108 protein-coding genes are annotated in these 114,613 nt (G+C 30.2%); 54 read left to right on the forward strand and 54 right to left on the reverse strand.

Going from position 1 to position 114,613, the window contains the following annotated elements; all coding sequences use genetic code 11:
• Positions 1 to 461: 461 nt before the first annotated feature.
• Positions 462 to 2,381 carry a right-handed parallel beta-helix repeat-containing protein gene (locus V8G69_RS10045; protein ID WP_394881747.1) on the forward strand — a complete coding sequence of 640 codons (1,920 nt, stop codon included), beginning with the start codon at positions 462 to 464 and terminating at the stop codon, positions 2,379 to 2,381.
• 101 nt (positions 2,382 to 2,482) lie between these two features.
• On the opposite strand, the gene V8G69_RS10050 is transcribed toward V8G69_RS10045, so the two are convergent.
• From V8G69_RS10050 to V8G69_RS10115, 14 genes are all read right to left on the reverse strand, one after another.
• Entirely contained in the window at positions 2,483 to 3,622 is a 1,140-nt protein-coding gene (locus V8G69_RS10050) for a glycosyltransferase family 4 protein (protein ID WP_394881748.1), read from the reverse strand.
• Between the two features lie 6 nt (positions 3,623 to 3,628).
• Positions 3,629 to 4,627, reverse strand: coding sequence for a polysaccharide deacetylase (locus tag V8G69_RS10055; protein ID WP_394881749.1), 999 nt, complete (start codon positions 4,625 to 4,627; stop codon positions 3,629 to 3,631).
• Positions 4,628 to 4,637: 10 nt separating this feature from the next.
• Positions 4,638 to 5,504, reverse strand: coding sequence for a glycosyltransferase family 2 protein (locus tag V8G69_RS10060; RefSeq protein WP_394881750.1), 867 nt, complete (start codon positions 5,502 to 5,504; stop codon positions 4,638 to 4,640).
• 50 nt (positions 5,505 to 5,554) lie between these two features.
• Positions 5,555 to 6,598 (reverse strand): EpsG family protein, encoded by a 1,044-nt coding sequence (locus tag V8G69_RS10065; RefSeq protein ID WP_394881751.1) that lies wholly within the window; start codon positions 6,596 to 6,598, stop codon positions 5,555 to 5,557.
• Between the two features lie 105 nt (positions 6,599 to 6,703).
• Complete coding sequence (locus tag V8G69_RS10070) at positions 6,704 to 7,813, reverse strand: glycosyltransferase (RefSeq protein ID WP_394881753.1); 1,110 nt, start codon at positions 7,811 to 7,813, stop codon at positions 6,704 to 6,706.
• Between the two features lie 9 nt (positions 7,814 to 7,822).
• Positions 7,823 to 8,806 (reverse strand): glycosyltransferase family 2 protein, encoded by a 984-nt coding sequence (locus tag V8G69_RS10075; protein ID WP_394881754.1) that lies wholly within the window; start codon positions 8,804 to 8,806, stop codon positions 7,823 to 7,825.
• Positions 8,807 to 10,030 carry a polysaccharide pyruvyl transferase family protein gene (locus tag V8G69_RS10080; RefSeq protein ID WP_394881756.1) on the reverse strand — a complete coding sequence of 408 codons (1,224 nt, stop codon included), beginning with the start codon at positions 10,028 to 10,030 and terminating at the stop codon, positions 8,807 to 8,809.
• Positions 10,027 to 11,217 (reverse strand): glycoside hydrolase family 88 protein, encoded by a 1,191-nt coding sequence (locus V8G69_RS10085; protein WP_394881758.1) that lies wholly within the window; start codon positions 11,215 to 11,217, stop codon positions 10,027 to 10,029. The genes V8G69_RS10080 and V8G69_RS10085 overlap by 4 nt, the downstream gene beginning before the upstream one ends.
• 31 nt (positions 11,218 to 11,248) lie before the next feature.
• Positions 11,249 to 12,013, reverse strand: a complete 765-nt coding sequence (locus V8G69_RS10090) for a formyl transferase (protein WP_394881759.1) — start codon at positions 12,011 to 12,013, stop codon at positions 11,249 to 11,251.
• Positions 12,014 to 12,033: 20 nt separating this feature from the next.
• Entirely contained in the window at positions 12,034 to 13,053 is a 1,020-nt protein-coding gene (locus V8G69_RS10095; RefSeq protein ID WP_394881760.1) for a glycosyltransferase family 2 protein, read from the reverse strand.
• A 33-nt stretch (positions 13,054 to 13,086) separates the two neighbouring features.
• Positions 13,087 to 14,613 (reverse strand): lipopolysaccharide biosynthesis protein, encoded by a 1,527-nt coding sequence (locus tag V8G69_RS10100; RefSeq protein WP_394881761.1) that lies wholly within the window; start codon positions 14,611 to 14,613, stop codon positions 13,087 to 13,089.
• Positions 14,610 to 15,890: a nucleotide sugar dehydrogenase gene (locus V8G69_RS10105; protein ID WP_394881763.1), complete on the reverse strand. Its 1,281-nt coding sequence runs from the start codon at positions 15,888 to 15,890 to the stop codon at positions 14,610 to 14,612. Before V8G69_RS10105 ends, V8G69_RS10100 begins: the two co-directional genes overlap by 4 nt.
• Positions 15,891 to 15,895: 5 nt before the next feature.
• A complete protein-coding gene (locus V8G69_RS10110) occupies positions 15,896 to 16,897 on the reverse strand; it encodes an SDR family oxidoreductase (RefSeq protein ID WP_394881764.1) in 1,002 nt (333 codons plus the stop codon).
• A 287-nt stretch (positions 16,898 to 17,184) separates the two neighbouring features.
• Entirely contained in the window at positions 17,185 to 18,213 is a 1,029-nt protein-coding gene (locus V8G69_RS10115) for an NAD-dependent epimerase (protein ID WP_394881765.1), read from the reverse strand.
• A 539-nt stretch (positions 18,214 to 18,752) separates the two neighbouring features.
• Here V8G69_RS10115 and V8G69_RS10120 point away from each other — a divergent pair.
• From V8G69_RS10120 to V8G69_RS10135, 4 genes are read left to right on the forward strand one after another with little or no spacing between them, the layout of a single operon-like run.
• The gene (locus V8G69_RS10120) at positions 18,753 to 19,883 is read left to right on the forward strand and encodes a DegT/DnrJ/EryC1/StrS family aminotransferase (RefSeq protein ID WP_394881766.1); all 1,131 of its coding nucleotides are present in this window, start codon (positions 18,753 to 18,755) and stop codon (positions 19,881 to 19,883) included.
• Positions 19,880 to 21,838, forward strand: coding sequence for a polysaccharide biosynthesis protein (locus tag V8G69_RS10125; protein WP_394881767.1), 1,959 nt, complete (start codon positions 19,880 to 19,882; stop codon positions 21,836 to 21,838). The genes V8G69_RS10120 and V8G69_RS10125 overlap by 4 nt, the downstream gene beginning before the upstream one ends.
• Positions 21,839 to 21,879: 41 nt before the next feature.
• Positions 21,880 to 22,659, forward strand: a complete 780-nt coding sequence (locus tag V8G69_RS10130; RefSeq protein ID WP_394881769.1) for a polysaccharide biosynthesis/export family protein — start codon at positions 21,880 to 21,882, stop codon at positions 22,657 to 22,659.
• A 12-nt stretch (positions 22,660 to 22,671) separates the two neighbouring features.
• Positions 22,672 to 25,062, forward strand: coding sequence for a GumC family protein (locus V8G69_RS10135; RefSeq protein ID WP_394881771.1), 2,391 nt, complete (start codon positions 22,672 to 22,674; stop codon positions 25,060 to 25,062).
• On the opposite strand, the gene V8G69_RS10140 is transcribed toward V8G69_RS10135, so the two are convergent.
• The 3 genes from V8G69_RS10140 to aroB form a co-directional block, all read right to left on the reverse strand.
• The gene (locus V8G69_RS10140) at positions 25,051 to 25,797 is read right to left on the reverse strand and encodes a tyrosine-protein phosphatase (protein WP_394881772.1); all 747 of its coding nucleotides are present in this window, start codon (positions 25,795 to 25,797) and stop codon (positions 25,051 to 25,053) included. The two genes, V8G69_RS10135 and V8G69_RS10140, sit on opposite strands and share 12 nt — an antisense overlap.
• A 104-nt stretch (positions 25,798 to 25,901) precedes the next feature.
• Positions 25,902 to 26,216, reverse strand: a complete 315-nt coding sequence (locus tag V8G69_RS10145) for a hypothetical protein (protein WP_394881773.1) — start codon at positions 26,214 to 26,216, stop codon at positions 25,902 to 25,904.
• A 166-nt stretch (positions 26,217 to 26,382) separates the two neighbouring features.
• Positions 26,383 to 27,456: a 3-dehydroquinate synthase gene (gene aroB, locus V8G69_RS10150; RefSeq protein WP_394881775.1), complete on the reverse strand. Its 1,074-nt coding sequence runs from the start codon at positions 27,454 to 27,456 to the stop codon at positions 26,383 to 26,385.
• A gap of 174 nt (positions 27,457 to 27,630) precedes the next feature.
• Here aroB and V8G69_RS10155 point away from each other — a divergent pair, with 174 nt between their 5' ends.
• Complete coding sequence (locus V8G69_RS10155) at positions 27,631 to 28,806, forward strand: proline dehydrogenase family protein (protein WP_394881776.1); 1,176 nt, start codon at positions 27,631 to 27,633, stop codon at positions 28,804 to 28,806.
• 4 nt (positions 28,807 to 28,810) lie between these two features.
• Here the strand turns inward: V8G69_RS10155 and V8G69_RS10160 are convergent, their stop codons facing one another.
• From V8G69_RS10160 to V8G69_RS10175, 4 genes are all read right to left on the reverse strand, one after another.
• Positions 28,811 to 29,884 (reverse strand): polysaccharide biosynthesis protein, encoded by a 1,074-nt coding sequence (locus V8G69_RS10160; RefSeq protein ID WP_394881777.1) that lies wholly within the window; start codon positions 29,882 to 29,884, stop codon positions 28,811 to 28,813.
• A gap of 105 nt (positions 29,885 to 29,989) precedes the next feature.
• Positions 29,990 to 30,583: a sugar transferase gene (locus V8G69_RS10165; RefSeq protein ID WP_394881778.1), complete on the reverse strand. Its 594-nt coding sequence runs from the start codon at positions 30,581 to 30,583 to the stop codon at positions 29,990 to 29,992.
• Positions 30,580 to 30,960, reverse strand: coding sequence for a hypothetical protein (locus tag V8G69_RS10170; protein ID WP_394881779.1), 381 nt, complete (start codon positions 30,958 to 30,960; stop codon positions 30,580 to 30,582). Before V8G69_RS10170 ends, V8G69_RS10165 begins: the two co-directional genes overlap by 4 nt.
• Before the next feature lie 21 nt (positions 30,961 to 30,981).
• On the reverse strand, positions 30,982 to 32,181 hold the full coding sequence (locus V8G69_RS10175) for an alanine dehydrogenase (protein WP_394881780.1): 1,200 nt from the start codon (positions 32,179 to 32,181) through the stop codon (positions 30,982 to 30,984).
• Positions 32,182 to 32,371: 190 nt separating this feature from the next.
• Between V8G69_RS10175 and V8G69_RS10180 the strand changes: the two genes are divergently transcribed.
• Positions 32,372 to 34,795 carry a TonB-dependent receptor domain-containing protein gene (locus V8G69_RS10180; protein ID WP_394881781.1) on the forward strand — a complete coding sequence of 808 codons (2,424 nt, stop codon included), beginning with the start codon at positions 32,372 to 32,374 and terminating at the stop codon, positions 34,793 to 34,795.
• A gap of 3 nt (positions 34,796 to 34,798) precedes the next feature.
• On the opposite strand, the gene V8G69_RS10185 is transcribed toward V8G69_RS10180, so the two are convergent.
• From V8G69_RS10185 to V8G69_RS10200, 4 genes are all read right to left on the reverse strand, one after another.
• Positions 34,799 to 35,266, reverse strand: coding sequence for a hypothetical protein (locus V8G69_RS10185; RefSeq protein ID WP_394881782.1), 468 nt, complete (start codon positions 35,264 to 35,266; stop codon positions 34,799 to 34,801).
• 13 nt (positions 35,267 to 35,279) lie between these two features.
• Entirely contained in the window at positions 35,280 to 35,423 is a 144-nt protein-coding gene (locus tag V8G69_RS10190) for a hypothetical protein (RefSeq protein ID WP_394881783.1), read from the reverse strand.
• Between the two features lie 171 nt (positions 35,424 to 35,594).
• Positions 35,595 to 36,023, reverse strand: coding sequence for a tRNA (adenosine(37)-N6)-threonylcarbamoyltransferase complex ATPase subunit type 1 TsaE (gene tsaE, locus V8G69_RS10195; protein WP_394881785.1), 429 nt, complete (start codon positions 36,021 to 36,023; stop codon positions 35,595 to 35,597).
• A gap of 95 nt (positions 36,024 to 36,118) precedes the next feature.
• On the reverse strand, positions 36,119 to 37,672 hold the full coding sequence (locus V8G69_RS10200) for a response regulator (RefSeq protein WP_394881786.1): 1,554 nt from the start codon (positions 37,670 to 37,672) through the stop codon (positions 36,119 to 36,121).
• 114 nt (positions 37,673 to 37,786) lie between these two features.
• Between V8G69_RS10200 and V8G69_RS10205 the strand changes: the two genes are divergently transcribed.
• From V8G69_RS10205 to V8G69_RS10250, 10 genes are all read left to right on the forward strand, one after another.
• A complete protein-coding gene (locus V8G69_RS10205; protein WP_394881787.1) occupies positions 37,787 to 39,007 on the forward strand; it encodes an HD domain-containing protein in 1,221 nt (406 codons plus the stop codon).
• 52 nt (positions 39,008 to 39,059) lie between these two features.
• Positions 39,060 to 40,088: a UDP-3-O-(3-hydroxymyristoyl)glucosamine N-acyltransferase gene (lpxD, locus tag V8G69_RS10210; protein ID WP_394881788.1), complete on the forward strand. Its 1,029-nt coding sequence runs from the start codon at positions 39,060 to 39,062 to the stop codon at positions 40,086 to 40,088.
• Entirely contained in the window at positions 40,075 to 41,481 is a 1,407-nt protein-coding gene (locus V8G69_RS10215) for a bifunctional UDP-3-O-[3-hydroxymyristoyl] N-acetylglucosamine deacetylase/3-hydroxyacyl-ACP dehydratase (RefSeq protein WP_394881789.1), read from the forward strand. The genes lpxD and V8G69_RS10215 overlap by 14 nt, the downstream gene beginning before the upstream one ends.
• Positions 41,482 to 41,484: 3 nt before the next feature.
• Positions 41,485 to 42,270, forward strand: a complete 786-nt coding sequence (gene lpxA, locus V8G69_RS10220; RefSeq protein WP_394881790.1) for an acyl-ACP--UDP-N-acetylglucosamine O-acyltransferase — start codon at positions 41,485 to 41,487, stop codon at positions 42,268 to 42,270.
• 34 nt (positions 42,271 to 42,304) lie between these two features.
• Entirely contained in the window at positions 42,305 to 42,871 is a 567-nt protein-coding gene (gene efp, locus V8G69_RS10225; protein WP_394881791.1) for an elongation factor P, read from the forward strand.
• A gap of 5 nt (positions 42,872 to 42,876) precedes the next feature.
• Positions 42,877 to 43,815, forward strand: coding sequence for a UDP-3-O-(3-hydroxymyristoyl)glucosamine N-acyltransferase (locus V8G69_RS10230; RefSeq protein ID WP_394881792.1), 939 nt, complete (start codon positions 42,877 to 42,879; stop codon positions 43,813 to 43,815).
• Positions 43,816 to 43,881: 66 nt separating this feature from the next.
• Positions 43,882 to 44,760, forward strand: a complete 879-nt coding sequence (gene sucD / locus V8G69_RS10235; protein WP_394881793.1) for a succinate--CoA ligase subunit alpha — start codon at positions 43,882 to 43,884, stop codon at positions 44,758 to 44,760.
• A 109-nt stretch (positions 44,761 to 44,869) separates the two neighbouring features.
• Positions 44,870 to 45,616: a 3-oxoacyl-[acyl-carrier-protein] reductase gene (fabG, locus tag V8G69_RS10240; RefSeq protein WP_394881795.1), complete on the forward strand. Its 747-nt coding sequence runs from the start codon at positions 44,870 to 44,872 to the stop codon at positions 45,614 to 45,616.
• 3 nt (positions 45,617 to 45,619) lie between these two features.
• Positions 45,620 to 47,653, forward strand: coding sequence for a VWA domain-containing protein (locus V8G69_RS10245; RefSeq protein WP_394881796.1), 2,034 nt, complete (start codon positions 45,620 to 45,622; stop codon positions 47,651 to 47,653).
• A gap of 12 nt (positions 47,654 to 47,665) precedes the next feature.
• Positions 47,666 to 48,481, forward strand: coding sequence for a prohibitin family protein (locus V8G69_RS10250; protein ID WP_394881797.1), 816 nt, complete (start codon positions 47,666 to 47,668; stop codon positions 48,479 to 48,481).
• 61 nt (positions 48,482 to 48,542) lie between these two features.
• On the opposite strand, the gene V8G69_RS10255 is transcribed toward V8G69_RS10250, so the two are convergent.
• Entirely contained in the window at positions 48,543 to 49,019 is a 477-nt protein-coding gene (locus V8G69_RS10255; RefSeq protein ID WP_394881799.1) for a thioredoxin family protein, read from the reverse strand.
• Positions 49,020 to 49,368: 349 nt separating this feature from the next.
• Here V8G69_RS10255 and hisG point away from each other — a divergent pair, with 349 nt between their 5' ends.
• From hisG to hisIE, 8 genes are read left to right on the forward strand one after another with little or no spacing between them, the layout of a single operon-like run.
• Positions 49,369 to 50,226 (forward strand): ATP phosphoribosyltransferase, encoded by an 858-nt coding sequence (hisG, locus tag V8G69_RS10260; RefSeq protein ID WP_394881800.1) that lies wholly within the window; start codon positions 49,369 to 49,371, stop codon positions 50,224 to 50,226.
• 9 nt (positions 50,227 to 50,235) lie between these two features.
• The gene (hisD, locus tag V8G69_RS10265; protein WP_394881801.1) at positions 50,236 to 51,522 is read left to right on the forward strand and encodes a histidinol dehydrogenase; all 1,287 of its coding nucleotides are present in this window, start codon (positions 50,236 to 50,238) and stop codon (positions 51,520 to 51,522) included.
• Entirely contained in the window at positions 51,519 to 52,559 is a 1,041-nt protein-coding gene (gene hisC, locus V8G69_RS10270) for a histidinol-phosphate transaminase (protein WP_394881803.1), read from the forward strand. The genes hisD and hisC overlap by 4 nt, the downstream gene beginning before the upstream one ends.
• A gap of 3 nt (positions 52,560 to 52,562) precedes the next feature.
• Positions 52,563 to 53,696 carry a bifunctional histidinol-phosphatase/imidazoleglycerol-phosphate dehydratase HisB gene (gene hisB, locus V8G69_RS10275; RefSeq protein ID WP_394881805.1) on the forward strand — a complete coding sequence of 378 codons (1,134 nt, stop codon included), beginning with the start codon at positions 52,563 to 52,565 and terminating at the stop codon, positions 53,694 to 53,696.
• Positions 53,696 to 54,277 (forward strand): imidazole glycerol phosphate synthase subunit HisH, encoded by a 582-nt coding sequence (gene hisH / locus V8G69_RS10280; RefSeq protein WP_394881806.1) that lies wholly within the window; start codon positions 53,696 to 53,698, stop codon positions 54,275 to 54,277. The genes hisB and hisH overlap by 1 nt, the downstream gene beginning before the upstream one ends.
• A 2-nt stretch (positions 54,278 to 54,279) precedes the next feature.
• Complete coding sequence (gene hisA / locus V8G69_RS10285) at positions 54,280 to 55,014, forward strand: 1-(5-phosphoribosyl)-5-[(5-phosphoribosylamino)methylideneamino]imidazole-4-carboxamide isomerase (protein WP_394881808.1); 735 nt, start codon at positions 54,280 to 54,282, stop codon at positions 55,012 to 55,014.
• A gap of 14 nt (positions 55,015 to 55,028) precedes the next feature.
• Positions 55,029 to 55,784 (forward strand): imidazole glycerol phosphate synthase subunit HisF, encoded by a 756-nt coding sequence (gene hisF, locus V8G69_RS10290; protein WP_394881810.1) that lies wholly within the window; start codon positions 55,029 to 55,031, stop codon positions 55,782 to 55,784.
• On the forward strand, positions 55,781 to 56,374 hold the full coding sequence (gene hisIE / locus V8G69_RS10295) for a bifunctional phosphoribosyl-AMP cyclohydrolase/phosphoribosyl-ATP diphosphatase HisIE (RefSeq protein WP_394881811.1): 594 nt from the start codon (positions 55,781 to 55,783) through the stop codon (positions 56,372 to 56,374). The genes hisF and hisIE overlap by 4 nt, the downstream gene beginning before the upstream one ends.
• Positions 56,375 to 56,530: 156 nt before the next feature.
• Here hisIE and V8G69_RS10300 read toward each other — a convergent pair whose 3' ends face one another.
• Positions 56,531 to 57,601 carry a DUF3667 domain-containing protein gene (locus V8G69_RS10300; RefSeq protein WP_394881813.1) on the reverse strand — a complete coding sequence of 357 codons (1,071 nt, stop codon included), beginning with the start codon at positions 57,599 to 57,601 and terminating at the stop codon, positions 56,531 to 56,533.
• A 237-nt stretch (positions 57,602 to 57,838) separates the two neighbouring features.
• Between V8G69_RS10300 and V8G69_RS10305 the strand changes: the two genes are divergently transcribed.
• The 3 genes from V8G69_RS10305 to V8G69_RS10315 all read left to right on the forward strand — a co-directional run bounded on the left by V8G69_RS10305 (position 57,839) and on the right by V8G69_RS10315 (position 60,086).
• Positions 57,839 to 58,615, forward strand: coding sequence for a tRNA pseudouridine synthase A (locus V8G69_RS10305; RefSeq protein ID WP_394881815.1), 777 nt, complete (start codon positions 57,839 to 57,841; stop codon positions 58,613 to 58,615).
• A gap of 162 nt (positions 58,616 to 58,777) precedes the next feature.
• Complete coding sequence (locus V8G69_RS10310) at positions 58,778 to 59,326, forward strand: hypothetical protein (protein ID WP_394881816.1); 549 nt, start codon at positions 58,778 to 58,780, stop codon at positions 59,324 to 59,326.
• 82 nt (positions 59,327 to 59,408) lie between these two features.
• The gene (locus V8G69_RS10315) at positions 59,409 to 60,086 is read left to right on the forward strand and encodes a DUF2461 domain-containing protein (RefSeq protein WP_394881817.1); all 678 of its coding nucleotides are present in this window, start codon (positions 59,409 to 59,411) and stop codon (positions 60,084 to 60,086) included.
• On the opposite strand, the gene V8G69_RS10320 is transcribed toward V8G69_RS10315, so the two are convergent.
• Complete coding sequence (locus V8G69_RS10320; protein WP_394881818.1) at positions 60,083 to 60,499, reverse strand: glyoxalase; 417 nt, start codon at positions 60,497 to 60,499, stop codon at positions 60,083 to 60,085. The two genes, V8G69_RS10315 and V8G69_RS10320, sit on opposite strands and share 4 nt — an antisense overlap.
• A gap of 139 nt (positions 60,500 to 60,638) precedes the next feature.
• On the opposite strand from V8G69_RS10320, the gene V8G69_RS10325 reads away from it, so the two are divergent.
• The 6 genes from V8G69_RS10325 to leuB all read left to right on the forward strand — a co-directional run bounded on the left by V8G69_RS10325 (position 60,639) and on the right by leuB (position 66,764).
• Complete coding sequence (locus V8G69_RS10325; protein ID WP_394881819.1) at positions 60,639 to 61,529, forward strand: DUF72 domain-containing protein; 891 nt, start codon at positions 60,639 to 60,641, stop codon at positions 61,527 to 61,529.
• Positions 61,530 to 61,542: 13 nt separating this feature from the next.
• Positions 61,543 to 61,929, forward strand: a complete 387-nt coding sequence (locus V8G69_RS10330) for an acyl-CoA thioesterase (protein WP_394881820.1) — start codon at positions 61,543 to 61,545, stop codon at positions 61,927 to 61,929.
• Between the two features lie 231 nt (positions 61,930 to 62,160).
• Positions 62,161 to 63,555 (forward strand): 3-isopropylmalate dehydratase large subunit, encoded by a 1,395-nt coding sequence (leuC, locus tag V8G69_RS10335; protein ID WP_394881821.1) that lies wholly within the window; start codon positions 62,161 to 62,163, stop codon positions 63,553 to 63,555.
• 11 nt (positions 63,556 to 63,566) lie between these two features.
• Positions 63,567 to 64,163 carry a 3-isopropylmalate dehydratase small subunit gene (gene leuD / locus V8G69_RS10340; protein ID WP_394881823.1) on the forward strand — a complete coding sequence of 199 codons (597 nt, stop codon included), beginning with the start codon at positions 63,567 to 63,569 and terminating at the stop codon, positions 64,161 to 64,163.
• Between the two features lie 4 nt (positions 64,164 to 64,167).
• A complete protein-coding gene (locus V8G69_RS10345) occupies positions 64,168 to 65,688 on the forward strand; it encodes an alpha-isopropylmalate synthase regulatory domain-containing protein (protein WP_394881825.1) in 1,521 nt (506 codons plus the stop codon).
• Between the two features lie 17 nt (positions 65,689 to 65,705).
• The gene (leuB, locus tag V8G69_RS10350; protein ID WP_394881826.1) at positions 65,706 to 66,764 is read left to right on the forward strand and encodes a 3-isopropylmalate dehydrogenase; all 1,059 of its coding nucleotides are present in this window, start codon (positions 65,706 to 65,708) and stop codon (positions 66,762 to 66,764) included.
• Between the two features lie 49 nt (positions 66,765 to 66,813).
• Here the strand turns inward: leuB and V8G69_RS10355 are convergent, their stop codons facing one another.
• The 3 genes from V8G69_RS10355 to V8G69_RS10365 form a co-directional block, all read right to left on the reverse strand.
• A complete protein-coding gene (locus V8G69_RS10355; RefSeq protein ID WP_394881827.1) occupies positions 66,814 to 68,061 on the reverse strand; it encodes a mechanosensitive ion channel family protein in 1,248 nt (415 codons plus the stop codon).
• Position 68,062: 1 nt separating this feature from the next.
• Positions 68,063 to 68,350: a DUF3817 domain-containing protein gene (locus V8G69_RS10360; RefSeq protein ID WP_394881829.1), complete on the reverse strand. Its 288-nt coding sequence runs from the start codon at positions 68,348 to 68,350 to the stop codon at positions 68,063 to 68,065.
• A 62-nt stretch (positions 68,351 to 68,412) separates the two neighbouring features.
• Positions 68,413 to 69,030 carry a YqaA family protein gene (locus V8G69_RS10365; RefSeq protein WP_394881831.1) on the reverse strand — a complete coding sequence of 206 codons (618 nt, stop codon included), beginning with the start codon at positions 69,028 to 69,030 and terminating at the stop codon, positions 68,413 to 68,415.
• A 219-nt stretch (positions 69,031 to 69,249) separates the two neighbouring features.
• On the opposite strand from V8G69_RS10365, the gene V8G69_RS10370 reads away from it, so the two are divergent.
• The 3 genes from V8G69_RS10370 (at position 69,250) to V8G69_RS10380 (ending at position 72,233) form a co-directional block, all read left to right on the forward strand.
• Positions 69,250 to 71,352, forward strand: a complete 2,103-nt coding sequence (locus V8G69_RS10370; protein ID WP_394881833.1) for an elongation factor G — start codon at positions 69,250 to 69,252, stop codon at positions 71,350 to 71,352.
• Positions 71,353 to 71,372: 20 nt separating this feature from the next.
• Positions 71,373 to 71,753, forward strand: coding sequence for a hypothetical protein (locus V8G69_RS10375; RefSeq protein ID WP_394881835.1), 381 nt, complete (start codon positions 71,373 to 71,375; stop codon positions 71,751 to 71,753).
• A gap of 300 nt (positions 71,754 to 72,053) precedes the next feature.
• Positions 72,054 to 72,233, forward strand: a complete 180-nt coding sequence (locus V8G69_RS10380) for a hypothetical protein (protein ID WP_394881837.1) — start codon at positions 72,054 to 72,056, stop codon at positions 72,231 to 72,233.
• Positions 72,234 to 72,305: 72 nt separating this feature from the next.
• Here V8G69_RS10380 and V8G69_RS10385 read toward each other — a convergent pair whose 3' ends face one another.
• From V8G69_RS10385 to V8G69_RS10425, 9 genes are all read right to left on the reverse strand, one after another.
• On the reverse strand, positions 72,306 to 73,412 hold the full coding sequence (locus tag V8G69_RS10385) for a response regulator transcription factor (protein WP_394881839.1): 1,107 nt from the start codon (positions 73,410 to 73,412) through the stop codon (positions 72,306 to 72,308).
• Entirely contained in the window at positions 73,409 to 73,861 is a 453-nt protein-coding gene (locus tag V8G69_RS10390) for a hypothetical protein (RefSeq protein ID WP_394881840.1), read from the reverse strand. The genes V8G69_RS10385 and V8G69_RS10390 overlap by 4 nt, the downstream gene beginning before the upstream one ends.
• Positions 73,854 to 77,297 carry a hypothetical protein gene (locus tag V8G69_RS10395; protein WP_394881843.1) on the reverse strand — a complete coding sequence of 1,148 codons (3,444 nt, stop codon included), beginning with the start codon at positions 77,295 to 77,297 and terminating at the stop codon, positions 73,854 to 73,856. Before V8G69_RS10395 ends, V8G69_RS10390 begins: the two co-directional genes overlap by 8 nt.
• Positions 77,298 to 77,725: 428 nt before the next feature.
• Positions 77,726 to 78,115 carry a RidA family protein gene (locus V8G69_RS10400; RefSeq protein ID WP_394881844.1) on the reverse strand — a complete coding sequence of 130 codons (390 nt, stop codon included), beginning with the start codon at positions 78,113 to 78,115 and terminating at the stop codon, positions 77,726 to 77,728.
• A gap of 23 nt (positions 78,116 to 78,138) precedes the next feature.
• On the reverse strand, positions 78,139 to 78,882 hold the full coding sequence (locus V8G69_RS10405) for a hypothetical protein (protein ID WP_394881846.1): 744 nt from the start codon (positions 78,880 to 78,882) through the stop codon (positions 78,139 to 78,141).
• On the reverse strand, positions 78,879 to 79,370 hold the full coding sequence (locus V8G69_RS10410) for a MarR family winged helix-turn-helix transcriptional regulator (protein WP_394881847.1): 492 nt from the start codon (positions 79,368 to 79,370) through the stop codon (positions 78,879 to 78,881). Before V8G69_RS10410 ends, V8G69_RS10405 begins: the two co-directional genes overlap by 4 nt.
• 56 nt (positions 79,371 to 79,426) lie before the next feature.
• On the reverse strand, positions 79,427 to 79,558 hold the full coding sequence (locus tag V8G69_RS10415) for a hypothetical protein (protein ID WP_394881848.1): 132 nt from the start codon (positions 79,556 to 79,558) through the stop codon (positions 79,427 to 79,429).
• Positions 79,559 to 79,685: 127 nt separating this feature from the next.
• A complete protein-coding gene (locus tag V8G69_RS10420; RefSeq protein ID WP_394881849.1) occupies positions 79,686 to 80,234 on the reverse strand; it encodes a 2'-5' RNA ligase family protein in 549 nt (182 codons plus the stop codon).
• A gap of 106 nt (positions 80,235 to 80,340) precedes the next feature.
• Positions 80,341 to 80,961: a hypothetical protein gene (locus V8G69_RS10425; protein WP_394881850.1), complete on the reverse strand. Its 621-nt coding sequence runs from the start codon at positions 80,959 to 80,961 to the stop codon at positions 80,341 to 80,343.
• A 276-nt stretch (positions 80,962 to 81,237) separates the two neighbouring features.
• Between V8G69_RS10425 and V8G69_RS10430 the strand changes: the two genes are divergently transcribed.
• The 9 genes from V8G69_RS10430 (at position 81,238) to V8G69_RS10470 (ending at position 90,203) form a co-directional block, all read left to right on the forward strand.
• Positions 81,238 to 81,840, forward strand: coding sequence for a TetR/AcrR family transcriptional regulator (locus tag V8G69_RS10430; RefSeq protein WP_394881851.1), 603 nt, complete (start codon positions 81,238 to 81,240; stop codon positions 81,838 to 81,840).
• Positions 81,841 to 81,844: 4 nt separating this feature from the next.
• Positions 81,845 to 83,095 carry a TolC family protein gene (locus tag V8G69_RS10435; protein WP_394881852.1) on the forward strand — a complete coding sequence of 417 codons (1,251 nt, stop codon included), beginning with the start codon at positions 81,845 to 81,847 and terminating at the stop codon, positions 83,093 to 83,095.
• A 2-nt stretch (positions 83,096 to 83,097) separates the two neighbouring features.
• Positions 83,098 to 83,991, forward strand: a complete 894-nt coding sequence (locus V8G69_RS10440) for an HlyD family secretion protein (protein ID WP_394881853.1) — start codon at positions 83,098 to 83,100, stop codon at positions 83,989 to 83,991.
• A 29-nt stretch (positions 83,992 to 84,020) separates the two neighbouring features.
• Complete coding sequence (locus V8G69_RS10445; RefSeq protein WP_394881854.1) at positions 84,021 to 84,479, forward strand: OsmC family protein; 459 nt, start codon at positions 84,021 to 84,023, stop codon at positions 84,477 to 84,479.
• 6 nt (positions 84,480 to 84,485) lie between these two features.
• On the forward strand, positions 84,486 to 85,388 hold the full coding sequence (locus V8G69_RS10450) for an ABC transporter ATP-binding protein (protein WP_394881856.1): 903 nt from the start codon (positions 84,486 to 84,488) through the stop codon (positions 85,386 to 85,388).
• 3 nt (positions 85,389 to 85,391) lie between these two features.
• Positions 85,392 to 86,114, forward strand: coding sequence for an ABC transporter ATP-binding protein (locus tag V8G69_RS10455; RefSeq protein WP_394881858.1), 723 nt, complete (start codon positions 85,392 to 85,394; stop codon positions 86,112 to 86,114).
• A 3-nt stretch (positions 86,115 to 86,117) separates the two neighbouring features.
• Positions 86,118 to 87,224, forward strand: a complete 1,107-nt coding sequence (locus V8G69_RS10460; RefSeq protein ID WP_394881859.1) for an ABC transporter permease — start codon at positions 86,118 to 86,120, stop codon at positions 87,222 to 87,224.
• Entirely contained in the window at positions 87,224 to 88,345 is a 1,122-nt protein-coding gene (locus V8G69_RS10465) for an ABC transporter permease (protein ID WP_394881860.1), read from the forward strand. The genes V8G69_RS10460 and V8G69_RS10465 overlap by 1 nt, the downstream gene beginning before the upstream one ends.
• A gap of 127 nt (positions 88,346 to 88,472) precedes the next feature.
• Positions 88,473 to 90,203 (forward strand): APC family permease, encoded by a 1,731-nt coding sequence (locus tag V8G69_RS10470; RefSeq protein WP_394881861.1) that lies wholly within the window; start codon positions 88,473 to 88,475, stop codon positions 90,201 to 90,203.
• Here the strand turns inward: V8G69_RS10470 and V8G69_RS10475 are convergent.
• The 9 genes from V8G69_RS10475 to V8G69_RS10515 all read right to left on the reverse strand — a co-directional run bounded on the left by V8G69_RS10475 (position 90,196) and on the right by V8G69_RS10515 (position 99,327).
• Positions 90,196 to 91,011 (reverse strand): DMT family transporter, encoded by an 816-nt coding sequence (locus V8G69_RS10475; protein WP_394881890.1) that lies wholly within the window; start codon positions 91,009 to 91,011, stop codon positions 90,196 to 90,198. The two genes, V8G69_RS10470 and V8G69_RS10475, sit on opposite strands and share 8 nt — an antisense overlap.
• 26 nt (positions 91,012 to 91,037) lie before the next feature.
• Entirely contained in the window at positions 91,038 to 92,066 is a 1,029-nt protein-coding gene (locus V8G69_RS10480) for an agmatine/peptidylarginine deiminase (protein ID WP_394881863.1), read from the reverse strand.
• The gene (locus tag V8G69_RS10485) at positions 92,066 to 92,953 is read right to left on the reverse strand and encodes a carbon-nitrogen hydrolase (protein WP_394881865.1); all 888 of its coding nucleotides are present in this window, start codon (positions 92,951 to 92,953) and stop codon (positions 92,066 to 92,068) included. Before V8G69_RS10485 ends, V8G69_RS10480 begins: the two co-directional genes overlap by 1 nt.
• Before the next feature lie 72 nt (positions 92,954 to 93,025).
• On the reverse strand, positions 93,026 to 94,573 hold the full coding sequence (locus V8G69_RS10490) for an SDR family NAD(P)-dependent oxidoreductase (protein ID WP_394881866.1): 1,548 nt from the start codon (positions 94,571 to 94,573) through the stop codon (positions 93,026 to 93,028).
• A gap of 60 nt (positions 94,574 to 94,633) precedes the next feature.
• Complete coding sequence (locus V8G69_RS10495) at positions 94,634 to 95,539, reverse strand: EamA family transporter (protein ID WP_394881867.1); 906 nt, start codon at positions 95,537 to 95,539, stop codon at positions 94,634 to 94,636.
• Positions 95,540 to 95,559: 20 nt separating this feature from the next.
• Entirely contained in the window at positions 95,560 to 96,306 is a 747-nt protein-coding gene (ppk2, locus tag V8G69_RS10500; protein ID WP_394881868.1) for a polyphosphate kinase 2, read from the reverse strand.
• 50 nt (positions 96,307 to 96,356) lie between these two features.
• The gene (locus V8G69_RS10505; protein WP_394881869.1) at positions 96,357 to 96,809 is read right to left on the reverse strand and encodes a cold-shock protein; all 453 of its coding nucleotides are present in this window, start codon (positions 96,807 to 96,809) and stop codon (positions 96,357 to 96,359) included.
• A gap of 191 nt (positions 96,810 to 97,000) precedes the next feature.
• Entirely contained in the window at positions 97,001 to 98,551 is a 1,551-nt protein-coding gene (locus V8G69_RS10510) for a DEAD/DEAH box helicase (protein WP_394881870.1), read from the reverse strand.
• 107 nt (positions 98,552 to 98,658) lie between these two features.
• A complete protein-coding gene (locus tag V8G69_RS10515; protein ID WP_394881872.1) occupies positions 98,659 to 99,327 on the reverse strand; it encodes a hypothetical protein in 669 nt (222 codons plus the stop codon).
• Between the two features lie 541 nt (positions 99,328 to 99,868).
• Between V8G69_RS10515 and V8G69_RS10520 the strand changes: the two genes are divergently transcribed.
• A complete protein-coding gene (locus V8G69_RS10520; RefSeq protein ID WP_394881873.1) occupies positions 99,869 to 100,003 on the forward strand; it encodes a hypothetical protein in 135 nt (44 codons plus the stop codon).
• Here the strand turns inward: V8G69_RS10520 and V8G69_RS10525 are convergent.
• The 3 genes from V8G69_RS10525 to V8G69_RS10535 form a co-directional block, all read right to left on the reverse strand.
• On the reverse strand, positions 100,000 to 100,407 hold the full coding sequence (locus tag V8G69_RS10525) for a 3D domain-containing protein (RefSeq protein ID WP_394881874.1): 408 nt from the start codon (positions 100,405 to 100,407) through the stop codon (positions 100,000 to 100,002). The genes V8G69_RS10520 and V8G69_RS10525 overlap by 4 nt on opposite strands.
• A gap of 83 nt (positions 100,408 to 100,490) precedes the next feature.
• The gene (locus V8G69_RS10530) at positions 100,491 to 100,970 is read right to left on the reverse strand and encodes an Hsp20/alpha crystallin family protein (RefSeq protein WP_394881875.1); all 480 of its coding nucleotides are present in this window, start codon (positions 100,968 to 100,970) and stop codon (positions 100,491 to 100,493) included.
• 138 nt (positions 100,971 to 101,108) lie between these two features.
• Entirely contained in the window at positions 101,109 to 103,112 is a 2,004-nt protein-coding gene (locus V8G69_RS10535; RefSeq protein WP_394881876.1) for a thiamine pyrophosphate-dependent enzyme, read from the reverse strand.
• Between the two features lie 133 nt (positions 103,113 to 103,245).
• Between V8G69_RS10535 and V8G69_RS10540 the strand changes: the two genes are divergently transcribed.
• The 6 genes from V8G69_RS10540 (at position 103,246) to V8G69_RS10565 (ending at position 108,494) form a co-directional block, all read left to right on the forward strand.
• A complete protein-coding gene (locus tag V8G69_RS10540) occupies positions 103,246 to 104,196 on the forward strand; it encodes an isopenicillin N synthase family dioxygenase (protein ID WP_394881877.1) in 951 nt (316 codons plus the stop codon).
• Positions 104,197 to 104,217: 21 nt separating this feature from the next.
• Positions 104,218 to 104,544 carry a translation initiation factor gene (locus V8G69_RS10545; RefSeq protein ID WP_394881878.1) on the forward strand — a complete coding sequence of 109 codons (327 nt, stop codon included), beginning with the start codon at positions 104,218 to 104,220 and terminating at the stop codon, positions 104,542 to 104,544.
• Between the two features lie 3 nt (positions 104,545 to 104,547).
• Positions 104,548 to 105,489 carry a DUF1835 domain-containing protein gene (locus tag V8G69_RS10550; protein ID WP_394881879.1) on the forward strand — a complete coding sequence of 314 codons (942 nt, stop codon included), beginning with the start codon at positions 104,548 to 104,550 and terminating at the stop codon, positions 105,487 to 105,489.
• Positions 105,479 to 106,342, forward strand: coding sequence for a nucleoside phosphorylase (locus tag V8G69_RS10555; protein WP_394881880.1), 864 nt, complete (start codon positions 105,479 to 105,481; stop codon positions 106,340 to 106,342). The genes V8G69_RS10550 and V8G69_RS10555 overlap by 11 nt, the downstream gene beginning before the upstream one ends.
• 16 nt (positions 106,343 to 106,358) lie before the next feature.
• Positions 106,359 to 107,213 carry a substrate-binding domain-containing protein gene (locus V8G69_RS10560; protein ID WP_394881881.1) on the forward strand — a complete coding sequence of 285 codons (855 nt, stop codon included), beginning with the start codon at positions 106,359 to 106,361 and terminating at the stop codon, positions 107,211 to 107,213.
• A gap of 102 nt (positions 107,214 to 107,315) precedes the next feature.
• Complete coding sequence (locus V8G69_RS10565; protein WP_394881882.1) at positions 107,316 to 108,494, forward strand: T9SS type A sorting domain-containing protein; 1,179 nt, start codon at positions 107,316 to 107,318, stop codon at positions 108,492 to 108,494.
• A gap of 55 nt (positions 108,495 to 108,549) precedes the next feature.
• Here the strand turns inward: V8G69_RS10565 and V8G69_RS10570 are convergent, their stop codons facing one another.
• Positions 108,550 to 111,906, reverse strand: coding sequence for a MopE-related protein (locus V8G69_RS10570; RefSeq protein WP_394881883.1), 3,357 nt, complete (start codon positions 111,904 to 111,906; stop codon positions 108,550 to 108,552).
• A 405-nt stretch (positions 111,907 to 112,311) separates the two neighbouring features.
• Here V8G69_RS10570 and V8G69_RS10575 point away from each other — a divergent pair, with 405 nt between their 5' ends.
• Positions 112,312 to 113,145, forward strand: a complete 834-nt coding sequence (locus V8G69_RS10575; protein WP_394881884.1) for a choice-of-anchor J domain-containing protein — start codon at positions 112,312 to 112,314, stop codon at positions 113,143 to 113,145.
• Positions 113,146 to 113,217: 72 nt separating this feature from the next.
• Here the strand turns inward: V8G69_RS10575 and V8G69_RS10580 are convergent.
• On the reverse strand, positions 113,218 to 114,613 hold a 1,396-nt coding region (locus tag V8G69_RS10580; protein WP_394881885.1), incomplete at its 5' end, for a T9SS type A sorting domain-containing protein.

The following is a 114,613-nucleotide window of genomic DNA, read 5'->3' on the forward strand; positions in this document are numbered from 1 at the left end:
TTATATACACTATCCGTACACTATCCGTACACTATCCATACACCATCTATACACTTGCCCCATCTTATTAAATAAATCCTGATATAATTTTACAACTCTTTTTCTTAATCCTAAAATGATGGTATGACAAAACGCTGTTTAAATTTTTCCACTTATTCCTCTTGTAAGTCCTTATATACAATCTTTTTAAGTTATTAATAGTTATTAACAAATTGTTACACAATCGATTATACTTTTTATTTTTGTATTTCTAAATTTTAAACATCCAAGTTATATTATTTAGCGTATATAGAAACAATATTAATACTCTCAAATTACTATTTATCGAAATAAAATTACTTTTTGTCGATTTTTATGATCATTGAAGCGTTTTTCATCGAAAAAAACAATCATTTAGGCGATAAATTTAAATTAATTATTAATATTGTAAATGTAAATTCCCTCCCCGAATTAAGAATTTTATGAAGACTTTTTTTAGCCCCATGTTAATAGCATTATTTTTTGTTTTAACAACCTTATCATGTAATAATGAAGAAATTTTTAGTGAAGAACCAGTTAATGGTGTTGTTGATCCCGATACTACGGTAGATACCAATGCTCCTTCTGAAGACACGAATGATTCTACGGTTGATACCACTTTACCTTGTTCGTTTGGTTTGGATAGTGTACAATCTGGTGATACCATAGTTATTAATTGTATGTTGGATTTAGGCGGACAAACTGTTAATTTACCTTCAAATGTAACTATTGTATATGAAGGAGGAGATATTATTAATGGTACTCTCCATTTTTCTGATAATACCATAATTTCAGGAGAGTTGTTAAATTCTAGTGTAACTCTAATGGGCTCAACACCTCAATTGAAAGACACGACCTTTCAATTTGATCCACAACGTTGGGGGATTGTAGAAGGGGTTGTTTCTGATGAAGTGGCTTTAAAGAATAAGGAGATTTTAAATAACATTATTCAGAATACAAAAAAATTAGGAATATCTGTTTTTGTAATCGATAAAATGGACGCCTATTTTAAAGTGGATTTGAATAACAACAGTAGAGAGAAAAATGCAGCTAATGCCATTCAAATACCAAGTGATTTTGAATTAAAAATGAATGATGACACCTTTTTAAGAGTACAACCTAATGGGTCAGCGTTCTACACTTTAATGAGTATTTTTTTAACAGATAATTCTATTGTTTCTGGAGGACATTTAGTTGGCGATCGTTTTGAACACAATTATGCCCCTGTAATTGATGAGGCAGGTGAGATTCGTGATACTCATGAATATGGCCATTTACTCTGGATTATTGGCTCTCACAATGTAGTTGTTGATAATCTTAATTTAAGTAAGGCAACAGGTGATGCCATTTTATTTCATGCAAAAACGCTTAGAAATCCAGACGGAGCACTTGGGTCAGGAAATAGAGAGGTAAATTATGCTATAGTAGAGAATTGTACAATTTCGGAATGCAGACGAAATGGGATTAGTTTTTTGGATGGTAGAAATGTTACTATTGATAATTGTCGTATTATAGATACTGGAAAAGGAGAACAAGCTTATGATGGTTCAGGTAATAAAATTGCTAGTAGTGCAGGGACAGCTCCAAGATATGGTATTGATTTAGAAGCTATCAGAACAAGAAATGCAGATGGTTCTTTAAATGAAACTGCAATTATAGAGAATATAACTATTAAAAACTCAACCTTAACAGGAAATGAATCAGGAGATATTGTTCTTTTTACCGCAAATGATGTGGTTATAGAAAATAATTATTTTGATAAATGGGTATCAAACTTTGCTTCATATAATGTTGCCATACTAAATAATACCTTTGAGTCAAGAGACCCTTCCATTTTTGCTATAGGTATCCAATCATATTTTGATCCATTTGGTGAGGAACTTAACCATCATTACCAAATTAGTAATAATACCATAAAAAATTATGGTGTTGGAATACGAGTTGCTGGTAAAAACCAAAGTATTAGTAATAATATCATAAAAGATTGTACAACAGGAATATTTTTAATTTCAAATTTATTTGATAGCTCCTTTTCTGGAAATACTATTACCAGTAATTTAGAGGTTAGTTTTGGTTATAAAAATTTCTATAATACTCAGAGTATTAATAATGTAACCATTAGTAATGAAACCATAAATGTTAAAAACAGACCATTAAGCCTAATTCATTTACTTGATGAAAGTACTTTAAGTACTTCTCAAATTACATTTAAAAGTTGTAATTTTAATACAACCAATATTGGATTTAAGCTTCATGTAGATTATGGCAAAAATATTAAATTTGATGGCAATACCAGTAACACAGATTTTGAAATTAAAAATTCAGAAAATATAGGTTTAACCAATAATATAATTGGTAATTAATTAAGAGTAACTTATATACTTTTAAAAAATACCAGATAAAAAGGTTCAGCACATTAAAATTGGGTTGAACCTTTTATTAATTCACCTAAGTATTATGTTTTTTAACTATTGACGACTTTCTGATAAGTGTTTAAAGCTTCCTTCCAAACATCTTTTTGATTATATTTTTTTAAAATATAATCCCTAGTAACTTCTCCCATTTGTTTTATTTGTTCTGGTTTCTTTATGAAAGATTCCATCGCTTTCATTAAAGCCGACGTAGATTTGTGCTGGATTAATTTTCCATTATAACCATCCTTTATAATTTCATTACAGCCAGAAATGTCAGAACAAATTACAGGAAGTTCCATGGCAGCAGCCTCCATGATAGAGACACCAAAGCCTTCTCTATAACTTGGAAACACAAAAACATTCACCATATTTAAAAAGGGGAGAACATTTTTTTGGGCTCCAACCGCAATGATATTCTCATTGGTAATAATCTCTTGTTTAATATGTTCTTGAAGCGGATCTAATTCATCTTCGTACCATCCCACTAGTAGAAGCTTAATGTTAGGATGGGTTTTGTTTAGCTCAATAAACACAGTTACTAGTTCATTAATGCCTTTGTCACTAACCAGCCTACCAACAAACCCAAAAACCAAATGATTTTGTGATATCTTATATGTTTCCCTAAGATTTTCTTGTGTTAAACTATGTCGTGAATAAATATCAGGATTTATGCCATTAGCACTACCATTCCCAATAACCTGTGGAATTTTTTTGCTTATTCTGTTTTTTAAAATATTTTCTTTCACACCAAAACTAACAGCAATTAAATCCGTTGCAAAAAAACACGAAATTCGTTCCAATGATAGAATAATTTTTCGTTTTAAACCTGTTTCTCCTTCATATCGCAATCCATGAATAAAATAAATTCTATGGGGTACCCTTGTAATCCAAGCAGCAGTCATGCTTAACAAACCACCCTTTGGTGTGTTCCCATGTACAACATGTGGTTTTAATGTTATAAAAAGCTTTATAAGCTGTAACAAGCCCTTTAAGTCTTTAAAAAGAGAAATTTCTCTAACCATTTTAATTGGGTGTACTTTAACACCTTCACGTTCACTTACTAAATATAATACCTCATCTGGACTAGAAACCAATTCTACATCAAAAAACCTATTTAAAAATGCAATTTGTCCATTAAAAAAGTTAAGAGTGGTAGAAATTGTTGAAACAATAATAAATTTCTTTTTCATAGTAATTTAGTTAGAATACTGTCTAGTTTTAATTTGATTGGTTAAACCCGTCATGGTTATACTTTCAAATCCAAATTTTTTGTTTAAATTTTTATATTCTTTAAAAATGATTTCAAGATTTTTAAAATTAGCATCCATATTACTACCAAAATTATGGGGATGCCACCATAAATGAAAAAGCTCACCCTTAATAGCCGCATACTGCATCGCTTTTTTTATCCGTTCCCTTTTTAAAAATTCAAGACATGATAGTCTTGGAATAAAAGGTCTTAAAAATCTGCTTGAAGGCAAATTGATTAAACCTGATCTATCTAATAAACTATCTAATGAATACGTGTTGTGACCACTAATATTTATATACCCATCCAAAAACCTAAAAGGCCTGTGAAACTTAATAAATAGAAAATTTTTAGTTTTTATGCTCGGATTATATAAAAAATGTTCTTCAGTCCCTCTAAAGGAAGTGATACCATTTCTTTTGCAAACTTCTAAATAGTCTTGTTTAATTTGATTTTTTGGAAACACAATACTTTTGATATCAATATCCATACTTTTAGCTATGTTGATTGCAGCAGTTAAATCATGAGTAAAATCGATAATATCTTGTCCGCTAGCTAAACAGTTATAATGTGCAAATGTATGGGTGCCTATTTCGTGATTATGGTTTTTGTTGATTGCCGAAATAATTGACTTTGCATAATGAATAGGATCTTCTTTCTCAGTTTCCCCTATAGAATTGATCAATCTAAAAGGGTTCAATTCTTTGTTATTATAATTTGGGATTTTTGATGGCATGAATTTTTTAATGTCCCCTTTATTTTCAGCGAACAATAAACCAACAGTAGAAAAGGTTAGTTTTATATTGTAAGAATCGCTCAATTTAATAAGTCTTTCTATAACAGTCCTTACGTTTTCAAGATTCTTTTGATAAGTTTCAAGACTTAATGCATCAAAAACACCCCAATGTAATTCAAAATCCAGTGAAATTAAAAATTTACCACCCATAAAGCTAATTTTATAATGTTGGGAGTTTAGTACTTTTTATGACATTAATCTCTGTGAGATAATGATCTCTTTCAACAATATCTGTTTTTTTTTTGCTCCGTCGTTTTAATAATAGATCTTCTTTTTTTAAAACCGAGATACCCCAAACTAATAATGATTTGATTTTTGATTTCGTCCATAGTATAAAATACTTGTTGCCAGCATACTTTTTGTACATAACACGCTCATTTTTATATGCTGCTAACACTTTTTTAGCTGTCGCATTATTTTCTTCTCTATAGTAATATAATCTATCCGTAATAATTTTTAAATTAAAATCATTTTTTTTACAGGCTCGCATCCACAAATCATAATCCTGAGCGATTTTTAATGACTCATCATAAGGGTTTCTTTTAAACCAATTTGTTTTACTTACAATACTTGCATGCAAAGGAGAAGCCCTTTTATATAATAAATCATCTAAAGTTATTTTATTCAAATTAAAACCTCTTGAACCAATGTATTTTAAATCATTTGCTATAGATATAGTTCCTGTACTAATTAAATCCAGTTGAGGGTTTTCTTCTAATAACTTGATTTGTGTTTCTATTCTAGAAGTGTCCATGAGATCATCGGCGTCCATTCTTGCCAAATATTCATATTTTGCCAATTTTACTATTTCGTTTAATCTAGCAGCCAATTTTTTATTTTTCCCGTCTGAATAAACCGATACGCGAGGATCATTAATTGATTTTGCAATTTCCAATGATTTGTCAGTAGATCCATCATCCATTAAAATAAGTTCCCAATCTTGATATGTTTGAGCAAAAATAGATTTTATAGCTAATTCAAGATAATCTTCTGCGTTATAAAAAGGAAGGCCTATTGTAACTCCCATACGTTTAATATTTGTAGGTTATATTAGTTAGTTTAATTGATAAAAATAGATTATTTATTTAACTCAAAATCATAGTATAGAAACATACCGTAGGTAAAGCCATAATATAACAAAATGACAACACCTGTTTTAATAAACTGCCGTGTCCATAAATTTCCTTTTAATAATGGATAAATAACCACAACGGCCATTAAAAACCATGACAAGTAAGCAAATCGGTTGGAATAATTGGCGCGAATAATCATAATCCAAAAGGCATTAGTTATCATATAAGTATGCAATATTCTATCATAAGTCACATCATTAAATCCTTTTTTAAATTTAAAATATAAAGCAAGCCCCATGGGAATAGCACTGTAAATTAAAAAATCATATCTAAACCCACCCGAATGACCATAGTCAGCTGTTAAGTATTCGTTAAAACGATCATCTCCAAAACCTACACCAGCAAATAATTCTGTCCATATTTCCCCCATGGAAATAGATAAAAAAATGGATAGTACCCAAATAAACACATACTTTTTTGAGTCTGTAAGATAAAAGGTTAATAAAAAGGCAACCATAGGCAATAACAAACTTGTATGAAAGGAAATGGAAAGTGCTAAATAAAACAGCATCCAATAAAAATTTTTACCACAATAGGAAATAGCCAAAATAAAAAGCGAAGTTGCCATTCCATTTCTAATACCATTCACACCATAAGGGAAAAAAGAAAAAGAGCCTACAAAAAGCAAAAAAGCAAAAAAATAATAATCAGGAAACCATCTTTTGCAGGCACTATATAATGGAACAATATAAATACAGGCCGAGATAAAGAAAAACCATTGTACGGTCATGACTTTTGTACAGAAAAGTATAAAATAAGAAAAACCAATATCATCATTGATTTCAAAAAGCCCATACTTATACCTTTCAAAAATATGGACGTAGGTTGTCATATCAATAAAAATACCATTTATAGGTCTCGACCCTATGTATACTAAAATAGTTATAAAGAGAAATAATGCAGCAACTTTGTTAAAGATAAGTGTTTTGGTATCATTAAAATTTAATACAAGTGTATGAAAAAAAACAATGAAACAAATGAAAAGCATGGAATGATAGTATATATCATAATAAAATTTAATGGGGATAAAATCTAACATATTTATAGCATTACTAATTTATTACTTTTTTGTCTATACATTGTTTTAAAATAATCATTTGCTATAAACTTTCTCTAATAATTTTACACTAACCTCAATATCATACCCCTTTTCTCTTAATACTTTATGACGCTTATTTGCACTGATAAGAGGTTTCTGGATTATAGTGTTCACTAACTCGTGCCATGTGTTATAGGATGCTTCTAAATCACAAAAATATATTAAATTTAAACCTAAATCCACTTCTTTAGAAATTCCTTTAGATATTAAAGCTGGGACGCCGGCTGCTTGTGATTCTACTAAAATCACAGGAAAACCTTCATAAATAGATGGCATTAAAAGTACATCAGTATTCGCCAATATCATGTTTATATTCTCTTTTACTCCTAAAAAAGAAATATAATTTGATAATCCTTTTTTTGTTACTATTTCTTTTATTTCGGATTCAAGATAACCAGAACCAACAAAGTTTAAATGAAAATCTATACCGTTATCTTTTAGAAACGACGCAAAATTTACAGAAAATTCATGATTCTTTACTGGCATAAATCGTCCTATCTGCGATAGCACAATCGTTTTATCATTAATATTGATGTTATTAAAGAAACTCTCTTTTCTTTTATTTTTTGATTCTAAAAATTTAGGTACGTCTATAGCATTCGGTATAAAAGTAATATTTTTTTGATTAGGAAATAAGAACTTTCCAGGAGCCTTACCGCAAGCAATAAAATCAGTTGCAAATAGAGAAATGATTTTCCTTGAAAAATTTTGATATAAACACCTTATCAAGGAGTTGTCATTAAAATCTCTTGTTGAGTGTGCATGAGCAATCCTTTTATTTACCCTTGAAAAATAGGCTGCAGTAAGATGAAACGAGTTACCTAATAGTTGATGGCAATGAATGGCATAAAATGGCTTGTTTGCCTTTATTAATTTAAAAAGTTTAAATGTTCGTAATAAAGGTGATTTATTATATTTTTCAGGTATTCTATAAATGGTTCCTCCTAATGCTATAATTTCTTCATCATAGGAGCATGTTCTCTCGGTAAAATAAACAAAATCAAATTGATACTTAGTTTTATCAATCGCTCTATAAAGGTTCATTACCATAGTTTCAGCCCCAGCTCTATCCATAGTGCCAACAATATGCAATATTTTTCTCATGATTGACTTTTAATTTTGAAACTTAAGTTTATGATATAAAGCACGAGGGAAATAATAAATCAAATAAAACACAAAAGAATTATTTTTGAGAAGGGTTAGTTGGAATGAGTCTTTAGAAATATAATTTTTAAATAGGTAACTGCTTTTAAGGATATTATTCCAAATCCAAAATTTTTCCCACATACTAACTAATGTCAAAGTGTAATATGATTTTAATAATGAATTTACACTTAGAAATTTTATATAATTTTGATATTTTTTATTTGTATTTATTGTTTTAGAAAATTCATAAATATAAATGTTTGATCTTATTAAATCTTCTAGATGTTTGTCAGAATAAACAGCTGTTGCCGATCCTTCTCTAAAAATGCTATAATTATAATGAACGTAATCAAAATTTTGAAATCTTTTTGTTAAAGATAATGCTCTTATCATAAATTCTTTGTCTTCACAATAACTTAAGCTTTCATTAAATGATAAGTTGTAATTAAATAAAAATTTATTAGATATTACATAAGCCCATGGACGAAATTCATTGATTTTATAATTTGTTATAAATTCTAAACCAGTTATAGGATTATCATTTTTTTTTGAAACTATATATTTTTTTTCTTGTTTCTTATCAAATATTGAAATGTATCCAAATCTTGCTATTTCTAAGTTATTTGTTTTTATATCATAATAAATCTTACTTAACACATTTTCGCATAACCAATCATCCCCATCAACAAACAATAGGTATTCGCCTTTGGCTTTATCTTTGCCAAAATTTCGGGCACTACTAACGCCTCCATTGATCTTATTGTGCAAAATTAAATTACTATGATTTTTAGTATATTTAAGAACCTTTGCTTGAGTTTGATCAGTAGATCCATCATTTATAATTAAAATTTCATACTCATCAATTTTAAGGTTTTGATTAAGTAAAGAGCCTATACATCTTTCAATATATTTTTCCAAATTATATGTTGGAACTATTATAGAAAATTTCATTTATTTTAAATCTTTTATAATACCATCAAAAGCATTATCAACTAATTCTTTCTGCTTTATAACACTCAATCTAATGTTATAAGTTAAATTATCATAATCATTGATAAGATATGATATTTTATTATAAATAAGGTCAACAATAGCTCTGTTTTTCCATAGTTCAGGGTTATTAGATTCAATTATTAAATCATTCTGCCCCAGATTATTACCAATAACCCCTCTGTACTTAACACTGTAGGATAATGATATAGAAGGTTTTCCCATTTGGAATGTAGAAACTGATGCATGCATTCTACCTGTTATAGTGAATTTTCCGTTACCTAAAATAAACCTAGCAGCCCCTTGATAAATTTTATCTTTAATAAAAACCAGTCCTTCTATTCCTTTTACATAATCTTCAAACTCTTTTAATAAATCACTTTCATTTCCATGCGGTGGAAAGGTATGAGCAATGAAACATATTTTTTTGTCTTTTAATTCATTATTATTTTTAATTTTTATAATTAATTCTTTAAAACACCCAAAATAATCCTCCTTACTGTCAGTATAATATTTTCCAAATAGTCCTGAAATTATGATAGTGACATACTCATTAGGAACCAAATCAAACCTTAATAATGTTTTCTCTTGATATTCAATGGATTTTTGTAACGGTAAATCTAAAAAAGCTAAATCACCACTGAGGGTTACATTTTTTATTATACCTAGTTCATTTATGATATAATCGAAGCAAAATTTATCTCTTGTAAAAATTTTACTTCGATTGGCTAATTTTTTAAATACAAATCTATTTAGCCAAAAGTTAAATGGACCAATACTCTGTCCTAAGAGAACCATTTTTGATTTAAAAGACCAAGAATAAAAGGATAGTAATAAAGGCCAAATATGTTTACCATAGTATTCAGAGAGGTCATCTCCACCAAGAACAATAATTAAATCAAATTGTTTGATATCCTTTGTATTCAATATATTATAAAGCGTATAAAAAGGTTTTAAAAATTTTATTTTTGGCTGTAATGTTATTGGTTTGAACACATTTAAGTTAATAGAATTATTGTTAAGCTCATTCTTAATTTCATTTAAACTTGCATATTCATCAAAATCAGAATAAAATTGAACATTTCCTTTTAATTCCTTAAAAATTTTATCTATGGTAACTAATCCCATCATACCGGATCCATAGTTATTTAAATTTTTAAAATTTTTTATAAGTATTTTTTTCATTGCATATATTTTTTTTCAATATCAAAAATTGATAATAAAATCCCTTGGGTCAATTCTGATTCCCCATATTCTTTAGAATATAAGTTGATATCTTCTGTATCTCCAGAAGTGAAATCAATAGCTCCATTCTTTCTTGTCAAGGGTTTTAAGAATTTATAAAAATTATTAAGATTACATTCGTAGCCACTTAATAACATAGAATAAATAATCATACAAGAAACAGATGTGTCAATATGCCATTTTTTGGAAATTCCCAAAAATTGCCCCCAATAGTGATTTTGTTGAAAGTTTTTCAAACTTGATACTAATACATTCATTTCATTTTTAAAATATGAGTATCTACTATTGCTTTCAGGATTAGTATACTTTAATGTAGCTGATAATGCTAACATATACCAACCTAAACCTCTTCCCCAATTGGATGATCCCATAGGTGTATAGTTGGACAATTCAATGGAGTGATAGGGTAAATGGGAAATAGACAATCCTTTATTAATGTAAAATTCTATTTGTTGATTTGAAAATTCAATGAGATCAGGCCTATTATACGCTTCAGCATACATTAATATAAAAGGACAAATCATACCTAAAACATCTACATAGTGGAAATTTTTATTTTCTCTGTAAAGCACAATTTTATAGGTTTCATTTATATTACCCATTAAGTAGGCTAATATTCTATCACATAAATTTTTATAAACAGGATTATTAGTCTCCCCATGAAGTTTTATAGCTACCATTCCCAGTGAAACTTGGTCTATATAATTAAACCCATTAGAGTTATTTAAGGTTTCTTTAGCTAACTTTAAAACCTTATTATCAATATCTCTAACTGTCTTTTCATCTTTAATTGAAATGGCATAATCAAGAATTCCATTTAATAAAAAAGCTCTTGGAAAGCTGTTCTTAAGTCTATTATTCTTTTTAATTTTTAAAGAAATCTCCCTTATAAAAACTATTGGAAAATAGGTGTTATCAGCTAATGACATTTTGGGAATTTCATACTTTGAAAATTTTAAGGCTTGTTTAAAAACTTTATTTTTAAAATCATCATTGGAAACTGTTTGGGAAAGCATAAAATATTTTCTATTTATCTTCTTGAATAAATATGGATGTATTTCGAAATAATAGAATATTAATACTATTATGATAAAAAACAAAAAGAATAATGTAAATAAAATATTCATAAAAATTAATTTTTGTATTTAAAAAAACTAGCTATTTCACTTTTCTTATTATTCGGTTCTTTAAATAAAACCAAATAGTTGGATGTGTCCAGATTTTACTTTCTAAATTATTGGTAATTACTTTAGATTCATTATTTATTAAGTTATTTAGAGCTAACTTCATAAGTTCTATTCCTTTTGCCATTTGTAAATAAGTATAGGAAACGAAATTATCTTGGCTATTGGTTTCTATGATATCTTGAAAAAGAATACCTCCTGTGTCAATGCCTAGATCTACCAAATGTACCGTTACCCCACAATGACAATCCTTGTTTACTTTAGACCAGTAGGCACCATGAATACCTCTGTATAAAGGGGTAATGCCTGCATGGGTATTAATAAATGTGGCATTTATGGAATTTAACACTTTTTTTGAAATAACGCGTGTGCCATTGACGATGATAATATCTGGTTCGATTTTTTTTAGGGTGTCAATGCATTCATCAGAATTAACAGAAGGCACTTTAATTAACTTATCTGGATCAAAATCTTTAAATGATAGGTCATATGTTAAAATAATTTCAGCAACCCGTGTTTTAGATTCTCGCTTTAAAAAAGGCACCACTATTTTCTGAAAAAGTATTTGCCCAATAACCTTAACAATTCCAAATTTTTTTATTCTTTTTTTTAAAAATGTTTTTAAATTTCCTTCAGTTTCTATGATAATATTTGAAATAGGATAATGGTCTTTTAGTGCATTATAATTGCAATATGAAGAGGGACCACCACCAACAAGCATGATTATTTTTTTGTTCATTGGTTTTATAAACTTAATTATTAGTGTTTAATCTTTCGAGTTATTTTATTTAATAAACAAATTGTATAAAATTGCCTGTGTTTAAAAAGCATTATAATTAATCGTTTTTTAAATGGTTCTTCCTTAAGTCCACTATAATGCTTAAAACAATAATTGAAGACTTCTGAATTACTTATGTTCCTTAAAGCTTCAGGTTGTAATCCGTTTTTTGCGTTTTTTTCATTGTTTAATAAAAAAAACAAACTATGAGAAATGTAATAATTAGCAAAAGTCTCAATAAATTCAATCTCTTCTAAACCACATTTTTTATAAATCGAATTATTTGCTATAAATTGATTTTCAATTTCTTTTAAAAGGCCTTTTTTATGTTTAAGTTGCGATAACGAGTTATCAACATAAACATAGTTATATAGTGGATTATCTATTGAATAAATACTATTCGCATTTAGATAGCATTCCAGATTAAATGATGTGTCATTACCTATTAATTGTATTTCATCATGAAGTATATTATGTTCATCAAGTAGACTTTTTTTAATAAGGTTGGTCCATACAAACCATAAAAGAGAATTTTTTTTAGATGATCTTGTTTTTAATAATTTTATAATCTCTTTTTTATCTAATATTTTATTTTTGGGGAAATGAGTGGTTTTTATATTTTTTTGGCCATTTTTTATGTAATAATAATTGAAATTTACAATATCAACATTATATTTATTAGCGGTATTAAGACCTATTTCAAATAAATTTTCATCAATGTAATCATCACTATCCAATACATATATATATTCTCCTTTAGCTTTTTGATAAGCCTTGTTTACAGCTGAGGATTTACCTTTGTTTTCTTGTTTATAGTAATTAAATCTATTATCAGATTGTACAAAATCCAAACAAATATCTTCTGAAACATCAGTAGACCCATCATTAATCATAATAACTTCAAATTCTTTGAGTGTTTGATTCTTAACAGAATCAAGACATCTTTTCAGATATGCTGCTGCATTATATATTGGAATAATTACAGATATTTTTGGTTTCATATTTTTACTAATTTTTTAGTTTATTTTTTAAGTTTAATTTATCCAATGTTTAATTATTGGTATTTTAAATAGTAAAGACTTAAATAATTCTTTTTCATAAGTTGTTATTATTAAAATAGAAATCCCAATATATATAAAAGAATAGCACAACATACTTCCAAAAAGCACATAAAGATTTCTGTTTGGAAAAAAATAGATTTTTAGGAAAGAAATAATAATAGAAACTAAAATAATAATTGATAAAGGAAATATCTCTTTATAATACCTTAACATATCTAAATTGGCATTTTTTATATAGTAAGGAATCATTAATATTCGTTCGAGTAGTAAAAAAAACACGGTTACTAAAATCATTGATATTACTCCATAATTTCGAACCAAATATATACTTATCACTGTCCCTGTAACTGTTAAAAAAAGCAGTAAAAGGCCTCTGTATCTAAGTAATTGCTTTGCTTCCAATATATTGTTAGCAAAACCCTGACTTAAAGTAGGGGTGAGACCAATCATAATTATTATGGCATAATAATAAGCCATGTTATATTCTTCCCCCACCCAATAAAACACAAAATCTTTACCCACTATGATAAAGGCTCCCAAAATATACAATAAAACAAAAAGAATAATTCTTGAAATTTTAATAAAGGTATCTGTTAATTGTTTTTTAGGAATATTTTTTACTGTCATTTGAATGGCTCGTGGTAAAAACACACCAGCAATAGCTCCTGAAAAAGCGCCATAATAATTTCCTAATGTAATTCCAACAGCATAAATGGCCACAATAGATGTTGTATAAAACGCACCAATAATAAGTTGGCCAAATTGCCACCTCAGTTGTTGTACAATAGCAAACACAAACAACCATAAGGAAAAACCGAGTATATTGATAAATAATTTTTTATCATAAGTATGCATTTTTATGCGAACCCTTAGTAATTTAATTACAATATAAATATTAATACTAATAATAATAAGATTCATAATAGTATCTAAAATCACTAAACTGATAGAATCACCACCATACAATAAGATTGCAACCACTAAAAGACTTCTTACAATATATCGGATTATATTCACTAATTTAGGTAAAACAAATTCCTCATAACCAGAGCAAATCCCTCGAAAAGCTCCTCCAGGAAGCGAAAGAGCCAAATTAAAAATCAATACCAACATCATTATTTTAGCTTTTCCAATTTGATCAGGAGTCAATGTGTCACCATACAAATATTCCAGATTGAAGTATAAAATACCTCCAACGATAATAACCAATAGAGAAATGCACATATACATGATAAAACTATGTGCTAAAAAATTTTCTTCTCCTTGTTTATCACTTTCTGCTTTATATTTTGCTACAAAACGCACCACTGTATTGTTAAGACCAAAATCCAACACGCTCATATAACCTATAAGGGCTCCAATCATGGTATATAGACCATACTCGGCACTTCCAAGAGATCGTATAATAAAGGGTGTTAAAAGGAGGCCTACTACGTTTGTAAGAAAGATAGTGACATATGATAAAGCGGCACCGCCTTTAAGTTGGTTGATTTTACTCACAGTCTATTACAATTATGATCATTTAGAACACTTTTAACATCATATAAGACACTATTAAGGTTTAATAATGTAGAAATGTTTTCTTGTAAAAACTGGATATGAGCTACTGTTAAAATAACAGCATCAAAGGTGCTTTCTGGTAATTTTTGAACTGTTTCAAGATTGTATTCATGTTTAACCTCGTCTGGATTGGCCCAAGGATCATAAATAGTAACTTCTGTACCAAACCCTTGAAGTTGTTTGATGACATCAACTACTTTTGTATTTCTAACATCGGGGCAGTTTTCCTTAAAGGTAATGCCCAATACCAAGATATGTGCCCCTTTGATTTTGATGTCTTTTTGAACCATAAGTTTTATCACTTCCATAGCAACATACTGACCCATGCTATCATTCACACGGCGTCCAGCCAGAATAATTTCTGGATGATATCCAACTTCCTGTGCTTTTTGAGCCAAATAATAGGGGTCAACCCCAATACAATGACCTCCAACTAATCCTGGTTTAAAGGGTAAAAAGTTCCATTTAGTGCCAGCTGCTTCCAAAACGGCATGGGTATCAATATCCATTAAATTGAAAATTTTGGCCAACTCGTTTACAAAGGCAATATTGATGTCGCGTTGTGAATTTTCAATGACTTTAGCGGCTTCAGCCACTTTAATGGTAGGAGCAAGGTGAGTGCCCGCTGTTATAACACTAGCGTATAACGCATTTACTTTTTTACCAATTTCGAGCGTTGAACCTGCTGTTACTTTTAAAATTTTATCCACGGTATGTAATTTATCACCTGGATTGATTCGCTCTGGAGAATAGCCTGCATAAAACTCTTTATTATAGATTAAACCACTTATTTTTTCAAGTACTGGTACACATTCATCTTCAGTTACACCAGGATATACTGTAGATTCATAAATAACTATATCTCCTTTTTTTAATACTTTTCCAACAGTTTCACTTGATTTATAAAGCGGAGTTAAATCTGGACGGTTATTTTTATCAATAGGCGTGGGGACCGTGATGATATAGTAATTACAGTCTTTAATATCGTCTAAATTTGATGAGCAATATAAACCTAATTCGGAATTATTTGATGTCTTTAAAACTGCTGACAAAACGTCTTGGTCTACTTCAAGTGTTACATCATTTCCTGTTTGTAACTCGATAATCCTCTTGATATTAATATCAAAACCTACTACACTATATTTTGTTGCAAATAATCTTGCTAAAGGTAGTCCTACGTAACCTAAGCCAATAACACCAATTTTTATGTTTTTCATTTTATTTATGATTTTAAATGCTCCCAATACCAATTTACAGCTTCTTTTATGCCATCATTGATATTGTATTTTGGGTTGTAATTTAGCAACTGTTTTGCTTTATTAATTGATGCTAGGGAGTGAGGAATATCACCTATTCTATTGTCACGATGCTTTATTTCGATGTTTTTAATCATTGAGTCAAAACTTGATAAATGCATTTTTAATAAGTTTGCCAATTGTAAAAGTGTGGTACGATCACCATAAGCTACATTATACACTGAATTTAAAGCGTTTTGGTTTGTTGTAGTCATAGCCAATATGTTCATTTGAATCACATTATCAATATATGTGAAATCTCTTGAATAACTGCCATCACCATTAATAACAGGCGATTCATGATTGATGAACTGTTGCACAAATTTAGGAATTACAGCAGCATAGGCTCCATCTGGATCCTGACGCTTTCCAAATACATTAAAATATCTTAAACCTACTGTATTTAACTGGTATGTTTTATAAAAAATATCGGCATATAATTCATTCACATATTTAGTGATTGCATATGGAGATAAAGGTTTACCTATTACTTCCTCAACTTTTGGTAAGGCCTCATGATCGCCATAGGTTGATGAACTTGCAGCATACACAAAGCGTTTTACACCCGCATCTCTAGCAGCTACCAGCATATTTAAAAACCCCGAAACATTCACCTCATTTGTAGTAATTGGATCGTTTATGGATCTTGGTACTGAGCCTAATGCAGCTTGATGTAGTACATAGCCAACTCCTAGACAAGCTGTATTGCAATCGTTGAGGTTTCTTATGTCTCCTTCTATCAGCGTGAAGTTAGGAAGGTTTAAAAACGGTGTAATATTTTCTCTTTTACCTGTGGAAAAATTATCTAAACATACTACCTGAATATCATTTGATAGTAAGGTTTCACATAAATTAGAACCGATAAACCCAGCTCCTCCAGTTACAAGTACTTTTGATCCTTGAAGTTTTTTTAATTCTTTATGATGCATTTGATTTGGGTTATTAATAGCCTTACAAATATGTAAAAAATAAACGTAACAAATGTTTTTATTATATTAAGTCCTTTTTTTTACGATGAAATTACTTTATTAAGGGTAAAGCAACCATTCACCTATTTGCTAAATAAGATTACACTGATAAAGAGAAATGTTAAGACAAAGTATTAATTAAGAAGTATACAAAGTAAAAAGTTAAAATTATATTTTACAAGCAATTTACTTAAAAAAATAAAGCTTTAGCGAATGAATTTCATTGGGTTTTTATCTAAATAATAATTTTAGTTTATTTTGTAGTAATTTTTAAACCAGCCAATAAATGATTTTACACCTTCTTTAATAGTTGTATTTGGATTATAGTCATAATCTTTAATTAATTGATCAACATTTGCCCATGTTTTTTCAACATCACCAGGTTGCATGGGTAACATGTTTTTTTTTGCTTCCTTACCAAGATTAATTTCAATTTCTCTAATGAATTCTGATAATTTTACAGAATTGTTATTGCCAATGTTATAAATTTTATAAAACTCTCCTTTTTTAATTCTTTCAACAGGATCTTTAATTAAAATGCGAACTACGCCTTCTACTATATCATCAATGTAAGTAAAATCACGTTCCATTTGACCATGATTAAAAACTTTAATTGGCTCATTTTTAAGAATAGCGTCAGTAAATAAAAACATAGCCATATCTGGTCTTCCCCAAGGACCATAAACAGTAAAAAACCGTAATCCTGTTGTTGGGATTTTGAATAAATGGCTATAGGTATGTGCCATTAATTCATTGCTTTTTTTTGTTGCAGCATATAAGCTAATAGGATGATCCACATTATCATCGGTTGAAAAGGGAATTTTCTTGTTTAGTCCATAAACACTTGAACTGCTGGCATAAACCAAATGTTTAATGTTATGGTGTCTGCAACATTCTAAAACATTTAAAAATCCTACAATATTGCTGTCTATGTATGTTTCAGGGTTTTCGATACTGTAACGAACTCCAGCTTGAGCTGCTAAATTACAAACTATGTCAAAATTATTAATGTTGAATAATTTTGGAAGTTCATCACGATCTTCAATATGCATTCTGACAAACAAAAAGTTTTTATCATTTACACTTGTGCAATATTTATTATAAACTTCGGCTTCATTTCTCTTTATTCCGAGTTCATTCAATCTTGAGTATTTTAAATCGGTATCGTAATAATCATTTATATTATCAATACCAGTTACTTGGTATCCTTTTTTTAATAGTTGCTTGGCAACGTGAAAACCAATAAAGCCTGCTGCTCCAGTTATGAGTATTTTCATTTAGATATTTTTCTAAAGATTTATTCTGTTGTAAATTTATTAAAACAAATATATAGACTAATATTATTAATATTTAGATTTTCAAGGATACTTGAATCTTTATAATTATAAAATCCACCTCTGAAAAAGAATTTTGATGTTAAATTTATGATATAATAAACTGTATTGATAATTTAAATTGCTATTGACCGATTTTAATTATGGTTTTAGCGAATTAACGATTTTGTTACTATGTTGCATCAAAACAATTACTAAATTTACATCGTAGAAGTCAAGTTTGAATTGATTAATAGCAATAAATTAATTTAAATCATTATGATTACAATAGTATGTTATTAAATTTTCATTAATAGTGTATTATTAATTTTAATGTTTAATAAATAAGAAGTTTTAATTAATCCAATTGATTTTGTTTTCAAGACCCCTTAAAATTCACAAAACAATAATTGTATACACTTTAGTAGTTAGAAATTAACTGCTCAGATACTTTATGTTTAGAATTGAAGGTTTCTAAAAAACATTTATATAGATAATTTTTGATGCTAACAATGACTAAAATATATTTATCATCACCTCACATGAGTGGTTTGGAGCAAAAGTATGTAAACACGGCTTTTGACACTAATTGGATAGCTCCATTGGGCCCACTTGTAGATGGTTTTGAAAATGATATAGAAGCATATCTTAATAATGATATTCATGCATCTGTATTAAGTTCTGGTACTGCATCAATTCATTTGGCATTGCAATTATTAGGGGTTGGAACAGGGGATGAGGTTCTTTGTCAAAGTTTTACATTTTCTGCTTCTGCTAATCCTATAGTTTATCAAGGAGCTACTCCGGTATTTGTTGATAGTGAAACAGATACTTGGAATATGTCTCCAGAATTGCTTGAAATAGCTATTAATGACCGTCTCAATAGTTATAAAAAGCCAAAAGCCATTATAGCGGTGCATTTATATGGAATGCCATATAAGGCTAATGAAATTAATGCCATTGCTAAGAAATATGATATTCCTGTTATTGAAGATAGTGCTGAAGCTTTAGGAAGTAGTTATTTTGGTGTTAAATGCGGTACACTTTCAGACATAGGTATTTTATCATTTAATGGAAATAAAATTATTACAACTTCTGGTGGAGGTGCTTTAATAACAAAGAGTTTGGATTTAAAACAAAAAGCAGTGTTTTTATCAACTCAAGCAAGAGATCAAGCACCACATTACGAACATTCTTCAATTGGATATAACTACCGGATGAGTAATGTTTTAGCAGGTATTGGCCGTGGTCAGATGGAAGTTTTAGATGAAAGGGTAGAAGCAAGAAGACGTAATTTTCAGTTTTATAAAAATAATTTATCAAAATTTGATTCTATTCAATTTCTAGAAGAGCCAGAAGGTTTTTATTCAAACCGATGGCTCAGTTGTATCATCACTAGTTCTTATGAACAACGTGAAAGTATACGCCTTGCTTTATTAGAAGACGATATAGAATCAAGACCTCTATGGAAACCAATGCATATGCAACCCGTTTTTAAAAATGCCGTTTCATATACAAATGGTGTTTCAGAAGATTTATTTAATAAAGGACTTTGTTTGCCTAGTGGATCAAATTTGACTCAACAAGATTTAGAACGTGTGCTCCAAATAATACTTAACACTCTCTCATTATGATAAAAAATTATTTTGCTTATTATTCACAAAAATATGCCTCTAAGTGGTTAGTACTAGCTATAGATTTGTCTATGGTTTTGGTTACTTTTTTTATTGCTTATTTTATAAGGTTTAATTTTACTTTAGATTTTGATTTACACCAATTTTTAGTTCAATTACCTTTACTTTTTATTGTAGCTGGGTCTAGTTTTTTGATAGTTGGATCATTTAAAAGTATTATTCGTCATACAGGATTTAATGACGTAATGAATTTATCTAAGGCTGTTGCTTTAATGACTTTTATGACTAGTTTTTTAGTTATATTTAATCGCGTAACTGAATTAATTCCTGAATTTACAGTTCCTTTATCAATCATTATTATACATTCTTTGTTAAGTTTCGTAGCACTTAGTGCAAGTAGGTTATTATTTAAAGTATTGTATAGATATGTTAAATGCCGTTTCATGACCTCAAAAAAGATTTTAATATATGGAACAGGAGATTCTGGAATAGTAACATATAATGCTTTAGCAAATAACAATAAAACCAAATTTGAAATTCTTGGTTTTATTGATGATGATAATAAAAAATATGGGAAGTTCATTAATGGAGTTCCTATTTTATCATATACAGAAATAACTCCTTCATATGTAAGATTAAATAATATTGATGAAATTGTTGTAGCTACTCAAAAAATAGCTGCTGGTAATATTATGCATTTAATTGATTCTTTAATTAATGAAACTCAGGTTAAAATTACCAAAGTGCCACCTATTGAAAAGTGGATTAATGGTGAATTGAGTATTAGTCAAATTAAAAAAGTTCAAATTGAAGATTTATTAGGAAGAGAACCAATAAGAATTGATAATCCTAATTTACAAAATGAATTTCAAGGAGAAACTATTGTAATAACTGGAGCAGCAGGATCTATTGGCAGTGAGTTAGTAAAACAATTATCTCATTTTAATGTTAGTCATTTGGTTTTAATCGATCAAGCTGAATCACAATTATATGATTTGCAGCAAGACTTAAATCAAAATGGAAAGTTTAATTTTACACCAATAGTTGCTGATATCCGTGATGGTTTGAGAATTGATGGCATATTCCAAGAATTCAAACCAACTATGGTATTTCATGCCGCAGCTTATAAACATGTTCCTTTAATGGAAGCTTTTCCTTATGAATCTATTAAGGTTAATGTTAATGGAACTAAAATCCTAGCAGATATTTCATCTAGATATAATGTCAAAAAATTTGTTTTTATTTCTACAGATAAGGCTGTTAATCCAACAAGTGTTATGGGAGCAACTAAACGAATGGCCGAGATGTATATGAGTTGTTTGCAAAAAGAAAGTAAGACGAAATTTATTACGACTCGTTTTGGAAATGTTTTAGGATCCAATGGATCAGTTATTCCTTTATTTAAGAAACAAATTGAAAACGGAGGTCCATTGACTTTAACACATAAAGATATTACTAGGTATTTCATGACCATTCCAGAAGCTTCTCAATTAGTATTAGAGGCAGGAACTATGGGCAAAGGTGGTGAAATATTTATTTTTGATATGGGTGAATCTGTAAAGATTTTTTATCTTGCTCTTAATATGATAAAGCTTTCCGGATTACGTTATCCTGAAGATATTGACATAAAAATTACTGGATTAAGACCAGGCGAAAAACTATATGAAGAGTTATTAGCAGATGGCGAAAACACATTATCTACTTATAATAAAAAGATACTGATTAGTAAAACCAGAGAGCTAGATTATCAAAAAGTAAAATCTGAAATTGAAGCATTATGTATTACTAATCGTTTTCAAAATAATAATATTGTTTTAAAAATGAAGCAGTTAATTCCTGAGTACAAATCTAATAATTCAGATTACGAGAAATTTGACAGACGTGCTCGTGTTTATGAAAAAAGTAATATTAATGTGTCTGATGATAAAGTTGATAAAACCTTTATTAATCTGTAATCACATTTAAAAAGATTAGTTTTCCCCAAAACAATATTAAAATGAAAATACCCTTATTTTTTAAAGCTAAATGCATATTATTTATAAAGATTTTAGTAATTAGCCTTTTGTTCACATCATGTAAATCATTAAAAGAAGATGTTGTCTATTTTCAAAATGCTAAAAATTTTGAGACTATTGTTGATACAGACTCATTTACCCCTAAATTTAAAGTAAATGATATCGTCAGTATTTACGTTTCAACTTTTGATGTTGAAGCTTCTAGACCATTCAACCTAGTAAGACAAAGTGGTAGTAACGCTCAGTTTTTAGATTATCTTATTGATATAGACGGTAACATTGATTTTCCAGTATTAGGAAAAGTTAAACTTGTAGGTTTAACTGTAGAAGAAGGGAAAGAGCTCTTAAAAGAAAAATTGTCAGAAGGATATTTAAAAGATCCTATAGTTAATCTGCGCATCTTAAATTTTAGGGTATCAGTATTGGGAGAAGTTAGAAACCCAGGTACCTATCAAATCTCTGGTGAACGTATTTCAATTATGGAAGCTCTTGGTTTAGCAGGAGATTTGACAATTAAGGGCAGACGTGATAATATTTTAGTAGTAAGAGATTTTAACGGAACCAAAACATATACTCGCATCAATTTAACCAATAAAGAGGTTTTTAATTCACCTGTTTATTTTTTAACACAGAATGATGTTGTTTATGTAGAACCTAATAATTCAGCTATGTCATCTGCTAAAGGAGACACAAGAATAGGTCTTATTTTATCAATTTCATCACTTTTAATTAGTTTAGCTATTTTAACAACACGTTTTTAGTTTTATAAATTTATGGTTTCAAATCAAGAAAACAATTTTAAAAGTACTGTTTCCCAAGATTTTAATTTAAAGAAGACTTTAAGTTTATACTTTAAACAATGGAGATGGTTTGTTTTGTGTTGCTTATTGTTTTTAGGTATTGCATATTTATATTTGAGATATACGCCTCCACAATACGAAGCATATACTAAAATAATGCTTATAGATGATAAAGAAAGTTCTTCACCTAGTGCTGTTTTTCAAGATTTATCACTTTTTTCAGAAAGTGAAGAAGCTAAAGTAGATGATGAAATCCAAATAATTAGATCTAGAGATTTAATAAGAAGTGTTGTTAAAAAATTACAACTAAACATTAGGTATTTTACCAAAGGTAGAGTTTATGAATCTGAACTATATGGAAAAAGTGTTCCAGTTAATTTCAATTTCATAGCATCCGATTCTATTATTTATAAAACTAATTTCGATTTTTTAATTGATATTAATTCAAGTGTAGGATTTAATTATAGAGTTAACGAAGATGATACTCCAAAAAAAATTGCTTACGGTGAAAATATACCAACTCCATTTGGAGGAATGATTATTACCCCTAAAGATGGTAAAACAGATAAACTAATAGGCTATGATTTAAGGGTAAACATGTCATCAATTAATTCAGTAGCAGAAGTATTAAGATCAAATCTTACTGTTGAACCATATGGTAAATCATCAAAAGTTTTAATTGTAAGTGCAAAAGATAATATACCTCAAAAAGCAAAAGATGTTGTTAGTACTTTGGTAGAAGAATATAATGCTTCAAACTTAAGATTAAAAAATAATAGATCAAAAAACACAGCCGAATTTATAGATTCTCGTGTCGAATTAATTGCTTCAGATTTGGTTAATGTTGATGATAGCATTGTTAGATTTAAAACAGGAAACAAAATAACAGATGTATCTTCTGAAGCTGGACAGTTTTTGAGTTCAAGTACACAAAATGAGCAATTGTTAGATCAAGCTAAAACAGAATATCGCGTATTAAACTACATGAAAGAGTCATTAGGAACAGATTCTTCTACGTTCGACCCAATACCATCAATGGGTACTAGTGATCCTTCTATCAGTGCGCTTTCTGAAAGATATAGTGAATTATTGGCAAATAGGGAACGTCTTTTAACAAGTGCAGGAGAAAAGAACTTGGTCATAGTACAATTAGATGAAAGTCTTAATACAATTAGGCAAAATTTACAGCAAAGTATTGATAATGCTAGGAAAACGTTAAATATTAGAATTAATGGTTTGCAAAATCAATCAGATCGAATTAATTCAAAAATATATTCTGTGCCAGGCCAAGAGCGTAAATTAAGGGGGATTGAACGTAAGCAAGGCATTAAAGAAGCTTTATATCTTTATCTTTTACAGAAACGAGAAGAAGCTACTATTTCAATGACAGCCACATCTCCTAACGTAAAAGTTGTTGATGAAGCTTATAGTACAGGAATACCTGTTTCTCCTAATAGTCAAGTAATTTATATAGCTGCTTTATTTTTAGGGTTTTTTATTCCATTTTCTGTTATATATGTTAAAGATTTGTTAGACACTAAAATTCACAACAAGGAAGATCTGGAAAAAACAATAAAAGATATTACGGTATTAGGTGAAATACCTAAACTTAAAGGAAAAGAATTGGATTTTCTTGTTCAAAGAAATGACCGTTCTTTATTATCGGAGTCTTTCAGAATTATTAGAACTAATTTTGATTACGTGAGACGTGGTAGACATGTAAAAGATTATGACAATGTTATTTTTGTTACTTCAACAATTGATAGAGAAGGAAAATCTTTTTTCAGTATAAATTTCGCCCTAACTTTAGCAAATACAGATAAAAGGGTACTTTTAATAGGTGCTGATATTAGAAACCCAAAAACTGATTTAGGACCATTGAATATACAGAAAAAGCGTGTTTCAAAAATTGGTCTTACAGAATATTTGACTGATGATTCAATTCTTATTGGTGAAGCCATTGACTCTTTTGATGTAGGTGACAATAAAATAGATGTTTTATTAGCTGGTAAAATCCCGCCAAATCCCGCTGAATTATTAATGAGCGACCGCATGAAACCTCTTTTTGATAAGGTTTCAAATCAGTATGATTTTGTTATAGTTGATACAGCTCCGGCTATGTTAGTAACAGATACCTTGTTGTTTAGCCAATTTGCAGGCCATACAGTTTATTTAACTCGTGCAGATTATACTGAAAAAGAAATTTTAAATTTTGCTAAGGAATTACACGACAATAATAAACTTAACGGTATGATGTTGGTTGTTAATGATGTTAACCAAGCTAATTTTGGGTATGGAGCCAGATATGGTTATTATGGAGCTCCAGAAAAAAAATCTTTATTAAAAAGAATTTTAGGAAACTAAAAAGGTGTTTTTAGTATTTTCAATTATACTCAGCAATTTTATTTTTTGATTTTTGTTTATAACAATATTGGTTAGTTTTTCTATATGACTACTATTATGAGTATCAGTAGCTACAAAATCAATAAGGTTTTCGTCTAGTAAATAAGCCCCAATTTTTTGAATACTTTTACTATAGTGGTCACTTAATGACAATAGGTTGAGTTGAAACAAACACCCAAACTGCTTGAGCGTTTTGTAAAATTCTTTTTTGTCATGATAGTAAGTATAGCGCTCAGGATGTGCTAATACTGGTATATATTCCTTCATTAAAATTTCGTGAATAATTTCTTGTAAATTAATGGGTGGTTGAAAGTATGACGTTTCAACCAATACATAGTTTTCTTTTAAAGGAAAGAGATCTTTTTGTTTAACTAAATTTTCAAAATGATTATCCATCATATATTCTGCTGATGGATTTATAACAGTATTATTTAATTTTTTTTTAGCTAAGTTTTCTATAAGGGTTTGAAATGCATTTCCAATGGAAAGTTCATCATTAGGGTAAAAATCTTGCATTACATGCGGCGTCGCTATAAATTGCTTAATCCCTAATTCATTCATTTTTTTTATTAGAAAGATACTCTCATCAACAGTTTTTGCTCCATCGTCAATTCCCGGTAATATATGACAGTGTATATCAACAAAGTCTTTTAATAAATCTATAAGAAATTGTTTTTTTGAAAATATATTGAACATGAATAGTTTGTTGAGAAACTCAATTGATTAAGTCTCTTTATTGTTTTTGGAAGATTAAGTTATGGAATCAATACTGTTTAAAGAATAAATTTTAAATGAAATTTTTATTCTTCTTCGTCATCTATATATGTGTTTGGTTCAATTATATTTTCTAAATCTGGATCAACAACAACATTGCCTAGTTCATTTACTTCAAAATCCTCACTATCAAAATTTGTCATGGTATAATGTAATTTACTACTTACTTTTACTAAATAATCTGCATCATCTGTTTTAATTTCAACAGCTTCAATAGTTTCATTGCGGTGATTGTCAAAAGTGATAATATCTTTATCACTATAGCCATCGGGGAATTTTTCCGTTAGAAGTTTAAGTAACTCGGGCGTTAACTTTTTGTAATCAACAATAATTCTTTTCATCTGTAAAAAATTTAATTATTATTTACTGTTATAAAATTTTACCTATCCTTTTGAATAATTTATCAAAAGGTGAAGTTATTTTATAATAAAAAAACTATTAGACAATAAACCCGGGGTTTATTTTATACAAATGCTAATATTATAAAATTACAATATTTTTTTGATTTTAAATTGAGGAAGCATAAAATTTAAATGCATCTAAAATTACTGGTTCTTCAACCAAGCAGTCTATTACCGGTTCTCCTATGGCTTTAAGTAACACAAAGTTTATATTGCCATGATTATTTTTTTTATCGTATTTAAGAAGCTCTATGATAGGCTTAAAGTCTGACTCCTCAAAATTTACGACTCCATAATAGTTGTTGAAAATTCCCTTTATTTCTTTTGTGGTATCCATAGGTAAATCAACCAGTTTTGTTGAAATATAACTAGCTAAAACGATACCGATGGCAATGGCTTCACCGTGTAATAAAGCTGTTTTGTTTGGATTACTTAAGAAATAGGATTCAATGGCATGCCCTAAAGTGTGCCCAAAATTAAGAGTTTTTCTAAGATTAGCTTCGAAAGGATCAATATCAACAACATGTTTTTTAATTAAAATAGATTCATAAATTAAATCATCTAAATCATCAAACGACAAGTTGGATAAGTCTTTAAATTTATTCCAATAAGATTCACTACTAATCAATCCATGCTTCAACATTTCAGCTAAACCAGAACGCATTTGGTTTTGTGGTAGTGTATTTAAGTAGTTAGTATCAATCAATACCAAATCAGGCACACTTACAACGCCAATTTGATTTTTCAAAGTACCTAAGTCAACACCTGTTTTTCCTCCAACAGAAGCGTCTACCATCGATAATAGAGTAGTAGGGATGTTAATATAAGAAATACCACGCTTAAATGTAGATGCTACAAAACCACCTAAATCTGTTATAACGCCTCCGCCAATATTAATAAGCAAGCTTTTTCTGTCCCCATTAAAGTCAGAAAGCGTATTCCATACACCAACACAAGTATCAATAGTTTTATGAATTTCTCCAGCTTCAATTTCAATAATTTCAATAACACTTTCAGTTTCTAATTTTTCTAATAATATAGGTAAACAGAGTTCATGAGTGTTTTCATCAACTAAAATAAAAATAGTAGAAAAATTTTTATCTTTAATATGCTTGTTTAAAGCTATATAGCAGTGTTCATTGAAATGAATAGTAGAGTTATTAGCTGTAATAGATTTCATTTGTAAATATGTACTTTTTTATTTTTAAATACCAATTAGTGACTTGTGAAATATCAGTGTTTATTGATGCTAATTGAATAAATTAAAAAAATCTTTTTTCGGCTGTGAAAATAAGGAGATTTTATATAAAATGATAACTCCAGCATCATTATCTTTGCATTAATTTTTTATAAAATGATTTCCGAACATATTTTTGACAACACAGAAATTGCTTTTTCTCTTAAAAGTGATTCAGAATTAGAACGTGCTTACTTTCTTTTTAAAATGATTTCCATTGAACCTTTGGTTAAAATAGGAACAGCTGCAACAAACTTTGCTATAAAGGCGCATTTGCCAATTGAAGGCTTGATAAGATCGACAGTTTTCGACCATTTTTGTGGTGGTGTAAACGAAGTTGATTGCTTGCCGGTTATTGACAAAATGTTTGATAAAGGAGTAAGTTCTGTTTTAGATTATTCAGTCGAAGGCAAAGAAAACGACAAGGAGTTTGATGCTGCCATGACGACTACTTTAAAAATAATGGATTTTGCCAAAGAAAAAAAATCCATGCCAATAGCCGTTTTTAAACCAACGGGATTTGGAAGACTTAAACTTTTTGAAAAAATCGGAAATGGAGATGTGTTAACCGATAAGGAAAAAGAAGAATGGCAAAAAGTTGTAAATAGATTTGATGCCATTTGTAAGCGGGGTAAAGAGCATGATATTGAGGTTTTAATTGATGCTGAAGAAAGCTGGATGCAAGATGCTTCAGATGCCTTGGTTAGGGACATGATGCAAAAATACAATACAGAAAAGCCTATTGTATTCAATACGCTTCAAATGTATAGAACAGATCGCTTAGATTTCTTAAAAGCAGAGCATCAATTAGCTAAAGAAAAAGGATATTTTATGGGTTTTAAACTTGTAAGGGGTGCTTATTTAGAAAAAGAAAATGAACGTGCTAAGGAGAAAGGATATCCTACGCCTATGTGTAAAAGTAAATTGGAGACTGACACCAATTTTGATAATGCTGTATCTTATATACTTGAAAACTTAAACGACATTTCATTGTTTATAGGTTCTCATAACGAAGAAAGCTCATATGCTGCCATGAATTTAATGGCAAAAATGGGATTGAAAATCAATGATGAGCGCGTTTGGTTTGGACAGCTTTATGGTATGAGTGATCATATTAGTTTTAATTTAGCTAGTAAAGGTTATAATGTTGCTAAATATATTCCATTTGGACCTGTAAAAGACGTGATGCCTTACCTTATTAGACGTGCAGAGGAAAATACATCTGTAGCAGGACAAACAGGTAGAGAATTAGCTTTGTTAACAAAAGAAAAACAACGTAGAAAATTGTTGTAATTTTTTATAAATAGTTTTTTAAAATAGATTTTATTTCGTTTGTTTTTTGATAAGGAGATATTGACTCCAGTAACTTTAAATCTACTGGATTAGATTTCTTGTTGTTTTTTTGAATAACATACAAAATATCATCAAAAACAGTACTTTTTAATGCTTCTGATTTTGAAATAATTTCTTCATGAAGTTTTTCTCCAGGGCGTAATCCAATAAATTCAAAACTTATATTGTCTTCACTTATATCATTTTGTAAAGCAATATAAGTTTTTGCTAAGTCGACAATTTTAATGGCTTCGCCCATATTAAAAGTAAACATGTTATGTTCCCAATGCTCATAGCTTGCAATTTTTAAGATAAGATTACAGGCTTTTTCTTTATTTATAAAATATCTTGAGACTTTTGGATCTGTAATAGTTAGAGGTTTGCCTAATTCGATTTGTTTTTTAAAAAGTGGAATTAATGAACCATTTGATCCTAAAACATTTCCAAAGCGGGTTATAAGGAATTTTGTGCTGTTTTTATAATTTAAGTCTTCTAAAATACGCTCGCTAATTCGTTTTGTCATCCCCATAATACTTATAGGGTTAACTGCTTTATCAGTTGAAATAAATACAAACTTTTTTGTTTGATTCAACACAGCTATGTCAGCCAAAAGCTTGGTAGCCAAAATATTCAATTTAACGGCTTCATAGGGATTAGATTCCATTAAAGGCACATGCTTGTAAGCTGCAGTATGAAAAACAATATCAGGTTTAAAGGACTCAAATATTTCTTTCATAGAAAGAGCATCTCTTACATCAGAAATGATGAAATTGATATTTAAATTTGAAAATTGTTCAAACTCCTTTTGCAAAAAATACATTGGAGATTCTGCATTATCAAGTAAAATTAAACTTTTGAAAGTTCCTTTAGCAATTTGTTTGGAGAGTTCACTTCCAATGGATCCAGCTGCACCTGTAATTAAAATTGTTTGATTAGTAAAGTCAGATTTAAACCCTTGATTATAAATTGCTTTCTTGTTGGAGGTTAAACCAGATTCCTCTAGCAATCTTTTTATACTTTCAGAAGTAGATTTATTCATAGATTATAAGTCGATGAAGTTCAGATATACACAGGTTAAGGTATGTGCAAAGTACGAAAAATAAGTATTTGTATCTACTAAGAACCTTGTAAATACAAGAAGGAGTTATTTAGTTACCACTTTTAAAATGGTAATTGCAATTAATTTTAAATCAAACCAAAAGCTTTTTTTAGCAATGTATTCTTTATTGAGTTTGTTTTTTTCTGGAATAATTGATTGTATAAAGAATATTTCCGGATCTTTTGCTGATTTCAATAATTCCACTTCATTTCTATATTCAATAGAAGCTAATCCTGTAATTCCTGGTTTTACAGATAAAACAATCATGTCCTCTTTAGTGTAGTAATTAACATATTTTCTCAATTCTGGTCTTGGACCAACAAAACTCATGTCTCCTTTAATTATATTTATTAATTGAGGAAATTCATCTATTTTGTAACGTCTTAAAAAATATCCAACTTTTGTAATCCTTGAATCTCTATTTCCAATAGTCAATAAACCTTTGTTTTCTGATTCAATATACATGGTTCTGAATTTGAAAATATTGAAATTTTTATTATGTAAGCCAACTCTTGGTTGAATAAATAAAATGGGACCTTTGCTATCTAATTTAATAATGATGGCTATAATGCATAAAATTGGAGCTAATACTATTAAACCTAAGGCTGAAAAAACCACATCAAAACAACGTTTTATCATTTTTGCTTGAACGTAGAGATATTAAGTAATGTAGCAATGCTGTCACAGTTTTGAACTTTCAACACTAAATCAGCTTTATTATATTCACCTTCTATGAAGTAGATTGGACAAGGTATTTCTCTAGGATTGCTTTTTGAAAAATTTACATCTCCTTTTTTAAGAAGGTATAAAATTGACATTGAATCAATTTTTTTTTCAGATAATGCCAAGCTAACAGCATTTGAATATATTATTTTTTTTGCGTTTATATTTTTTAAAACTCTTGCATCAGGACCATAATCGCATGATACTTTTTTGCCGTTTAAAAAAAAAGCTAAAATTATTAATCCCATAGAGAAGCCTCCAAGGTAATAACCTATACGTTGAATTAATTTCATTTATTTTTAAGTTTTGTAGGATTAAAATATAAGTAGATTAACATCGTTATATTTTAAATCAAACCATTCGCCAACAGATTTATTGGTTAAAATTCCGTGGTAAAAATACAATCCATTTTTTAAACCTTTATCAAATCGTAAAGAATTTTCAATACCACCTTCTTCGGCTATTTTTAACAAGTATGGAGTGAATATATTACTTATAGAAACAGAAGCTGTTCTGGAATATCTGGCAGGTATATTTGGTACACAATAATGAATAACACCATTTTTAACAAATGTAGGGTTCTTATGCGATGTTACTTCACTGGTTTCAAAACATCCACCCATATCAATACTTACATCTATAATAATAGATCCTGGTTTCATGGATTCTACCATGGTTTCTGTCACTACAATTGGTGATCTGTTCAAACCTCTTACTGCACCAATTACCACATCACAACGTTTTAAGGCTTTGGTTAGGTTTTTTGGTTGTAGGGTAGAAGTAAAGAGGGTTCTACCTAAATTGGTTTGAATACGGCGTAATTTTGAGATAGAATTATCAAAAATTTTAACATTAGCACCTAGTCCGATAGAGCTTCTTGCTGCAAATTCTCCAACAGTTCCAGCACCAATAATAACAACTTCAATTGGTGGAACGCCACTAATATTACCAAATAACAATCCATTACCTTCAGAACTATTTGAAAGCAATTCTGAGGCTATTAACGCAGAAGCTGTTCCGGCAATTTCACTTAAAGATCTAACTGCGGGATAAATTCCATCTTCATCTCTAATAAATTCAAAAGCAAGAGCAGTAACTCGTTTTGAAGCAAGTAATTCAAAATATTTTTTGCTTTGTGTTTTTAGTTGAAGCGCAGATATTAATATAGTTTGAGGATTTAGCAATTTAATCTGTTCTAGACTTGGGGGCTCAACTTTTAATATCATAGGGCAAGCGTAAACTTTTGCCGTATCTTTAGTTATTTCCGCTCCAGCTTCACTATAATCGTTATCGCTAAAACTAGCTCCATTACCAGCGCCAGACTCAAGTAGAACTTTGTGTCCATTATTAACCAAAGCTGAAACAGCATCTGGTGTTAAACAAACTCTTTTTTCTTGAAAAGCTGTTTCTTTTGGTATTCCAATATAAAGTTCTCCTTTTCTTTTAAAAATCTCAAGGGTTTCTTCTTGTGGTAAAAGCTGTTGCTTAGTAAATGGTGATAATGATTTTGACATAAACTGATGCTTTTAATAAAAAATCAAATTACAAATAAATTTTTGATTCTATAAATCTATATATTAAAATAATATTATCTCCAATTTTTCAAATTTAATAAGATAAAATCTTTTAAAATTAACGGTCTTTACGGTTTTACCGTAATTTAATTTAAATTTGAATTTGTAAATTCGCAAGTATTGACTTTTTATGAATGTAAAGCTAATATCATCTCTCGTTTTTTTGTTTTCTTTATCTGGCTTTTCTCAGCAATTTTCTGTTAAGGGAAGTGTAAAAGATGTAAAGAATATCCCTGTTGCATTTTGTAATGTTACTTTAACAGAAAACACGAATAATACTATCTCAGGAACTACCACTGATGAAGATGGTACATTCTTATTGGAAAACTTAAAAGAGTCAGAGTACATATTAAACATAAGTTTTTTAGGGTTTAAAAGCTATCATGACACCATTAGTTTAAATAAGAATTTAAAATTCAATGATATCGTTTTGGAAGAGGAAACCCAAAATCTTGATGGAGTAACAGTAATTGCAAAACGACCCACTATAAAACGCCAAGTTGATAGATTAGTTTTTAATGTTGAAAATAGCACATTATCAAATAATAACATTTTAGATGTTTTAAAAAATACTCCAGGAGTTTTTGTAAATAATGGTTCAATTACTATAAAAAACGTAAAACCTACCATATATATAAATGACAAAAAAGTACATTTATCTTCAAATGATATACAGCAATTATTAGAAGGTACTTCTGCTAATAGTGTGAAATCTATAGAAGTTATTAATAATCCACCAGCTAGATATGAAGCCGAAGGTGGTGCTGTTATTAATATTGTAACAAGTAAAAATGTAATAGCTGGCTATAATGGTAGTGCTTTTGGAACTTATAAACAAGGGCATGAATATCCAAAATACTCATTAGGAACCAGTCATTTTTTTAAAACAGAAGTTGTTGATGCATATATTAATTACAATGTAAGTCCACGTAAAGATTATAGACATAATAACGAGTCTATTAATTTTATAGAAAATAATCAGACAATTTCTAGTTGGGAAACTGATTTTAAAAGAACCAGAGAAACAACAAACCAAACACTTAATGCTAATGTTGATTTTAAAATTAATGAAAAAAATAGTTTGGGTATTACTACCAATTTGTTAATGTCACCTAGAGATAACACAAAAACCTCCGTTAATTCATTGACTGAGGTTTATAACTCAAACAAAGACTTAGACTCTACTTTTAAAACTTTAAATAGTTTAGTGGATGAAACTTATAATGTTGCTTTTACATTAGATTATATTCATAAATTTAAAAGAGAAGGAGAGAAGCTTTCGGCAAATGCTCATTATACAGATTATGATTTTTCAAGTTATCAGAATGTAGATACTGATTATCTATTCCCAGATGAATCATTAATTAGAACCAACAGATTTCAAACATTTTCCAGTCAAAAAATTAAATTATATACAGGTCAAATAGATTATGAATTGCCAATAAGTAGTTCTTCACATTTTGAGACTGGTATAAAGCTTTCTAGCATAGATTCAAAAAGTGTTTTAAATCAGTTTATTTTTGAAAATGGTAATAAGATTGAAGATTTGCAAAATTCTGATACCTTTTTATATGATGAAATAAATTATGCAGCATATACAAGTTATTCAAAAGACTGGGATTCATGGAACATAAAAGTGGGTTTAAGAACTGAGTATACAGATATTAAAGGAAATTCATTATCAACAAACCAAGAAAACAACAGTGACTATATAAAATTCTTTCCATCTTTTTATTTATCACATAGTTTAAACGAAAATAATGAGTTGTATTTTAACTATAACAAAAGGATATCTAGGCCAAGATATAGTGATTTAAATCCGTTTAAATATTTTTTAAATGATAATACATATATCACGGGTGATCCAAATTTAAAACCAGAAATTGATGATGTGTTTACTTTAGGTTATACTTTTAACAAGAAATATACTTTTGAAGCGTATTACAGATACGAAAATAATGCAACTCTTCAAGTAACATTTCAAGACAATGAAGAAAATATTGTTAAATATATTAATACAAATATTGATCATAGTATTACCTACGGTTTAGATTTTACTACATACACTCAACTTGAAAAAAATTGGAATATATATTTGTTATCTTCTGCGTTTTATTATAATAATCATTTTTTGGCCTTAGAAAGTAATAATGAATTATTTTCAAATAGTAAATGGTCTTTTTACTCTCAAGTAATTAATTATTTTTCTTTTCTTAAAGACAAAAGTTTAACAGCTAATGTTTCTTATTTATATATATCACAAATAGCAGATGGGCCATCATTTGTTAGTGCAAGATCTGGGTTAAATATTGGGCTTAAAAAAACATTTTTGAATAATAAGGCCTCTTTAAATTTTGGTATTGAAGATGTTTTTAATTCACAGTACTTTACAATCTCAACCAAGTACTTAAATCAAGATGTTAAGCTTAAATCTAGGCTTGAAAACAGATTGTTTACAATTGGATTTAATTATAAGTTTGGAAACACTCGCTTAAAAAACAATCAGAAAGATATTGATTTAGAAGAGCGTGAAAGATTAAACAGTAAAAATTAATGATTAAAAATATTGTTTAATTTTATCCCAGAAATTTTTAGGGCTTACCTTAAACTCATCTTCCAATTCCTCTAAGGATTTACTTGCCTCATTAATTTTGTTGAAAATTTTTGCTCTTATTAAATAAATTGATGGAATAACAATAGCCATAATTGGGAGCATGTACATTATTTGAAATTTATCAAAAAATGCTTCATCATAAAAGACCACTATTATTTGATAAAGATACATAACTATTGGTACTAACAAAGAGTGATACCACCAATGCCTATTAGTAAAAAACCAAATAAAAATTAAAAGTAACGGTATTGCTTTCCCTGTAATAACCCACATTGCAGTATTCGCATTTTCAAAAAAACCACTTTGGTAGGTACCAAAAAAAGTGTCCCAGGTTTTAGTTGCAGGAACACTTTCATAAAGCGAAAATAGGTAAGGTGTCATAGCAATAAGTGTAGCTATGACACTACCCATGATTAGATTTTTTTTATCCTGCTGAAGGAACTTTGATTGTAGATTTCTCAACTTTGGCTGTTTGTTTTCCATCTTGGTTGATTGCATTAGCTGCATAAGCTGTAAACAACATACCTCCGAAAATTGCGATTGCAATTACATACTTTTTAGTTTTCATAATTTTAAGGGATTAATTAATTAATACCTCAAAAGTATATACAAAGTATCTTGAAGAATTTCACAAAATGTTAAAATTATGTTAAAAACAATGGTTTTTAAAAATTCGTGTTGTGGCTTTACCGTAACTCTTCATTTTTCAGAGTGAAATCATGTTATTTACTCATATAACTTAGCATATTTGTTTGTCAAAATTTGTTTTAAAATTTAGTTTTATTAATCTAGATTTATCTTCATTTATATGTAAATCTATTCTATTGTAATCTTCAGTAATTATACCTTCTATTAATTCTGGCCATTCTATAATAACCCAATGATTAGAAAATATATAGTCTTCAATACCAAAATTATGTGCTTCTTCTAAATCCTTTAGTCTATATAAATCAAAATGATAAATGATATCATTTAATGTTTCATACTCATTAACGATTGAAAAAGTAGGACTGCTCACTTCGTCTTTGCTCCCTAAAGCCTTTACCAATGATTTTACTAATGTGGTTTTTCCTGTACCCATTTCACCATATAATAAAATTATTTTAGACGAAACATTATTTATAATAGAGCTTGCTACCTTATCAATTGAATCTAGTAAATAATCCATGTTAATATTAAAAATATTTTGGCTAAATTATTAATAATTTTTGAGAAAACCTAACAAAAAATGTATTTCATCGGATTTATTTGCATTACACGGATTTATTTAGGGCTAAATATTACAAAAGGAATAATCATTTCTTCAAGAGAAACGCCACCGTGTTGATAGGTATTTCTATAATAACTCACATAATGATTATAATTATTTGGATAAGCAAAAAATAAATCCCCTTTAGCAAAAATAAATGAACTACTCATAGTTATGGATGGCAAATGTATTGCTTTAGGGTCTTTAGCAACGAACACATCTTTGCTTTCAAAAGTTAAACTTCTGCCAGTTTTATAGCGTAAATTTAAACTGGTTTCTCGGTCTCCAACAACTTTTGAAGGATTTTTTACATTTATAGTTCCATGGTCTGTTGTTAAAATAAGTTTAAAACCTAGCAATTGTGCTTGGTGAATCATTTCTAATAAGGGCGAATTTTTAAACCAACTAAGCGCCAATGATCTATATGCTTTATCATTTGATGCTAATTCTTTAACAACTTCCATTTCTGTTTTAGAATGTGAAAGCATATCAACAAAATTATAGACAACAACGGTTAAATCATTGTTTTTTAGTGAGTTAAAATTTTCAACTAATTTTTTTCCTGACTTTAGGTTTGTAATTTTGTGATACTCATAAGTTAGATGACTTAATCCTAATCGTTTCATTTGAGTATTTAAAAAATCTTCTTCGTGTAAATTTTTGCCTCCATCATCTGTATCATTTTTCCAATATTGAGGAAAAAGTTTTTCCATTTCGCTTGGCATTAGCCCTGAAAATATGGCATTTCTGGCGTATTGTGTAGCAGTTGGAAGGATACTGTAAAAAGGTGATTCACTTTCTTTTTTGTAATAGTTATTTATAATAGGTTCAAATACTTTATACTGGTCGTACCTAAGATTATCAATAACAACTAATAAGGTTGGTTGCTCTTTGCTTAATTGAGGAGCAATTTTATTTTTAAAAAGGGTATGAGACATAATGGGAGCATCTGAATTTGAATCAAACCATTTGGAATAGTTTTTATCAATAAATTTTCCAAACTGAGAATTAGCTTCTACTTTTTGTGATTCTAAAATCTCAAACATACCAATGTCTTCAATATCTTCTAACTGAATTTCCCAATAAATAAGCTTTTGATATAAAGCAGCCCATTCCTCGAAGGAGTTTACCATGGCCAATTCCATAGAGATTTTTCTAAACTCTTGCTGATAATTTGAAGTAGTTTTTTCAGAAATCAACCTTGAATGATCTAAATTCTTTTTTATACTTAATAAAATTTGATTCGGATTTACAGGCTTTATAAGATAATCGGCTATTTTATTGCCAATAGCTTCTTCCATAATATATTCTTCTTCACTTTTAGTAATCATAACTACAGGAAGATTGTCTTGTTTTTCCTTTATTTCGTTTAATGTTTCTAATCCGGTAAGACCAGGCATGTTTTCATCTAAAAAAACAATGTCAAATTTTAAATCGTCTAAGATGTCAAGAGCTTCGGTACCACTTTTACAAGTAGTCACTTTATAGTTACGCTGTTCAAGAAAAATTATATGAGGTTTTAATAAATCAATTTCATCATCAATCCAAAGTATGTTTATTTTATCCATTTAAATAAATATTAGTATTAATCTAAGTTTTTTTAGTTTGTTTTTTATTATAATTGGGTATTTATGGCCTTCATATAATTATATTTGTATCTATTAAATACTAACTTTTAAAGTTTGAACAAACTTAAAATCTTTAACGACCCAATTTACGGTTTTATTACTATTCCCAATGCGCTTATATTTGATTTAATTCAACATAAATATTTTCAGCGTTTACGTAGGATTACTCAAATGGGAATGTCTTATATGGTATATCCTGGAGCGCATCACACAAGGTTTCATCATGCTATTGGTTGTGTACATTTAATGCAGAAAACTATAGAAATACTTCGTTTTAAAGGTGTTACAATTTCAAATGATGAAGAATCTGCCCTTTATGTAGCTATTTTATTGCACGATATTGGGCATGGTCCATTCTCGCACGCAATGGAGCATAGTATAGTAAATAACGTGTCACATGAACAGATTTCGCTTCTTTTTATGGAGAAATTGAATGAAGAATTTAACTCAAGTTTAACGCTTGCCATTCAAATTTTCAAAGGTGTTTACCATAGAAAATTTATGTGCCAGTTGGTTTCTGGTCAATTGGATATGGATAGGGCCGATTATTTGAAGCGTGATAGCTTTTACACAGGCGTAGCAGAAGGCAACATTAATAGTGAACGATTAATTACCATGCTTAATGTAGTTGATGATTTTTTGGTAGTTGAAGAAAAAGGTATTTATAGTGTTGAGAAGTTTATAAATGCCAGACGTTTTATGTATTGGCAAGTTTATTTGCACAAAACTGGTATCGTAGCTGAACAGTTATTGATTAGGGTTTTAACAAGAGCTAAAGAGTTAATAAACGATGGAGTTGTACTGGAAATAAGCAAACCACTTCAATATTTTTTAGAAAACGACATTACTTTAAAAGACTTTAATAATGAGGTATTAGAAATTTTTTATGAACTAGATGATTTTGATATTATATCTAGTTTAAAATCATGGCAACATCATTATGATTTTGTTTTAAGTCGCTTATGTAAAATGATTTTGAATAGAAACTTGTTGAAAATAAAATTAAAAGACAAAAACGTAAAAACAGAAAGCCTTAATAACTATATTGAATCTCTTGTCAATAATTATAAAATAACAAAATGGGAAGCAAAATATTTTGTTTTTTCTGGTACTATTTCTAATCAAGCTTATGTGCCAAAAACTCAGAACATTAATATATTATATAAGTCGGGTAAAATTGAAGATATTACAAAAGCATCTGATCAATTTAATATAAAAGCTTTATCAAAACCAGTAACTAAATATTATATATGTTATCCTAAAGTTAAACTTTAGTACATTTTTCATATTTTTGCGTGGTTAAAACTAAAAAAACAAACTCTAGAGTGTGAAATTTACAGCTCAACAAATAGCAGGAATTTTAGAAGGCGATATTATTGGTGATGAGAATGTAGAGGTTTCTAAATTGTCTAAAATAGAAGAAGGTATTGAAGGATCGTTAACTTTTTTAGCCAATCCTAAATACACGCCGTTTATATATTCAACAAAAGCTTCTATAACTATTGTAAACAGAACATTTAAAGCTGAAAATAATTTAAAAACAACACTTATTAAAGTTGATGATGCTTATAAATCATTTTCAAAACTTCTAGAATATTATAATGTTATTAAACTAAATAAAACAGGTATTGAACAACCTTCGTTTATATCTGATTCAACAGAATATGGTCAAAATATTTACATTGGAGCTTTTTCATATATTGGTGAGCATGTAAAAATTGGTAATAACGTAAAAATATTTCCAGGAGCTTATATTGGCGATAATGTAATAATAGGAGATAATACGGTAATATTTTCTGGTGTAAAAATTTATTCAGAAACTGTAATTGGTAATTATTGTGTTTTAAACTCTGGAGTTATTATTGGAGCTGATGGTTTTGGTTTTGCGCCTAGTGAAGATGGAGAATATAGTAAGGTGCCACAAATTGGCAATGTAATTCTTGAAGATTTTGTTGATATTGGAGCGTCTACCACAATAGATAGAGCTACTTTAGGTTCAACTATTATAAGAAAAGGTGTTAAGCTAGATAATCAAATACAAATAGCTCATAATGTCGAGATTGGTAAAAACACGGTTATAGCTGCACAAACGGGTATTGCAGGTTCAACAAAAATTGGCGAAAATTGCGTGATAGGTGGGCAAGTTGGTATTGTGGGACACTTAACAATTGGTAACAATGTTAAAATCCAGGCACAATCTGGTATTGGCAGAAATGTAAAAGACAATGAAATACTTCAAGGTTCACCTGCCATTGGTTATAGCGATTATAATAAGTCTTACGTTCATTTCAAGAACTTACCAAAAATTGTAAAAGATATTAATGAAATTGAAAAAAAAATAAATGGCAATAGTTAATACAGAAAATAAACAAAAAACCATAAAAAAGGAAGTTTCTTTATCTGGTGTAGGATTGCATACAGGAAAAAATGTTACATTAACATTCAAGCCAGCAATAGCTAATTCTGGTTTAGCTTTTAAACGAATCGATTTAGAAGGAAACCCGGTTATTGAAGCAGATGCTACCTATGTCACCAATACTCAGCGAGGAACTTGTTTAGAAAAAAACGGTGTAACTATACAAACGTCCGAACATGTTTTAGCTGCTTTAGTTGGATTAGATGTTGATAATGTTATTATAGAATTAAATGCCTCAGAACCTCCTATTATGGATGGTTCTTCAAAATTCTTTGTAAAAGCTTTAGAAGATGCTGGTGTTATAGAGCTTGATGCGTTTAGGGAAGAATATGTTGTTACAGATGTTATTTCATATACAGATGAAGAAACTGGTAGCGAAATATTAGTAATGCCTTCTAAAGAATACCAAATAACTGCCATGGTAGATTTTGGCACTAAAGTTTTAGGTACGCAAAACGCAACTTTGAATAAAATTTCTGATTTTAAGAAAGATATTTCTAATGCCAGAACCTTTAGTTTTTTGCATGAAATAGAAATGCTTTTAGAACATGGTTTGATTAAAGGAGGCGATTTAAATAACGCTATAGTTTATGTAGATAAGGCTTTATCGCCTGAAACTATGGAGAAACTTAAAATTGCTTTCAAAAAAGATTCTATAGCTATTAAACCTAATGGAATTTTAGACAATCTTACTTTACATCATCCTAATGAAGCTGCCAGACACAAATTATTGGATGTATTAGGAGATTTAGCTCTCATCGGAACGCGAATTAAAGGTAAAGTTATTGCTAATAAACCAGGACATTTTGTAAACACTCAATTTGCAAAAAAAATGTCTAAAATCATAAAAAATGAAAAGCGTAATAATGTGCCAAGTATAGATTTGAATCAGCCACCATTAATGGATGTGAATCAAATTATGGCCATGCTTCCTCATAGACAGCCTTTTTTATTAATAGACAAGGTTTTCGAACTTACAGATAATCACGTCATTGCTACAAAAAACGTGACCATGAACGAATCCTTTTTTGCTGGCCATTTCCCGGGAGCACCTGTAATGCCGGGTGTTTTAATTGTAGAAGCTATGGCTCAAACAGGAGGGATTTTAGTTTTAAACACAGTACCAGATCCAGAGAATTATTTGACTTTCTTCATGAAAATGGATAATGTTAAATTTAAACAAAAAGTTGTTCCTGGTGATACACTTATATTCAAATGCTCATTAATAACGCCAATTCGTCGAGGTATTTGCCATATGCAAGGTTATGCTTATACCAATGGAAAACTTTGTGCAGAAGCAGAACTTATGGCCCAAATATCAAAAGTTAAATAAATTATGAACCAACCATTAGCATACGTGCATCCTGGAGCAAAAATTGCAAAAAATGTAGTTATTGAACCATTTACAACAATATATAACAACGTTACAATTGGAGAAGGTTCTTGGATTGGTAGTAACGTAACTATTATGGAAGGAGCAAGAATAGGAAAGAATTGTAATATCTTTCCAGGTTCTGTTATTTCTGCTGTTCCTCAAGATTTAAAGTATAATGATGAGGAAACTACTGTAGAAATAGGGGATAACGTTACAATTAGAGAATGTGTTACTATCAATAGAGGTACAGCCGATAGAATGAAAACAGTTATTGGAAACAATTGTTTAATCATGGCATATTGCCATATAGCACATGACTGTGTTGTAGGTAATAATTGTATCTTTTCTAATAATAGTACATTGGCAGGACATATCACCATTGGAGATTATGTTGTTCTAGCTGGTATGACAGCAGTACATCAATTTGTCTCCATCGGAAATCATGCCTTTGTAACCGGAGGTTCTTTAGTTAGAAAAGATGTTCCTCCGTATGTTAAAGCTGCTCGTGAGCCACTTTCATATGTTGGAATCAATTCTGTTGGATTAAGAAGACGTGGGTATTCTTCAGATAAAATCAGAGAGATTCAAGATATTTACAGAATTCTTTATCAAAAAAATTACAATAATACTCAAGCTTCTGAGATTATTGAAGCAGAAATGGAAGCTACACCAGAACGTGATGAAGTCCTTCAGTTTATTAAAAATTCACATAGAGGTATCATGAAAGGGTATTTCAAATCAAATTAAACCTTATATAACTTAAAAAAATCACAACAATTTTATGGCAACTACATCTGATATCAGAAACGGATTATGTATACGATACAACAACGATATTTATAAAATTATAGAATTTTTACATGTAAAACCTGGTAAAGGACCTGCTTTTGTTAGAACAAAAATGAAAAGTGTAACTAATGGAAAAGTGTTAGATAACACATTTTCTGCAGGACACAAATTAGAAGATGTTCGTGTAGAAACCCATAAATTTCAATTTTTATATAATGATGGTGAATATTATCATTTTATGAATACCGAAGATTATTCTCAAATTCAATTAAGAGAATCTGCTTTAGATAGTCCTGGTTTAATGAAAGAAGGTGAGGTAGTTACAGTAATAATTAATACTGAAGATAATATGCCGCTTTCTGTAGAAATGCCTGCTAGTGTTATTTTAGAAGTTACTGCTACAGAACCAGGAGTAAAAGGGAATACAGCAACTAATGCTACAAAACCTGCAACTGTAGAAACTGGAGCTACTGTAAATGTGCCTTTGTTTATTAACGAAGGAGATAAAATTAGAGTTGAAACAGAAAAAGGAACTTACAAAGAACGCGTTAAAGAATAATTTCCTTGAAATTCGCAAAACAACATACGTTAAAACAAATTGCTGAAATAATTGATTGCGGTTTTGTTGGTGATGAAAATTTCCCTGTTTTTGGGATGAACGAAATACATGTAGTTACTCCTGGAGATATTGTATTTGTAGATCATCCTAAATATTATGATAAAGCTTTGAACTCAAAAGCAACAATTATTTTAATAAACAAAAATGTTGAATGTCCAGAAGGAAAAGCATTATTAATTAGTGATGATCCGTTTAGAGATTTCAATAAGCTTACTGATTATTTTAAGCCTTTTCAATCTTCAAATTCTTCAATCTCAGATTCAGCAGTAATAGGAAAGAACACTGTAATTCAGCCTAATTGTTTTATTGGTCATAATGTGGTAATAGGAGACAATTGCATCATCCATTCAAACGTTAGTATTTATGATGATGCAGTAATAGGTAACAATGTAACTGTTCATGCTGGTACTGTTTTAGGTGCAAATGCATTTTATTATAAGAAGAGACCAGAAGGATATGACAGATTAAAATCTGGTGGACGCGTTGTTATTGAAAATGATGTGGATTTGGGTGCGCTTTGTACTATAGACAGAGGTGTTACTGGAGACACAATTATAGGAGAAGGATCAAAGCTTGATAATCAAATTCAAATCGGACATGATACTGTCGTTGGTAAAAAGTGTTTAATTGCTTCACAAGTTGGAATTGCAGGATGTGTTGTTATTGAAGATGAAGTAACCATTTGGGGTCAGGTTGGATGTACAAGCGGTATAACTATTGGTAAAAAAGCGGTAGTTCATGCTCAAGCAGGTATTAGTAAATCATTAGAAGGAAATAAGACCTACTGGGGAACTCCAGCTCAAGATGCTCGAATTGATTTAAAAGAAAAAGCTTATGTTAAGCAAATACCAGAAATTTTATCACAATTGAAAAAAATAAAATAAATTAAACTTAAAACTAACTACAAAAAAGTACTTTTGTATTGCTTTAAAAAAATAAAATAAAATAAAATGAGTGTTTTAGTAAACAAAAATTCAAAAATAATTGTGCAAGGTTTTACTGGTAGTGAAGGAACTTTTCACGCTAGTCAAATGATTGAATACGGAACCAATGTTGTTGGTGGTGTAACACCAGGTAAAGGTGGTCAAACACATTTGGATAAACCAGTTTTCAATACTGTTGAGGATGCTGTTAAAATAGCTGGAGCAGACACAACCATTATTTTTGTTCCGCCAGCTTTTGCTGCAGATGCTATCATGGAAGCTGCGGACGCTGGAATTAAAGTTATTATTACTATTACAGAAGGTATTCCTGTTGCTGATATGATTAAAGCTTCAGAATATATAAAAGGAAAGGATTGTAGACTAATCGGACCTAACTGTCCTGGAGTTATCACGCCAGAAGAAGCTAAAGTTGGTATTATGCCAGGTTTTGTATTCAAAAAAGGAACTGTTGGCATTGTGTCTAAATCAGGAACGCTTACTTATGAAGCAGCCGATCAAGTTGTAAAACAAGGTTTAGGAATTACAACAGCTATTGGAATAGGTGGAGATCCTATTATTGGAACCACAACTAAAGATGCTGTTCAATTGCTTATCAATGATCCAGAAACAGAAGCAGTTGTTATGATTGGTGAAATTGGAGGACAATTAGAAGCAGATGCTGCTCATTGGTATAAAGCAAGTGGAAGTAAAAAACCAATCATTGGCTTTATAGCTGGTGAAACAGCTCCTGCAGGTCGTACTATGGGACATGCTGGTGCTATTGTTGGTGGAAGTGATGATACTGCACAAGCAAAAAAGAAAATCATGAGAGCATGTGGAATTCATGTTGTTGATTCTCCAGCAGAAATAGGTAAAAAAGTTGCAGAAGTATTAGCTTCTCTATAAATAAATTAAACTTAATATTAAAAACCTTACATAAATCTTGTAAGGTTTTTTTATTGGTTGCCATTTGTATTTGTTATCTTTGAATATCAACTAATCTTTATTAAAAAACATGAAATTATTAGAAGGAAAAACGGCCATTATTACAGGAGCAAGTAGAGGTATTGGTAGAGGAATTGCTCAAATTTTTGCACAACAAGGAGCCAATGTAGCTTTTACTTACAGTTCTTCTGTTGAAGCAGCAAACGAATTAGAAAGTGAATTAAAAGCTTTAGGGATTAAAGCCAGAGGCTATAAAAGTAACGCCGCCAGTTTTGATGAAGCGCAAAAATTAGCTGATGATGTTGTTGCAGAATTTGGAAGTATTGATATTTTAGTTAACAATGCAGGTATTACAAAAGATAACTTGCTAATGCGTATTACCGAAGAAGATTTCGATACCGTTATTGAAGTGAATTTGAAGTCTGTTTTTAATATGACAAAAGCTGTTCAAAAAACCATGCTTAAACAACGAAAAGGTTCAATAATCAATATGAGTTCTGTGGTTGGCGTTAAAGGAAACGCCGGACAAACAAATTATGCGGCATCTAAAGCAGGAATTATTGGTTTTTCTAAATCAGTTGCTTTGGAATTAGGGTCAAGAAACATAAGAAGTAATGTGATTGCTCCAGGATTTATAGAAACAGAGATGACAGCTAAATTAGATGAAGAAGTTGTAAAAGGATGGCGTGCAGGAATTCCTTTAAAGCGTGGCGGAACTCCAGAAGATGTTGCTAATGTATGTGTTTTTTTAGCGAGCGATTTAAGTGCCTATGTTACAGGACAAACTATAAATGTTGATGGAGGAATGTTAACTTAATTAATGTCAAGTTTAACTATATTATATATTATCATTGCAGGAATCATAGCGCTATTTTTAGCGCTTTTTCTGTATAAACATAAAAATAATTCGCACAAAACATTAAATTATGTTTTTACTTTTTTAAGATTTATCACCATATTTTCTGTTTTATTACTTTTAATAAACCCAAAATTTGAACACGTAAGTTATTATACAGAAAAACCAAATTTAATAGTTGCTGTAGATAATTCAACTTCAATCAAATATTTAAATCAAGATAAAAATGCTTTAAATTTCATTGAAACGCTTACTAATAATAAAGACCTTCAAGATAAGTTTAATATTGATTTTCACACTTTTGGAAATACAGTAAACAATTCTGATTCTATTGGTTTTTCTGAAAATGAAACTAATTTAGATAACATGTTTAATAAACTTTCTCAAGTTTATAAAAACACAACAGCACCAATGTTGCTTATAACAGATGGAAATCAAACTTTTGGGAATGATTATCAATATACTTCTTCTAAATACAAACAACCCATATACCCAATAATTTTAGGTGATACTATAACATATACAGATTTAAGTATTCAGCAGTTAAACGTTAATAAGTATGCGTTTTTAAAAAACAAGTTCCCTGTTGAATGCATTTTGTTATATAATGGCAACAATGCTGTTGATAGTAGATTTGATGTGTATTCAGAAAAAAATTTAGTGTATTCACAGCCTATAAATCTTTCAAAGAAGAACAATTCAACAGTGGTTAATTTTACCTTACCAGCAAATAATGTTGGAGTTTACAGCTACAAAGCAACAATTGTCCCTCTTGAAAAGGAAAAGAATACAATTAATAATTCAAAAACCTTTGCTGTAGAAGTTATTGATCAAAAAACTAATATAGCTATTGTTAGCGATTTTGATCATCCAGATCTTGGTGCATTTAAAAAGAGTATAGAAAGTAATGAACAGCATACAGCTAGTATTATAAAACCGAATGAAGCCGAAAATAAAATCAATGATTTTCAATTGTTTATACTTTATCAGCCTAATAATTCATTTAAAAAACTAATTGAAGCTTTAAATACTGAAAACAAAAACAGATTGGTAGTTATTGGAACTAAAACAGATTTAAATTTTTTGAATTCAGTTAGTTCGTTTTATAAGCATGAAATTACAAACCAAATAGAAGACTATTTTCTAGCTTTGAATTCAAGTTATGCGCCTTTTATAGTGGATGATATTGAATTTGAAACATTTCCACCATTAAAATCCAATTTTGGGGAAGTAACATTTTCAATTCCTTTTGAATCTTTACTTTTTAAAAAAGTTAGAAATATCACCACCAATCAACCACTATTAGGAACTTTTGAATCAAACAAGCATCGTGAAGGTTTATTGTTAGGCGAAAATATTTGGCAATGGAGAGCCCAAAGCTTTTTGAACTCTAAATCGTTTAGTGAATTTGATGGTTTTTTGGGAAAAATAATTCAATATCTGGCTTCAAATAAAAGAAAAGACAGATTAAACTTAGATTATGAATCTTTTTATAATGGAACAAATGGAGTGATTTTTAATGCTGAGTTTTTTGATAAAAACTATGAGTTTGATGCCAGAGAAACGTTAGTTATAAAAGTGAAAGACACAATCTCAAAAGAAGAAAAAACGTTTCCATTTATTTTAAAAAACAATTTATATCAAGTTGATTTAAGCAGTTTACCACCTTCAGATTATAGTTTTACAGTAAGTGCGACCAATGGGAAAATTTCTAAATCTGGAACATTTAAAATTTTAGAATACAATGTAGAGCAACAATTTTTAAATGCCAATGTAACAAAACTAGAACAAATAGCTACTAATAGTTCTGGAAACAGTTATTTTATTGCTAATACAAATTCGGTTATTACAGATCTTTTAAAAGATAATAGATATCAATTCATCCAAAAAGAAAGTAAAAATACCATACCTTTAGTAGATTTTAAATATTTACTTTTTTTAATTGCTTTTAGCTTGGCAATAGAATGGTTTTTAAGAAAATATAACGGACTAATTTAAACACAAACAAATATGGAAAGATTACCAAAAATTGGCATACCAATTATTATTGTTGCCATAATTCTTATTATAGTACTTGCAAAATCTGCTGTTACCATCGGTTCAGGACAAGCAGGAGTTCTTTATAAAACTTTTGACAACGGAGTTGTGACCGATCAACCACCTTTAGGAGAAGGATTTCATGTTGTTGCACCATGGAATAAAGTAATAGTTTATGAAGTTCGTCAACAAGAACTTTTTGAGAAAATGAGAGTATTATCATCAAACGGACTAGAAATTCAAATAGATGCTTCAGTATGGTATGAGCCTATTTATAATGATCTAGGTCATTTACACCAATCAGTTGGAGAAAATTATTTGCAACGTGTTATCCAGCCAGCTATTCGTAGTGCAGCAAGAAGTGTCGTAGGACGCTATACGCCTGAACAATTATATTCTAGCAAACGCGATGCTATCCAAGATGAAATTTATATTGAAACAAAAAAGATTTTAGAAAAACAATACGTTCAATTGAATGAAGTTTTAGTTAGAGATGTTACATTGCCAGATACCATTAAACAAGCTATTGAGCGCAAATTAAAACAAGAACAAGAATCTTTAGAATATGAATTCAGGTTGGTAACTGCTCAAAAAGAAGCTGAAAAAGTGATTATTGATGCTAAAGGAAAAGCAGAATCTAACAGAATATTAAGCGCTTCTTTAACAGATAAAATATTACAAGACAAAGGTATTGAAGCAACCATTAAGTTGGCCGAATCACCAAATAGTAAAGTTGTTGTTATTGGTTCAGGAGATAGTGGATTGCCAATTATTTTGGGAAATCAATAGTTTAGAAATTAATATTAACACAAAAAGCAGAAACTTAAAGTTTCTGCTTTTTTATTTACTCCTATTTAGATAAAAACACCTTTGCAATAATATCAAGCTCTGATTGAGTTAAAGAAGATGTTTTTCTTAGTTTATCTAAAAACAAGGCGACTTCTTCTTTAGTAGCTGGGCAACCTAGATTATTTCCCTTTGAATCAAAAGAATCTTCTACAAAAGTTCCTTCATCATCAAAAATAAGCCAAAACGGAATCCCAGATTTGTCTCCTTTATATCTTTTTAATAAATCCTCAGCACTTGGATTTTCTAAATGTTTATTACTATCAGATTCTTTAACTACTAAATGTTCTATAACATAATTCTTATCAAATAAATCTTTACATGCAGGATCATTCATGCTCTTATCCATTTTTTTGCACCAGCCACACCAAGATGCATGAAACATTATAAAAACATGTTTGTTTTCATTTTTAGCTTTTTCTGTAGCTTTCATCAGAATTTCTTCAGAGGATTGTTGACTAAAAGCAGTTTGTGAACTCATTATGATAAGTATAATGAAAATTAATAACGGAACTTGTTTCATAATTTTTATTGAATGAAGTAATTATTTATGATTATATAAATTTTAACGCATATTACCTAAAAATATCTAATTCTAAAAAAAATAAAACTAAATATTTGGAATCATTCGTTTAAATTTTAGATATTTGTTCAATAACAAGAAAAAAAATGAACTTTATTCAATTTCATCACCATCATTTTCAAATTTGCACTCAGGCGAAATGAAAATGTATTGAATAAATTCAACATATATTTTAAACCCGTTTGAGACAATCAAGCGGGTTTTTTAATTCCTAATTAGATTGTTTCAAACTCATAAAAACAAAAAAATGAGTAAATTAAAGATTGCAGTACAAAAAGCAGGTCGTTTACACGACGAATCCATGGAAATACTAAAGGATATTGGTATCTCTATTGATAATGGTAAAGATCAATTAAAAGCATCAGCTAGAAATTTTCCTTTAGAGGTTTTTTATTTAAGAAATGGAGACATTCCCCAATACCTAAAAGATGGTGTTGTAGATGCTGCTATTATTGGGGAAAATATTTTAGTGGAAAAAGGTAATGGAATTACTATTGCTGAAAAATTAGGTTTTTCTACTTGTAAAGTATCAATTGCCATTCCAAAATCAGTAAAATATAATGGCATTCAGGATTTAGAAGGAAAGCGAATTGCCACTTCTTATCCTAATACTATTCAAAATTATTTAGATGAAAAGGGTATCAATGCTCATTTACACATCATTAATGGATCTGTTGAAATTGCTCCAAATATTGGTCTGGCAGATGCTATTTGTGATATTGTTTCTAGTGGAAGCACACTCTTTAAAAACAATTTAAAGGAAGTTGAAGTAATCATGAAATCAGAAGCGGTTTTAGCTGTTTCACCGGTTTTGAGTGAAGAAAAACAAGAGATTTTAGATAAAATACAATTCAGGCTCCAATCTGTTTTAAAAGGTAGAAATTCTAAATATGTATTGCTAAATGCTCCAAATGATAGGTTACAAGATATTATTGATATATTACCCGGAATGAAAAGCCCAACGGTATTGCCATTAGCAGAAGAAGGTTGGAGTTCTGTACACTCTGTGATTAGTAAAAATCAATTTTGGGATATTATTGATGAGTTAAAAAGAAAAGGGGCTCAAGGAATTTTAGTGTGTCCGATAGAAAAAATGGTTCTTTAGAATATAGTCATGCAAACAATAATAAATCCTTGTAAAAGTGAATGGTTTGAAGTTTTAAAAAGACCAACTCAAACCGTTGATGATATAGAATCTACTGTCATTAAAATTTTTGATGAAGTTCGTAAGAATGGTGATACAGCTATAAAAAAGTACACTATTCAATTTGATGGAATCGATTTAAAATCGAGTTGCGTGACTGCCGATGAAATTGAATCTGCAAGTAAAACCATACCTGAAGAACTTAAAACTGCTATAGAAACTGCTAAGCAAAACATTGAAGTTTTTCATACAGCTCAAAAGACATCAAAAGTTAATATTGAAACTACACCAGGTGTATCATGTTGGCAAGAAAAAAGACCTATTGAAAAAGTAGGTTTATATATTCCTGGTGGAACTGCTCCATTATTTTCAACTGTTTTAATGTTAGCTATTCCTGCTCAAATTGCTGGATGCAAAGAAATAGTATTGTGCTCTCCACCAAATAAAGAAGGAACTATTGCTCCAGAAATTTTGTATGCAGCTCAACTTTGTGGTGTAACAAAAATCATTAAAGTTGGAGGAATTCAAGCTATTGCTGGATTAACTTTTGGAACGGATACCATTCCTAAGGTTTATAAAATTTTTGGACCAGGTAATCAGTTTGTAACGGTTGCAAAACAATTATCAACCAAATATGGTGTTGCCATTGATATGCCTGCAGGACCTAGTGAATTACTGGTTGTTGCAGATGAGAAAGCTAATGCTTCATATATAGCTTCAGATTTATTGAGTCAAGCAGAACACGGAACAGATAGTCAGGTTATTTTAGTTTCTACATCTAATAAAATGATTGAGGAAGTTTCAAATGAAGTGGAGAAACAATTACAGGTTCTTCCACGTAAAGCTATTGCAGAAAAATCAATAGCCAACTCTAAACTTATCTATGTTGAAAATGATGTCTTGGCACTTGAGTTAATCAATGAATATGGCCCGGAACATTTTATTATTTGCACAGAAAATAGCGATTTTTATGTTGAAGGGATAATAAATGCAGGCTCTGTTTTTATCGGTAATTATACACCTGAAAGCGCAGGCGATTATGCTTCGGGAACGAATCATACCTTGCCTACCAATGGGTTTTCAAAAGCATATTCTGGAGTGAATTTAGATAGTTTTTTAAAGAGTATGACTTTTCAAAAAATAACCAAAGAAGGGTTGTTGAATATTGGAAAAACTATAGAACTTATGGCGGAAGCAGAAGGTCTGCAAGCTCACAAAAATGCGGTATCAATACGATTAAAAGATTTGAAACAATGAACATTCAAGATTTGATAAGACCTACTATTAAGGCTTTAAAACCTTATTCGTCTGCGAGAGATGAGTTTCAAGGTGTTCCTGCTGATATGGTATTTTTGGATGCAAATGAAAACCCATTTGAAAACGGGGTAAATCGTTATCCTGATCCGCATCAAAATAAATTAAAAAGCATTTTATCAAAAATTAAAAATATTTCAACTCAAAATATCCTTTTAGGAAACGGTAGTGATGAAGTTCTGGATTTAATTTTTAGAATGTTTTGCGAGCCAAATAAAGACAATGTCATTATTCTTCCGCCAACTTATGGTATGTATGAGGTCCTTGCTAATTTGAATGCCATTGAAACTATTAAAGTGCCACTTTCTGAGGCATTTCAACCAAAGGTTGATGAGATTTTAAATGCCACAAATTCCAATAGCAAGCTCTTGTTTTTGTGTTCGCCTAACAATCCGACAGGCAATAGTTTTTCAGCTAATTCTATTGAAACATTGTTGAAATCGTTTAATGGAATTGTTGTTATTGATGAGGCCTATATTGATTTTTCAAATGAGGAAAGCTGGATTAAAAGATTGGAAGAATTTCCTAATCTTATTGTAACGCAAACCTTATCAAAGGCTTATGGAATGGCGGGAATTCGTTTAGGAATATGTTATGCTTCAACAGAAATAATTTCTGTTTTAAATGCTATTAAACCACCTTATAATGTTAACGAGTTAACACAACAAAAAGCTATAGAAAATCTGAAAAAAGATTTAGCAAAAAATCAAATAGCTGATATTTTAAAGGAAAGAAGTGTTCTAATGGATGAATTAAAAACCTTGGATTTTGTTTTTAAAATTTATCCTTCCGATGCAAATTTTATTTTAATCAAGGTTGATGATGCCAATAAACGTTACGATCAGCTTATAAAAAAGGGCATTGTTATTAGAAACAGGACGACTCAGTATGGTTGTGAGAATTGTTTAAGGATAACCGTTGGAACCGCTTCAGAAAATAAAAAATTAATTACAGAATTTCGTGAACTTCAAAGTTTATAAATTATGAAGAAAGTATTGTTTATTGATCGTGATGGAACTATCATAAGAGAACCTGCAGACGAGCAAATCGATTCATTTGAAAAGCTTCAATTCTACCCAAAAGTATTTCAATACTTGGGTAAAATTGCAAAAGAATTGGACTATGAATTAGTGATGGTTACAAATCAGGATGGTTTAGGAACTGATGTTTATCCCGAAGACACCTTTTGGCCAGTGCACAATTTTGTAATTAAATGTTTTGAAGAAGAAGGCGTAAAATTTGCAGAACAAATTATTGATAGAACTTTTGCTAGAGATAATGCACCAACAAGAAAGCCCAATACAGGCTTACTTACTAAGTACTTTTCTGATGATTATGATTTGGAAAATTCATTTGTGATAGGCGATAGGTTGACTGATATTGAATTAGCTAAGAATTTAGGCGCAAAAGGCATTTTTATTAATGATGAAACTCATTTAGGAGTTGACGAGATTACAGTTAAGCGTGACGAGTTGAATAAATATATTGCCTTAGAAACTAACGATTGGCAAAAGATTTATGCGTTTTTAAAAGCTGATGACAGGAGTGGAGGTATTATAAGAAATACTAATGAAACTAAAATTGCTATTCAATTAAATCTTGATGGTACTGGTAAAAGTAAAATTGATACTGGTATTGCTTTTTTTGACCATATGTTAGACCAAATTGCGCGTCACGGACAGTTGGATTTGAAAATACATGTTGAAGGTGATTTAGACGTTGACGAACACCATACCATTGAAGATACTGCTATTGCTTTGGGAGAATTGTTTCACACTGTTTTAGGGAACAAATTAGGAATTGAGCGATACGGATTTTGTCTGCCAATGGACGATTGTTATGCACAGGCTGCGATAGATTTTGGAGGAAGGAACTGGTTGGTTTGGGAAGCTGATTTCAAACGTGAAATGGTTGGAAAAATGCCAACGGAGATGTTTTATCATTTCTTTAAATCATTTACAGACGGCGCAAAATGTAATTTAAACATCAAAGCAGAAGGGACTAATGAACACCATAAGATTGAAGCCATTTTTAAAGCTTTTGCAAAAGCCATTAAAATGGCGGTAAAACGAGATATTGAAAAAATGATTTTACCATCAACAAAAGGGATGCTTTAATGAAATTAGTAATAATAAATTATGGTGCCGGTAATATAAAAAGCATTCAGTTTGCTTTTAATCGTTTGGGTATTGATGCGGTTTTATCAAATAATCCAGAAGAAATTTTAGCTGCTGATAAAATTATCTTTCCAGGTGTTGGTGAAGCCAGTACTGCTATGAAAAAATTAAGGGAAAGTGGTTTGGATAAATTGATTCCGAATTTACAGCAACCGGTTTTAGGTATTTGTTTGGGTATGCAATTGCTATGTAATTCGACAGAAGAAGGAAACACTAAAGGTCTTGGTGTTTTTAATACTGAGGTTAAAAGGTTTTCAAATGAAGTAAAAGTGCCTCAAATGGGATGGAACGTCATCAAAAACTTAAAATCAAATTTGTTTTCAGGAATTAAGGAAAATGAATACATGTATTTGGTTCATAGCTATTACGCTGAGTATTGTAAGGAAACCATTGCAACTACAGATTATGGTTTGAATTATGCTTCAGCATTACAACATAAAAATTTTTATGGGGTTCAGTTTCACCCAGAAAAGAGTAGTTTAGCAGGAGCAAGATTGTTGCAGAATTTTATTGAATTATAATTATGAGAATTATACCGGCCATAGATATTATAGATGGAAAATGTGTTCGTTTGACAAAAGGCGATTATGAAACGAAAAAAATCTACAATGAAAATCCGCTTGAAGTCGCAAAGGCCTTTGAAGCTTCTGGGATAGAATATTTACATTTGGTAGATTTAGATGGAGCAAAAGCTCAACATATCGTTAATTTTAAAGTGTTAGAACAAATAGCTTCAAAAACTACTTTAAAAATTGATTTTGGTGGAGGACTTAAAGCCAATGAAGATTTGCATATTGCTTTTAATTCTGGAGCGAAACAAATCACAGGTGGAAGTATCGCAGTTAAAGACGCAAAAACATTTGAAGGTTGGATATCAAAATATGGAGCTGCAAAAATCATTTTGGGAGCAGATAGCCATCAAGGTAAAGTGTCCATTAGCGGTTGGATGGAGCAAAGTGAAGAAGATATAATTCCATTTATAAAAGCATATCAAAAGAAAAGTATTCAATACGTTATTTGTACAGATATTTCAAAAGATGGTATGCTTGAAGGACCATCAGTAGATTTATACAAGCAAATTATCGCAGAGTGTAGCAACAGTAGCAGTGGTCAATCCATAAAATTAATAGCCTCTGGCGGTATTTCTTCTATTGAAGAGTTACCTGTTCTTAGAGACCTAGGTTGTGATGGCGTCATTATCGGAAAAGCTATTTATGAAAATAGAATAAGTTTAAAACAACTTGAAAAATACGTTTAATATAAAGTTCAATCATGTTAGCAAAGCGAATCATTCCTTGTTTGGATATAAAAAATGGGAGAACTGTTAAAGGAGTCAATTTTGTTGATTTAAGGGATGCCGGAGATCCTGTTGAATTAGCAAAACAATACGCTGATATTGGTGCAGATGAATTGGTCTTTCTAGATATTTCAGCAACTTTAGAAGGAAGAGCAACAACTTTGGAAATGGTATTGCATGTTGCAGAACAAGTAAATATCCCTTTTACGGTTGGAGGTGGCATTTCATCAATTGAACATGTTGATGCTTTATTGCAATGTGGTGCAGATAAAATATCTATCAATTCATCGGCTGTAAAAAGACCAGAATTGGTTAACGAATTAGCCGATAAATTTGGAAGCCAATGTGTTGTAGTTGCTATAGATGCTAAACAAATTAATGGTCAGTGGAAAGTTCATTTAGCAGGGGGAAGTATTCCGACTGATATTGATTTATTTGAATGGGCTAAAGAAGTTGAGAAACGTGGTGCAGGTGAAATTTTATTCACCTCAATGAATCATGATGGAACCAAAAACGGATTTGCAAACGAAGCGCTTGCAAAACTTTCAGATGAATTGAATATCCCTATTATTGCTTCAGGTGGCGCTGGAAATGTGCAACATTTTATTGATACATTTAAAGAAGGAAAAGCAGATGCAGCTTTAGCAGCCAGTGTATTTCATTTTGGTGAGATTCCAATTCCAGAATTAAAAAAAGAATTAAAAAAACATAATATAGAAGTACGGTTATGACTATAAAATATGATACAAATGGACTCGTTCCGGCTATTATTCAAGATGCTACAACAAAAAATGTCTTGATGTTAGGTTATATGAATGAAGAAGCTTATCAAAAAACCTTAGAAACAAAAAAAGTTACTTTTTTTAGTAGAAGTAAACAACGACTATGGACAAAAGGAGAAGAAAGTGGACATTTTTTAAATCTGATAGATATTAAAAATGATTGTGATAATGACACTTTACTTATTCAAGTAAACCCTGTTGGACCAACCTGTCATACAGGTACCGACTCTTGTTGGGGCGAAGAAAATAAATCTAATTATGGTTTTTTTTCAACTTTAGAACATGTTATAACAGAACGAATTGCTAATAAAGACACAAGTAAATCCTATGTTGCAAGTTTATTTGCAAAAGGTATTAATAAAGTAGCACAAAAAGTAGGAGAGGAAGCTGTTGAAACCGTTATTGAAGCCATGGATAATAACGATGAATTGTTTCTTTATGAATCAGCAGATTTAATGTTTCATTACTTAATGTTGCTTCAGGCAAAAGGCTTTACACTTAAAGATATTGAAGCCGAATTAAAAGGCAGGCATAAATAATAAAAAGGCTTTAGAAATTTCTAAAGCCTTTTTTAATTCTATAAATCAACTCATTCATTTAAGTTAATTATGACAATATTATATAAAAAACATCATTAGCTAAAGTAGTTTTTACAATTTCAGAATAACATCAATTTTTTTAGTCTATAATATTTATTAGTGAATATTTATGTAAGTAAATAAAGCAAAAAATATAGTCAATAGTGTTATTATAAATAAATTAATTATAATTATTGCGCTGCTTTTAAAAAAAGATTTCATAATAGGCTGACCATACAAACGGCGATGAGCAGGAAAATAATAATAGATCATCCAAAAAATTCCTGCTGATTTTACACTAAAATTAATCCAATTTACAAGAGGTGTTTTACCAAAAAGAGAGATAAGCTTATCCATAAAAAATAATATTAAGATAAGTAAAAGTATAAATGAAAAATAATGAAGGGTAAAAATACTATGATCAAAATAAAACCATTTTTTCTTGTTGTGGAAAAGCCACAATATAAAAGCAAAAACCGGCATGTACATAAACAATACTTTTGGTAAATTTTTATTAAAAGAAAGCACGAATTTTTCCATAATTTGTTCATTGGTGTTTTCCTTTTTAACAGTAAGCCATTTTTTAAGAAACCAATATTCTGTTGAACTAACTTTTTTTTCTTCACTACTATGTTTTTGAATCGAATCTAATTCAGAGATGGAATTATAGCCAAAATCTGCTACTTCTTTTTTGTCAGCTTGTGCAGTTTGATTTAATATTTTTTTTATTGTGTCATTATTTTGTTGCGAAAGTATACCAACTTTAGTCAAACCATCTATACTTTTTTCTTCAATATGCAAAGAATCTAAAGAAGGTATTCCAATTTTATTTTTTGAAGTTTCATTATAAAATTTATCTACTTCTATAGGTTTATTAGGAAAAAGTGATATAAAAAAAAATGTTATGAAACTTATAAAAATATACAAACGTATTGGTGCTAAAAAAGATAAGCGCTTTCCTGATAAATATTCTTTTGTTAAAGCAGCTGGTTTAAGAAATAAATAAAAAATAGTTTTCCAGAAAGAACTGTCGTAGTGAGTTAAGTCTTCAAAAAAATGAAAAAACAGATGATGAAATGATTTTGTTATTTCGGTATTTTCCTGTCCACAGTTTGAACAATAACGATGCTCTACCAAATGTTGGCAGTTTAAGCATGTTTTGTCTTTTCTTATTTTTTCTTTAGACATTATTTTGTGAAAATAAATTGGCTCTATTATGAGTATGTAAATAATATGTTCGAAGTTATTGCTAATTTCTGATAAAGAGTGAATTATAATAAATAAGTACAGTTACATTTATAAAATGAAATTGATTGTGGCGCTTATTGATGATTTTTTTCATATGAAAGTTAGTTTAGTTTGCAAAATTTTGCCATAGTTAAAAAATAACTTACTTTCAAAACCTTTAAAAAAGCATTAAAAACGTTGAAAAAATACTACTATGTTATTACCGTTCAGTTTTTAGGTTACCGTTTTCATGGTTGGCAAAAACAACCACATGTTAAAACGGTTCACTTAATGATTGATAAAACTTTAAAGTTTATTCTAGAAAAAAAAGCATTTAAAACATTGGGTTCAGGTAGAACTGATGCTATGGTGTCTGCTAATGAAGCTGCTTTTGAATTGTTTTTAGAAGAGCCTATTGAAAATTTTGATGAGTTTTTAAGCTTATTTAATTATAATTTGCCACAGGATATAAGGGCTTTAAGCATTAAAGAAGTGGATTCTGAATTCAACATTATACAAAATTCTAAAATTAAAGAATACTTGTATTTGTTTACTCAGGGAAGTAAAAACCACCCTTTTTGTGCGCCATTAATGACCACCATTTTAGAGCCTTTAGATATAGAATTGATGAAACTAGGAGCTAAATGTTTTGAAGGGCATCATAATTTTAAAACATACTCGTACAAAGCTACAAATGAAGGTGTTTATAACAGAACTATAGATACCTGTGAGCTGTTTGAAAACAATATTTTTACTGCCAATTTTTTTCCAGAAACCAGTTATATTTTAAGAGTGAAAGGAAAAGGGTTTCTGCGAAACCAAATTCGGTTGATGATGGGAGCTTTAATTAAACTTGGTAGGGGAGATATCACTTTGGAATATATTGAAAGCACCTTAAAGCCTACAAGTAATGAAGTTATGGATTATATAGCCCCAGCTTCAGGATTAATTCTAAATAAAATAGAGTTTGAATAAACTTAAAAACTCTAACAGTAAGTTTATTTATATAACTTATTTATAATCAATATCTTGCTGGTTATTAGATGCAAATTATACAAAATATATCAGAAACTCTATAACATGGTTGGTCTTTAACGATAGTATCTTTACAGTAAATTAATAATAAAACTTAAAAAGATGAAAAATGTAATTTATATCTGTTTGTTTTTGTTCATAGCTAATGTATTTGCTCAAGAAAAACCAAAAAATATTTTAGAAGAGGAAAAAGTAAAAACTATAAAGGTTAATAATGGAAAAGAAATAGTTGAGAAAAAAATAAAAGTCACAACAAGAGAAGAGCAAGCCATTGAATTTGATGCAAAAGATAAAAACAAAACAGATAAAGACATTATAGTAAGCCCTATTAAAGTCAAAAAGACTATTGAAATAGATAACGATAATGACAGATTATATGACACTATGACTGAAATTGGTTATTATGAATTTGAAGGGAATAGATATAATTTCAAAAAAATGAATAATGGTTTTTTAGTATCATCAGAAAACAAAGAAAACTCTAATAGTTTTGGAAATATTGAGAGATTCAATAAAGAAAATCATTATTTGTTTCATAATGCTGAAACTACTGGAATTGGGTATTTTAATACTGAAGGAAATTTTATTGTAGAATATTATGACAAAAAATCTGGAGAATTGGTAAGCAAAGAATTTATGGCAATAAAATAGTTTATTATGTATATAGTAGTTAAAAGTCCTGTTTTAAACAGGACTTTTTTTGTATTTTAGTAGCCTGTCAATAGATAATATTATGAATCCACCAATCTCAACTAAAACTTTAGAATTTTTACAAAACTTAGAGAAAAACAACAACCGTGAGTGGTTTAATGATCATAAAAAGGAATTTAAATCTATTGAAACGGATGTTAAAAAGGTTTATAATGCTGTTTTTGAAAATTTGAAAGCACATGATGATGTAGATAAATTAAAACTATTTAGAATTTATCGAGATGTTCGTTTTTCAAAAAATAAACAACCCTATAAAACTCATTTTGGAGGTTCATTTCATAGAACTAAACCGCATTTAAGGGGTGGTTACTATCTTCATATTCAGCCGAATAACGAAAGTTTTATTGCAACTGGCTTTTGGGAACCAAATAAAGAAGATTTATTAAGAATGCGAAAAGAATTTGAAATGGATGATGAAGAAATGCGATCTATTATCAATGATAAATCTTTTAAAAATGTATGGGGAAACTTATTAGGTGACGAATTGGTTTCAGCTCCAAAAGGTTTCAATAAAGAGCATAAAGCCATTGATTTAATCAGGAAAAAACAATACATCTTCACAAAAAAATTCACGGATAAAGAAGTATTGAGTCAAGATTTTATCTCAAATGTAAATATCGCATTTAAAGCCATTCGCCCATATTTTAATTATATGAGCGATGTCCTTACAACAGATTTAAACGGTGTTTCTTTAATTTAAACAGCACTCAAAAATTCAGGTCTTTCAAACAATTGAATGTTACTGATTAAGCGGTCTTTAACAATGCCCATCATGCGTTTGTTTAAAGCAGACGAATTTTGAATGTACGTCAAATATTCCTCAACTGTAAAAAGACCAATTACAATTCCTTTTAAAGAGTTTCTAAATTTTATATCTCTTTGAATGGAGTTTTCTATGTAATTAATTTTTTTTTCAACGGTTAAATCGTAAAATGAATTTTTGTGCTTATTTACATAGTTTTTAAAAACTTCAATGAGTAAATCATTTTGCAATTTTACAATTGGTCTTAAAACCAAATTTTGAAATCGTTCATCATTACTCATGTTGTCATTAATTGTATCCGTAGAAATTTCAGGGCGAATACTTTCTAGGTTTAACTGTCTTGTGTTCATGACGTTGGTTTTTATTAAAATTATAGATTTATAAAAAGAAATAAAACAAATGCATTTTTACTTTTTAACTAGGTTATCAACAATTTTGAAATCCATACCTTTATAGTCATAAAAAACAAAGAATCAACATTGAAATTTTATGAAGTTTGGAAGCGTAGAAAACCCTGAGATTATAGACTTTACATTACCTGAAGACCATTTGGGTACTAAAAAGGTGTTAAATACCTTTAAAGATGATAACATTCCGGAAATTTATGTAGGTTGCGCCAAATGGAATAAGGCAGATTTAAAAGGGTTTTATCCTAAAGGAACAAAAGACGAGTTGGTTTATTATGCCTCTCAATTTAATTCCATTGAATTGAATGCCACTTTTTATAGAATATTTTCTGCACAACAATTTGAAAATTGGCATGAAAAAACACCGAGAGGGTTTAAGTTTTTCCCAAAACTCAACCAAGAAATTAGCCATTGGAAGCGTTTGGTCGAAGTTAAAAATGTGGTAGAAAATTATTTGTATAATGCTTCAAACCTGAAAGATAAACTAGGAACCATATTTTTGCAAATGCACAACAATTTCAGTCCTAAAGATTTTAATAGGGTAGTGGATTTTGTTGAAAATTGGCCAAGTGAATTGCCTCTAGCTATAGAATTTAGACATACCAATTGGTTTAACGATCTTGAAGTTGCAAAAGATTTATATCAACTTCTAGAAGAAAATAACGTATCAAATATTATAGTTGATACTGCCGGAAGACGCGATTTGTTGCACATGAGATTGACTAATGCTACAGCCTTTGTTCGTTATGTTGGTGCCAACCATAAAAGCGATTATGAGCGATTAGATGATTGGATAGAACGATTAAAACTATGGAAAGAAGAAGGGGTAAAAGAAATAGATTTCTTTATCCATCAAAATATTGAAAAAGAATCACCATTACTTTCAGCTTATTTTATAAAAAGATTAAACAAGGAATTAGGTTACTCATTAACAATTCCAAATGATGATTCTCAAAAAAGTTTGTTATTATAATAAAAAAGATAAAATGAAATTTCATACACGTAAATGGGTAAAACCAGAAGATTTAAATCCAAATGGAACACTGTTTGGTGGACGACTTTTAGAATGGATTGATGAAGAAGCTGCATTGTACACCATCATTCAATTAGAAAATCAAAAGGTAGTCACTAAATATATGAGTGAAATTGATTTTAAATCTTCAGCACGACAAGGAGATATTGTAGAAATTGGTATTGAAGTAGTTAAATTTGGAAAGGCGTCTTTGACACTAAGTAGTGAAGTTAGAAATAAAATGACTCAGGAAACCATCATTACAATTTCAAACATCGTTATGGTTAATTTAGGTCCCGATGGGAAAGCCAAACCTCATGGGAAAACGCATATAGAATTTGTGGAAGACAGATTAAAGTAATAATTCACAAAATCAACTTTAAAATTTATGAGCAAACATCGATTTCTATTGAGATAAAATCGATTTTTTCTCAATCCATTAATAATATTATAAAAATGATTCTCAATCCATAGTAACTTTTAGTATTATGGTGAAAAAAGATGAGTTTTTTATAAATTTGCCATCCTTATAACTTGTTGTAATATATAGATATAATTACTCTCAAGTTTCAATATTAAATTAAAGATATTTATGAGCAAAACACTGTTTGACAAAGTATGGGATTCACACGTTGTTAAAAAAATAGAAGGAGGACCAGATGTATTTTTTATAGATCGTCATTTTATACATGAGGTAACAAGTCCTGTTGCTTTTCTTGGCTTAAAAACAAGAGGCCTAAAAGTATTATATCCAGAACGCACTTTCGCAACTGCCGACCATAATACACCAACTATCAATCAACATTTGCCAGTTCAAGATCCATTATCTGCAAACCAATTAAAGGCATTAGAAGATAATTCAAAAGAATATGGAATCAGTCACTGGGGACTTGGTGATAAAAAAAATGGGATTGTCCATGTTGTAGGTCCTGAAAATGGAATTACTTTCCCAGGAGCTACCATTGTTTGTGGAGATTCGCACACATCAACCCATGGGGCATTTGGAGCTATTGCTTTTGGAATTGGTACTTCAGAAGTTGAAATGGTATTGTCTACACAATGCATCATGCAGCCAAAGCCTAAGAAAATGCGTATTAACGTGAATGGACAGTTGGGAAAAGGGGTGACTCCAAAAGATGTGGCTTTATATATTATTTCACAACTTACAACTTCTGGTGCTACAGGTTATTTTGTTGAATATGCAGGTGATGTTTTTGAGAACATGACAATGGAAGGTCGTATGACTGTTTGTAATTTATCTATTGAAATGGGCGCTCGTGGTGGTATGATCGCTCCAGACGAAACAACTTTTGCTTATTTAAAAGGAAAACCATTATCATTAAAAGGAGAAGAGTGGGACAAAGCGGTAGCACATTGGAAAACTTTAAAAACGGATGTCAATGCAACGTTTGATAAAGAATTAAACTTTAAAGCCAGTGATATTGAACCTATGATTACTTACGGAACAAATCCGGGTATGGGTATGGGGATTTCTAAACACATCCCTGATGCTGATAAAGTTGAAGGTGGTGTTGCAACTTATAAAAAATCATTGGACTATATGGGCTACCATGAAAATGATTCCATGATTGGTAAAAAAATCGATTATGTGTTTTTAGGAAGTTGTACTAATGGTAGAATTGAAGACTTTCGTGCATTTGCATCTATTGTAAAAGGAAAGAAAAAAGCAGACCATGTTACTGCATGGTTAGTACCAGGATCTCATGAAGTGGAAGCATTAATTAAAGAAGAAGGTATTCTGGACATTATTACTGAAGCTGGATTTGTATTAAGACAACCTGGTTGTTCTGCATGTTTGGCTATGAATGATGATAAAGTACCGGCTGGAAAATACGCGGTTAGTACATCAAACAGAAATTTCGAAGGGCGTCAAGGACCAGGTTCAAGAACATTATTGGCAAGTCCATTAGTAGCTGCAGCAGCAGCTGTAACAGGTGTAGTAACAGATCCTAGAGATTTAATTTAAAATTAGAAAAAATGGCTTACGATAAATTTAATATACTTACAAGTACAGCAGTTCCATTACCGTTAGAAAATGTTGATACAGACCAAATTATACCAGCTCGTTTCTTAAAAGCTACTGAACGAAAAGGATTTGGTGACAACTTATTTAGAGATTGGAGATACAATGGTGATAATACTCCAAAAGAGAGTTTTGTGTTAAATAATCCTATTTATTCAGGGAAAATTTTAGTCGGAGGAAAGAATTTTGGTTCCGGTTCATCAAGAGAGCATGCAGCTTGGGCTGTTTACGATTACGGATTCCGTTGTGTGGTTTCTAGTTTTTTTGCTGATATTTTTAGAAATAACTGTTTGAATATTGGTGTGTTGCCGGTTCAAGTGAGTGCAGAGTTTTCAGAACAACTATTTAATGCTATTTACGATGATCCTAATACTGAAATAGAAGTAAATCTTCCAAATCAAACAATTACTATCATTTCAACAGGAGCTCAAGAATCTTTTGAAATAAATAGTTATAAAAAGGATAATATGCTTAATGGTTTTGATGATATTGATTATCTTCAAAATATTAAAGGTGAAATAGAATCTTTTGCAAATGGTCTGTTACTATAAATAAATGGCTGTAAAAAAGATAGAAATAATGGATACGACATTACGTGATGGTGAACAAACCTCAGGTGTGTCGTTTTCTGCTTCTGAAAAACTAACAATAGCTAAACTTTTACTTGAGGAATTAAAGGTTGACCGTATTGAAATAGCCTCTGCCAGAGTTTCAGAAGGTGAATTTCAAGCTGTTAAAAGTGTAACTGATTGGGCAAAAAACAACGGATATATTGATAGGATTGAAGTGTTAACTTTTGTTGACAATGGTGTTTCTATTAACTGGATGATTGAGGCTGGTGCTAGGGTTCAAAACCTATTAACAAAAGGTTCATTAAACCATTTAACCCATCAGCTTAAAAAGACTCCTGGTCAGCATTTTAAAGAGATATCAGAAACTATTTCATTGGCCAAAAGTAAAGACATTGAAACCAATGTCTATTTAGAAGATTGGAGTAATGGTATGAGGAATTCTAAAGACTATGTTTATGAGTTTTTAGAATTTTTATCTACTCAACCTGTTAAACGTATTATGCTTCCCGATACTTTAGGTGTATTAACGCCTTCTGAATCTTATGCTTTTGTTTTGGAAATTAGAACTAAGTATCCCGATTTGCATTTCGATTTTCACGCACATAACGATTACGATTTAGGTGTTTCTAATGCCATAGAAGCGCTAAAAGCTGGTGCTGATGGTTTGCATCTAACCATTAATGGAATGGGCGAACGTGCTGGTAATGCGCCCATGGCTAGTACAATTGCAGTTATAAATGATTTTATGCCTTCAATACAAATTGGGGTTAATGAAAAAGTATTATATACGGTAAGTAAGTTAGTTGAAAACTTTTCTGGAGTCATGATTCCTTCCAATAAACCAATTATTGGAGCCAATGTATTTACCCAAACAGCTGGTATTCATGCAGATGGTGATAATAAAAATAACTTGTATTTTAGCGATTTATTACCAGAGCGTTTTGGTAGAACCAGAAAATATGCTTTAGGAAAAGCTTCAGGTAAAGCCAATATTCAAAAAAACTTACAAGAATTAGGACTTCAGCTTAATGATGAGGATTTAAAAAAGGTGACTCAACGAATCATAGAATTGGGTGATAAAAAGCAAGTGGTTACTAAAGAAGATTTACCTTATATCATTTCTGATGTGTTAGATAGAACATATGAAGAAAAAGTAAAAGTAGAATCATATGTTTTAACCCATTCAAAAGGATTAAGGCCTTCAACAACTGTTGCTATTTCAATTAACGGTAAAACATTTGAAGAAAATTCACAAGGTGATGGTCAATTTGATGCGTTTATGAATGCAATCAGGACCGTATTTAAAAAGCTTAATCTAGAATTACCTAATTTGATTGACTATGCCGTTAGAATTCCTCCTGGAAGCCATTCAGATGCTTTATGTGAAACTATCATTACATGGAAAAGTTCAGAAAAGGAATTTAAAACACGTGGTTTAGATTCTGATCAAACAGTTTCTGCTATTAAGGCAACCGAAAAAATGCTCAACATTATTATTAATTAAGAATACAAAATAAAAACATGAAATTAAATATAGCACTATTAGCAGGTGACGGTATTGGACCAGAAGTTATTGATCAAGCGGTAAAAGTAAGTAATGCGATTGCGCAAAAATTCGGACATGAAATTACATGGACGCCAGCTTTAACAGGTGCAGCAGCCATTGATGCTGTTGGAGAGCCATATCCTGATGAAACCCATGAGATTTGTATGAAAGCAGATGCTGTTTTATTTGGAGCTATTGGTCATCCTAAATATGATAATGACCCAAGTGCTAAAGTGAGACCAGAACAAGGGCTTCTTAAAATGCGTAAAAAATTAGGATTGTTTGCTAATGTGAGACCAACATTTACATTTCCTTCTTTAATTGAAAACTCACCTTTAAAAAGAGAGCGCATTGAAGGTACTGATTTAGTTTTTTTAAGAGAACTAACTGGCGGTATCTATTTTGGTGAAAAGGGCAGAAGGGATGAAGGAGAAACAGCTTATGATAATTGTGTTTACACTAGAGAAGAAGTGAAAAGATTGGCAAAAAAAGGATTTGAATTAGCCATGACGCGTTCTAAAAAATTATGTTGTGTTGATAAGGCCAATGTTTTAGAAACATCACGTTTATGGAGAGAAACTGTACAAGCTATGGAAAAAGACTACCCAGAAGTAAAAGTTTCTTATGAATTTGTTGACGCAGTTGCTATGAGATTGGTTCAGTGGCCAAATAGTTATGATGTATTAATTACTGAAAATCTTTTTGGTGATATTTTAACTGATGAAGCTTCGGTTATTTCAGGTTCTATGGGATTAATGCCTTCAGCATCTGTTGGAGAGCACACATCGTTATATGAACCAATTCACGGGTCTTATCCACAAGCAACAGGTCTTGATATAGCAAATCCGTTAGCAACCGTTTTATCCGCAGCTATGATGTTTGAAGATGCATTTGGTTTAACTGAGGAAGCTAAAGCGATTCGATCTGTAGTTGATCAATCTCTTGCCGAAGGTGTTGTTACTGAAGATTTGGCAGGGAAAAATAAAGCTTATAAAACTAGCGAAGTTGGTGATTGGTTAGCCAGTCATATTTAAAAACATATGATTTTAAAAAAAAAGCGGGTTTTAATAAAACCCGCTTTTTTTATGCATTAATAAAGTTTGAACCTGTGGGCAGTTCATATACTTCCAAATCAAAATAAGGAATAGCAGCAATTAAATGATCAAATATATCTGCCATGATATATTCGTAATTTTCCCATCGCTTGTCTGTACTAAAAGCATATATTTCTAAAGGAATACCTTGTGTTGTAGGTGCTAATTGCCGAACCATTATCATCATGTTTTTATTGATGGCCGAATGTTGTTCAAGATAGGTTTGTGCATACTTTCTAAAAACACCTAAATTGGTTAGGTTTCTACCATTCAAAGGGAGCTCTTTGTTAATATTATGACTCATATTATAGCCATCAATATCATTTTGACGCTTTTCAAGGTATGAAGATATTAGTTGAATACTTTTTAATTTATCTACCTCATTTTTAGATAAATACTTCACACTATTTAATTTAATACTTAACGAACGTTTGATACGTCTACCATCAGAATTTACCATGCCACGCCAGTTCTTAAACGAGTCTGAAATCAATGCGTACGTTGGTATTGTTGTAATCGTTTTATCAAAGTTCTGAACTTTAACAGTTGCTAAATTTATTTCAATAACATCTCCGTCGGCTCCATATTTTTCAAAAGTAATCCAATCACCAATATGCACCATATTGTTAATGGATACTTGAATACTGGCTACAAAACCTAAAATAGTGTCTTTAAAGATTAAAATAATAACAGCAGAAGCAGCACCAAGACCTGTTATAAAATGTATAAAGGCAATGCCTGTAATAATAGCAATTGCCGAAAATATACCAATAACCCAAGCAAAAATCATAAATACCTGAATATAGCTATCGATGGGTTTGTCTTTTAGCTTTGGTAGGGTTTTAAAATAATCTTTTAAGGCATTTAGTACACTTCTAACAATCCAAAGGGTTAAAATAATTGAAAATACTTTTAACGACTTTTCAACAATGTTTTCACAATAATCAAAGTCGGTCAAAACTATTGGCATGAATTCCAACATAATCAATAAAGGAATTACATGCGCAATATTCCGAGGTACTTTATTGGCAATTAATAAATCATCAAAATTGGTTTCTGTTTTAGAAGCAAATTGAGTAAATATTTGAATCAATATTTTTCTAATGATAAAGTCAACTATAAAAACAATTATGAATAAAGCTATTGCTAATGCCAGCATATTAAGAAACTCAGAAACGGTTTCAGACAAACCTAACGAAACCAAATAATTGTAAAGCAAATGTTTTATGGAGTTCATATTACTTTATTGTTTTTAAATATTTTTTGTCAACATAAAAAGTTCCAAGAGGAATTATTGACGCAACTAAAACTGAGTAAAATTGCGACTTCGTCCAATTGGTTTCAGATTTATACATAAATGCGATAATAAGATATCCAATAAATAACAATCCATGAGGCATTCCCAATAATTTCACATATTTAGGTTCATGCAAAAGGTATTTAACCGGAGTTGCAATAAACAACAATAATATATACGAAATACCTTCTAAAAAGGCTACTAATCTAAAAATGTTTATAAAAGTCATCAAGCTATTTTTTTTGCAAAGTTACTAATTAGAGATTCAAAATGCATCAATCCAAATTGGAATTAAAATACATGAAATATAACAAGTCCGTAAATAAGAAATCTTACCAAACGTAACGAACCATAGAGCATAACGTTTTTAAATGGAAACGCAATAATTCCTGCAGCCATACACGAAATAGAAAAAGGTAAGGGTAATAAGGCACCAACTATAATTAAAAAACCACCCCATTTTTTTGAATTTTTAAGTTGTTTTTCCATTTTTTTCTCCAGATAGATATGAACTCTTGGGATTTTTGTGATTCCAATTCCAATCCAATAAGAACAAAGACCGCCTAAATAAGATAAAACTGCCAAAATACTTAGATAAAGCCATGGTGAATCCAATTTACCAGCCCATGCAATAAATATTTCAGGAGGAACTAATCCTAAAAGAATTTCTGAAACGAAAAAAAAGGTTAAAACACCATCAACGGGAAGTATTTCTGTAAGATGAATTAAAAATTCATTAATATTAAAAAACGTATTTAAAACAAAAACGGCTGCAATAATTATTAAAATATATGGCAATGCCTTTTTTATAGCTTGACCAACAAAAGCATAAAAACCAGTATAAAGATAATACTGGTGAAGCAAATGCAAACGCGATTTTTCGGTTTTTGATTTGGATTTATTTTTCATTGCAAATTTATTGTTTTTCAAGGTTGCAAAGATAGGTTTATAAGCCTATTTATTGGTGATATTAAATTTTTTATAAAAAATTTAATATTGCTTTAACACTTGAAAAACATTAAACTGATAATTATTTACGTATTTTTTTGAGTTTTTTAACTGACTTAAGTCATTTTTTTATTAATTTAATGGACTTAGCTTTATTTTCATAACAATTAATCCTATGACATGAAAATATTTGACGAAAAGCACATTAAAAACATTGTTTTAGTTGGGGCTCATAACAGCGGAAAAACGACATTGTCTGAAACTATGTTGTTCGAAGCAGGGCTTATTAATAGAAGAGGAACTGTAGAAGATCACAATACTGTTTCAGACTATCATAGTGTAGAACACGAACGGGGAGCTTCAGTTTACGCAACGCCAATGCATACCGAATGGCGTAATTACAAAATAAATATTATTGACACACCTGGATTTGATGATTTTATTGGTGAAATTATTTCGTCTATTCGTGTGGCAGATACTGTGGTTGTTACCATTAATGGCAGACAAGGTTTAGAAGTGGGTACAGAAATTATCTGGAATTACATAGACAAATACCACATTCCAACTTTGTTTGTAATTAATCAAATTGATCATGTTGATACTAAATTTGATATAAACTTTAAAGGTATTCAGTCTTTAGTTGGAAATAATGCTGTTATCATTCAATATCCAATTAAAATTGATGGAGCACAAGGTATTATAGATGTTCTAAAAATGAAACTTTATAAATTCGGCCCAAAAGGAGGGAAGCCTGAAAAATTAGCAATTCCAAAGGATCAAAAAGAGTTAGCTGATAGACTTCATAATGAATTGATTGAAAAAGCAGCCGAAAATGATGACGAACTTTTAGAGTTATTCTTTGAAAAAGGAACCTTAAATGAGGATGAAATGCGTAAAGGTATTAAAGCCGGAATGCTTAATCATGATTTATATCCTGTATTTTGTGTTTCTGCTCTAAATGTTATGGGGTCTGGTAGATTAATGGGATTTATTGATAATGTAGCTCCAGCAGCGGCAGATTTAAAATCTGAGCAAACCGTAGAAGGGATGGAGCTTCATCCAAAAAGTGACGGACCAACGGCGCTATTTGTTTTTAAAACACTTTTTCAAACCAATTTAGGTCAAATAACTTTTTTTAAAGTAAAATCGGGTGAAGTAAACGTAAATGACCGATTAACAAATTCGAGAACAGGAGAATCTGAAATTATCAATCAGTTATTTATAATGGATGGAAAGGAACGACAACCTGTTTCAAAACTCACTGTTGGAGATATAGGAGCAACTTTAAAACTAAAATTCACCGAAACTAATGATACTTTATATAGTGGTAAAGAACAAATCTCACTAAAACATATACAATATCCTGAACAACGTATGACTTTGGCAGTAAGTGCTTCAAGCCAAAATGATGAAGAAAAATTAAGTGAAGCTCTTAAAAAAATCCATATTCAAGATCCCACAGTAAGTTTATCATTTTCAAAAGAAACAAAAGAACTACTTATTGGTTGTCAGGGAGAATTACACTTAATAACTATAGACTGGACTTTAAAAAATATTTATCAGGTTGAAGCTAAATTTGAGAAGCCAAAAACAGCTTATAGAGAAACCATTCAAAGGTCTTCAACTGCTAATTATCGTCATAAAAAACAATCAGGAGGATCAGGTCAATTTGCACAAGTACATATTAAAATAGAGCCATGGCAAGAAGGTATGCCCGAACCAGAAGGTTTTAATATTAGAGGAAAAGAGGAAGTTGATTTAGCTTGGGGAGGAAAATTGATTTTTTATAACTGTATAGTAGGTGGTGTGATTGATACGCGATATTTGCCTTCAATAATGAAAGGGGTTTTAGAAGTTATGGAATCAGGACCACTTACAGGGTCTTATATTAGAGATATTCGTGTGATGGTGTACGATGGTAAAATGCATTCAGTAGATTCAAATGATATTTCTTTTAAAATAGCTGGTGCTCATGCGTTTAGCGAAGCATTTTTAAATGCAAATCCTAAATTGTTAGAGCCTAAAAACGAGTTGATCGTTAAGGTTCCTGAAGAAATGGTAGGTCAGGTTATGACCGATTTACAATCAAGACGTGCTGTGATTCAAGGTTTTGAAAATAATGATAATTATCAAATTTTGAATTGTCAAATACCTGCAGATGAGCTGTTTGGATACTCAACAGATTTACGATCTATCACGCAAGGTCGCGCAACATTCAGCACTCAATTTTCATCATATCAAATGGTGCCACCACATATTCAAAGTCAATTAGTAAAAAATTAATTAATATAAATAGAACCCCTATGCAAACTAAAGTATTATATCTAAGCGATTTAAAATTCAATTTAGAAACTTGGAAACGTGAATTACGTTTTCATTTTAACGAAATGGATACTTTTCAAGAAAAATTGGAAGAAATTGCAGAACGTGAATTTGGTCAGAAAGCTTTAAAGCCATTAGAAGTTTATCAGAATAGAATTATGATTGAAAAAGATGCTATTTCAAAATTGCTTCATAGAATTAGAAATAAGATGATTAATATTAATAGAGTTAACTATGAAGAAAATATTGATGGCAGATTGCATAACGAACAACATACTTTACGCGAGGATATGAAAGATTATATAAAATTGCATTACGAGTTAAAAGAAGAAATGATGGACTATTTTTTAGAATGGCTATAATTTATTTATCTTTTATTAAAAAACCATGTGCTTTTGTATATGGTTTTTTTGTTTTATATAACTATAATAGAAGAGGTTATGAAATATTCTATTTTACATAATATAAATTATAGTACAAGAAGATACAGCAATGAGCTTAATAGCGTTTTTAGGTGATATTTGACATAATTGCAGATATAAGGTCTTTAGGCTTATATTGATCGTAATTATGTCAAGCTCATTGTGGCTGGTTAAAATAAAATATAATAAATGTATTTATAATTTACTCGCTCAATCTTATTAAAAATTAAAATGCTTTTTATGGAATTACATTTCCTTCAAAATTTAGACAATGATTCTTATAAATTTTGGCAAATAGTAACACTTGACAAACTTCCAAAACTGAATTCTATCTTTAACTATACACAAGAAATGTTTGACAATATTCCGAGTGAAGAATTAGAACGATTCAAAAGCTTCTCATTTGGTACTGGAAACTAGTACTAAACCCCTAAAATATCTACGCTCCACTCACCTATTGTTTTGCCAAAATTTTATGAGGTCAAAATTCCATTAGTCATTAAAAATTTTACATTCAATTAGAATATCTTTAATTAAACTTTTGAAATTTATAAAAATATCTTCTCTTAATTTAGTGTCTAAATTTATAATATAATTACTAAAATCTTGTTTATTTAAACGTTTTACCTTTTTTAGATATAAATTTTGATCATCATTAAAACCTAATTTTTTAATGTAACTTAAAGATGTTTCTTCATGTTGTTTCCAACCTTTAGGATTTTCAATGAAAGAAGAACTTCTATGCTCAAGCCAACCTTGTTTTTCAGCATGATTAATTATATTTATTGGAAATAAAGATTCAATCTCCACTTCTATTTTACAACCTTTACTATAGAAATTGATTAATTCTTGATTATACTTTTGATTAATATTTAATATTTTAAAGCACTTCTGCTCATTTTCAGTTTGTATTCTATCAAATAAATCCTTTTTTGCTTTATTACCAGCTTCATCTGCATCTAGTAGACCAATTGACATAATATAATCACCTGTTTTATATTTCATTTTTGAAATAGCCCAAATAGCTACTTGACTTGCTACCCAATTTGCACCAGCATTTCTTTGGGATTTTATCTCAATAAGGTCTTTGTACTTAGGATAAAACAACTCTAAAGCTATATTTAAATAATTTAAATCTGTAATACCCTCAACATAAATTACTGGAATAATTTCTTTAACTTCCGTAACCATGAAGTTAGTATTATTTATGTGAGTTAATAATTGATTAAACTCAGTTTTCCATCTTTCTGAACTATAATCAAACTTTATTATTCGCCAAATTGACGAGAATTCACATTCTAAAGCATCATCGTATTGAGTAAAACCTATTATATAATTTGGAATTTTTAAAACTTTTGCCTTTCTATATAATTCTTTAAGCAATAATTCTCCTCCATTCTTTAAAATATCCTGACCTTTTCTTAAAGGCAAGAAAATATCTATAACAGCTAAATTATAAGTATCTTCATTTTGAAAGAGAGAAATTGCGTTAGAAATATTTTCAGCTGTTTCAATGATAGCTTCTGGTTGATTCTCATGAATTAACTTTGTTAGCTCAGAAATTTTATCAATACTGTCATCAACTATTAATATCCTCATATTAATTCAGTCAAATAATTATTCAATTTTTCCTTCCAGCTATCTTCTCTAGACGAATAATAAACTACACCTTTATAAAAATTTTCAAATTCCTTTTTACACATTTCATCAATTTCATTAAGATCCATAAAAGATTGGCCAACACCAAAATCTCTAAACATTGTAATAAGGATAGTAGGCAAAAACATTTCTTTTCTTTTCATTTCACTTAATATTTTATGACCTCCTAATTGTTCGAAGTTATTTAGTGAATTGTTAGGAGAACCTTCTCTTGTAGGTAAACTCATATCAAGAAATACAATGTCATATTCATTTGTAAAAAGTTCTCTTAATCCTGATGTAAAAGATTCCCTTATAGATAAGTTTATATCTTTATAATTCTCTTCTAAAAATGATTTAATATCTTCAATCTTAGTTTTATTGTCCTCAATAAATAAAATTCTATTCATTACCTATGCCTTTTATATTATGTGTAATTTCCAACAAAAACTGTAATTTAGTTCCTTCCAATTTAAAACTTAAATCACTATCAAGTGATTTAACATCATATTTCAAAATTCTTTTTATTTTCTGAAATCCACTTCCTCCTTCTTTATTAACTGTACTTAATTCAGTATTCCAGTTATTAACTAAAGTTTCTAATTTATCATTTAATTTATCATTTAATTTATCATTTTGAATATCGTTACTTAAATTATTCGAAATTTTAACAATTAGTTTTGAAATTGGTAGTTCATTTTCTTCAATTTTATTAAATAGAACAAGTGTTTTAACATCAATAATAATATTTAAATCTTCAATTGACAGACCTGAATGTTTTATTGCGTTCTCAATTAAAATTTTAAAAATATCTATATAATAGAAACCTGCTTCAAAAAAGTGTTCAGAATCAACTATAACCTCTGGTTTAATATCATTGACATTTAAATTAATTGATTCTATTGCAGTTTGTATAATTGTTTGTATATCAAGAATTGAATTATCTAAATTATTTGAAATTTTGAACCATTCAGAAATATTATACAATTCATTTTGAATCAAAGTCTTTGTATTATAAATGTTTTGATTTATTTCAGAATTCACTTCATCTTTTAAATATAAATCTTTCGCAATTATATCTTCCAAATTCTGTAATGCGTCCTGAAAATGTTCGTTTAAGCTTCTTTGAAACTCACCAGTTATACCTTTCAATAATGTTTCAGTATGTGCTCGTAAAAAATCAAAAGTATAATTTAGAAATTCATCATAATTATTTATGCTATCAGTAACTTCCTTATAAATTATCCATAGAATTTCATCGGTAAATCTATAATTAAATAAACCAAGATTTTTTTGAGTATGCCTATTAGACTGAATTTGTATATAGTCATTAATAATACTTAATATATATTCATCAATGGTTTTTGAAAAGTTCTTCAAAGCTTTTTGAAGTTTATCAATAATTGGTAAAGGATATGATTTTTCATTACAAAGATTTTCCCAATATGAGATATTGTTATACTCATTGTCTTTATTTTTTGTAGCAATAAGGTTTTTATTAATAAAAACAGACCTTAATTGATTTTCTAAAACGCCATGTCTAATTCGAGTACTTAAATCACCATCTAAACCATGTTCTTTACTAAATAGGAAATAATCAACAATTTCAAAAAATAATGATTTAAATGAAACAAAAGAAGCTTGTTGAAGCTTTGATGTGTCTTTCTTTAATTCCGATAAATATGAAATTACAAGTTCAGAAGTATCTAATAAACTCATCTCGTTTAAATCCGAAAAATCTTTAAACTTGATAAACCTATTAAAACTATTTTCTAAATTATACTCTTTATCTTCTTTTATCCTCGTGAAATTTAAATTAATTTTACCATCATTAACCGTTTCAATGATTTCTTTTATTTTTAATTTTTGAGTTAATGTCGCAATTTCTTCAAAATAACTATCACTATTTTCTTTATCTAAGACTGCTAAAACTCTTAATATCTTCTTTCTTTCTTCAATTACTCCTGCATCACTATCAAAAATGAGATAAAAATTATTTAACACATCAATCGTGCATACATTTTTAAATAGAAAAATAAGTTTTTCAGTATCTTCAAATTCAATATGATTAATCTCTGATGGCTTGCTTAAAGAAATACTATCTAAATAAACTTCGAGAGAGGTGTATTTATAATAACTATTCGCATCTTCAAAATAAAAGTATATAGGTAAATCAATAGAAATGTTATCAATTTTATAATTTTGATCAATTATGTAATTCAAAAGAGAAGATTTCTTTAGCCTTTCAACAAAATATTTGTTTTTAAAATATGCATCAACAAAGACTGTCATAGCCTCTGCGACTTTATTTTCAATTAAATAAGCACTATATAAATAAAGAATTACTTCCTCACTAGAAAAATTATTCAGAACTGAATTTTTATAAAACTCAATTATTGAATTCATACTTTCCTCTTGATGATTATAATAATTTGCTCTTAATTTATATAACTCTAGTTTGTTATTTGGCAAATCATCTTTTTTAATTTTTTCAAAATTATTTATTGAAATCGCATGATTAATCTTCAAACTGATGTGTTTGTCAAGAAGTGACTCCTGGAATTTTATATTATTATCTGCATTGTTTAAAATTATTAATGAAGGGTTTGAGTATAATGAATAAATATAAGTGCTTCTATTAATAATATTTTTTGTAGACTCAATACCAGTTAAATTAGACACTAATGACAAGACTTGTTTGAAAAAACTAATTTTTGGAAAGCACAAATAAAATTTCAAAAGGTTTTCTCTGGATGTATAATATTCATCATCCCTTATAAATACAGAAAATAAATTTTCTAATACAAAATCTATGGTTGAAGAAATATTGGTTTTTTCAAAAGACTTGTTTAATTCTATTAGCGATTTAATATATATTTCATATAATTCTATTGAACTAGGATGATCTTGGATTAAATTTTTAGATAATTTTAAACTACTTTCATAATCTCCTATAGAGTAAATATCAAATAAATCAATGATTTTCTCATTAAAAGAATCAAGTTCAATATATCCACAAAACTCTCTAATTCTATCTAACCGATAATCATTTATTCCATAAGAATCAAGTTCATTTAAAGCATTTTTAACTAGTTCTTTATGGTCTTTTATATTAGCTAATTCAAAAAGGATATCAATAAGTAGTAAATATTTATCAATTATTGAAGATAAATTCTCAGCATATAGAAAATAAGAATATTCAGAATAATCATTTATGTAAAAGTATGCTAATTTAAAAAGAATGTACTCCAGGTCATTCCTCTCCATTCCTTTAAGGATATTTTCAAGTTCTCTTTTGTACTGTAATAATGTAGTGTCCTTCTCGGTTTTTTTACTAAAATATCCACTAAAAAATAATGAGTAGCGGATTTCAATTTGACTATTAATTTCTTTTAAGAATGACCAGTTACTTTCTGTTCCTTTTAATTTCTCTTCAATTGAAAACAAGTTTTCTATTGCCCAAAATGAATAGCAAACTTTTTCATTAATTTCATTAATTAATTCTTTAGCCTTTTCGTATTCATCAAATAATATTAGTCTCTCAAATTCTTTTTCATAGTCTAAAAAAACATTTATTTCATTTGTGAAATTTTTCAAACTATTGATATACCATGCTAATTCACCTTCAAGATTTCCAGTATTTCCTAATTGCTTTGTGTTTCTTAATTCTCTAAAATTTACAGGTTTAGATTTGTCGTGATATAATACTCTTTTTGTTATTGGATGTGAAAGAGCTTGCTTTATTTTTTTTGAAGCATTTTCATAATCCAAAAGCTTTATGTTCAAAAGCGTAGAATAAACATTCTTCGATCTAAATAATTCTTGAACAATTTTTGATTTTCTCATTAATATCTGATAATTCTTATGAAGCCCTAATATAGTTATATCAAACTTTGTTTTAAAAAAATATAGTTGATTTATTATTCATTCCACACACATTCTACTACTCTCCTACGTCATCTCGACTCTGCTCGATGCAGGCTCGCATAAAAAGTGTTTATTCACAAGGTTAATATTGTTTTAGAGGAGTTCATGAATGCTTCGCATTTTATTAACATTGTAGAGAAAGTTTTTAGAAGAAAAAAATAAAGAAAATGATGTATTAAACTTTCACTTTTAACCAAATCGACTTTTTAGGAGATTAATGAACGCCTTTATTTAAATAAAATTTCGTGAGCAAAGCTCAAGTTACTCTTCGTTTATGCTCAGGATAAACTCCACGCGGTACATTATAGTAAAAAATATTTCTCATGGATTAACACAAGAGTATAAATTTATGTGGCCACTATGGCATCTACTTCAATTTCAATTAACCAATCTGGGTTAATAAAACGAGATACTTGCATGATAGTATCAACAGGCTTTATAGTTCTAAAATAAGATGCTCTTACTTCGGCAGCAACTTTCCAATCTTCAATATTTGTGAGAAGTATTCGAGTTCTAACCACGTCTTTTAAGCTTGAACCTGCTTTTTCCAATGCAATTTTAATAGTTTCCAAACATTGTTTGGTTTGTAGAGAAATATCTCCAATGCCTACTGTATTTCCATTTGTATCTGTAGGCGCAGTTCCTCCAATTGTGATATATGGTCCAACCCTAACAGCACGACTAAATCCTACAATATCCTCATAAGGACTTTCTCCTGATATTAATTCTCTTTTCATCATTTTATAGTTAGAATATAAAATTAATCATTTTTCATTCTACGCATTTGTTCATTCGCTTTCTTAAAAATATTACGTATAACGTCACCATTGGAAGGTTCTTCATTCAGCGTTTCCGGATCCCACTGGCTGCGTTCTGTAGCAAAGAAATCACCACCATAAATATGAAGCCCTCCAGTAAATCTTTGTAGCGGATTGGTCACGGAATGAATGGCGCTTGTGTTTAACGTTGCTACATCACCTGCAAATAAACATCGTGCTTTGTTAGCTTCTAAACCTAATCCCTTTTCTGTTCGCTCCCAAAGAATATTATCCTCTCGTCCTGTATATATACCAATATTGGCCCACATATGATGGTTATGTGGCATGAGATTCATTTGAGGTGTCCAAGCCGCAGCAAAAATGGTCAGTTCTTTTGAGCGCAAAAACACCTTCAACCCTGCTTCTTTCGGTTCACCAATTGCTTTAAGCATTGCTTGTGGATTAGAAACACCTTTGGCTAAAACTTCTTTCACAGCTTCTTGTGGATTAGACTCTTTATTGGCAGCAATACAGTCTTCAATAAATTTTTGCATTTCTATTAATTCCCTTTCCTTAACAGGAATAATTTTCTCTCCATGATCTAAAGCGTCTATAGAAATTTCTATCATTGCAGAAGACATAAAGGAAGGAAGGGCAGCAAAACTTAAACCCAATCCTAAAGTTCTAACCATACCTCTCCTTGTAATTTTTAACTTTTTTTGTTCTGTGTTGTTATCAGCTTTCATTTTTTTTGTTTTTTGTATTCGTTGTAAAAGCGTTCGTTTAATGGGATAGATTTTAAAGATGCTTCAATGTCATCTAGATACTTAAGTATAGACAAATCTTCATTTAGCATTTTATAAATAGCATCTTCGCAACTGTTCCATATTTGTTCTAATTCAGGAAGTAAGTCAATAGATTTTTGGGTGAGTTTAATAATTTGCTTTCTTTTATCTATAGTATCCTTTTCAGAAACTATATAACCTTTAGCAGTCATCTTTTTTAGCATTACCACCATAGATGGATGCGTATAACCTAAATGTTGAGCGATTTCGACCATAGTTAGCCTTTTATAGTCCCTTAATAATTTAAATACTAAATGCCAACTTGGTTCAACATCTATATCAATTTGTTTAAAGAATTTTCTCGTATCGTGAGACATTCTATCACTAATACGTTTTAATCTGTTATCTAAAGCCCTGTAGCCGAGTTCTTTTAAGAAATCTTTTTCCATTTACAAAATTTGTTAAAACAAATATAATGAATATAGTTAGTCAACTACATAGTTGATTAATTATATTTGTCATCTTCCTTTTTAACAATATCTGTTGCTGAAAGGTTTTGTTGACTAAAAATTGTCATTAATGGCACTATGAAAATAATAATGCCAATGTTAAATTTTAAGAATTGTATGCTTTTCATAAAGTCAAAGTTAATTGACCTTATTTTTATAAGAAATGATGTTTATCAATCAAAACGGAAATAATCTTAAAGTTTAAGTTAGATATTACAATCTTTGAGAGATCTAGACTTTAATCTAATATTTTTATTATGAGAGTTTAATTTGATGTTCCCAATCCCATGTTTTGCCATGAGGTCTAGAAATCAATGTTAAATGGTCAATTTCAAAATGTTTATTTGGATAATTCATTTTCTGAAAAAAATCCAAGCTTTCGTGAAGAGTTTTGTTATTATAAGTTTTTGAAATTGTCATGTGAGGTACATCAGGAATAATAATTGTTCTTTCTTTTCTATGCAAATCTCTAATCCATAAAATTTTAATGTTTTTGTGAATAAGTTTAATATCTTCTGTTAAAGGAATTTTGATAAATAAAACGTTGGCATTATTTTCAAATATATCAAATCCTTTAGTCTCTAGTTGAAATTTTTTAATACTGGATAGTTGGTTAAAAACATTTACCAATATATCTTGATATTTTGAATCCATTTCAAAGACAGCTAACGTAATATGAGGTTTTGATTTAGAAAGTGGTTGTTTTCCAAAGGTTTCAATAAATGAACTTTTGAAATTCTCAACATCGTCTAAAACAGGCGGTGAAGGAACAATTCTCAAGTTGTATATTTTAATTTCAGACATACCTAATGAACTACATTAAGTCCTTATTAAAATTGAATTAGTCTTCTAATAAAAATGTTCTCCTTTATAAAATAATGCTTTAAAAAGGAAGTTTAAAAAGCATTAATTACTCGTCCAAAGAACCGGAAGAATTTAATACAATATCCTTTGTGGCTACGTACATATTGCCTTCTTTTTCAAGTCTAAGCATACTTTTTACAGTTTCTGCACGGCAAGAAAGTGTTAAATCCGGAATTAATGGGTCATCATTAAAGAAGAATGAATTTAATTCATATTCTGGTTTTCCAGGTTCTTTAATTACTCTATGAATTTGTTTTAATTCTTTACTACGCACATATTTACCAGGCATAAAGGTATAAATTGTGTATTTTCCGTCAGCATCTGTTTTAATCCAACCTCTGTGTTTTACATAGCGTTTATGTAAATCATCTCTTTTTAATTCAAAATTTCCGTTTTCATCAGTTTGATAAACATAAAGAATAACATCAGCAGCAGGTGTTTTTTTATCCTTTTGGTAAATTGTTCCTGTAATTTTCAATTTATCAGGTTTTGTATCAAAATCTGGTATTGTATCTGTATTATTTAACTGAATTTCAGAATAATCATATATAGGACTGCGCTTTTTGTAACTAACATTATCCAAAACATTAGCATATTCTTGTGCAAAAAGTGAAGGGTTTGTACCTAAAAAACAGATAACACATAAAATAGTAAGTAGATTTTTCATGGGGCTTTTCTTTATAATTAATTCAAAACTAATAGATTAAGTTTATTTATAAATAAAAATCTTATAAACGTTCAAATTATACGATGAATGGTTTACTGATTATGTGAATGATTAAAATTTACCGATGAAATGAATATTAAAAAATACTTTTTGTATAGTCTGTTTTCCGGTTGGATATTAATAAGTAAAATTAATTTATAGCAATTTTGCTTTTGTTTTAATTTTTATATATTTTTGTTAACCAAATGGTTAAACCATATAGTTAAACGATTAATAATGAAAGATAAAACTTCTGAAGTGTTGATATTAAAAGCAGCTAAAACTGTGTTTATTAAAAAGGGTATGGATGGTGCCAGAATGCAAGAAATTGCTGATGAAGCAGGAATAAATAAAGCATTGTTGCATTATTATTATAGAAGTAAGCAACAACTGTTTGAAGCAGTGTTTTTTAATGCCTTTTCGTTATTGGCACCTCAAATAAACTATATTTTGAACGACGATTCATCGGTAGAGGAAAAAATAATAAAATTTACCGAAAACTATATTTCGTTTGTTAGTCAGCATCCTTATTTGCCAAATTTCGTTATTCAAGAAATAAATAGAAACCCTGATTTCGCCTCAAAATTTAAAGGAAACTCCAATTTACCAAACCTTGAAAAGTTTAAAATTCAGGTGAGCGATGAAGTTAAAAAAGGACTTATAAAACCTATTAATGCAGAGCAATTATTCATCAATATCATTTCATTATGTGTATTTCCTTTTGTTGGTTCTCCATTAATCAAAACCATTGGTATTATTGATGATGAAAGATTTACTCAAATCATCGATGAAAGAAAAACCCATGTTGCAGATTTTATTATTAATTCAATTAAAATTTAATGTCATGAAAAAAGTAATGGTTTTTTTCATTTTAATTATAGCTTTTAGTGGTTACTCTCAGCAGCAACTATCTTTGTTTGACTGTTACAAATTAGTAAATAAAAATTATCCAATTGTAAAGCAAAAAGCATTATTAGAAAAGCAAAACGCTATAGATTCTGAAGTTATTACAAATAAAACACTTCCTCAATTAAGTTTAGATGCACAAGCCACATATCAGTCAGATGTTACACATGTTCCTATTCCAAATGCTGGTATTGAGCCTTTAAACAAAGATCAATACAGAGCAACTGCAACATTAAGTCAATTAATTTATAATGGAGGTTTAATAGATGCCTCATTACAAGCAAAATCATCTGCCTCAAAAACTCAACAAAAACAGGTAGAAGTCAATTTATATCAGCTTAAAAAGCAAGTCAATCAGCTTTATTTTTCAATTTTATTGTTACAAGAAAAGGAAGCTTTATTGTCAGCAAAAAAAGAACAGTTGGAAGCCAGAATTAAAGAAGTAAAATCTGGAATAACTTATGGAACCATTTTGCCTGCTTCTGATAAAGTGCTTGAAGCAGAATTAATAAAAATCAAACAACAATTTGTAGAAATCGATTTTAACAAAGTAAGCTTATTTGAAACCTTATCTTCTTTGTTGGGTGAAGATATAAATACTTCAACAACTTTAAAAAATCCAGAAATCTATGCAGATTTTCAAAACAACATTAGCAGACCAGAATTAGAATTATTCCAGCTAAAAAAAGAACAAATAGAAATTAATGAATTGCTTATATCTAAGCAAAATGCTCCAAAGATTTCGGGTTTTGCAACTGGTGGTTATGGTTATCCTGGTTTAAATATGCTTGATAATTCATTTAAAGGATTTTATACTATTGGCTTAAAGCTTAACTGGAATGTTTTCGATTGGAATTCAAACAAAAAAGAGCGTGAATCATTATTAATTAATAGAGATATTATTGATAATGAAACAGAAATTTTTAACCTAAATACTATTATTGAATTGCGTCAGCAAGAATCTGAAATGAAGAAAATTGAGAGTTTTATTGCTTCAGATTCAGAAATCATAGCATTAAGAAAAGAAGTATTGAAATCAGCTGAATCCCAATTAAAAAATGGAATAATAACTTCTTCAGCCTATATCACAGAATTGACCAATTTGTTTGAAGACGAAAACAATTTAAAAACACACAACATTCAATTATTACTAGCAAAAGCAAATTACAACATAACTAAAGGACAATAAACATGATAACATCTATAAAAAAAATAACACTTTTGGGAGTTGTTGCCACTACCCTATTTTCATGTGGAAATGGCAATGATAATGCAGATGGATATGGAAATTTTGAAGCTATAGAAATTACAATATCTGCTGAAAATAATGGAAAACTAGAAGTATTTGATATTACCGAAGGACAAGAGCTTAAAAAAGATGCCTTTGTTGGATATATAGATACCATTCCATTAAGTTTAAAACGCGAACAACTAATGGTTTCAAAAGATGTAACTATCTCAAAGTCTAAAGGAGTTTTGTCGCAAATTAGTGTTTTAAATGCCCAACTTTCAACTGCAAAAATCAATCAAAACAGAATTGAAAATCTTATAAGAGATAACGCAGCGACTCAAAAACAATTGGATGATGTTAATGGTGAAATCAATGTTATAAAACAACAAATAATAAGTATTGAAACTCAAAATGCTCCGGTTGTTAATGAGTTAAAGAATATTGATGTGCAGATAAAACAAATAGAGGATCAAATTAAAAAAAGCAGAATTATAAATCCAATTAACGGAACCGTTTTGGTTAAATATGCTGAGCCAAATGAAATAACTTCTTTTGGGAAACCACTTTACAAAATAGCCGATTTAAACACCATGCAATTAAGGGTTTACATTAGTGAAACTCAACTGGAAAGTGTGAAAATTGGTCAAGAAGTTACAGTTAAAATTGATGCCAATGACACCTTAAAAGACTATAAAGGGATTATTACGTGGATTGCTTCTGAGGCAGAATTTACGCCAAAAATCATTCAAACAAAAGATGAACGTGTTGCGTTGGTTTATGCTGTTAAAATTGATGTTGAAAACGATGGAGGATTAAAAATAGGCATGCCAGCAGAGATGTGGCTTAATAATTAAATGAATAAACAAATTTAAATATAAACAAAATGGAAAAGCATTTTTACAACGTTGACATAGCATGGAAACATGACCGAAAAGGCATTATGTGTTCACCAGAATTGCACAATAATTCGACTAACGAAAAGAACTGTATAGAGGTTGCAACACCACCTGAATTTTCTAAAGGAATGCCAAATATCTGGTCTCCAGAGCATTTATTTACAGCTGCTGTTAGTAGTTGTTTAATGACCACTTTTTTAGCAATTGCCGAATATTCAAAATTTGATTTTATCAGTTTTAAATGTAGCTCAAAAGGTGTTTTAGATCAAGTGGACGGGAAGTTTGTTATGACTGAAGTTTATCTGTATCCAGAAGTATTTATTGCAGACGAAAATCAAAAAGATCGTGCATTACGAATTCTTGAAAAATCTGAAAAGGCTTGTTTAATTTCAAATTCTATAACTTCTAAGGTAATTATGGAACCTAAAATTACGGTTCAAAATTAACAACACGTGAGTATCTCGGTAACAAACATATCAAAATCATATAAAAATGTTAAGGCATTAAAAGATGTTTCTTTTGATGTGAATGAAGGTGAGTTATTTGGTTTGATTGGACCAGATGGAGCAGGAAAAACAACACTTTTCAGAATTTTAACAACTCTTTTAATCTCTGATTCTGGTAATGCAAATGTTGCTGGTTTTGATGTGATAAATGATTTTAAAGTTATAAGAAATTGTGTTGGCTATATGCCTGGGAAATTCTCATTGTATCAGGATTTAACCGTAGAAGAAAACTTAAGTTTTTTTGCCACTATTTTTGGGACAACCATTCAGGAGAATTATCATTTAATAAAGGACATATACATTCAAATTGAACCTTTTAAAAATCGTAGAGCAGGTAAACTTTCTGGTGGAATGAAGCAAAAGTTAGCTCTTTGCTGTGCTTTAATCCATAAACCAAAAGTGTTGTTTTTAGATGAGCCTACAACAGGCGTTGATCCGGTATCACGCAAAGAATTTTGGGAAATGCTTAAAAGATTACAGCAAAAAGGCATTACCATATTGGTTTCAACACCTTATATGGACGAAGCTGCTTTATGTGATAGAATTGCTTTAATACAAAATGGAGAAATTTTAGAGATTGATACACCACAAGACATTGTTAAGCATTTTCCTAAAAAACTTTACAATGTTGGTGCAGATAATATGCACAAACTAATTGAAAGCTTAAAGCATTATGAATACACGCACAGTGTGTTTCCTTTTGGTGAATTTGCGCATTACACAGATAGCAGAAATGATTTTGATGCCATAGAATTACACGAGTATTTAGCTTCTAAAGGTCTTAATCAAATTTCTATTGAAATTGCACAACAAACCATTGAAGACACATTTATGGCATTAGCAAAATAATTTATGGAAAAAGTAATAGAAGCTAAAAATTTAACAAAGTCGTTTGGAGATTTTACTGCTGTAAATGCTATTTCCTTTCATGTTGAAAAGGGAGAAATTTTTGGATTTCTTGGAGCTAATGGGGCAGGTAAAACTACAGCAATGAAAATGCTTATTGGCATTTCAAATCCTACTTCTGGTGAAGCTAAAGTTGCTGGTTTTGATGTGTTTAAGCAACGAGAAAGTATCAAAAAAAATATTGGTTATATGAGTCAGAAGTTTGCACTTTATGATGATTTAACCGTAAAAGAGAACATTACTTTTTTCGGAGGTATTTATGGGTTGTCAAGAGAAGTGATAAAATCAAAAACTCAAGTACTTATTAAAGAATTAAACCTTGAAGAAGTAGAAAATCAATTAGTTGGATCATTGCCATTAGGTTGGAAGCAAAAAATTTCATTTTCAGTAGCCTTATTACATAATCCAAAAATTGTATTTCTTGATGAACCTACAGGTGGTGTTGACCCCATAACAAGACGACAGTTCTGGGAAATGATTTACAAAGCGGCCAACCAAGGAACCACCATTTTTGTTACAACACATTATATGGATGAAGCCGAATATTGTGACAGAGTTTCAATTATGGTCAATGGTAAAATAGAAGCCTTAGATACACCAAAGAATTTGAAAAACCATTATAAGGCTGATAGTATGAACGATGTGTTTTTAAAATTAGCAAGAGGTTAAAGCATGAAACTATTTTATGTTTTCATAAAAAAAGAATTCTATCACATCATAAGAGATAGACGTTCATTATTTATATTATTAGGAATGCCAATCATTCAGATTTTACTCTTTGGTTTTGCAATTACTAATGAAATAAATAATGTTAATATTGCAATTTTTGACCATTCAAAAGATATTACAACCCATAGAATCATTGATAAAATTTCTGCTTCCTCCTACTTTAGCATCAAACAATTTATAGAACGAGAATCGGATATTGAAAAGGTATTTAAAAAGGGGAAAATAAAAGCGGTTTTAGTTTTTGAAAAAGATTTCAGCAAAAAACTTCTTAAAAATAGTCATGCAACTGTACAAATAATTACAGATGCAACAGACCCAAATACAGCTAATACCATTTCAAATTATATTAATGCCATCATACAATCTTACACCCAAGAACTCAATAAAGATGTCGTTATTTCTTATCAGATCATACCAATTTCCCATATGGTTTATAATCCGGAATTAAAAAGCGTATTCATGTTTGTTCCTGGTGTTATGACTGTTATTTTGATGTTGGTTTCAGCTATGATGACTTCAATTTCTATCACAAGAGAAAAAGAATTAGGTACTATGGAAATCATTTTAGTTTCGCCTTTAAAACCTATTCAGGTCATTACCGGAAAGGTTATTCCATATGTTTTCATTTCTATAATAAATGCAACTATTATTATTTTATTAAGCCTTTTCATTTTTAAAATGCCTGTTCAAGGAAGTTTAATTTTATTAGGTTTTGAAAGCGTCATATTCATTGTTACTGCGTTAGCTTTAGGGATTTTAATTTCAACAATATCAGCAACTCAACAAACGGCCATGATGATATCGTTAATGGGTTTAATGTTGCCTGTAATTATTTTGTCAGGGTTTATTTTTCCTATTGAAAGTATGCCACTTCCTTTGCAGATTATCAGTAACATCATACCAGCAAAATGGTTTATAGTAATTATAAAAGGTATTATGCTAAAAGGTGTAGGTATTGCTTATTTATGGAAAGAAACGCTTGTTTTAATGGCTATGACATTGTTTTTCATTGTTTTGAGCACAAAAAAATATAAAATAAGACTGGAATAATGAAAATACTTGGATTTATAATTCAAAAGGAATTTAAGCAGATATTTAGAAATAAAGGAATGCTGCCAATCATTTTTGTGATGCCATTCATTCAACTCCTTATTCTATCCAATGCGGCTACTTTTGATATTAAAAACATCAAATTTTCATACATTGATAATGATCATACTTCATATTCACGAGAGTTGATCAGTAAATTTGAAGCTTCAAAATATTTTCATGTTATAACCGATTTTCCTTCTGAAAAGAAAGCAAAATCGGCAATGTTAAATGGAGATGTTAATGTTATTTTAGAAATTCCAAAATATTTTGAACGTGACCTTCAAAAAGTTAAACACACAAATTTAAGCATTACAATTAATGCTATTGATGGTGCAACTGCTGGAGTTGAAAATGTCTATGTAAATCAGATTATTCAAGATTTTAATAAAAACGTTAAAGTTGAACTTATTCAACCTTCAGATTCAAAAATTACTCCTGCCAATATTTTAACGATTCCATCATTTTGGTACAATAAAACATTAAATTATAAAACCTACATGGTTCCTGGTATTTTGGTTTTATTGGTAACTATGATAACCTTATTTCTGTCGGGGATGAATATTGTGCGTGAAAAAGAAATCGGAACTTTGGAGCAAATAAACGTCACTCCAATCAAAAAAAGTCAATTTATTGTTGGAAAACTTTTTCCTTTTTGGGTTTTAGGACTGTCAATACTAACTGTCGGTTTAATTATTGCAAAAGTAATTTTTAATGTTCCTATTGTTGGTAACCTAATGCTCATGTATTTATATACTTCAATTTATATTTTGGTGATTTTGGGAATTGGTCTTTTTATTTCAAACTTTACTGAAACTCAACAACAGGCCATGTTTATTTCATGGTTTTTTATGGTAATTTTTATTTTAATGAGCGGGCTCTTCACTCCCATTGAAAGTATGCCAAATTGGGCTCAAAGAATTACGGACTTCAATCCAATAAAATATTTTGTGGAGGTTATGCGTATGGTAATGCTTAAAGGCTCTGGATTTATTGATATTTTGCCCCAGTTTTTAAAAACAATTCTGTTTGCTTTTATAATGAACGGATTAGCCGTTTGGAGTTATAAAAAAACATCTTGAGATTAAATTTATAATTAACGGCATAAATAATTTCGATACCTCAAAAATTGATGTTATATTTAAAAAACCAATTCTTTTTAATAAGATTTATTACAACACTTTTTAAAATCTTGTTTGAATTTTAAATATGAAAAAAAAGCTTAATGAGCTTGCAGCCACAGCTATATGTGGAAACGATATAAGTTCATCTTGTTTATATGTATCTGCGTTAGCTATAGTGTATGCTGGTCAATTTGCGTGGATTTCATTACTTATAGTTTCAGTAGTTCTATTTTTATTCAGAAAAATTTATGGTGAAGTTGTTGGTGCTTTACCATTAAATGGAGGTGCTTATAATGCCTTGTTAAACACAACTAAAAAGTCCACTGCATCTTTTGCAGCATCATTAACGGTATTGTCTTATATGGCAACTGCTGTGATTTCTGCTAGCGAAGCCATAAAATACGTGCACAGTTTATGGAGCGTGATTCCTGTGATTTATGCAACTATTTTTTTGTTGCTTTTATTTATGGGTTTGGTGATTTTAGGTATAGGAGAATCCTCAAAAGTAGCTATAGCCATATTTATTTTTCATCTAAGCTCTTTGGTTATTCTTTGTTTGTTCAGTATTTATTTTTTATTCAATAATGGGTTTGAAACTCTTATAGCCAATTTTAAATCGCCTGTCGAAGGTGGTATAATGTCTGCTTTATTTTTTGGTTTTGCTGCCGCCATGCTTGGAATTAGTGGTTTTGAAAGTTCTGCCAATTACGTTGAAGAACAGCAAAAAGGTGTGTTTCCAAAAACCTTAAAAAACATGTGGATTATAGTAACGGTTTTCAATCCGTTATTGGCTTTTTTAGCTTTAGCCATTATACCATTATCTACTATTGATGCTAATGAAGAGACACTCCTATCCTTTATGGGCAATTTAACAGGAGGAAATATTCTTTTATTTATTGTTTCCGTAGATGCTGCTTTGGTATTAAGTGGTGCGGTTTTGACTTCATATGTTGGTGTTGGCGGTTTAATTGAACGTATGGCGTTAGATAGAATATTGCCTAAAGAACTGTTAAAAAAGAATAAAAGAGGCAGCTCATATTTAATATTTATTTTATTCTTTTTATTGTCATTATCAGTCCTCTTAATTACCGAAGGAAACTTAAAAGCGCTTGCAGGTGTTTACACCATAGCTTTTTTAGGTGTGATGGCTTTATTTGGAATTGGAAACTTGCTGTTGAAATTTAAAAGAGAACGGTTGCCAAGACCAGAACGAGCAAGTTATCCAGCTGTTATATTAGCAATTACAGGAATAATTCTGGCATTAATAGGAAATGTTACTTTGAATCCTGATTATCTGGCAATTTTCTTAGAATACTTAGTCCCTACTCTTTTGGTTGTCGGATTCATGTTATATAGAACTTTAATTTTAAAAGGTGTTTTATTGTTCCTTGATTATATAACACCTTCAAATAAAGAGTTTTTTAATACTACAAAAAGAAAACTAAATATAGCTATTAGAAAAATTAACTCTCAAGAATTTGTGTTTTTCACAAGAGGAGATAATGTTGCAGGAATAAATAAAGTGTTACAATATATTTCTGAAAATGAAGACACTAGAAGAATTAAAATTGTTCATGTTATAGACAAAGGAGAAAAGTTGCCCGATAGCTTAGTACACGATATTCATGTATTAGATAGAGCTTATCCTAATATAGTTATTGAGTTTATTGAAGAACCTGGTGCTTTTGGTCCTAACAAAATAGATGAATTATCAGAACGTTGGAAAATACCCGTAAATTTCATGTTTATAGGATCTCCTGGTGATAAATTCCCTTACAAATTACATGAATTAGGTGAAGTTCGATTAATTATTTAATAGACTCTTTATAAAGCACGTTTAAAATCAATCCACCTATGATTAGGGTTATGCCTAATAAACTCCAAAAGGTATAAACTTCATTAACCCAAAATAGTCCAATAACTAATGTAAATACAACTTCTATATACTTTAGTGGAGCTACTTGATTTGTTGGAGCAGATTGAAAAGCTTTAGTCATATATACCTGACCATAATATCCAAATACACCTAAACTTAGTAGTAAAACCCATTGAATTCCAACAGGAGTAGTCCAATTGCTAATAGATAAAACTCCTCCAACAATAGTTGCAATAATCATAAAATAATTTACAACAACAACAGGATGTTCACTTTTACCAATTTTACTAAGAAGAATATATACAAAGCCACTAAATACTGAAGCTATTAAAACTAATAAAAGTCCATAGGTACTTACATGAGTATCAAAACCTTTTAAAACAACAACTCCAGAAAATGCCATAATAAAAAATAGCCACTGTAAAGGTTTAATTTTTTCCTTTAGAAATAATACGGCAAAAATTGCCGCAAAAATTGGTGCTATGTAACGTAATGAAACAGCTGTACCAACTGATAAGTATTTAATTGATGCAAAGAAGAATGTCATTGAAGTAACCCCTACTATACCTCTTAAAATCAATATCTTTTTATTGTTTCCAGAAATAGGAATTTTATTTTTAAGAAGATATCCAAAAGTAAAAAACAATGAACTAGCTGATCTAAAGAATACAATTTGAGGAGCATTAATAGTTGATAAATACTTAACAGTAACATTCATGCAAGCAAATGCCAAAGTACTGAAAATCATGAATTTTATAGCGTTTCTTATATCCACTAAACTGGTATTTGCTGACTCAGACAATGTAAAGTTCCAAATCCCCATATTAAATCAATAGCACTCATGCCAATAACTTCTCTGTCAGGAAAGCAACCAGCTATAATGTTTAAAGCAATTCTATCATTTGCATCATTAAACGTAGGTACTAACACACATTTATTTAAAATAATAAAGTTAGCATAACTAGCTGGAATATTAATTCCATCAAATTCTAAAGTATTTGGCATTGGTAGCTCTACAATATTTGGTTGTTTACCGTTTTCTAAAACAGCATTCTTTAAACGATTTAAATTGTCTTGTAAGGCTTTATAGTTTTTATTTTTTTTATTTGGTTCAACAACTGTAATTATTGTGTCTTCATTAGTAAACCGGCATAAATCATCAATGTGTCCATGTGTATCATCTCCAATTATGCCATCACCAACCCAAATAACATTGGTAATTCCAAGATATTCTTTAAAAATGGTTTCGTAATCTTCCTTAGTAAAATTTTTGTTCCTTACTTGTATTGTTGGATGTAATAAGCATTCTTCTGAAGTTATCAACGTCCCTTTTCCGTTTACATCAATTGCTCCTCCTTCAAGAACAACTGGTTTCCCTTTATACATTACTTGAGTTAATGGGATATTTAAATGATTGGCAACTTTTAAAGGAACATGCTTATCTAATTGAAAATTTTTGTATTTGGCCCAACCATTAAAATTAAAGTTTAATGCTTCTCGATTAACACCGTTTTTTACAATAATAGGTCCGGAATCACGCATCCAGCTTCTATTTGTTTTTTGAATGATGAAGGAAATATTAGAAATGTTAACATGAGCCATTTCAAGCATTTCATGAACTTTTGCTTTTAGCTTTTCGTTAGCTGCAACCAAAAACACGGTTTCAACCAGAGCAACTTTTTTGATGAATTCAACAAAGGCCCATTGGATAGCTCCATATTTTCCAGGCCAATCATTGCCATTATGTGGAAAACAAAGCAATAAACCTTGTTGCTTTTCCCATTCTGCTGGAAATCTTCTCATTAGTCTATGGCTCTTTTAGTTATATCGCCAAAAGCATCAATACGTCTGTCTCTAAAAAATGGCCAATTTTGACGAACATTTTCCTGTAAATCCAAATCAACTTCAGCAATAAGAATTTCTTCTTTATCATGTGATGCCTGAGCTAAAATTTCACCTTGTGGGCCAGCAATAAATGAAGCTCCCCAAAACTGAATTCCGTCGGTATTTGGTAAATATTTTTCTAATCCAATTCTATTGGCTGCTGCAACATAAACACCATTAGCAACGGCATGTCCTTTCATAACATTCATCCAAGCACCATATTGATTTTCTCCATATTGCTCTTTTTCTTTTGGATGCCAACCAATTGCTGTTGGATAAAATAGCACTTCAGCACCTTTTAAAGCTGTAAGTCTTGCTGCTTCAGGATACCATTGATCCCAACAGATCAGTACACCAACATTTCCTTTTTTTGTAGTGTTAGATTTAAAACCTAAATCGCCTGGTGTGAAATAAAACTTTTCATAAAAATGTGGATCATCTGGAATATGCATCTTACGGTATAAACCGGCTTCAGAGCCATCTGTATCTAAAATATAGGCACTATTATGATAAATACCTGCAATACGCTTTTCAAAAAAAGGCACAATAATCACAACTCCTAATTCTTTGGCTAAAGCACTAAATGCATCAAATGAGGTGCTATAAAGTGGTTCTGCCAGTGCAAAATTGTCTGTATCTTCACTCTGACAAAAATAATGACTACTATATAGTTCAGGTAACGAAATGACTTCTGCACCTTGTTTAGCAGCATCTTTAACCCAACTCAAACATTTTTTTAAATTGTTTTCTGGTTTGTCATTTAAATTAAGCTGAATAACAGCAATTTTATATGTTCTGTTTCCCATGTGTTACGATTAAGAATACAAAAATAGTTATTTAGATTAGAATAGATAAGTTGAATTTAAAAATCCATTGAATTACCAATCAATCGGACGATAATCTTTTAAAAATTTACCACACCAATGTTTTCCTGTGTTTATTCCATCAAACAATGGATCCATAACACGAGCAGCACCATCGACAATATCTAGTGGCGGCTGAAAATCATGGACTTCTGCTTTATGTTTTGCCAAATCAACCGGATCTTCATCAGTAACCCAACCTGTATCAACAGCATTGATATAGATTCCATGTTTTGATAAATCGTCAGAAGCTGTGTGTGTTAACATATTCAATGCAGCTTTTGCCATATTGGTGTGAGGATGACGTGAAGCCTTAAAGAAACGATGAAATTTTCCTTCCATAGCAGTTACATTAATAATATGCTTTTTCCCAGTATTATCTTTCTTCATGATCTCTGAAAGACGATTGCATAAAACAAATGGCGCCACAGAATTTACCAATTGCACTTCAATCATTTCAGTAGTTTCAATTTCGCCTAGTTTTAAACGCCAACTATTCGTTTTACGTAAATCAACCTGCTGTAAATCTGCATCTAACTGTCCTTCAGGAAACACCTCTTTAGCTACCAAAGTGTTATCAAAACTATATGGTATTTGAGATAATTTTGCCGATGCTCTCAATCCGATTCCAGGTTCTGGTCCATGCCATGTTACAGGCATATTTTGGTTCGAAGAAACTGATGTGGTTAATGCTTTTAATTCTTGTAAGCAATTATCGTGGTCAGAAAGTAAATCTTTAGCAAATTTTGGCAAAGACTCTATTGGACGTTCTTCATTTTGCATTAAATGTGCATAAAAACCAGCTGGTCTTCTTACTGTTTGGGCTGCGTTATTAATAAGAATATCTAAACGATCATACTTTTGTTCAATAAAATTACAGAAGATTTCCACACTTGGAATATGTCTTAAATCCAGTCCATGAATTTTTAATCGATGTCCCCATTCTGTGAAGTCTGGTTCTTTTGAAAAACGTAAGGCAGAATCTACAGGAAAACGGGTTGTTGCAACTACTGTCGCTCCTGCGCGTAAACACATGAGTGTAATGTGATACCCAATTTTTAATCGAGAACCTGTAATAACTGCTACTTGACCTCTTAAATCGGCTGTTTGAAAACGTTTTGCATAATTAAAGTCACCACATTCTGTACACATGGTATCGTAAAAATGATGCAGTTTTGTGAATTCAGTTTTACAGACATAACAATTTCTGGGTGTTTGTAATTCTAACGCTTCTTTATTTGATAATTCTGCTGCTGAAAGCAATTTTGGTGCTTGAAAAATTATAGATTCTCTGGCGCTTCTAATGCCAGTTTCCTTTCTTGCGGTTCTATCTTTTGCTGCTAATTTTCTACGCTCAGTTTTTTTGGCATCCTTTTTCCATTTTATAAATTCCTGCTTGTTTGGACGGGATAATTGTCCGGATGCTTTAATTAGAGCTATTCGCTGTTCTTCAGGAATTTCAAAAATTTGATTTGTGTTAGAAACCAAACGTTCTAAAATGTCGATGCACTTATTTATTTCTTCCGAAGAAATTTCAGAGTCAAACGTATTCTCATTAATCATAGCAATAATTATAGATATAAAAAGTGCAAAATTAGTTTAATTTCTTCCTAAAAAAACAAACTATCTTAAAGTTCTGAAATTTTTCTTTGAGTTGATGAAGTAGACTCCTGTTAACAAAATGGCTGCTGCTAAAATTGATTGTCCGGTAATTTTTTCATCAAGAACGTACCAACCTAAAAGTAAGGCTATAACCGGATTTACATAAGCTGATGTTGAAACCTTTTCAGTAGATACTACTTTAAGCAAATAATTGAAAGATGTGAACGCAACAATACTTCCGAATAAAATTAAAAGAATCATGGATAATTTAACTGAAGGTGTCCATAATACTGGAGATAACCATTCTTCACCAATTGAAAAACTTACGATAAAAAGTAATATGCCACCTGAAAGCATTTGATAACCAGTATTAATAAAGAAATTAGAAGGTAATTCTGCTTTTGCAACAAACAGGCTACCAAAACTCCAGCTGATTACACATGTGAAAATCATGACGATTCCTAAAATACTGTTCTCTTGGTAAACCAATTCTTTTTGACTTACCAATAAATACATGCCAATAAACCCTAAAACAATTCCAATAACTGATGAAGTTTTTATTTTTTTGCCATCAATCATTCGCATCATGATCAATACCATTAAAGGCTGAATAGATGCTTCTAAAGCCCCAAAGCCACTATCAACATATTTAAGAGCCCAAACAAACACACCATTTCCATAGGTTAAAAATAAAAATCCAGCGATAATGCTATTGATAAGTTGTTTCTTGGTTATTGCTAAACTTAGCTTCATTGATTTTGCAATACCAAAAATCAACAAGCCAGCAGAAATAAAACGAATGGAGGCTAAAAATAAAGGTGAAATTTGAGTAACAGCAATTTTATTTAAAAGATACGTAGATCCCCAAATAACATAAATTGCAAAAAAAGCCAAAATAATGAGAATCGTTTTACGAGGCATGCTCATAGAATACTTTTGATTATTTATTAAACCTCGTTAAATATTTCTGTGACAATTTTAGAATCCAATGTTAATCGTTCTCCTGTTTGTCCTTTTTTATTGTAATCCAGCCTGTTCACAACATAACGCATGACTTCCTTTCTGGCTACATCCCGCTCATTACCTTTTACAACAATCCATGGTGAATGAGGTTTAGCAGTTTTATTAAACATAGCTTCTTTATAAAATGTAAACTCTTCCCATTTTGATTGTGCTTGAACATCTACACTGCTTAATTTCCATTGTTTCAATGGGTTATGAACACGCTCTTCAAGTCTTCTTTTTTGCTCTTCTTGATCAATTGAAAACCAAAATTTAAACAAATGGATGCCATCTTGAATAAGCATTCTTTCCAAAGAAACTACTTGCCTATTGAATAAGTTATATTGTTTTTTTGTGCAAAATCCCATAACCGGTTCAACAACGGCTCTATTATACCAACTTCTATCAAAAAGGACTATTTCTCCTGGACTTGGTAAATGCTCAAGATATCTTTGAAAATACCACTGACCAGATTCTTTTTCGGTAGGTTTTGAAAGCGCTACAACTTTAAACAGTCTAGGATTTAAAAAGCGGATAAAACGCATGATGGCTCCACCTTTTCCTGCGGTATCTCTACCTTCAAAAATAATGAGAATTCGCTGATTGGTCTCTTTAATATGCTGTTGTAACCAAACAAGCTCTGTTTGTAAATTTATATATTCTTGATCTTGTTCTAAAAGATGTAAAGCCACTAAAAAGTCAAGTTTGTTTGATTAAATATTTTAAATCAAAGATATAAATATTAAATCTTTTTTACACGAACGGCATTCATCCCCTTTTGCCCACGCTCAAGTTCGTAAGTAACTTTGTCGTTTTCTTGAATAACATCAATTAAACCACTTATATGAACAAAATATTTTTCTTGTGAAGCTGAGTCAATAATAAATCCGAAGCCTTTAGATTTATCAAAAAATGATACTTTTCCTTGCTTTTCAGGAACTATTTCTTCTTCTCTATGTTCTTTTTTTGGAATACCAATTTCTATGCTTTCTGCTTCTACTTTTACTTTCATAGAAGGATCTGGTGGCGTATCAGTCAAATTACCATTATAATCAACATAAGCAAATTGAATTCCTTGTGGGTTTTCTTTAGATTCTGCTTTTCTGGCATCTTTTTTCTTTTGCTTATCTTCACGCTTCTTTAAGCGCTTTTTTTCTTTTTCAATTTTATTAAATGTGACTTGTGATTTTGCCATTACTACTTATTTCCTGTTTTTTTAAGTTATTATATAATTGCAGTGAATTTAATTTTTATTTAAATCTTGAACAAGAAAATTTAAGAATTGAAAAAATATAAAAATTGCCTTAACATGCTAATTTGCTGTAAAGATAATTAATTTTTAAGTAAGAAAAAATTAGTAATAAAAATTTAAATTGAAGTTAAAAATTAATCTTTTGGTGCATATCCGTTAATGGATTCAAAAACCTCATCAAAATTTGCTCTTATATAAGCATTTAATTTTTTTCTGTATTCACCTTTTAACCATTCAACAAAGTTAAAAGTGCTTTTACTTATACATTTTGTGTAGCGATTTATTCTGAAATCAATGTCTTCTCCTAACATTTTTGCTAATCCTAATGCATCATAAACATCTTCACTGTTTTCAATACAAATTTTGGCATGTTGCTCAATAGAACGCTCTAAAACCACTTTTGATGATTCTCCATTTCTTATAGAAGATACATAGGTTTCATGAACATTAAAAGAAACATCCTCTGACTTTGCGAATTCATCTCTTAATGCTTTTGGCATTTCATACCTAAAATTACTTTCAAGTTCTTCATCACCTAATAAAGAATCTAGATAATAATTAGGAGATTTAAAAATACGTTGCCAATCTAAACTATCACCCCAAGGACCAAAACGATAAAAATTATTACCTAAGTCAATAACATCAAAGGTTTTCTTGTTTTTTAAAATACGCGACCCACGCCCTATCATTTGGTAATATAAGGTTAGCGATTTGGTTGCTCTGTTTAAAATAATGCTTTCAACGGTTGGTTCATCAAACCCTGTTGTTAAAATACTTACTGATGTTAAAATTGCATCAGGAGTTTTTTTAAACCATCTTAATATTAGAGCGCGTTCTTTTTTGGTGTTGGTATTATCTAAGTGTGCTATTGGATAACCTGCAGCTCTAAAGGTGTCATAAACATGCAAAGAGGTATTAATACCATTATTAAAAATAAGTGTTTTTTTACCTTTAGAACGTTCTTCATAAGCGTTTAACAACTTTGTAAGCATGTCATTATCGGTATATAAATCTTCAGAAGACTTTACCGTATAATCACCATTTGCACCTACAACCAATGATGTTAGACCTACATTATAAGTAAACATTTCAGCACGAGCTAAAAAACCGTTTTCTATAAGTGATTCAATGGTTTCTCCAACAATCAATTCATCATAATTATCAGTCATTGGTAATTCAATACTTGAACTTAAAGGTGTTGCGGTAACACCTAAAACAAAAGACTTACTGAAGAATTTAAATAGCTTTGTAAATGAGTTATAGTGAGCCTCATCAATAATAACCAAACCAATATCAGAAATATCTAACTTATTGTCGTTTAGTCTGTTATTTAGTGTTTCAACCATAGCTACAAAACAACTATATTGATTTTGGTCATCTAATTTAGCTTTGCTATCAATAACTTTATTAACAACTCCAAACTCTGTAAGTACAGATGATGTTTGTTTACAAAGTTCAATACGATGCGTCATCACCAGCACTTTTTTGTTGTGATGTTTTAAATATTGCCTAACAATTTCTGAGAAAATAACCGTTTTCCCTCCACCTGTTGGTAACTGATAAAGTAAGTGATAATCATCTGGTGCTTCTTCAAATCGTTTAAAAATTTGACTTATGGCGCCTTTTTGATAACTATATAAATCCTTACCAACTTTACGTTCTTCTAATTCTGTTTGTTTTGACATGCTTCAAATTTGACCGCGTGCAAAAATAACACCTTTAAAGGGTTTATGACGAATGATTTTAAATTTTGTGCAGATTTTTTTTAATGCGTTAAGCAACTTTGACTTAGCTATTCCTTAACAATGATAATTGATGCCTTTACATCTTTAGAAAGCGCCCAGTAATTGGAAGTTATAATATTTTGCTGATCGTCAACAACTTTAAAAAATGCCGTATTTGGTAGTAAATACCCTTCGCTTAAAGCTAAAAAATCTAATTTATTAAAGCCTTCCTTTAACTCTAACTTAAATCCTTGAACAGCGTTTGTTAACAAAATTCTGGGATTTATAATTTCGTCATTGACTGAAATATTTATTAAATCTCCATCTTGTTCACCATAATCACTGTACATTATGTAAACATATTTCGATTTTGTCTTGAAATCTCCAAAATAAACGTCAGTTTTACTTCCAACGGTACCTAAAAACATTTCATTTTTAATCTCATCACTTTTTTTATTTAACCTTTTCTCATATAATTCTCCTGGATTACCAAAAGTTTCACCAAACATGGTAAATTCCTTTTTGGGAACATTTATTTCCGAATTTGTTTTAGGTAGTGTTAATCCACTAAAACTATTATTTCCGTTTGTTTTTGAAGGAAGAATTACACTTGTATTTGCAGAATCCTTTTTGCTTTCAATAGCAGGTATTGGTGTGGATTTTTTTTGACTATCAATTTGCGCATCGATAGCAAAAGAGATTAAAAAAAAGGATATATATAAAAATTTAATTTTCATTTGATAGATATGGTTTCCAAAAGCAATTAATCTATAAAAATTTGTGTCAAAGATATTTTTTTATCTAATCAACGTCAATTCTTTACTGGTTATTTTGCAATCATTTAACAATAATCATTCCTAATATTAAATTTTTCACTATTTAATTCTTAATCACCACTACTCTATTTAATATAATTAAGTTAAAAAATGTTAATTTATTAGTGTGTTATACATAGTACTGTAACAAAATTATTTTTTGATCGTCTATAAAGTATAATCAATCAAATAAAAATTAGAAACCATGAGAACATTAGACAGCAACCGATTATCAGAATCTTTAAAAAATTCAAAAAGTTACAACTGGAATTGTAAAAGAAGATTTAGATAATAGTATATAAAAACAAACATCAATCAAAAAATCAAAAAACAGAAATCATGAGAACTTTAAACAGCAACCAATTATCAGGAAGTTTAAGTAACTCTAAAAGCTACAATTGGAATGAAAAAAGACGTTACAAATAAGTAGCGTCTTTTAAAAACAATCTTAATTAAAAAAGAAATGAGAACTTATAATAAAATATCAAAACGCTTAAATAGATTAACAAACGAAAATTTATTGGTTAATAGACGTGTAATTGCCTTTAATAATGCAGTGGAAGCTATTTGGATGGGCACAAAAAGATATGCTCATTAAGGTTTGTCTTTGAGTAAACCATAATGTATAGACACCTTTTTTCTTCCCCAAGTTTTAGCAGCTTTTACATCAACGCCCATATAGATATCAATTCGATTTTTCCATCTACCGTGCATTTTATCTTTAACATAATAAATACCTTCTAAGCCTCTAATTTTAACTGGTGTATCATGTTTCAGACCCTTTTTAATTAGGTCATTTGAAACTGCAATATATTTCATGCCAGGTTTTAAGCTATCACCATAAGCAGTAATGTGAGGATTTGAATCAGTCTGGTTTTTTAAAGAATTGTAAGCAGTTGCAGTAACTTTAATTGTATGCCAATCGTAATTTTTTTCAAAATCATCTTTGCAGCCATAAAAAAAAAGCAAAAAGAAAATTATTGTATAAACTCTTAAAACCATTTAATTAAGTCTTGAATTTTTATACAATATATGGTTTATTTTATATTTTAAATAAAAAAGAGAGTTTTAAACTCTCTTTTTTATCATTTGATATCAATAGATTTTACAGCTTTTTTCTTAGCCTCTTCTCTCTTTGGAAGCATGATTTTTAAGATACCATCGTTATACTCTGCAGAGATTTTTTCTGTTTCTACAGTTTCTGGTACTACAAAGGTTCTTTTAAATGAAGAATAACCAAACTCTCTTCTTGTGTATTGTTCGTTTTCTTCATTAATCTCTGATTTTAATTCAGCTCCAACAGAAAGAATATCATTATCAAGGTTGATATCAAAATCTGATTTTTTAAAACCAGGAACGGCCATTTCCACCACAAATTCATTATCTAAATTAATTAAATTAACAGCTGGTAAAGTAATGCCAGTATTAAAGTTTGAAATGAATTCGTTTCCAAAACTCTTACCTAATATATCATCAAACCAAGATGGTAAACTTGGTAATCTATTAAAATTTGATTCAGTGGTTTTTTTGTTACCTGATTTAATCGTTGGAATTAAAGTGCTCATAATTAAATAATTTAAATGTTAAACAATTAATTTTTTAATCAATTAATAGCAAATAAAATACCAACAAAAAAAAAATGAAAAAATTTCAGATTTAACTGCCATTTTTTCATAATAAAAGTCTGATGACTAGAAGTTTAACTAATAATCAAGAAGTTCTTTAAGAGCCAATTCAAACCTATTTTTTGGTAAATATTGGTCTTCTAACTGCTTTATAAAAGGGATTGGAGTTTCTAAACTAGCAACTCGTTTTACTGGTGCATCAAGATATTCAAAACAATGCTCCATAATTAATGCCGAAATGTCACTTGCAATGCCTCCAAAAAGAGAATCTTCATGAAAAATGATAGCTTTCCCTGTCTTTTTAACCGAAACAAAAATGGCTTCGGTATCTAATGGTTGCAAAGTTCGTAAGTCAATTACATCTGCATTAACATTTAAATTATTATCTAAAGTTTCTAAAGCCCAATGAACTGCTGCGCCATAACTGATAATGGTTATCTGCTCTCCTTCTCTTAAAAGTGAGGCTTTTCCAAAAGGTAAAGTATAATAATCTGTAGGAACTTCTTGTCTAATACTTCTGTATAAGCCTTTATGTTCAAAAAACAACACCGGATTTGGATCATTGATGGCCGTTGCTAACAACCCTTTGGCATCATAGGGAAAAGCAGGGTAAACAACTTTTAATCCAGGAGTTTTTGTAAACCAAGCTTCATTGGTTTGTGAATGGAATGGTCCTGCTCCAACACCAGCACCACAAGGCATTCTTAAAACTACATCAGCTTGCTGATTCCATCTGTAATGGGACTTTGCTAAATAATTTACAATAGGATTGAATCCTGAAGATACAAAATCTGCAAATTGCATTTCAACAACACTTTTCATGCCTGCTATTGAAAGTCCCATACCAACTTCAACGATTGAAGATTCACAAATTGGTGTATTTTTAACACGATCTTTTCCAAAAAGCTCAACAAAACCTTCTGTAATTTTAAAAGCTCCTCCATATTCTGCTATATCCTGACCCATAATAACCAAGTCATTATGTAACTCCATACTTTGTTTTAAGCTTTCTGAGATAGCATCAATAAAACGTATTTCTTTTTTTTCTGAATTTTCTTTAACTTCCTGATATTGAAATGATTTGTAAACATCATTTAATTCAGTAGTTTCATTTGGAGTTATTACCTCTTCTTCAAAAGCAATATGTAAATGCTCATTGATTTCGCTTAGAATATCATCTTTTATTGATTTTTCCAAATCAGAATTTAAAATGCCTTCATTTAACAAGAAAGCTTCAAAATTAGTTACGGGATCTTTTAAAGCCCAGGCATCCATAAGTTCTTGAGGGACATATTTAGTGCCACTTGCCTCTTCATGGCCACGCATTCTAAAGGTTTTAAACTCCAATAAAACAGGCCTAGGCATTTGACGCATACTTTCTGCAATCTCATTTACTTTTGTATAAACCTCAATAATATTATTACCATCAATTATGTGGCTTTCCATGCCGTAACCAATGCCTTTATCTGCAATGTTTTCGCATTTAAACTGCTCACTTGTAGGTGTCGATAATCCGTAGCCATTATTCTCTACGCAAAACATTACTGGTAAATTCCAAACAGAGGCCACATTTAAAGCTTCATGGAAATCGCCTTCACTTGTACCTCCTTCACCGGTAAAAACAGCTGTAACTTTGTTTTCGCTATTTAAATTACTTGCTAACGCAATACCATCAGCAACTCCAAGTTGAGGGCCTAAATGAGAAATCATTCCAATAATTTTATATTCTTGAGTGCCAAAATGAAAGGATCTGTCACGTCCTTTTGTGAATCCAGATGCTTTTCCTTGCCATTGTGCAAACAGGCGATATAATGGAATTTCCCTAGTTGTGAATACACCCAAATTCCTGTGCATCGGTAGAATATACTCTAAACTGTTTAATGCCATGGTTACTCCTACCGAAATTGCCTCTTGGCCAATGCCAGAAAACCATTTACTTATTTTTCCCTGACGCAATAGAATGAGCATTTTCTCCTCAATTAATCTTGGCTTTAATAAGTTTTTATATAATAGTATTAAGGTCTCATTATCAAAATTTTGAGTATTATATTGTATGTTGTTTATTGAGGCGTGTGTGGACATAAAATTTGTTTTTTCAACTCCACCAAATATACCATAAATTGATTATTTGTCTTATAAAGTTAAATAAAATATGATGAGAAAAGCTTATAATGTTTTTTGTACATTTGTATAGTATCATGCTAAAATTTAAATAATGAATAGTATACCTAGTGTTAATTTAAACGATTTTATTTCGGGTGATGATCATAAAAAACAAAAGTTTGTTCAAGAAATTGGCAAAGCTTATGAAGAAATAGGTTTCGTAGCTTTAAAAGGACATTTTTTGGAAGATGATTTAGTTGAAAATTTATATTCTGAAGTTAAGAGTTTTTTCAGTTTACCACTTGAAGTTAAACAGAAATATGAAATACCGGGAATTGGAGGACAAAGAGGCTATGTGTCTTTTGGAAAAGAAAGCGCAAAAGGTAAAAAGGAAGGTGATTTAAAAGAGTTTTGGCACTTTGGGCAATATGTTGAAAATAACCCTAAGTTAGAAAAAGAATACCCAACCAATGTAATAGTTGAAGAACTTCCAGAATTTAATAAAGTTGGTAAAGAAGCTTATAGAATGCTTGAAAAAACGGCCAAATATGTGCTAAGAGCTTTAGCTTTACATTTAGGCTTGGAAGAAACCTATTTTGATAAATATATTATCAATGGAAATTCAATTTTAAGACCTATACATTATCCGCCAATAACTGAAGAGCCGAAAGAAGCCGTTAGAGCTGCGGCTCATGGAGATATTAATTTGATAACCTTACTTATGGGAGCTCAAGGCAGAGGCTTGCAAGTACAAAATCATAAAGGGGAATGGATTGATGCCATTGCTCAACCTGATGAACTTATGATTAATGTAGGCGACATGCTTTCCAGACATACCAATAACAAACTTAAATCAACTATCCATCAAGTTATAAATCCACCAAGAGAACTTTGGGGTACTTCACGCTATTCAATTCCTTTCTTTATGCATCCAATAAGCGAAATGAAATTAGATGTTTTAGATGTTTGTATTGATGAAAATAACCCTAAAAAATTTGATGATATCACCGCTGGCGAATTCCTTACCGAAAGATTAATTGAGTTAGGATTAATAAAAAAATAGTCTATTCCAAAGGAGAATATCATGGATTTACAAGACCAATTAAAGAATTTGTTTCCAGAACATATTATTGAAGAAACATCAAGTGATTCAAAAAATAATAATTTATGGATGCAAGAAGAACCAATCATTTGCAAATATGAAAAGAGAAAGGGCAAGCCAATTACTATTTTGGAAGGTTACACTGGTTCAAATGATGATTTTAAACTTTTAGCTAAAGAAATTAAACAAAAATTGAGCGTTGGCGGAAGCTTTAAAGATGATAAAATTATTATTCAAGGAGATTATCGCGATAAGATTATGCAAATGCTAAAAAACATGGGGTTTAATGTAAAACGTGTTGGAGGTTAACCCGTGAAAAATTATCCACTACATATTACTAATGGAGATAGTTTAACCAATATTCTAAAAGATTTAGATTATAATGGCGACATCTTAACATGGGAAGAAATGCTCTGTGAAGGATGTACTATTTCAAATATAAATTCGGAAGAATTCCTAAGAATTAGAGCTAATTTTTTTAACTATTATTATGATATTGATTTAAATATTGAAGAAATAAAAGAGGAATTTGATGTTTTAAATCATACTGAAAAATACTCTGAAATTATTCTTTGGTTTGAATATGATTTATTTTGCCACATGAACATGATTGGGGTTATAAATTTATTACAACAAAAGAAAATTAATCTGCCATTATATTTAGTCTGTAGTGGAAGAATAGAAGGAGAAAAAAATTTAAAAGGCTTATCTGAATTGTCTCAAGGACAACTAAGTGCTCATTACAAAAGTAAAGTTAAGCTTACAGAGGAAGACATTGAGTTAATCACATCAATTTGGGATATTTACTGTGGAAAAGATCATAATCTTTTAAAACCTTATATTGTAAAAAGTTCAAGTTTTAAATATTTAAATAATTGCTTAAAAGCCCATTTAGAGCGCTTTCCAGATTCTGTAACTGGTTTGAACGTATTAGAAAGAAACCTATTGGAAATCGTAAGGGATAATGATATAAAATCCAAGAATCATCTTTTGGGATATGCCTTAAATTATCAAGGCTATTACGGTTATGGCGACCTACAGTTTGCTAGAATTATAAATACGTTAAGCTTGTTTTTTTCTGAAAGCAGTGATGGTATAAAACTAAACAGAAAAGGTCATGAAGCGTTGCTAGGTCAACATAATTTTGCGCTCGAAATCAATAATGCCATCACTTATGGTGGTGTAAACAAGCTGGATTTTCAATTTAGCAAACAACAAAACAAACTCGTAAAAACAATTCAAAATGCCTATTAAAGAATCTGAACTTATTTTAAATCCAAATGGTAGTGTTTATCATTTGAATTTAAAACCTGAAAATATTGCTGAAAACATCATTTTTGTTGGTGACCAAGACCGAGTGGAAAAAATAACAAAGCATTTCGATTCAGTTGAATTTGGAATCCAAAAAAGAGAATTTAAAACTCAAACAGGAATTTATAAAGGCAAACGAATTTCTGTGATTTCAACAGGAATTGGTCCCGATAATATCGATATTGTTTTAAATGAGTTAGATGCTTTGGTTAATATTGATTTAGAAACAAGACAACCAAAAGAAAAATTGACGAGCTTGAATATTGTTAGAGTTGGAACGTCGGGTTCTTTACAAAATGATATTCCTGTTGATGCATTTGTTATGGCAACACATGGTTTGGATTTGAATGCTATGTTGCATGCTTACCAAATAAATCCTGTTACCAATCCAGATATTGAAAAAGCCTTTATTGCTCATACAAATTGGAACTCAGACAAAGGAAGACCTTTAATAATTGCCAACGATTTAAGTTTAGAGAAAAAATTTGAGGGCGATTTAGTTTTTAAAGGCATAACTGCAACTGCTGGAGGTTTTTATGGGCCACAAGGACGTGTGTTACGTTTACCGTTGCAAGACCCAGAATTGAATCATAAAATAGATTCTTTTAATCATAACGGTTTCCGTATAACAAATCTTGAAATGGAAACTTCAGTTATTTATGGACTTTCAAAATTATTAGGCCATAAAGCACTATCGCTTAATGCTATAATAGCTAATAGAGCTAACGGTACTTTCAGTAAAAATTCTGGTCTTGCTATAGAAAAACTTATTAAATACACATTAGAAAGGATATAGAAAAAAGATATTTTTAATGAAGAAAGTAAATATTGGTGGTGTACCAGAACATTTTAATCTTGCTTGGTATTTAACACTAAAAAATGGAGAGTTTAAGGACGAAGGAATTAATTTACGCTGGAAAGATTATCCTGGAGGAACTGGCGACATGTGTAAAGCTCTTCGCAACAAAGAAATTGATCTAGCTGTTATTCTTACTGAAGGAATTATTAAAGATATTGTCGATGGAAATGAAAGTAAAATAGTTCAAACATTTGTAAAATCACCATTAATTTGGGGCATCCATGTAGCTCACAATTCACCTTACAAAACCATCGAAGATATAAAAGGAAAAAAAGCAGCTATTAGCAGATATGGTTCTGGCTCTCACTTAATGGCATACATAAATGCACAAAACAATTATTGGGATTTGAAAAATGACCTTCAATTTGAAGTTATAAAAGATTTAGATGGTGCAGTTGAAGGTTTAACTAATGGAAGTGCTGATTATTTTATGTGGGAAAAATTTATGACCAAACCTTTAGTAGATAATGGCGTTTTTAGAAGAATTGGCAACTGCCCTACTCCTTGGCCATGTTTTGTTATTGCTGTAAGAGATGAATTTATAGAATCTAATAAAGAAGAACTTAAAACCATATTGAAAGTTATAAATAATACAACTTCAGAATTTAAAGACATACCAAGCGTCGATAAAACAATTGCAAATCGCTATGGTCAAAAAATAGAGGATGTAAAAGAATGGCTTTCTCTTACTGAGTGGTCACAAAAAGTTATTGATAAAAACACAATAGCAAATATTCAAACGCAACTATTTGACTTGAAAATTATTCCTCAAATTGTTGATTATGAGGCATTGGTTTGTGATTTATAATATTTTTCACCTTTAAGCCATAAAATTTAACTTTAAACAAGAAAAAAATCATTTGACTTTTTTTTTTAATAACTTTAGTTAAAACCTTATTAACTAGTTATTATGAAAAAAATTACATTTATTATACTTGTTATACTAAGCATTAATTTATATGCTCAACCAGTAAATGATTTACCGTGTAACGCTACAGAATTGACTGTGGATTTGGATGGAATTTGTACAAATGATACTTTTATTTTTGATGGTTCAGAAACAGATTCAAATATAGGAACTCCAAGTTGTGCAGCTATTAATGTATATGATTTATGGTATAAATTTGTTATGCCAAATGATGGTTCTGTTAGAATTAAAGCCTCTTCAAACAATATTATTGATGACTTAGCTTTAGAAGTTTTTTCTGGAGCAGATTGTAATAATTTAGTTTCTATTGGTTGTGATGATGATGGAAATCCAGATCCTTATCCCGATGAATTGTTTCCCCAAATTGATGTAGTTGAAACTGCTGGAAGCACAATATATTTTAGAGTTTGGGATAAAGATGGCTTTGGCGAAGGCTCTTTTGATATTTGTCTTTATAAAATTGCTACTCCTGTAATAGCAAACAACGATGAATGTAGTTCTGCTGAAACTTTAAATTTAACCAACGATTGCTTATCTCCAATATTATCTACTAATTTTCAAGCGACTCCATCTTCTGAAGCAAATCCTTCTTGTGCAACAAATGAAGGTGGTGATGTTTGGTACATAATTAATGTAGCAAATGATAAATTTTATGATATAAGCATTGAAACATCTGAAGATTCAGGATCTAGTGTATCTGATACTGCAATAGCTGTATACAGTGGTTCTTGTGGAGCTTTAACCGAAATTGGATGTGATGATGATGGTGGAAATAATCTATTTTCTAAAATTGATTTGACTGGAATGAAAGGTGAAGCATTATATGTTCGTATCTATCCAGTACAAGCTGGACAAACAGGAACTTTTTTCATTTGCGCGTCTGCTACTGAAACATTGGGAATTGAAAATAATAATGAACCTGAATTTGCGATGTATCCAAATCCAGCAAAAGATATTGTTAATTTAAAATTTAAACAAACTTATAGTAATTTAATAAGTATTGACACATACAACATTCAAGGAAAGTTAGTTTTATCTTCAAAATTGCAATTGCAAAATAAGAGCTCCAAATTGGATGTTTCTAAATTAACAAGCGGTTTATATTTTCTTAAAATTTTTGATGGAGAAAGAAATATGACAAAAAAACTTATTATTAATTAGAAAAAACAAATATTGTTTCAAAAAAAGGCATCAGTCGATGCCTTTTTATATATAATTAAAGTTTTATTAAACTTTTTATTATCGCACTATGATTACTACTTTCAATTTTAATAAAGTACATTCCTTGTTGTAATTTTTCTAAGTTTAAAACTTTAATTTCTCCATTTGAGTTTTTCAGATTATTCTTTAAAATCACTCTACCATTTAAATCCAAAAAACTGATTTTAAAATATTGATTATTTAATATTGAAGGCGCCCTAATCAACAATTCGCTATTAAAAGGATTTGGATAAACAAAGACATTATCAATTGTTAGATCATCAATACTTAAACTATCACATCCATCAGGTATCCCATTGTCATTTGAATCTATAGTATCATCATATCCTGCACAAAGATCACATCCATCAGGAACCCCATCAAAATCTGAATCAACAGAATCATCAAACCCAGCACAGATATCATAACAATCTGCTACCCCATCGTTATCACTATCAAAACCTTTATCTATTAGACCATCACAATTATTATCTTTACCATCACATATTTCTATTGCATTAGTATTTATATTAGGGTCAGCATCATCGCAGTCCATGTTGTTCTCCGAATACCCACTTGGCGACGTGGACTCACAGAGCAAGACCTCAGTACTCGAACCAAAACCATCATTATCTGCATCTACATAATAGATAATTGGTGAATGTATATCTGCATTGGTGTCGTCACAATCGGTTTTGTTGTCTGAATAACCCACTGGTGCTGAAGTCTCACATAGGTTAGCTGTAGTAGTCGAACCAAAACCGTCTCCATCGGCATCTACATAATAGGTAATCGGTGCATGTATTGCTGCATTGGTATCGTCACAATCCGTATTGTTATCTGAATAACCTAATGGTGCTGAGTTCACACAGAAATCTGCTGTAGTAGTCGAACCAAAGCCATCTTCATCGGCATCTACATAATAGGTAATAGGAGAATGTATAGCTGCATTGGTATCGTCACAGTCCGTATTGTTATCTGAATAACCTATTGGTGCTGAGGTTTCACATAGGTCTATTGTAGTAGTTGAGCCGTAGCCATCATTATCAGCATCAACATAATAGGTAATCGGTGCATGTATTGCTGCATTGGTATCGTCACAATCGGTATTGTCGCTTACATAACCTATTGGTTTAGAACAGGCTTGTTTGGTTAAACCTGGGTTACCATAACCATCGGAGTCTGAATCTGCATAGTATGTATTCGTTACTCCTTCATCTATTTGTCCGTCACAATTATTGTCTTTACCATCACATATTTCTATGGCATTTGTATTTATAGTAGGGTCTGTATCATCACAATCCCCTTCATTTTCAGTTTGACCATCACCATCATCGTCAGTGTCTGCTGAACTATCCAATGTAGCAGGGTTACAATCATCATCTTTACCATTATCTAATATTTCAATAGCCTCAGGATTAACATTGGGGTCTGAATCGTTACAATCCATGCTGTTCTCCGAATATCCACTTGGTGCTGAGGATTCACATAGCAAGGCTTCAATATTAGAGCCATAACCATCATTATCAGCATCTACATAATAGATGATTGGTGAATGTATTGTTGGATTGTCATCGTCACAATCGGTATTGTTATCTGAATAACCCACTGGTGCTGAAGTCTCGCATAAGTCTACTGTAATTGTTGAACCAAAGCCGTCTCCATCCGAATCGACATAATAGGTAATTGGCGAATGTATTGCTGCATTGGTATCATCACAGTCCGTATTGTTATCTGAATAGCCAGTAGGAGCTGAAGTCTCGCATAGATCTGCTGTAGTTGTCGAGCCATAACCATCATAATCTGCATCAACATAATAGATGATTGGTGCATGTATTGCTGGATTGTCATCGTCACAATCGGTATTATTGTTTGAATAGCCCACTGGCGCAGAAGTCTCGCATAGGTCTGCTGTAGTAGTAGAACCAAAACTATCTCCATCGGAATCTATATAATAAGTGATTGTTGTATGGATTGCTGCATTCGTATCGTCACAATCAGTACTGTTGCTAACATAACCATCTGGTTGCAAACTAGCCAAAGTAGTATTTGAAATGTCTCCATAAGTATCAGCATCCGAATCTAAATACCAGGTTTTAAGATCATATCCATCGCAATCTTCGTCTATGGTGTTATCTGGGATTTCAGTAGCTCCTGGGTAAATAGTATCATTTGCATCATCACAGTCAACATCAACACTATAGCCATCATTATCATTATCTGTTGTGGGTGTTTCAGACCACAGCTTTATAGTGAAATTTGGGTTTGTGGCCTTAAACCCCTGTGAATATACTCTGAAATAGTAGGTCTGACCAATTACTAAACTATTGTAATTGATTTGTTCACCTCTTGGATCAAGCCCTCCATTATTATCGCTACATGTCAAAAAGGTCAATGTATTGCAATCACCAGAAAACAAAGTAAGCCGTCCATCAAAAATAGGATCCAAGGTAATATTCACGTCTGTGGTTTGCGCCAAAAATGAATACCAAACATCATCGCGGGCATTTGCTGTTTCTCCATTGCATGTTTCAGCTAAAGTATTCGTGCCAGCTCCTCCTAAAACCGTTCCTGGAATTTCAGTTGCAGAACCAGCATCAGATATGCCAGTTTCTTGAATAAGAGATATGGCGCCATCACAAAAGTCGTTAGCTGGAGGATCGCTTGACAGAGTTGTAATTGACGGTGTCTGATACCAAATACTATAATCTCCTGAACCGCAATTGGACCGTATAGCGACTTTATAAGCAGTACTTAATGTTAGTGTTTCTCCTGAGCTAGCATATGTTACACCTCCAGTAGAACCTTTTACAACTTCATTATCTGTGCCAGGAATAAATCCGGCAATTCCTATCTCCCAATCATAATTTATTGGTGCAGACCCTGTACTAGGCGTTTCCCAATAAAAATCAATCCTTTTATTTGATAAATAATTAACCTTAGGGTTTTCAGGAGCATAACATGTAGGTAAATTTGTGACATTTAATAAAGTAACTGTATGGTTGCCATTATCTGTACTATCACAACTAGAATCTAAATGTATATGTATTTGAATTGTATTTGTATCAATCTGTCCAGGTTGAAATTGATAATTTAATGGAGATTCACCTTGGGCTAAAATTGTGTTTCCAGTATAATCTCTAATAGTTATATAATCACTTACTCCAGTTTGGCTTGAAGTGAAAGTATACAAATTTTCTAAAACATTTTCTACAATTATATATTGACCAGGAGCAATATTAGATGTAACAGTTTCATTGTATCCAGAATTAGTGGCATAAAATGTACCCAATTCTAAATTACTTTTACAGTTTTGAGAATATGAAATACTAGCAAAGAATAAAATGAGTAATGTTAAAATATTTTTTTTCATAATATTACTTTTAAGTTGATAAAAATTTAAGAAGAATGAGTATTATAAAATGGGTAACTTTTTTGTCATTAATATTTTATACATATTCATTTAAATTTATTCATTAATTTTTTGAACCTATAAGATATTAGACAAATCATTAAAAAAATCGTTAACAGGACTACTTTTCAAATGACTACAATATTTAATAAGCTTTATTTGATTATTGATAAGTTATCAATATATAATTGTCTATTATTCAATTAGATAATTATTTTTGCCAAATTTTAAAAATTAAATACCGCATTTGTATTCATAATATTACAAATAGTGTATTTCATTGTATATTTTATCGATAAATTACATATATATCTGTTAAATTGTAATTTTATTTGTATGTTTATCAATGAATTAACCTAATTAGTTATGAAAAAAACATTACTTTTATTTACAGTATTATGTGCTGCTTATAATTTAAGCGCACAATCATGTGACGAGACTTTACCAATTTCGATAGACTTTAGTGATCCAAATATTATACCGGTTTGTTGGAATGTTATTGATGCAGATGTTGACGGTCATAATTGGTCTATTTCCGACCTTGGTGGTGGAAACAATGGTCTTCAGTCCGCTTCATATTTACAGTCAGAAGGTCGCCCTTTAACACCAGATAACTGGGTTATTACTAATGCAATAGACTTAACAGCTTACAACTCATCAAGTAGCATAACATTAACTTGGAGAGTAATAACACCTGATTGGTCTTTTGATAAAGAAAATTATGCAGTTTATGCAGCAAATGGAAATCAAATTTCTGATTTTATTTCAAGCCCCATAGTGTTCCAAGAAAATTTAGATAACAGTGATGCTAGTGGTGTATGGGCAAACAGAAGCTTTAATATTTCTTCTTTGGCGGGACAAATGGTATATATTGCATTTAGACACTTTAATGTTACGGATCAGAATGTTATTGATATCGATGATGTATCACTTACTAGCTCTACTTTGGGTATTGAAGATTTTAACAAAGAAAATTTTAGATATTATTACAGTTCAGATAGTGAAACTTTAACCTTAAAATCTGTAAATAAAACCTTGAGTTCAATTTCAATATATAATATACTTGGTCAAGGTGTTATTTATAAAAAATTGTATAATTCTGTAGAAAACATTAATTTATCATCTTTAGTAAAAGGAGTATACATTGCACAAATTGAAATAGATAATACTATAAAGGCAATTAAGTTTTTGAAAAGTTGATCTTTAAATTAATTAAATAAAATAAAAGAGCGACCATTGGCCGCTCTTTTTTATTTTAATAAAGTTAATTTTTTACTCTCTAGAAAGATTACTTGTAGATATTATTTTCTTAACAAGCATACCTCTTGAAGTCATTAATCTCACAAAGTACATTTGATTATCAGTTCTTGACAAGTCAAGAGTTGTTTTATCAACTGTTCCTTTTATGTAATTATTATTTACAGCTTGTTTAACTAATGAACCTTTGGCATCATAAACATCGATATTAACATAAGTTTCATAATCAAATTTATAGCTAATATTAATTTCATTTTCAAAAGGAACTGGGTAAGCTGTAAAAGTTACATCTTTACTATTAGCTACTTTACCCCATCCACCTGTATCAACATCACAGTCGGTTTCAATTGGTGAAGTTGGATAATCAAATACTCCACCTTCGTATGGTGAACCTGGTAAGTAACATCCTTCAGGAATATCCTTTTCGCATACTACAGCATGAGCAATAAAGTAGAAATCTCCAGAAGCTGATACAGGTGGTGTGCTAAAGTCTGTCTGAACATATCCTAAATTGCCAGCATTAAAACTATACTGACCAGGCGCTACTGTGTATACTCCTTTTTTAGTTTTTGGATACGGATCGCAACCTATGTATACATGAGCTTCAGATAACACATATCCAGAAGCCATATTATAGGAAACAGTTACAGTTCCGTCATTTTCATAATTCAGTGTTACTGTTCCAGCATAAGCACCTTTACCTAAAATACATTGTGCAGCCCCAGCATATAATGAAAATACATGTTCACCGAATCCTGAGATTTTATTTGTCCATCCCCAACGACTAAATCCATCATTACGGAAGCAACTGCTTATACTTTCATCTACAGTATCATATCCTCCAACTGATTGCGTTGCAACACCAAAGGCTGTTTCACAATTTGGAGTACAGTTATACAGATTTGGTGATACCTCGCAAGTAGATTCACAACCATTTCCATCTGTAATAGTAACATAAATTATATCACCAGCTACAGTATTGTTAGCCATTGTACTTTGTGCTTCGTCATTATCAAATGTTACACTTGGATTATTACTTGTCCATTTCCAAGACACCGCGTTTCCTCCATTTTCAGCTACCGTAATTGGGGAACCGGCACATTGTAGCTCAGTTATAGCATTACATGATGGGATAGGGAACTCATCAACTATGAACTCCAATTGATATGGACAACCATTGGCATCTGTTACATCTACAGTATGTACACCAACAGCATATGGTCCATAGTCATTTGAACCTTGACCATCAGGATCATAACTGAATGTCCAAGAATCTCCTGAACACACGGTATGTGACGCTGTGTACTTAGGTGTTACTGGATGCTCATCAACTGTGAACTCCAATTGATATGGACAACCATTGGCATCTGTTACATCTACAGTATGTACACCAACAGCATATGGTCCATAG

The organism is Gaetbulibacter sp. M235 (assembly GCF_043876835.1).
Classification (GTDB): domain Bacteria; phylum Bacteroidota; class Bacteroidia; order Flavobacteriales; family Flavobacteriaceae; genus Yeosuana.

Excerpts from the sequence above, each read along its gene's own strand:
- V8G69_RS10045 (WP_394881747.1), top strand. The coding sequence starts at position 462 with ATGAAGACTTTTTTTAGCCCCATGTTAATAGCATTATTTTTTGTTTTA.
- V8G69_RS10050 (WP_394881748.1), bottom strand. The coding sequence starts at position 3,622 with ATGAAAAAGAAATTTATTATTGTTTCAACAATTTCTACCACTCTTAAC.
- V8G69_RS10055 (WP_394881749.1), bottom strand. The coding sequence starts at position 4,627 with ATGGGTGGTAAATTTTTAATTTCACTGGATTTTGAATTACATTGGGGT.
- V8G69_RS10060 (WP_394881750.1), bottom strand. The coding sequence starts at position 5,504 with ATGGGAGTTACAATAGGCCTTCCTTTTTATAACGCAGAAGATTATCTT.
- V8G69_RS10065 (WP_394881751.1), bottom strand. The coding sequence starts at position 6,598 with ATGCTTTTCATTTGTTTCATTGTTTTTTTTCATACACTTGTATTAAAT.
- V8G69_RS10070 (WP_394881753.1), bottom strand. The coding sequence starts at position 7,813 with ATGAGAAAAATATTGCATATTGTTGGCACTATGGATAGAGCTGGGGCT.
- V8G69_RS10075 (WP_394881754.1), bottom strand. The coding sequence starts at position 8,806 with ATGAAATTTTCTATAATAGTTCCAACATATAATTTGGAAAAATATATT.
- V8G69_RS10080 (WP_394881756.1), bottom strand. The coding sequence starts at position 10,030 with ATGAAAAAAATACTTATAAAAAATTTTAAAAATTTAAATAACTATGGA.
- V8G69_RS10085 (WP_394881758.1), bottom strand. The coding sequence starts at position 11,217 with ATGAATATTTTATTTACATTATTCTTTTTGTTTTTTATCATAATAGTA.
- V8G69_RS10090 (WP_394881759.1), bottom strand. The coding sequence starts at position 12,013 with ATGAACAAAAAAATAATCATGCTTGTTGGTGGTGGTCCCTCTTCATAT.
- V8G69_RS10095 (WP_394881760.1), bottom strand. The coding sequence starts at position 13,053 with ATGAAACCAAAAATATCTGTAATTATTCCAATATATAATGCAGCAGCA.
- V8G69_RS10105 (WP_394881763.1), bottom strand. The coding sequence starts at position 15,890 with ATGAAAAACATAAAAATTGGTGTTATTGGCTTAGGTTACGTAGGACTA.
- V8G69_RS10110 (WP_394881764.1), bottom strand. The coding sequence starts at position 16,897 with ATGCATCATAAAGAATTAAAAAAACTTCAAGGATCAAAAGTACTTGTA.
- V8G69_RS10115 (WP_394881765.1), bottom strand. The coding sequence starts at position 18,213 with ATGAAAATACTCATAACTGGAGCAGCAGGCTTTATTGGTTTTCACGTT.
- V8G69_RS10120 (WP_394881766.1), top strand. The coding sequence starts at position 18,753 with ATGCTAACAATGACTAAAATATATTTATCATCACCTCACATGAGTGGT.
- V8G69_RS10125 (WP_394881767.1), top strand. The coding sequence starts at position 19,880 with ATGATAAAAAATTATTTTGCTTATTATTCACAAAAATATGCCTCTAAG.
- V8G69_RS10130 (WP_394881769.1), top strand. The coding sequence starts at position 21,880 with ATGAAAATACCCTTATTTTTTAAAGCTAAATGCATATTATTTATAAAG.
- V8G69_RS10135 (WP_394881771.1), top strand. The coding sequence starts at position 22,672 with ATGGTTTCAAATCAAGAAAACAATTTTAAAAGTACTGTTTCCCAAGAT.
- V8G69_RS10140 (WP_394881772.1), bottom strand. The coding sequence starts at position 25,797 with ATGTTCAATATATTTTCAAAAAAACAATTTCTTATAGATTTATTAAAA.
- V8G69_RS10145 (WP_394881773.1), bottom strand. The coding sequence starts at position 26,216 with ATGAAAAGAATTATTGTTGATTACAAAAAGTTAACGCCCGAGTTACTT.
- aroB (WP_394881775.1), bottom strand. The coding sequence starts at position 27,456 with ATGAAATCTATTACAGCTAATAACTCTACTATTCATTTCAATGAACAC.
- V8G69_RS10155 (WP_394881776.1), top strand. The coding sequence starts at position 27,631 with ATGATTTCCGAACATATTTTTGACAACACAGAAATTGCTTTTTCTCTT.
- V8G69_RS10160 (WP_394881777.1), bottom strand. The coding sequence starts at position 29,884 with ATGAATAAATCTACTTCTGAAAGTATAAAAAGATTGCTAGAGGAATCT.
- V8G69_RS10165 (WP_394881778.1), bottom strand. The coding sequence starts at position 30,583 with ATGATAAAACGTTGTTTTGATGTGGTTTTTTCAGCCTTAGGTTTAATA.
- V8G69_RS10170 (WP_394881779.1), bottom strand. The coding sequence starts at position 30,960 with ATGAAATTAATTCAACGTATAGGTTATTACCTTGGAGGCTTCTCTATG.
- V8G69_RS10175 (WP_394881780.1), bottom strand. The coding sequence starts at position 32,181 with ATGTCAAAATCATTATCACCATTTACTAAGCAACAGCTTTTACCACAA.
- V8G69_RS10180 (WP_394881781.1), top strand. The coding sequence starts at position 32,372 with ATGAATGTAAAGCTAATATCATCTCTCGTTTTTTTGTTTTCTTTATCT.
- V8G69_RS10185 (WP_394881782.1), bottom strand. The coding sequence starts at position 35,266 with ATGGGTAGTGTCATAGCTACACTTATTGCTATGACACCTTACCTATTT.
- V8G69_RS10190 (WP_394881783.1), bottom strand. The coding sequence starts at position 35,423 with ATGAAAACTAAAAAGTATGTAATTGCAATCGCAATTTTCGGAGGTATG.
- tsaE (WP_394881785.1), bottom strand. The coding sequence starts at position 36,023 with ATGGATTATTTACTAGATTCAATTGATAAGGTAGCAAGCTCTATTATA.
- V8G69_RS10200 (WP_394881786.1), bottom strand. The coding sequence starts at position 37,672 with ATGGATAAAATAAACATACTTTGGATTGATGATGAAATTGATTTATTA.
- V8G69_RS10215 (WP_394881789.1), top strand. The coding sequence starts at position 40,075 with ATGGCAATAGTTAATACAGAAAATAAACAAAAAACCATAAAAAAGGAA.
- lpxA (WP_394881790.1), top strand. The coding sequence starts at position 41,485 with ATGAACCAACCATTAGCATACGTGCATCCTGGAGCAAAAATTGCAAAA.
- efp (WP_394881791.1), top strand. The coding sequence starts at position 42,305 with ATGGCAACTACATCTGATATCAGAAACGGATTATGTATACGATACAAC.
- sucD (WP_394881793.1), top strand. The coding sequence starts at position 43,882 with ATGAGTGTTTTAGTAAACAAAAATTCAAAAATAATTGTGCAAGGTTTT.
- fabG (WP_394881795.1), top strand. The coding sequence starts at position 44,870 with ATGAAATTATTAGAAGGAAAAACGGCCATTATTACAGGAGCAAGTAGA.
- V8G69_RS10245 (WP_394881796.1), top strand. The coding sequence starts at position 45,620 with ATGTCAAGTTTAACTATATTATATATTATCATTGCAGGAATCATAGCG.
- V8G69_RS10250 (WP_394881797.1), top strand. The coding sequence starts at position 47,666 with ATGGAAAGATTACCAAAAATTGGCATACCAATTATTATTGTTGCCATA.
- V8G69_RS10255 (WP_394881799.1), bottom strand. The coding sequence starts at position 49,019 with ATGAGTTCACAAACTGCTTTTAGTCAACAATCCTCTGAAGAAATTCTG.
- hisG (WP_394881800.1), top strand. The coding sequence starts at position 49,369 with ATGAGTAAATTAAAGATTGCAGTACAAAAAGCAGGTCGTTTACACGAC.
- hisD (WP_394881801.1), top strand. The coding sequence starts at position 50,236 with ATGCAAACAATAATAAATCCTTGTAAAAGTGAATGGTTTGAAGTTTTA.
- hisC (WP_394881803.1), top strand. The coding sequence starts at position 51,519 with ATGAACATTCAAGATTTGATAAGACCTACTATTAAGGCTTTAAAACCT.
- hisB (WP_394881805.1), top strand. The coding sequence starts at position 52,563 with ATGAAGAAAGTATTGTTTATTGATCGTGATGGAACTATCATAAGAGAA.
- hisH (WP_394881806.1), top strand. The coding sequence starts at position 53,696 with ATGAAATTAGTAATAATAAATTATGGTGCCGGTAATATAAAAAGCATT.
- hisA (WP_394881808.1), top strand. The coding sequence starts at position 54,280 with ATGAGAATTATACCGGCCATAGATATTATAGATGGAAAATGTGTTCGT.
- hisF (WP_394881810.1), top strand. The coding sequence starts at position 55,029 with ATGTTAGCAAAGCGAATCATTCCTTGTTTGGATATAAAAAATGGGAGA.
- hisIE (WP_394881811.1), top strand. The coding sequence starts at position 55,781 with ATGACTATAAAATATGATACAAATGGACTCGTTCCGGCTATTATTCAA.
- V8G69_RS10300 (WP_394881813.1), bottom strand. The coding sequence starts at position 57,601 with ATGTCTAAAGAAAAAATAAGAAAAGACAAAACATGCTTAAACTGCCAA.
- V8G69_RS10310 (WP_394881816.1), top strand. The coding sequence starts at position 58,778 with ATGAAAAATGTAATTTATATCTGTTTGTTTTTGTTCATAGCTAATGTA.
- V8G69_RS10315 (WP_394881817.1), top strand. The coding sequence starts at position 59,409 with ATGAATCCACCAATCTCAACTAAAACTTTAGAATTTTTACAAAACTTA.
- V8G69_RS10320 (WP_394881818.1), bottom strand. The coding sequence starts at position 60,499 with ATGAACACAAGACAGTTAAACCTAGAAAGTATTCGCCCTGAAATTTCT.
- V8G69_RS10325 (WP_394881819.1), top strand. The coding sequence starts at position 60,639 with ATGAAGTTTGGAAGCGTAGAAAACCCTGAGATTATAGACTTTACATTA.
- V8G69_RS10330 (WP_394881820.1), top strand. The coding sequence starts at position 61,543 with ATGAAATTTCATACACGTAAATGGGTAAAACCAGAAGATTTAAATCCA.
- leuC (WP_394881821.1), top strand. The coding sequence starts at position 62,161 with ATGAGCAAAACACTGTTTGACAAAGTATGGGATTCACACGTTGTTAAA.
- leuD (WP_394881823.1), top strand. The coding sequence starts at position 63,567 with ATGGCTTACGATAAATTTAATATACTTACAAGTACAGCAGTTCCATTA.
- V8G69_RS10345 (WP_394881825.1), top strand. The coding sequence starts at position 64,168 with ATGGCTGTAAAAAAGATAGAAATAATGGATACGACATTACGTGATGGT.
- leuB (WP_394881826.1), top strand. The coding sequence starts at position 65,706 with ATGAAATTAAATATAGCACTATTAGCAGGTGACGGTATTGGACCAGAA.
- V8G69_RS10355 (WP_394881827.1), bottom strand. The coding sequence starts at position 68,061 with ATGAACTCCATAAAACATTTGCTTTACAATTATTTGGTTTCGTTAGGT.
- V8G69_RS10360 (WP_394881829.1), bottom strand. The coding sequence starts at position 68,350 with ATGACTTTTATAAACATTTTTAGATTAGTAGCCTTTTTAGAAGGTATT.
- V8G69_RS10365 (WP_394881831.1), bottom strand. The coding sequence starts at position 69,030 with ATGAAAAATAAATCCAAATCAAAAACCGAAAAATCGCGTTTGCATTTG.
- V8G69_RS10370 (WP_394881833.1), top strand. The coding sequence starts at position 69,250 with ATGAAAATATTTGACGAAAAGCACATTAAAAACATTGTTTTAGTTGGG.
- V8G69_RS10375 (WP_394881835.1), top strand. The coding sequence starts at position 71,373 with ATGCAAACTAAAGTATTATATCTAAGCGATTTAAAATTCAATTTAGAA.
- V8G69_RS10380 (WP_394881837.1), top strand. The coding sequence starts at position 72,054 with ATGGAATTACATTTCCTTCAAAATTTAGACAATGATTCTTATAAATTT.
- V8G69_RS10385 (WP_394881839.1), bottom strand. The coding sequence starts at position 73,412 with ATGAGGATATTAATAGTTGATGACAGTATTGATAAAATTTCTGAGCTA.
- V8G69_RS10390 (WP_394881840.1), bottom strand. The coding sequence starts at position 73,861 with ATGAATAGAATTTTATTTATTGAGGACAATAAAACTAAGATTGAAGAT.
- V8G69_RS10395 (WP_394881843.1), bottom strand. The coding sequence starts at position 77,297 with ATGAGAAAATCAAAAATTGTTCAAGAATTATTTAGATCGAAGAATGTT.
- V8G69_RS10400 (WP_394881844.1), bottom strand. The coding sequence starts at position 78,115 with ATGAAAAGAGAATTAATATCAGGAGAAAGTCCTTATGAGGATATTGTA.
- V8G69_RS10405 (WP_394881846.1), bottom strand. The coding sequence starts at position 78,882 with ATGAAAGCTGATAACAACACAGAACAAAAAAAGTTAAAAATTACAAGG.
- V8G69_RS10410 (WP_394881847.1), bottom strand. The coding sequence starts at position 79,370 with ATGGAAAAAGATTTCTTAAAAGAACTCGGCTACAGGGCTTTAGATAAC.
- V8G69_RS10415 (WP_394881848.1), bottom strand. The coding sequence starts at position 79,558 with ATGAAAAGCATACAATTCTTAAAATTTAACATTGGCATTATTATTTTC.
- V8G69_RS10420 (WP_394881849.1), bottom strand. The coding sequence starts at position 80,234 with ATGTCTGAAATTAAAATATACAACTTGAGAATTGTTCCTTCACCGCCT.
- V8G69_RS10425 (WP_394881850.1), bottom strand. The coding sequence starts at position 80,961 with ATGAAAAATCTACTTACTATTTTATGTGTTATCTGTTTTTTAGGTACA.
- V8G69_RS10430 (WP_394881851.1), top strand. The coding sequence starts at position 81,238 with ATGAAAGATAAAACTTCTGAAGTGTTGATATTAAAAGCAGCTAAAACT.
- V8G69_RS10435 (WP_394881852.1), top strand. The coding sequence starts at position 81,845 with ATGAAAAAAGTAATGGTTTTTTTCATTTTAATTATAGCTTTTAGTGGT.
- V8G69_RS10440 (WP_394881853.1), top strand. The coding sequence starts at position 83,098 with ATGATAACATCTATAAAAAAAATAACACTTTTGGGAGTTGTTGCCACT.
- V8G69_RS10445 (WP_394881854.1), top strand. The coding sequence starts at position 84,021 with ATGGAAAAGCATTTTTACAACGTTGACATAGCATGGAAACATGACCGA.
- V8G69_RS10455 (WP_394881858.1), top strand. The coding sequence starts at position 85,392 with ATGGAAAAAGTAATAGAAGCTAAAAATTTAACAAAGTCGTTTGGAGAT.
- V8G69_RS10460 (WP_394881859.1), top strand. The coding sequence starts at position 86,118 with ATGAAACTATTTTATGTTTTCATAAAAAAAGAATTCTATCACATCATA.
- V8G69_RS10465 (WP_394881860.1), top strand. The coding sequence starts at position 87,224 with ATGAAAATACTTGGATTTATAATTCAAAAGGAATTTAAGCAGATATTT.
- V8G69_RS10470 (WP_394881861.1), top strand. The coding sequence starts at position 88,473 with ATGAAAAAAAAGCTTAATGAGCTTGCAGCCACAGCTATATGTGGAAAC.
- V8G69_RS10475 (WP_394881890.1), bottom strand. The coding sequence starts at position 91,011 with ATGATTTTCAGTACTTTGGCATTTGCTTGCATGAATGTTACTGTTAAG.
- V8G69_RS10480 (WP_394881863.1), bottom strand. The coding sequence starts at position 92,066 with ATGAGAAGATTTCCAGCAGAATGGGAAAAGCAACAAGGTTTATTGCTT.
- V8G69_RS10485 (WP_394881865.1), bottom strand. The coding sequence starts at position 92,953 with ATGGGAAACAGAACATATAAAATTGCTGTTATTCAGCTTAATTTAAAT.
- V8G69_RS10490 (WP_394881866.1), bottom strand. The coding sequence starts at position 94,573 with ATGATTAATGAGAATACGTTTGACTCTGAAATTTCTTCGGAAGAAATA.
- V8G69_RS10495 (WP_394881867.1), bottom strand. The coding sequence starts at position 95,539 with ATGAGCATGCCTCGTAAAACGATTCTCATTATTTTGGCTTTTTTTGCA.
- V8G69_RS10505 (WP_394881869.1), bottom strand. The coding sequence starts at position 96,809 with ATGGCAAAATCACAAGTCACATTTAATAAAATTGAAAAAGAAAAAAAG.
- V8G69_RS10510 (WP_394881870.1), bottom strand. The coding sequence starts at position 98,551 with ATGTCAAAACAAACAGAATTAGAAGAACGTAAAGTTGGTAAGGATTTA.
- V8G69_RS10515 (WP_394881872.1), bottom strand. The coding sequence starts at position 99,327 with ATGAAAATTAAATTTTTATATATATCCTTTTTTTTAATCTCTTTTGCT.
- V8G69_RS10520 (WP_394881873.1), top strand. The coding sequence starts at position 99,869 with ATGAGAACTTATAATAAAATATCAAAACGCTTAAATAGATTAACAAAC.
- V8G69_RS10525 (WP_394881874.1), bottom strand. The coding sequence starts at position 100,407 with ATGGTTTTAAGAGTTTATACAATAATTTTCTTTTTGCTTTTTTTTTAT.
- V8G69_RS10530 (WP_394881875.1), bottom strand. The coding sequence starts at position 100,970 with ATGAGCACTTTAATTCCAACGATTAAATCAGGTAACAAAAAAACCACT.
- V8G69_RS10535 (WP_394881876.1), bottom strand. The coding sequence starts at position 103,112 with ATGTCCACACACGCCTCAATAAACAACATACAATATAATACTCAAAAT.
- V8G69_RS10540 (WP_394881877.1), top strand. The coding sequence starts at position 103,246 with ATGAATAGTATACCTAGTGTTAATTTAAACGATTTTATTTCGGGTGAT.
- V8G69_RS10545 (WP_394881878.1), top strand. The coding sequence starts at position 104,218 with ATGGATTTACAAGACCAATTAAAGAATTTGTTTCCAGAACATATTATT.
- V8G69_RS10555 (WP_394881880.1), top strand. The coding sequence starts at position 105,479 with ATGCCTATTAAAGAATCTGAACTTATTTTAAATCCAAATGGTAGTGTT.
- V8G69_RS10560 (WP_394881881.1), top strand. The coding sequence starts at position 106,359 with ATGAAGAAAGTAAATATTGGTGGTGTACCAGAACATTTTAATCTTGCT.
- V8G69_RS10565 (WP_394881882.1), top strand. The coding sequence starts at position 107,316 with ATGAAAAAAATTACATTTATTATACTTGTTATACTAAGCATTAATTTA.
- V8G69_RS10570 (WP_394881883.1), bottom strand. The coding sequence starts at position 111,906 with ATGAAAAAAAATATTTTAACATTACTCATTTTATTCTTTGCTAGTATT.
- V8G69_RS10575 (WP_394881884.1), top strand. The coding sequence starts at position 112,312 with ATGAAAAAAACATTACTTTTATTTACAGTATTATGTGCTGCTTATAAT.